The following is a 115,343-nucleotide window of genomic DNA, read 5'->3' as shown; positions in this document are numbered from 1 at the left end:
CCTCGTCGCTGAGCCTCAGGGTGTGGATGGCGGGTTTGCGGGTGCCGCCCTTGCCGTCGGCGGGGTCGGCGGACTGGTCGGCGACCGCGTAGGTCACCGCTCCCGCGCCGCCCAGCACGACCGCGCCGATCGTCAGCCAGGCCCGCCGCTTCAGACTCAGCGGCTGGTACGCGTGGCTTCTGCGAGGACTCAACTACCCCACCCCTAGGTTCGGTCGGATTCGGATTCGGTTCCGCGATGCGGTGCATCTCCGATGTGGTCCATCTCCAATGCGGTGCATCTCCGATGCCGGGCATTGTCTCAAGGACCCCAGCGGCCCCGCAGGGCACACTCACACAGCGTCGGCCGGGGTGGAAAACGTCACAGGAGCAAAAGAGGGGGGGTGGAGGAAACCGGCGTGCCCGGGTTCGTCAGCCGCAGGGCGAACCAGTGGTCGTCGAGCAGCACATGGACGAGGTCGCCGGAGGCGGTGGTCAGGTCGGTGACCGCCCCCGGCAGGGGGACCGTGATCGGGTCCCGGTCGGGGCGGGCCGGGTTCCAGACGCGCAGCGTGTCGTCCGAGCAGGCGCCGACGATCAGGTCCTGGCCGGTGCGGGAGAGCCGGGCCAGATGGGTCAGGGCGGTTCCGTCGTGCCGGAGTTCGCGGCCGGAGTCCGCGTCGTCGGCGCCGCGCAGATCGTGGAGTTCCAGTCCCGAGCGGCCCGCGCCCCGCACCGGCACCGCGAGCCACCAGCGTCCGGTGGGGGTGCGCACGGACACCGGCGGCACCCCGGCCGCCGGGGCACTCGACGTCCGGGCCACGCCCTCCTCCCAGCCGTCCTTCGGGCCGTACCGCAGGATCGTCCGGTCCTCGGCGACCGCGCCCACCAGCGCCTCCGCCCTCGGGCCGAGGCAGGGCACCGCCGTCGCCTCCGGACCCTCCCACGGACCACTGAGGACCTGGGTCCGGTCCCCGGGCAGCCACAGCAGGGTGCCGGGGGCGCCCTCGTCGTAGTTCACCACCAGGGCCGTCATCCAGCCGGGTGCCGCGTCGGTCCTGAGCGAGGCCACCGGCCCGTCGAGCCGGCGCAGGGCGGCCACGCTCTCACCGGTCGTGATCTCCTCCCGGGTCTCGATGTCGACCAGGTGCAGCCGATGCCGCTCGTGCTCCACCAGCACGACAACCGGCCGTCCGTCCGGCAGCATCAGCGCGGCGAGGTGGCCGACCCGGATCCGGTCGGGCCACAGCCGGGCCCGGGTCCGCCCCCGCGCGTCGGTCAGCCACGCGCCGCCCGCGGCCCCCGCCACGGCCAGTGCCCAGGGCCGCGGGCCGCCCAGCGGCTGCGGGAGGGCCGTGATCCGGCGGGCCCGGCGGTCGTCGTAGTCCGGTCGTGCGGTGGGGCCGTCGCCGCCGGGGGACCACAGGCGCACCGCGCCGTCCCATCCGGCGGAGGCGAACAGCTCCCCGCCCCGGCCGGAGCGCAGCGGGGCCAGTGCGTACGACCCGCCCGGGATCCTGCGCGGCCCTCGCGTGCGCGAGGACGGTCCGTGCCAGTCCACCGGCACCACCGGCACCACCTGCGCCCCGGTGGCCGCCCGGGAGCCGAACTCCTCCGGGAGCGCCGACATACGGTTCGTCAGCGTCCGCCGCAGGGAGCCGGTGAGCGGATCGACGACGGTGATCCGTGAGCCGTGGCCCGCGACCGCGAGCAGGGTGCGCCCGTCCCGCCCGGAGAACGGGGACAGCGCCCGCACCCCCCGCACCTTCCCGGGGATCACCCGCCGCAGGGCGAGCCGCTCCACGTCCCACACCCGCACCGTGCCGTCGTCCCCGCCGGACGCCGCGAACGTGCCCTCCTCCGGCGCCCCGAAGGAGGCGAGCGCGTAGACCGTCCCGGTGTGCCCCCGCAGCACCCCGGCGGCCTCCGCCCCGCTCGGCCCCTCCAGGTCCCAGCGCCGTACCGCGCAGTCGGCACCGGTCGACAGCAGCAGCCGGCGCCCGTCGGGCAGGACCACCGGGGCCAGCGCGGTGACCCGGCCGATATGGCCCGTGAGGACGGTCGCGCTCCAGTCGTCGGTGCGCCACAGCCGTATCGAGCGGTCCTCGCCCGCGGAGACCAGCAGAGGGCCGCCACCCGTACCGCCGACGGCGGCGAGGCAGAGCACCGTGTCCGTGTGGCCGTGCAGCACGGTGACCACGGCGCCGCTGTCGAGGTCCCACACATGCAGCTCACGCCCGGCCGCCCCCACCAGCAGCCGCCGTCCCCCGGTGTCGGTGAGCCGGGTCAGCGCGGTCACCGCCGCTCCCGGACCGGTCAGCACCATCCGGGTCTCCCCGGTGTCCGGCTCCCACAGCCGGACGGTTCCGTCGCCGCCCGCCGAGGCGACCAGCTCCCGCCCACCGCCCGCGTCGAGGACCGTCAGGGCGAGCACCGGACCCGAGTGCCCGTGCAGGACGACGCTGAAGTCGTCCGGGGCCGTCGAGGCGGCCTCCAGGGCCACATGGACGGTGGCGTGGCCCCGGAACCAGGGGGTCAGCGTGGGCTCGTCGAACGTCGCCGACATCAGCAGGGCACGCAGCCGCTCCCGCGGCGACAGCGCGGGCAGCCGGTGCGCCGCCCGCAGATACAGCCGGGCCACCGGCAGCGTGAACCGCACATCCAGGGCCCGTACGGCCGCGGCGGTACGGGTCGGGTCGGCGCTGATGAGGAAGCCGAGGTCGCGCATCACCTCGGGCAGCAGGCCCGCGGCGAGCGCGTGCGCGGGGAGGTGCCTGCACAGATAGGGCGGCGCGGACCGCCAGGCGGCGGGTCCCCGGCCGGGCAGCACCGACAGCAGCGCCCGGGTGATCCGGGCGTGCGCGTCCCACGGCGAGGTGCCCCGGAAGTGGTCGATGAGCGTCTGGTGGTAGAGCCGGTACACGGTCTGGCCCGACTCGCCGGACTCCACGATGTGGAACCCGGCGTGCTCCAGCACCCAGGCGATGTCCTCGTCCCCGTAGTGGACCGCCCGGCCGGACAGTGCCCCGGCCAGTACCGGCCAGAGGTCCCGGCGCGGCAGACCGGCGCCCTCCGCCCAGGCCAGCGGGCGCAGCAGATCGCGCAGCCGCTCCGGCTCGGGAGAGCGCCCGAACTCCTCGTCCAGGACGGCCGTCATGCTGCCGAGCAGCAGCCGGTCCAGGTCGGGCCGCCCGTCCGGGGCACCGGACCGCGCCAGCGCACCCAGCACGGCCCGGGTGGCGACGCGGGCGTAGAGGAAGATCCCGTCACTGGCGTCGGCGATGCGCCGCGCCCAGTCCCGGGCCAGTGCCTCCCGGCCGCGCAGCGGGGAGTGCTCGGCGCCGAGCAGCCGCCGCCGCGCGTAGGCGGTGAGGTCGTCGCGGGTACCCGGCTCGTCGTCGAGCACCGCCGTCTCGTCGGGCGCGAGCGCCTGGAGCAGCGGGCCGGTGTGCGTGGTGGCCGCGGTGCCGCCGGTGGCCCGGTGCGGGCGGGTCCCGACCAGGACGCGGATACCGGGGAGCCGGGCGAGCGGGCGCAGCAGGTCGGCCGCGATCGGCACCGCCTCGGCCGCCTTCGCCTCGTCCAGCCCGTCGACGACGATCGCGACCCGCCGGCCGCGTTCGCCGACCTGCCGCACCACCTGCGAGGCCGTCAGCCAGCCACCGTCGCCCGAGGGCAGGTCCAGGGCGACAGCGACGGCCCGCAGACAGTCGTCCAGCGTCTTGTTCCGGCACGACAGGGCAAGATCCACCGAACCGAGCGGGGGCAGGGCCGAGTTGGGGGTGTCGTTGAGCGCGCCCTCCTCCTCGGCGACCGCCCGCAGCGCGGGGACCGACAGGGTGGCGATCCGGCCCAGCAGCGCGGACTTGCCCGTGCCGGGTGATCCGGTCACCGCGAACAGCCCGCGATCGGCGTGCTCCAGCCAGCCGATGATCCGCCGCAGCAGACGCTCCCGTCCGCAGAAGTACCAGCCGGTCTCGCCCACCTCGATCCCCCGGGCCGAGAGCACCAGATGCTGGTCCACGTCCGCCGCCCGCTGCCGCCGCAGTTGCTTGGTCTCCACGTCCTCGTCCGGGACCGTGGCCGAGGGGTGCAGCGGATTGCGCAGCGCCGGGACGGGGGCGCCGAGGGCGCGGAAGGCGGTCGCCCCGTCGCGGTCGGACAGGACCCGTGCGAGGGCGCCGGCCAGTTCGTCGGAGCGGATGGTCTCGTCGTGCTCCGTCCAGCGCCGGTCCGCGGGGCCGTGCCGTACGACCTGCTCCAGGGTCTGGGCGAACAGCCCGTCCTCGGCGCTGTCGTAGCCGCGGGCCGAGGCGATCACCGCGAACCGCCGCTCGGGCCCGGGGGCGCTGGTGTGGTCCAGCACCCGGCAGATCTCCGCGGCGACCCGGGAGGCGGCGACCCCGCTCGCGCAGCAGTCGAGCAGGATCAGGACCTCCTGGACGTCCCGGTGGGCGAGGAACCGGGCCAGCGCCGTCGCGCTGACCGCGCTGAGGTCGTCGAGCCGGGCGCCGGGGGAGTCGGCGGCGATCAGGAAGTGCTCACCCGCGTCGACACAGCCGTGCCCCGTCCAGTACAGCACCAGCCGGGAGCCGCCGCCGGGCCATGCCCGCAGCCGCCGGGTGAGGGTGGCGTGGTCGCCGCCGACGGCCAGTTCCGGCAGCTCGTGCCGGTATCCCAGGCTCCGGAAGAGCCGGTACAGCCGCTCCACGCTGGCCGGTACGTGCCGCAGTTGCCGCCAGCTCGTGTCCTGGTAGTCGGCCATGCCGACCAGGACGAAACTTCCGTTGTCGGTCATGCGTGCCACCGCACTCTGGTCCCCCCCGTCGCCGTACCCCGCGACCGACCGACCCACCGACCGACCCACCGACCGGCCGGGCCCGGTCACGCTCCGGACGGGACGGGACGGGACGGGACGGGGCCGAGGACGCGGTCGTAGCATGTGGCGTGCCGTCAACCATCGGCATCGTACGGTGAATTGAACAACGGGGGATCGTATCCGTGCCGACGCTTCCTGTGACAGCACCCGTGACGGATCTCGTGGTGGTCCTGCCCGGCATCATGGGCAGCGTACTGGCCAGGGACGGGCGCGAGGTCTGGAACCATACGCTCGCGGTCGCCGGGCGGAACGCGCTGGGCGGGCTGAACGAGGTGCGCTCCCTGGCGCTGCCCCCCGACCTCGGGGACGGCGACCCCGGGGACGGCGTCGAGGCCGTCGGCCTGATCAGGGGACTCCACATCCTGCCGGGTGTCTCCGCGATCGACGGCTACGGAACGCTCCTCGCCTTCCTGGAGCGCCGGTTGGGTGTCTGCGCGCAGAACGGCAACCTGCTGGCCTTTCCGTACGACTGGCGGCTCTCGGTCCGGCTGAACGCGCACCGGCTCGCCGCCCGGGTGACGGCCGCGCTGGACGCCTGGCGGGCCCGCACCGGGGACCCCGCGGCGAAGGCGGTGTTCGTGGCCCACTCGATGGGCGGTCTGATCGCCCGCTACTACCTGGACGTCCTGGGCGGTGCCCGCCGGGCCCGCGGCCTCGTCACCATCGGCACGCCCTACCGGGGTTCGGTGAACGCGCTCACCTCACTGCACGGGGGAGTGGCACCGGGGCTGGGCCGTCTGTCCGAGCCGTTCACCCGGCTCGCGCGCTCCCTGCCCGCCCTGCACCAGCTCCTGCCGACCTGGGACTGCCTGGTCGCCGCGGACGGCACCGGGCGCACCTCCCTGGCCGGCCGCCGGATACCGGGGGTGAACCCCCACCTGGCGGCCGACGCCCTGCGGCTGCACGAGGAACTGGACCGGGCCGACGACCACGGCTATCCGCTGCACGTCTTCGGCGGTTACCGCCAGCCCACCCGTCAGTCGGCCCGTCTCACCGGCTCCGGCCTCGACGGCCTGCGCGAACTGGACGGCGCCGACCATCTCGGCGACGGCACGGTTCCCAGGTTCTCCTGCTTCCCGGCCCGGCTGACCGACGACTCCACCGTGCGCTACTTCGCCCAGAAGCACGGCGCCCTCCAGAACGAGCGGGCCCTGCTCAACCAGGTGGAGGCCCTGCTCACCGCCCGCGACCCACGCGAGTTCCTGGACGGCCGCCGGGAGCTGACCGTCGATCTGCCCGAGATCGTCGCCGAGGGGGCGGACTGCCCCATCGCCGTGACCGCCGACGACGACCGGCTCCCCCTGACCGCCGTCGCCGAGGACGCGGAGACCGGCCGGCCCGGGGGTCGCAGGACCCTGCGCAGTGACGGCGACGGTTCCTACAGCACCCGCCTCACCCTCCCGGGCCCGGGGACCTGGCGGGTGACCGTCGGGGATCCGGTGAACCCCGGCCGGGTGCACGAGGTGAGCGGCATCGTCCTGATGGGGCAGCCGTAGCGCGCTTGCCCTTTCCGCCCCCACCTGCGCCGCGCGCGCCGAGGAGGCGGTCGCGCATCTGCCCGCGCATCGCGCCGGATCTCCCGGGCTCGACTCGCGAAGAGTGGAGTCGTATTCCAATACGACGCTTTCCGTCGAAGTAGACTTAGACATATTCCGTAGCGGTCGTCGATGGAGATCTAGGAGAGCGAGTGGAGAAGAGTCTGTCGGCCAAGCCGGACTACGTGGTCGACCGGGACCGGGAGTGGGATCTGCTCGCGGACTTTCTCGCTGACCCGGACCCGGCGATGCGGCTCGGCATCGTGTCGGGGCGGCGGCGGCATGGGAAGTCGTTCCTTCTCCAGGCCCTGTCCGAGCAGGTGGGCGGCCTGTACGTCACAGCGGTACGGGAGGAGGGGCGGCTGCCCGCGATCCAGCGATTCAGTGACGCGGTCGCCACCCACGCCGGCCTGCGGCCGGGGAGTCTGCGTCTCACCGACTGGCGTGACGTCCTGTCCAACGCCCTTGAGGTGAGCGCCCGTTCGTCGCGCCCGCTCCTGGTGATCGACGAACTGCCGTACCTGCTCCAGCACTCGCCTGAAATTCCGGGGCTGTTGCAACAGCTCTACGACGAACGCCAGCGGGGTGCCGGGCCCGGCGCCGGGCCGGGCCCGCGGCTGATCCTGTGCGGCTCGGCGATGAGCGTGATGCACGAACTGCTCTCCGGGACCAAGCCGCTGCGCGGACGCGCCGTGGTCGATCTCCGGCTGGGTCCCTTCGACTACCGGGACAGCCGGGCCTTCTGGCACATCGACGACCCGCTGACCGCGCTGAAGGTGCACGCGGTCCTCGGCGGAGCCCCCGGCTACCGGCCGGTGGCCGCCCGGCCGCATCCGGACGACGGCTTCGACACCTGGCTCACCCGGACGCTGCTGGACCCGGGGCGGGCCGTGTACTCGCGCACGGAGACCGAGTACCTGCTGCGCGAGGACCCGCGGATCACCCAGCACACGCTGTACTACGACATCCTCACCGCCATCGCGCAGGGCGCCACCACCCCCAGCAAGATCGGCGCGGCCCTGGAACGCCCGCGCAACGCCGTCGCTCACCCCCTCGGCGTGCTGGAATCCACCGGCTACATCCAGCGGGAACAGGACATCCTCCGCTCCAGGCACCCCGTCATCACGCTCGCCGACCCAGTGATCCGCTTCAACCAGCTCATCACTCTCCCGCAGGCTGCCGCCGTCGAGCAGGGCTTCGCCGAACAGGTGTGGCAGCAGGCCGCCCCGACCTTCAACTCCAAGATCCTCGGACCGCACTTCGAGGCCCTCGCCCGCGACTTCACCCGCCGCTACGCCCACACCCTGCTGCCCGGCGGGCTACCCGGCCCGGTCGGCACCACCGAGGTCGCCGACCAGGCGGCCCGCACGCGCCATGAGGTCGATGTCATCGCCCTGGCCGCCGGCGAGCGCCCGCAGGCTCCTCGCGCGAGGATCGCGCTGCTGGGCGAGGCCAAGGCGACCGTCGCCCGGCGCGGCACCGCTGACCTGGAACGCCTGGAACGCATCCGTGCCCTGCTCGCAGTTCAGGGGTACGACACCGTTGGCACCACGCTGGCCCTGTACTCCCTGCACGGCTTCTATCCCGATCTGGTGGCCCTGGCCGAGCGCCGGGACGATCTCCTCCTGGTCGATCTGCCCACCCTCTACGGCGGCTGACACGTTGACACCAAGAGCGGCCGGTCCTTTGCATCAGCGTCTGCCATGAGGCATTTTTTGCGCGCTGGTCACAGGGAGGGTTTTCGGATCACATCGCCGCAGGTCAGAGACGTGAAAACCACGGAGACGACCGGGGCCGCCACTTCTGGCCGGACAGAGCGATGAAGGGCGTCTGACCAGGTATTTTGTGATCTGATTGCTGGATCTCGCTTCCTGGATGGCTCCGCCTGCATCCAGGTGTTTCTCACTGCTTCTGCCCGCTGCTGGTCACGCGCTGGTCACGTGGCCCGTGGTTCGGCAGTTCAGCGGTTGCTGTGCCAGGAGCGGCAATCCCGTCGAATCCGTCCGCGGGTTGGGGGTCCTTCCCCGGGTGCCCCCGGCAGGGCTGAAGGCGTCAGGGTGATGATCTCTGACAGGGGGCGGCGAGGCAGAGGCGGATGTGCAGGGGCTGGTCGGGGCCCATATGGAGATCATGCTCGGGGTGCGGTTCCTGGCGGGCGAGTATAGCACCGGTCCGGTGCACGGCGGGCGGGCCGACTCGCTGGGGCGGACCTGAATGGGGCCCTTGGCGCCGCTGCTGAGGGAGACGGCCGACGGCGGTCAGTAGCCGACCGCCCCGCGCGCGGCCGGGCCCGGTCCCGGCGGGCTGCGCCCGGCGGGGACGGACGACCGCTCCAAGGGGTGCGCGAGCCGTGTTCCGCGGGACCGCCCCCGCCCCGCGCCGCCCGGCGGGCGGCCCCGAGGGTCACCCCCCGGAACTCCGCGCCCGGTCCGGAGACGGCGCTGCCTGCCCGGCGGCGGGGTGCGGTGTCGGTGGCGAACCGTAGGGTGTGCCTCATGGGACGGGCGAGAAGCGGAGAACCGAGCGGGAAGGGGCGGAACCCGCAGGAGAGCGGGCCCCGTGAGCCGGGCGGTCCCGGCACACGGGCCGTTCGCAGTGCGCGGTCCGAGATGCTGGCGTTCGCCGGGCACCGGCCGGGACGCCGTCTGCTGAACGCGGGCGGCGCGCGCAGTATGCTGCTGACCCTGCTGGGCGAGTATCTGCTGCCCTGGGGGCGGCCGGTGTGGGCCCGCACCATGATCGGCGCGATGGAGCGGCTCGGCTTCGACGAGACCGCGGCCCGCCAGGCCATCACCCGGGCCCGCAACGACGGCTGGATCGTCACCACCCCGGTGGGCCGCAGGGGCCTGGTCGCACTCACTCCCGACGGTGAGGAACTGCTACGCGAGGGTAGGGACCGGCTCACCCTGTTCGCCGGGCAGTCAGACATCTGGGACGGCAGCGTCACCCTGCTGACCCTCGATACGGCCGGGCTGGCCCCCGCCCGCCGGGACGAACTCCGCAACCGGCTGCGCTGGTCGGGATTCGGCCAGCTCACCCCGTCGCTCCATCTCAGCTTCGCCCCCGGCGCCGAGGGCCAGGCCGTGATCGCGCTGAGCGAACTCGAACTGCGCGACCGTGCCGCCTCCTTCCGAGCCCGGCCCGGACAACTCGGCGACCCCCGGACCCTGGTGGAACAGGCGTGGGACCTGGACGAGATCGCCGAGGCCCGCCATTCGTTCATCACCGAGGCCGAACAAGCCGCCCAGGGCGACGACCCGTTCGCCGCCAGTGCCAGGATCCTGCACGCCTGGCGCCACCTCCCGCTGCGCGACCCCGGCCTGCCCCGCGACTGCGAACCCGCCCAGTGGACCGGTGAGCACCCCGCCGCCGCCTACCGGCGTCTGTCCGCGCGCTTCGAACGGGCCGCGAACCGCTCCTGGGCCCGGCTGGCCGAGGACGACGAACCCGAGAACTGAACCGCGGGCCGCCCCGCCCGGCACCGACCAGAACACGCCACACCCCTTGACGCCCCCACAACCCCCGGTCTAGACAGATACAAGACACATAAGTCGCCTCTATCGAAGTTTGTGTCTCACGAATCGTTCGTCATGACATCGCACGCATCCCACCGTCAGTGCCGACGGAAGCGAGGAACACGATGCAGGAAAACGGGACAGACCATGACGTCGTCATAGTCGGCGCCGGGCCCACGGGCACACTGCTCGCCATCGAACTGGGCCGTCGGGGCATCGACGTCCGGGTCGTGGAGCGCCGCCGGGAACGGCTGCGCCACCCCCGCGCCAGCGGAATCCACGCCCGCACCATGGAACTCTTCCGGCAACTCGATCTCGGCGACGAGATCCGCCGCGCCAGCGGCCTCCCCTCCGACGACTGGAGCCGCTACGTCTACCTGACCCGGCTGAACCGGCCCCCGCTCGGAGTCTTCGACCAGATGCTCAACGCGGACCGCGTGGCACAGGCCCGCGGCCAGTCGCCCGAGATGCACGCCTGGTGTGCGCAGGACAGGCTGGAGGACGTACTGCGCAAACGGCTGCGGACCTTCGCGACCGTCACGCTGGACGAGGGTGTCCGGGCCACCGGCATCACCGAGAACACCGACTCGGTGGAACTCACGCTCGTCGACGAGGCGACCGGCGCCGAGGAGACGGTGAGCGCCCGCTATCTCGTCGGAGCGGACGGCGGGCGCAGCGCCGTACGCCGCGCGGCAGGCATCGCCAGCCAGGAGTCACCGCCCCTCAGCCACCAGGTGAACGTCTGCTTCGAAGCCGATCTCACCCCCTATATCGGCGACGAAGTCGGCGTGCTGCACTGGATCGTCAACCCGGACACCCAGGGCTGTGTCATCACCTACGACGGCGCGCGCCAGTGGGTCTACTCCTGGGAGTACGACCCCGAGACCCTGGCCAGGGACCACTTCACCCCCCAGCGCTGCACGGACGTGATCCGCGCGGCGGTCGGCGTCCCCGACCTGGACATCCGGATCAGGGGCACGTTCTTCTGGCAGATCGACTCGGCCCTCGCCGACAGCTTCGGACGGGGCAGGGTCTATCTGGTCGGCGACGCGGCCCACCGCTTCCCGCCCGCCGGGGGCTTCGGCATGAACAGCGGGCTCCAGGACGTGCAGAACCTCGCGTGGAAGCTCCACGAAGTGCTGCGCGGCACGGCCTCACCCGACCTCCTGGCGACCTACGGCACCGAACGCCGGGCCACCGCGATCAGCAATACCGACCTGACCCTCTTCAACGCCCGCAAGACCGCCGAGGTGGGCTGGATCCTCACCGACCCCGACAGCATCGCCGACATCGAACTGCCCCAGGGAGAGGCCACCCGCCGCCGCATCGCCGAGGCGATCCCGGGCCAGGAGGCCCAGTACTGGTCCTACGGCCAGCAGTTCGGCCGGATCTACGAGTCCGCCGCCGTCGTCCCCGACGGCACACCCCTGCCGGAGCACAGCGTCACCGACTACCGGCCCAGCGCCCAGCCCGGGGCACACGCCCCGCACGTACGGCTGACCGGGCCCGAGGGCAGGGAACTGTCGACCATCGACCTGCTCCACTCCCGCTTCGTGCTCCTGACACCCCCCGCCGGGCACGAGTGGGCCGAGGCGGCCCGGGAGACCGCCCGTCGGCGCGGCATCGCGATCGACACCTACGTCATCGGCGACCGGGGTGACTACACCGACCCGGACGGCGACTGGGCGGACTGCTACGGGCTGGGCGACACCGGCGCGGTCCTCGTACGCCCCGACGGCCATGTCGCCTTCCGGGCCCCGGCCCTCAGCCCCGACCAGGACGCCGCCGTCCTCCTCGGCGATGTGTTCGCCAGACTCTTCGGCACCCACCCGGCCAGGGCACTCGTCAAGGGCTGACCGCACGGGCCCGCGTTCCGCGGTGGAGCGGACCCACCCGCCGCCACAACCGCACGACCAGCACAGTCGTACAGCACACAGAGAAGACACACGAGACAGCGAAGGGAGAACTCTCATGGACATCGACCTGCGGACACCCCACAACACCGCGATCGTTCTCGTCGACTACGTCACCGGCTACGCCAACCTGTTCCGCACCCAGTCCATCAGCGACAACATCACCGGAGCGGTCGCGCTGGCCCGGCTGGCCATCGGGTACCGGATGCCGCTGGTGGTCACCCTCGGCCCCGAGCGCGACGCACGGGGCACGCTCTACCCGGAGTTGGGGGCCGAGATCGGCGACCATGCCCGGGTCCACCGCAAGGGCACCTTCGACGCCTTCGGTGACCCCACGTTCGAGCAGGCCATCGCGGACACCGGCGTACGCCATCTGGTCCTCGCCGGACTCACCACCGAGGGATGCATCCTGCGCACCACCATGGGCGCGCTCCAGCGGGACCTCGGTGTCACCGTCGTCGTCGACGCGACCGCCGGTGCCACCCAGGTCGGCCACGACACCGCCCTCGCCCGCCTGGCCCAGCACGGAGTGGCCCTGACCACCTGGCTCTCCCTCGCGGCGGAGATCCAGGTCACCTACGACGACGAGAGGACCGTCGACATCTACCGGTCCGTCCAGGGCCTCGACCCGTCGTTCGCCAAGAACACCCAGCAGCTCGCCAACGCCATCAGCCTCGGCGCGCGCGGCTGAACCACCGCTCGTTCCCGGGACGAGCCTTTACGGCGTTGCCCCAGACTCGGGGCGAAGGCATGCCCGACGTGCGTACCCTGCTCCTGCTGGAGGCCGCACTCCAGCGGACCCTGTGGCCCACCGAACTCCACAGGCAGATCCGCGGCACGGACGGCCGGGACATCCAGCCCGCGGCCCACTCCCGGGACACCCGCCCGCCCCGCTGGCCCGGCCGGTCACGACCGCGAGGACCCGGGCCGTCATGGGACTCCGGGCCATCGGGCAGTCCCACGCCGAGATCGCCCAAGCACTCGGAATCGCGACACGCACCGTGGGCAAGCGCCTCGCCGCCGTCTACGAAGCGCTCGGGATTCCCCCGGGCGAGTCCTTCGCGCTCGGCGTGTGGTGGGCAAGCAGCGACGAACGTCACCGGGAATGAACCCCTGACCGCTGGCCGGCCATCGAAGGTCTGCCAGCGGCGGGCCCGGCCACGGGTCGATCCCGCCGGCCCCCGACCCCCGGCAGACCGGGTGACCGTGGCCGTCCCGGGGCATGACCCGGGACCCGGGGCTCTCCACAGGCGCGCGGGGAACTGCGCCTGCGCGACCGGGCCGACTGCTTGCGCGGCGAGACCTGGGCGCAGTTCCTCACGATCGCGGTGGAGGTCGGCACCGAACCCGCCAGGCCCGGCCGGCACCGGCCGCTGCCGCCCCGCCACCCGCTCACACCGGAGCCGGCCCTCCTGCCGAGGCCCTGGGCCGGTCTGGTGTGGGGTCGGGCCCTGCTGGGGAACGCTCACGCACATCCTCGTGTCAGGCGTCCTGCGTCAGTGTTCGGAAGGCGTCCGCTGCCAGGTCCCGACCGCCGGAGGCGCTGCTGTCGGGAGTGCCGCTGCCGAGAGAGCCGGGCTGTTCCCAGAGGATGTCGAGTGCCTGGCGGATCGCTGTCCGGAGCGTGCCCATGGCATGGCTGACGTCGGTGTGCGCGTAGGCCCGGCCGAGGAAGTCCGCGTCCTCGTCGTCGAGCCGGACGTGTTCGGTCTCGGCCGCGTACTCGATGATCACGGCCAGTGCCGCCGTGTAGTTCACCGTGGCCTCGGCAGACGGATCGCCCTTCGTCTCCCATCGGTGAATGCTGCCGTCCGAGATCTTCAGGATTCGCTCCAGGGCGCTCCTGGCCAGACCCTGGCGCAGATGGATGCGTTGTGCGTAGGTGACCGGGAGAGGCAGTCGTTGCAGAAGGCTGACTATTTCCGTGCGGATCGTCTCCATGTGGGTGCTCACCTCGGGGTGGGCGAGGGCCAGCCGGAGGAACTCCGCGTCGTCCTCGTGCTGATCGGCCGGGAGCTGGTACTCGGCCAGCACGGCCAGGGCCGCCGCGTAGGCCACGGCGTTCTTGCCCCTCGGGCTGGTGTCGGTCTCCCAACTGGGGATGGTTTTGTTCGAGACTCCCAAGACCCGTTGCAGTGCCGTCGCGCTGATGCGGCCTCGCAGGCGGATGCGCTGGGCGTAGCTGGGGGGAACGGGAGGCGAAGTGGAGGCGGGCTGACGCCGCGTGGTCCGGGCCCGACGCTTCTTGGCCGGAGGGGGCGGCGGGCTGTCGGGGGGTGGGGAGGACAGCGGAGAGGAACGCGGGGTGAAGAGCGGAGAGGACGTCCGGGAGGAGGGCGGGGTGGGGGTGACGTGGGCGGTGCTCTGCGCGGCGGTGCGGACGCGCTTCGATCGGCGGAGGACCGATGCGCTCTCGCCCCGTGGGCGCTTGCGGGCGGGAGGGGGCTCCGCCACGGCAGGGCCGGGGGAGGGTGCCGGAGTTTCGGTGGAGCTGTCGTGCTCCTGCGGATGTGGAGCCTCTGCCTGCTCTCCCTGCTCTTCGAGTTCTTCCAGCCGCTTCCGGATGCTGTCCCTGACCTCTCCCATCCTTGTGCTCACCTGGCCATGGGCGATGGCCTGGAGGAGGAACTCCATGTCCTGGTCCCTCAGATGTTGCTCCGTCGCGTCCACGCCACTCTGATCGGTGCCGAGCCTGTGCTGGACTGCCACGGCCAGGGCCGCGGAGTAGCGCACCATCCGCACGCCCTTGGGATTGCCTTGTGTCTCCCACAGGGCGAGGCTCGTCAGCGGGAATCCGCCGAGGTCTGCGAAATCCTGTCGGCTCAGGACGCCGCGCATGCGGACGCGCTGCTCGTGGGTGGCGGGCAGGGGAGGAGGCAGCAGCACTGCCAGCACTTCCGTGCGGATCTTCTTCATACGGCGTCTGACGTCCCTGTGGGCGAGCGCCTGCTGGAGGAAGGCGGCGTCATCCGGCGGGATGGTCAGCGCGTGGTGCTCGGCGACGACGGCGAGCGCCGCCGCGTAGTTCACCGCCTTCTTCTCGCTGACGGGGCGGCCCGCTTCCCATGTCTTGATGCTGTTGTGGTTGGTGTCGGCCAGGCCGGCGAAGAGGTTTCGCACGATGGGGCCACGCAGCCGGGTGCGCTGCTCCTTCGTGGCGGGGACGGGAACGGCCGGCGATACGCCTCGGAGGGCGGTGTCCCGGGCGGTGCTGGGGGCGGCGTTCGCCGGGATCCTGGGGAGGGCCAGCCAGTGGCCCGGGACGTGGGCCAGCCAGATCTCCCGCGCACCGGCGGTTCCATAGCTGGTGCTGACGACGGGCTGGGCTTGGGCGAGGCTGCCGGGGCTGAGGCTCAGGACGTGAATCCGCAGGTTGAACGCGCGGGCGGCGATCCGCGGGGCGAAGTCGCCCGCCTGGGAGTTCCACAGACCGGACGTCCGGATGACGTGGACGAATCTGGCGTAGGGGTCGAGGTGGGGCATGGACTGGCCGTGGACATCGGTGGGGTCGTCGACGATCAGATGACGGAACGTGGCCCAGGCGCTGTCGTTCCCGTGGTTGTTCATGTCCTCGTCGAGGTCATCGGCGAAGTAGTTCCGGATGTCATTGATCCGCATGCCGGGCGGGATGTTCTCCGGCACGTCGCGTCCCGCCTCGATCAGCGCGTCGAAGAAGCAGTTGCCGCCCGGGGCGACATCCACGAGACGCCGCTCCAGATTCTGCGCTTCCTGCGTCAGAAGCTGCCGCATCATCGCCGCCGAGTCGGTGTCGCTCAGCGGACTGCGAGCACCTGCCGTCTCCGGCGTCCGGTCAAGCCCGTCGTCCTCGGCGGGGTGGAGCGAGGGCGGTGTGTCGGGGAGGAAGAGCGGCTCGGTCTCGGCGAACTCGAACCAGCCGCTGTCGTCCCATTCGGTGAAGGCGTCGGGCAGGGGGGTGGGGTCGGGCGCGGGGCTGGTGCTGGAGTGGGGCGCAATGCCGGGTTCGGGGAGTGGGGTGATGTCGGCGGGGAGGGTGGGGAGGGAGGAAGTGGCGTCGGCGAGAGGGCTGGGCTCGGAGAAGGTGAGGCCGACGTCGAGGGAGAAGGCTGAGTCGAGGTGGGCGGTGGGGTCGGGTGCGGGGGTGAAACCGGCGAGGCCGGTGGTGCCGGGCGCGAGGGTAAAGCCCTCAAAGGCCGTGATGTCGGGCGCAGGGGCGAGACCACTCAGTTCCGTGATGTCGTCGATACCGGAAAGGACGGGGGGAATGGCCGGCTCCGTCATCATGGCCGTCGCCGAGGCGATGTCATGGAGGTGCACCGGTCCCATGTCGTGGCCACCGCCGTCGGGCGCTGCGCTGTCGTAGTGCCGTCCGCGGGTGAAGCCCAGTTCGGTGAGCCGGGCGAACACATCGTCGCGGCGGTCGGCCCTGAACCGGCGTACGGCCAGGTTGAGCGTCACCAGGTCGTACCAGGCGCGGTCGGCGCCGTGGGGGTACCGATGCAGGCCGAGGAAGTCCATGACCAGGGTCATCATCGCCGCGTAGGGTGCCTGGTGGGCCTCCTGCGGATTCCAGAGTCCCCTGTGCCAGTAGGAGACCGTGTCGTAGTCGAATCCCATGAGGCGGTCCAGGGCCCTGCCGGGCACGTCCTGGGTCAGTCCCTGACGCCGGTGCTGCGGAGGGAGGATGAGCACGTACTGCCGGGCGCGGGTGCGGAACACATCCATGAGGGCGCGGATCGCCGGGCGTGAGGTGATGTCGTCATACCAGGTGCGCCCGGTGCTGTCAGCTTCGTAGTCGTAGGTGTCCGCGCCGTGGGCCTCCATGGCCAGGGCCAACGCCGTTGCGTACAGTGTGCGTCCCTTTGCCGGTCCGCCGGGCTTCCGCCATGACTTGAGGGTGCTCTTGGTGACGTCGAAGAGGGCCGCCAGTTGGTCGTGGGTGACGTTGCGGAGCATGGCGCGCTCGTCGCTCGTCTCAGGAAGGGACAGGGCGCTCTGCGCGGTCGGCCCCGCGTAGACCGCGTCCAGGTTCTGGTACGACCACACGGCCTCGTCCGAGTCATGTGCGGCCCTGACCACGGTGGCCCGGGGGGCTCGGTCGGCCGGGGCCGGCGGGAGGCTCCCCGTGGGAGAGGCCGGAGGGACCGAGCCGGGTGGGCCGGGTGGCTCGGGGGCGGCTTCGGCCGGTGCCCAGGGATGGTGGAGAGTGACCGGCTCAGCGTCCTGCCCGCTCCCGGTGGGTTCCGCTCCGGGTGGCGGGTCACCGTCGCCGTGGTTCCCTGGGACGAATCCGAGCTCGGTGAGACGCGTGACCACATGATCGCGGCGCTCGACCCTGCCCGCCTGTACGTCGGGGTTCCGAAGGGTGGTGTTGTACCAGGTCAGCTCGGGTCCGTCGGTGTCGTAGGTGTCGAGACCGAAGAAGTCCATGACGAGGGTGAGCACGGCCACGTAGGTCGCCTGATTGCTGATACCCGGGTCCTGACGACCGCTCTCCCAGCGGGAGACGGTGTTCCTGGCCACCTGCACCAGGCTGTCCAGCGTCACGGCCGACACACCCGAGGCCAGCGTTCGGCGCATGGACTGCGGAGGGAGGACCACGATGTGCTCGTTCGCCCGAGGGAGGAGTTCTTCGATGTACTCCCGTACCGCTCGGTGGCTGATCGCCTGGTCGTACCAGGTGCGCTCGGGGCCGTCGGCGTCGAAGGTGTCCAGCCCGTGCAGGCGCATGATCAGCGCGAACACCGCCACCCAAGGGACGCGTTTCGCCGTGATCTTGGGTCCCGTCGGACTCGACCAGGCGACCACACTGCTCCTGCTGACACCGAGGACGTTCTTGAGCTGGTCCTGGCTGATGTAGCGGAGGATCTTGTCACGGATGGCCCTGGAGGGCATCAGGGAGTCGGGGAGCCGAGGTGGTGACGACGCCGTGGCGCCGCGGCCGGCGGCTCCGTAGGTACGGTTTCTCGGTGGGTCGAGGAGGGCTTCGATGTCGCTGGGCCGGCGGCCGGTGAGGTCGCCCGTGCCGTCGCGGAAGGCGTCGGGGATCGTTCGCCCGTCGGGGCCGAGGATGACGGCACGGGTCAGGACGGGCCAGTGGGGTGGCTGGTCGTCGCTGATCAGGGGGCCCTCGGGGGATTCGGTCTGCATCTCGACCCAGTGCACGCCGGTCTCGGTGCGGTGCGCGGCGAAGGCGTGGCCGGGCCTGTTGTCGTGCTGGATGAGGATCAGGGCGGTGGATCCGGGCTTGGTCGCCGGGTTCAGCAGTACGTCGCGGACCGCGGCGGGTGAGGAGACGGTGGCCCAGCCGGGGCCCGGTGCCAGGCGCCGCTCGGCGTTAGTGGTGCCGGTGAGCAGTCTGGGGCCGGGGCCGTCGTCGAGACTGAGTTCGCGGGCGTCCGCGGCGCTGTCCCGGCCGGTGTCCGTGTCGTCCAGGGCGCGTAGGGGTTGGGCGGCCCGCACCCCGCCACCGGGTGTGCGGGCGGTCTCCGCGGTCGAGGCAGGGCCGGTCGGGGGGTGGAGGTGATGGACCAGATGTCCCAGGAGAACCACGCAGTTGATGGCGCGGAGCGGGGTCGGAGTGCGCGGGTCTGTTGTGCCGGTACCGGTAAGGGCGGTTCGGGCTGAAGGGCCGGGGCTGTTGGATCCCCTCTGCCCGGTGTCGTGTTGCCTGCGGGCGGAGTCGGCGGCGGCGTCGACCGCGGCGCGCAAACGGATCTCGCCTGGAGAGGAAGCCGTCGCAATCGCCTCGGGAGGCGTGTCGCCCATGTCGGTCAGGACGGTGCTCTCCGTGACGGCCGAGTCCTCGGAGTGGTCCGGGTCGATGTCAGTCGGGAGCAGAGGGGTGACGGGCGCACCGGCGTCACGGGCGAGTTGCCCGGGCGAGCCCGTCGTGCCGGTGGCGCGGCCGAAGTCACTGCGTTCGCCCGGCGTGGGCCGGTCGGGATCCCTGCCCCGTCCGCCCGCATCGGGTGTGGTACCCGCACCGGGCGCGAGGACGGCGAAGAGACGGTCGACGGTGCTGTCCGTGGTCGTCGAGGGCACCGGACGGGCCGCCACGACCGTGGGGCCGTTCTGACCGGCCCCCGGAACCAATGCCGTGCCCGGAGACAGGGATTCGCCGGGCCCGAGGTCGGGGGTCCTGGGGTCTCCCGCCCCGTGCCTGTCCGTGGTGAACGGCGGTGTACCGGTGACCTCCGCTCGGGGCAGGGCCGTGGCATCGCTGCCCGGCGGGAGCATGGTGACCGGCGATGGGGCCCGCCCATACTGCCCGGTGACCTCCCCCTCGGCGCCGACGATGGGCTGGGAGCGGTCGGTGATCCCGTTGCCGGAGGCCGGTGCGGGGACGGGGCCCGGTGGCGGAGCACCGATCAGCGGGGCATGCGGCGATGAGGTGTTCGTCATCGGCGTGGGGTTGATGACGGGTAGGCCCGGCACGTCGAAGGTGCTGACACCGCTCAGCGGGCCGGCCACCGAACCCAGTCCCTTGATCGGAGTGCCGTAGCGGTTGCCGGTGACGGTGCTGGTTCCCGGCGGGCTGGTTGTGATGACGCCGGAGTCGGCGCCGCCCGGGACGGCTCGGACCGGGGCCGGGCCATCCGCCGTGTCCGGGGCGACACGGGGTGTGTCGTTGTCGGTACTGGTCGTGGACGGGCGCGCTGGACCCTCCGTCCTGGGGCCCGTGTCCAGGTTCAGCGCGGTGTTCAGGTTCAGGTCCGACAGCCGGTACTTGGCGGCGAGGAAGTCCGCCCCGAGGTTGAGGGCGTCGGCGAAGCGTTCACTGGACATCGAGGTCATGAACACACCACCGCTGACGGTCACCTTCTGCTGGGTGATCCCGTTGTAGACCACCTCCGAACCGACGCCGGTCACGCCGTCCCCGATTCCCTGGAGGGCGAATCCCAGGACATCGCCGCCCCGCCCCCGTGGACCGAACCAGTGCGCCACCCGCTCCGACATGACCCGCACCACATCGTCCCCCACAACCGCGACCGGCAGCCGCCCGTCCCGCAGCACCGACCGCAGCGCGTCCCCCATCCCGTCCCGGTCCAGGTGCAGAAGGAACGCGCCCGCCCAGTCCTCACCCAGCTCCCGCGCGGGACCGTCACCGCCCATGTCGCCACCGAACCGGCGCGCGAACACCTCCCCCGTGCCCTCGATGAACGACCGGCCCGCGGGCCCCGGATCACCGCCCCGCGACAGCCCGTCCACCACCCAGGACACCTGACCGGACAAACCCCGCGCGAACGCCCTGTCATCGCCCCCGATGCCGGTGAGGGTGTTCCCGGTGAACCCGCCCGGGTCCTGACCCGGTCGGGGCCGCGGGACCGGCTTCACAGCCGGACCGCCCTCGGACCCGTCCCCGGCGCCCCTGCCCCCAGGACCCCCCGGCCGCCCGGACAACGCGTTGTCCAGCTCCCCGGACAGACGGTCCCCGGCATTGCGTGCCGTCCGCTTCATCAGGTTCTGCGCCAGCCAGGACGCGCCGAACTGCACCGGCACCGCCACGAAGGCGGCCACCGCCCCGAACGCGGCAGCCTGCACAAGGTAGTTGCTCCCCTGCACGGTGTGTCTGCCCTGCCGGGCCAGTGTCCACTGCGCCAGCCGGTCCATCGCCACCGCCAGCCCGACCTGAAGCACCTGCTGCTCCGCGATGGCCAGGAGCACCCTGAACACCAGGCTGGTGAGGATCTTGCCGTAGACGTTGCGCAGGAACGCCTGACGCAGCAGTGCCCCCACCGGGTTGAAGAGCGCCATGACGAACGTCGCCGCGAACTCGACCAGGAACATGCCGAGCTGGAACACGATCATCAGGTTCATGTACTCGACCTGGTAGGCCGACTCCTCCATGGCGTCACCCAACTGCCCGGCCGCGTCCCTCAGCCCCGCCAGCACCGCCTGGCCGTCCGGGTGGGCCAGGGTCAGCATCGCCTCGTGGTACGCCTCGCTGAACGTCCCGTTCGACTCACCCGCCACCGACTGGGCCACCCGCACCAGCAGCGCCTGCACCTCCGCGATCCGGGCCTCCAGCTCACGCTGCGGCCCCACCAGATGGGCGCGCATCAGCTCCGGGTCGGCATCGGGCATCTGCTGTCCGGTCAGCACGAGAAACAGACCGTTCAACTCGTCAGAAGCCATTCAGATGCCCGATTCTTCTGTGCGCCCTGTGCCAGAACGGCTCCAAGGCGACGAGTCGTCGCCACTGTTCACACCGGAGACGCAGGGCTCCCGTCTGATGAGGGCAGGGAACCTGCGTGAGCGGGCACGGGCGGCGGCGACGGGGCGGAACGTCAGCCGTATTGCCTCGCGCCCACGGTGCCGTGAACATGAACATCCTACGAGGACTGTTCCCTGCCCCCGATCACCGGGCCAGCTCCTGGCTGGCGCAACCGGCTTCGTCCTGCCCGGCGTTCCGGGCGGCACCCGGGCGGCACCGAGAGAACCATGAGCGCAGAGCGTACGGATGCCGACTCGCCAGGTCGTTCGCACAACTCCCCGAGGATCGACGAGGCAATGGCGGAGCGATCGGGCAGCCCCGCTTGTGCCTGACACGCACAGCGCTGCGGGTTGCGAAGCGGCAGCCGGCCGCATGCGCAGGACGTACGGCCCTCATGGTTCACGGCTGTGCCTGCGGCTCCGTACCACCCGGGCCACGCCCGCATCCGGCTATGCATGGCCACGGTCACGGCTGTGACACCTGGCCGGCTCGGGCTCATCTGCGCGGTGAACGGAAGCATCCCGATGGGTGGACAGCGCCAGGATTCGCCCGGCGGGGGCATGCTTCAGGCCCCTCGCGGCAGTTGAGCAAGAAGCCGCGACGAGTGGATTTTCACCGCAGCGGTATGTCAACGTACAACACTCCTGACGTGAATCCCCGCTGATCTCCCGATGCCTCAACGGCACGTGCTCTCCCGCCGATTACGGCCACTGGCGGTTGCGGCCGTGCACTCCTGGAAGCTGAGGCAGAACCGTGCGGCGCACTTACCGCCTGCGGGCCTTTGCATTTCTGTACGCGCGATGCGCCGCTGTGGACGACATACACGGCGACGGGCATACGGCGCAGCGAGGCCCTGGGAATGAAGTGGAACCTCATCCACTGGGACGACTGCGCCGTCGAACTGGAGTGGGTCGTCGTCGAGGTCGGCAACAAGAGCGTTCTGCGGCGCCTGACCAAGGACGGGGACGACAACGCGCTGATCTATGTCGACCAGGCGCTGATGAGTGTTCTCAAGGTCACTCCCGGCGGACCGCAGGACGCGGGCCAGGTCAGCGCCCGGTGGCGGAGAACGTGCGGCACCACTCGCCGGGCTACACGATGGCCCAGTACGGGAAGCGCCGCGCCGCAGGGGCCCGCAGGCTGGCCGCCGGGACCGCCGAGCGCATCGGTCTGGGGGGCATCGCATGACGCCGTTCCGCGTGCTGGTCACGCGCTGGTCACGCGGAGGGTTTCCGCATGACATCGCCGCAGGTCAGAGGCGTAAAGACCACGGAGACGACCGGGGCCGCCACCCCCCACAGGAGAGGCCCCGGCCGTCGCGCGGTACGGGCCGCGCGGCGACCCGTACTCCCTTCAGCGCCATCGCCGCGATTTGTGTCACACCCCCTCTCGTCACGAGTTAGTTGCATCTTCGACGGTCATGGACGGAGAACGGTTTCAAGACGTAACGTGCCATTCGCGCCGATCGCCGAGGACCGCAGACCGAGGACCCTCGCAACCGGCCGGGGTCCCGTACCGAGGCCACCCACCGACCACCACGACGGCAAGCACCCGCACCGCCGCACCCACCGCGCTCACCACGCGGGCGGCGGAACGGGGCCAGGCGCAGAGAGGGCGCGCGTGTGCTGGGGGACGACGCCGAGCTGACGGCCGCCGTGCTTGCGGCACAGAACGGGGACGAGACCGCGTTCCGGACTGTGTACCGCGCGGTGCACCCACGGCTGCTCGGATATGTACGCACCCTCGTCGGCGAGCCCGACGCGGAGGACGTGGCCTCCGAGGCATGGCTCCAGATAGCCCGCGATCTGGAACGGTTCAGCGGCGACGCGGACCGCTTCCGCGGCTGGGCGGCCCGGATCGCCCGCAACCGTGCCCTGGACCACATACGCATGCGGGGCCGCCGCCCCGCGACCGGCGGCGACGAGGCCGAACTCACCGGCCGACCCGCCGACTCCGACACCGCCGGCGAGGCCATCGAGGCCCTCGCCACCCACCGCACCCTCTCCCTCATCGCCCGGCTGCCGCAGGACCAGGCCGAGGCCGTCGTCCTGCGGGTCGTCGTGGGACTCGACGCCAAGACCGCCGCCGAGACCCTCGGCAAGCGCGCGGGCGCCGTCCGCACCGCCGCACATCGCGGACTGAAACGGCTCGCGGAACTGATCGGCGACGATCCGGAATCCGCCGAAGCCCTTGACGCCCTGCCCGCCCAGCGGGAACCGCACGATCATGCGGTGACGTCCGCGAGTGTGACGCATTCGCGATCGCGGACGCAGAAGGACATGTGATGGCCGACGAGCACCACCGATGGCTGGACCGTGAGACGGCGGAGCGTCTGCTGCGCGGGGAGCCACCGGAAGCTCTCGACGACGACGCCCGCGACCGGGCCGACCGGCTCGCCCAGGCACTGGGCGCCCTCTCCGCACCGCCGCCGCCCCCCGCCGGTGAGGAACTCCCCGGTGAGGCCGCCGCGCTGGCCGCGTTCCGCAAGATCCGCGCCGAGCGCGCCGATCTCGGTGAGGCGGGCTGTCCGTTCACCGGCGACCTCTCCGCCCCCCGGACCTCCGACGCCGGGCTGATCCGCATCGGCGGTCGCGCACCCCGCCGGACCGGCGGGGCCCGTCCGTTCCGGGGTCGTCAGCTCCGTGGCCGTCAGCTCCGGGTCGGCCTCGCCGCCGCGCTGGCCGTCGTGATGATCGGCGGGATCGCCGCCGCCACCGGAACCGGAGTGCTGCCGACCCCCTTCGACGACGAGTCCCCCCAGGGCCCCGCCGCGTCCGCGCCGGTCCGGCCGCCCACCGGCACCTCCGCGCCCTCCCCCACCCCCGGCGAGGGGGACACCGAGGGCGGCGCGGCCCCGGGCGGCGCCCTCGTCGGCGGCTCCGCCGCGCCCCCCTCCGCCGACACCCCCGCCGCCGGTCCGTCCGACCCCGTCGAGCCCTCCGCCCCGTCCACGGCCGTCTGGAAGGACGCGGCCAAGGCGTGCCGTGACCTGAACAAGGGCAAATCCCTGGACGACGACCGCCGCCGCGCCCTGGAGGGCCTGGCGGGCGGCGCCGCACGGGTGGCCGACTTCTGCCGGGTGATGACCTCGCCGGGCAGCAGCGGCAAGGACAACGGCAACAGCAAGGGCAAGGGCAGCGGCAGCGCCACCGGGTCGGGCGTCGAGGGGCAGGTCGAGGGCAGTGCGACGCCCAAGAGCGGCAAACCCGCGAAGCCGCCCAAGTCGGTGAAGCCGGTGAAGCCGGTGAAGCCCACGAAATCAGCGAAGCCCGCGAAGTCTCCTAAGCCCGCCAAGTCCCCCAAGTCCCCCAAACCCTCCAAGTCCGCCAAGCCGCCCAAGTCCCCGAAGGCGACGGACGCGGACGACGAGGACGGGCAACCGGGGCTGGGACTGGGCCAGGGTCAGGGGCACGGCTGGGGGCAAGGGCACGGCCGGGGTCAGGATCAGGGCCAGGGCCAGAATCAGGGCTGGGGCAACGGAAACGGCCGTGGCGACGGGACCGGCCGTGGTGACGGAAGCGGGAACGGAAACCCCCATGGCCATGGTGACGGCAACGGCCGGCATCAGTTCCAGGAACGTTCCCCCGCCCCCGCTGTGACCCCCGCTGTGACACTTTCGGCCGGTGTGGCGCAGTAGTAGGTGAGCCGACTGGTCATCGGCCCTCTGCACAGTGCCGGGGTTCCCCCCGTACCTGCGGCACGTGCACTCGGCGCGGGCGGGACACGTTCCCCCGGTCCCGTCCGCGCCCCATCCTCATCGCCCCCGGCGGACGCCGCCCGCCGCCCTCACCAGTGGACGACGACCTTGTCCCCGTTCCGCACCTGGGTGAACAACTGGGCGAGCAGGTTCTCGTCCCGGACGTTGACGCAGCCGTGCGAGGCGCCGGCGTATCCCTTGGCGGCGAAGTCGGCGGAGTAGTGCACGGCCTGGCCGCCGCTGAAGAACATCGCGTAGGGCATGGGGGAGTCGTAGAGGGTCGAGACATGGTCGCGGGACTTCCAGTAGACCTGGAAGACGCCCTCGCGGGTCGGGGTGTACTCGGAGCCGAACCGCACCTCGGTGGTGGCGAGGGTGCGGCCGTCCACCATCCAGCGCAGGGTCCGGCTGGACTTGCTGATGCACAGCACCCGGCCCGTCGTGCAGCGCGGGTCGGGGGCGTCGGCCTCCTGGCCGCCCATCAGATACAGGTCCCACCGGCCGGGGTCCTTCGTCATCGCGCGCAGCCGCTGCCAGGTGACGGTGTCGGTCTCGCCGGTCCGGGGCAGCCCCCGCTTGCCCTGGAACCCGGCGACGGCCCGCTCGGTCAGCTCGTCGTACGTCCCGGTCGGCCCGTCGAACAGCCAGGCGACCTGGCGCAGCCGGGCCTGGAGTTCGCGGACGTCCCGGCCGGTGTCGCCCCGGGTCCACAGCACCGGGGCGCGGGAGGGGGTGGAGGCAGCCGAGGGGCTGGGGCTGGGGCTCGGGCGGGCGTCGTCGGGGGCGTCGATCCGTACCGGCGGGGAGACCGGTTTGCCGTCGGCGTCCGTCGTCCGGACGGTGCAGGCGGACCCGACCGCCATCAGCACCGCCGCCGGGGCGAGCAGCGCCCACCCCCTGCCGTACCTCCGCATGCGCGGTCCCTCCGCTCGCTCCACTGCCTCGGCCGTCCACCCGGGTGTTTCCGGGTCACCTGTGATGTTCCCCGCGCACGACAGGTCACGAACGGCACGGCATGGTGGGGAGCGGGAGGAACCACGCTTCTGGCGGGGTGGGCGGGGCCGGTGGTCGGCGACGGCGGAAGGCGAGGGACGGGATGACGGGACGTGAATCGGAGGCCGGGCTGCCGATCGAGCCGGTGTACGGGCCGCGGGCGCTGACCGGCTGGGACCCGGCGGAACGGCTGGGCGAGCCGGGCGCGTACCCCTACACCCGGGGCATCCACCCCACGATGTACACCGGCCGCCCCTGGACCATGCGCCAGTACGCGGGCTTCGGCACGGCGGCGGAGTCCAACGCCCGCTACCGGCGGCTCATCGAGCACGGCACCAGCGGGCTCTCGGTGGCGTTCGACCTGCCCACCCAGATGGGCCATGACAGCGACGCCCCGCTCGCGCACGGCGAGGTCGGCAAGGTGGGGGTGGCCGTCGACTCGATCGAGGACATGCGGGTGCTCTTCGACGGCATCCCGCTGGGCGAGGTCTCCACCTCCATGACGATCAACGCCCCGGCGGCCGTGCTGCTGCTCCTGTACCAGTTGGTGGCGGAGGAGCAGGGCGTGCCGGGCGACCGGCTCACCGGCACCGTCCAGAACGACGTACTCAAGGAGTACATCGCGCGGGGGACGTACATCTTCCCGCCGCAGCCCTCGCTGCGGCTGACCGCCGACATCTTCGGCTACTGCCGGACCGAGCTGCCGCGCTGGAACACCATCTCCATCTCCGGCTACCACATGGCCGAGGCGGGCGCGTCGCCCGCGCAGGAGATCGCGTTCACCCTGGCCGACGGCATCGAGTACGTCCGTACGGCGCTCGCCGCCGGGATGGCGGTGGACGACTTCGCGCCCCGGCTGTCCTTCTTCTTCGTGGCGCGGACGACGCTGCTGGAGGAGGTCGCGAAGTTCCGGGCGGCGCGGCGGATCTGGGCGCGGGTGATGCGGGAGGAGTTCGGGGCGCGGGACCCGAGGTCGCTGATGCTCCGCTTCCACACCCAGACGGCGGGGGTGGAGCTGACGGCCCAGCAGCCCGAGGTGAATCTGGTGCGGGTGGCGGTGCAGGCGCTCGGCGCGGTGCTGGGCGGCACCCAGTCCCTGCACACCAACTCCTTCGACGAGGCCATCGCGCTCCCGACCGACAAGGCCGCCCGGCTCGCCCTGCGCACCCAGCAGGTGCTGGCGTACGAGACGGATGTGACGGCGACCGTCGACCCCTTCGCGGGCAGCTACGCCATGGAGAGCCTGACGGACGCGATGGAGACGGCGGTGCGGGAGCTGATGGGGCGGGTGGCGGACCTGGGCGGGGCGGTGGCGGCGATCGAGCGGGGTTTCCAGAAGAGCGAGATCGAACGCAACGCCTACCGCATCGCCCGCGAGACGGACACCGGGGAACGGGTGGTGGTCGGCGTGAACCGCTTCACCCTGGACGAGGAGGAGCCCTACACCCCGCTCCGCGTCGACCCGGCGATCGAGACCCGCCAGCGCGCCCGCCTGACCCGCCTCCGGTCGACCCGGGACGCCGCCGCGGTGCGCTCCACCCTCACCGCCCTCACCTCGACGGCCGAGGGCACCGACCACAACGTCCTCTACCCCATGAAGGAGGCCCTGCGGGCGGGGGCGACGGTGGGGGAGGTGTGCGGGGTGCTGCGGGGGGTGTGGGGGGAGTATGCGCCGGGCGAGCGGTTCTGAGGGGCTGGCCCGGTCAGTCCACCGCCCTCCGCGCGCGGCGGATCGCGCGGCTGAGCAGGGGTGGCAGCAGGTCGTGGGCCAGGCGGCGGGCCCGGCCGCGGGGGCGGCGGGGTGGGGTGGCCGTGGCGGGGCGGCGCTGCTGGGGGAGGGGGTCGGGGGCCGGGGCGGGTACCGCCGGGGCGTGGCGGGACGGGGGGAAGCCGGGGGCGGGCATGCCGCGCCGGGACTTGAGGCGGACGAGGCGGTGCCCGGCGGCGTGCTGGACGCTCAGGTCGCAGTCGTCGCGGTCCCGGACCATCGCGATCAGCTCCTCCTGGACGGGCCCGGGGTCGCCCCAGGTGCCGTACAGCTTCTGGGTGGTGAGGCAGATCGGGCGCAGTCCGCGGCTGAGGACCGCCTCCCAGGCGGCGACGGAGACGCCGGGGGTGTGCTCGGAGCGGAAGTCGTCCAGGACGACGATCCCGTCGGGGAGCAGGACGTCCCGGGCGGCGCCGATGTCGCCGTGGACGTGCTCGTAGAGGTGGGAGCCGTCGATGTGGACGAAGCGGCAGCTCGCCGGGGCCACCTCGCCGGGAACGAGGGAGCTGGGGCCCGCGAGGACCCGGGGGAGTTCGTCGTGGAAGGCGAGGTAGTTGGACTCGAAGGCGCCCCGGGTGAGCGCGCCGTAGGACTTCGCGGACTCGGCGCGGTTGGCGCCGTCGGGGGCGTCGCCCTCGAAGAGGTCGCAGACGGTGTACGCCTCGCCGGGCTGCCGGTGGTGGCCCAGGAAGATCGCGCTCTTGCCCAGGAACACCCCGACCTCCAGCAGATCGCCGCGCGGCCCCGCGTTCCGCTGCCGGTCGAGGAACCAGGCGAACAGCGTCTGGTCGAGGACCGGGAACCAGCCCTTGATGTCGTCGAGGCGGTGGGGTGGTGTCTGCGGGGGGACGGTGTGGGGGGCTGTGGTGGTGGTCATGGAGATCGGTACTTCCTCGTGCGTGGGTGCGTGGGTGCGTGTGAACGCCGGTGGATGCCGGTGAACGCCGGTGAATGCCAGTGGATGCCGGTGAATGCCGGTGAATGCCGGTGGATTCTCAGCCACTGCCCCGTCAGTTCACCGCAAACCGACCCGTGGATGAACGGCGGCGGAACTCAGCGCGTCCGTCCCAGCGCGTCCCGGAGCCACGGTGTCGCCCGGCGCTCCACATACCGGTGCAGCAGCCACGCCAGTCCCAGCATCGCGCCCAGCGTGAGCACGAGAGTCGCCCAGGACGGCACCCCGAGACTCCGGTGGAGGACCCCGATGACCACCCAGCCCAGGTGTTCGTGGACCAGGTAGAAGGGGTAGGTCAGGGCGCCCGCCACGGTCAGCCAGGGCCAGTTCGCCCAGCTCAGCCGGCCCAGCGCGATGGCCAGCACCGCGGCGAAGCCGAGGGTGACGATCAGGATGACCACCGACGCGGAGCGGTAGGAGAACTGGCCGGGATCGCTCGGGTGCCACAGCGCTTCCACCGCCTGGTACTGACCGGTCAGCCAGCTCACCGCGACGATCCCCCAGGCGAGGGTGTCGCGACGGTCGCGGTAGAGGAGGTAGATGCCCATGCCGCCGATGAAGTAGGGGGCGTGCTCGGGGATGAGGAGGAGGGTGAGGGCCGGTTCGTCGGCCGCCCGGGCGATCGCCGCGGCCAGCGTCCACACCGCGCAGAACAGCACCACCCGGCGCCGGTTCACCCCCGGCAGGACCAGGCACAGGGCGAACAGCGCGTAGAACCGGATCTCCACCCACAGCGTCCAGTCCACGCCGAGCACCCGATGCGCGCCCAGCGGTTCCTGGAGCAGGGTCAGATTCAGCAGCGCCTCGCTCGGGGTCACCGCCGCGTACACCACACCGGGCAGCGCGAACACCGCCGTCACCAGCACGACGGCCACCCAGTAGGCGGGCATCAGCCGGGACGCCCGGGAGGCGAAGAAGGACCGCAGCGGGCGGCCCCAGCCGCTCATACAGATCACGAACCCGCTGATCACGAAGAAGATCTGCACCCCGAGCGGGCCATAGGCGAACCACGCGTGCAGGGTGGGGAACTGGTCCTGCGGCGACGATCCCCAGGCACGGGTCACCTCACCGCCCCGGCCGCCGAAGTGGTACAGCGCCACCATCAGCGCGGCCAGCAGCCGCAGCCCGTCCAGGGCCCGGAGCCGTCCGCCCCTGCCCGCCGGGCGTGGCGGGGCACCGGTGACGCGCGGCGGCGCGGGCGCGGGCGTGGCGGGTGGGGTCTTGGCTGTGCTGACGACCGTCTCGGTCACGCTCGCATACCTCGGCTGCCTCGGATCCGTCCATATCATGTGACGCCGCGAGTCACCTTAGGGCGCGTGTTGACGCGAATTCGTTCGATGGTGACGGGGTTTGCCCGTTTGTTTTCCGTAGTTCACCTCGATGCCGGATCGGGTGACCGGGGAGTGGGTGGCACGCCGCATGGCGTCCCGCCCACCCCACGCCCTGGAGACCCCCGCAGTGGGTGGCCGCTCAGCTCCAGTTCAGCCATCCGATGGCGGCCGAGCCGACGTCCTCCAGGACACCGGACACCTGCTCGCCGATCTCGTCCACGAATCCCGAGGCGCCGCTGAGCCAGTCGGGTGCCCAGATGGGGCCACGTCCTGTGCCGAAGAAGTTGACGGTCTGGGTGAACGTGTCCACGCTCTTGTTGAAGCTGTCGCTCCACCAGTCGGTGGAGTAGCCCGTCGCGATGAAGTTCACCGCGCGTGCCGCCCACGAGATGCCCCGGGCGACGGAAGCCACGACACCGAGGACGGCGGCCACCGGCTGACCGCCCGGGATGAGGGCGGCGATCACGGCGCCCGCGCCGGCGGCGAGGGAGACGACCTGGCTGACATCGGCGACGCGGTCGGACCAATAGGCCCATTCCTCCGCCGTCAGACCGAGGAACTTGCCGTCCTCCTCGCCCTGATTGGTGTCGTTGGCGGGGTCATCGGCGGGATTCTTGCCGTTCTGCTCGTTCTCCCTCGCCCTGCGTTCGGCCTCGGCCGCCGCCTCGGCGATCTCCTGCCGCCGTTTCTCCAGGGCGATGTCGTGTGCCTGCGTCGCCGCAGCCGCCGCTGCCGCCGCGTCCTGGCCCGCCTGCACCGCGGACGCGCGGGCGCTCGCCGCGGACGCCGCCGCCGAGGCGGCCGAGGTCTGGGCCCGTCCCGCGGAGGCGTACGCCTGGTTCATCGAGTAGTTCGCGCTGCGGGCGGCGGTACGTGCCACGGCAGCCGCGTCCTCCGCCTGGCGTGCCGAGGCGGCGGCCTGCGCCGCCGATGCGTCGGCGGCCTCGGCCTCGGCGCGGGCGTCGGCCGCCGCGTTCGCCGCGTCGGCGGCGTAGTCCTGGGCCTTGTTCGCCCAGTCCGCCGCTTCCGAAGCCGCCTGCCGCGCCCGCGCCGCCGCCTCCGAGGCGCGGGCGGCGTCCTCCAGCGCCTTGTGCGCGATATGGGCGGCGTGGGCGATGGACGCCCGGATCGCCGCGACGTGGGCCGCGGCGTCATGATCCAACCGGGCGACGTGGTATTGGTCCTGCGCGACGAACGACCGCCGCATGAAGGCCGACCCCTCCAGCACCACCGTCGCGGCGGACCGGACGTATGCCCCGCCCTCGTTCAGGATCCTGAAGACCTCGACGGAGTCGTCTTCCTTGATCGCCTCGGCGTACTCCGTGGTCAGGAACCGGTACAGGGCCTCGGGGCTGTCGTCGGCGAGCGCCGCCTCGGCACCCGCCGTGACCGCCTGGCCAGGGGCCTGAGCCAGGATCGTGAAGATCCTCACCCGGTTCTCGGTGGCGGCTGCCTCGACCAGACCCTGCTGGATGAACTGGCTCGCCGCGTCCTCGTCCGGGCTCTCCAGGGCGCCACGGGCCGCCGCCGTGATGTCCGAGGGGGCCGTCTCGGCCAGGGCGAGCAAGGTCTCGCGGTCGTCCTGCCGCTGGGCCGCCCGCCGGTCGACGTCGACCCAGTTGAGGATGTCGGGGTCCGCGGCGGCGAGCGCGAACTCGGCCGCCTGGCGGGTCCAGGTACCGGATTTGTCCAGCAGCCTGATCGCCGCCCGGCGGCCGAGGACCACGGCCTGGGCCTGGTCACCGGCCGCGAAGGCGCCTTCGGCCTGGGCGATGAGGTCCCGGATCTCCTGCGCGGTCCGTTCCTCCTCGGTCTGCAGTTCGGCGATCTGCTCCAGGGCCTGCTGCTCCTGTGCCGCCTTGAGCCGGGCCGCCACGATGCCGACCTCGGTGTCCTGCGCGATGCGGTCGGCCTCCGCCTGGCGGGCGGCGGCCTCGATGTCCTGCGCTTCCTGGACCGCGTCGGCCGCGGTGGTGGCCGCCGCGACCGCGGCGTTGGCGTAGGTGGTGGAGCGAGTGGCGTGCTCGATCGCCTCACCGGCGTGGTCGGCCGCCTCCTCGGCCGCGTCGGCGGCGTTCTCGGCGTGTGTGGCCGCGGAGTTGGCCGCCGCGTGCGCGGCGGAGGCGGCGGCAGCCGCCTGGCCGGCCAGTTGCCGGGACAGGTTCGCGGCCTGGGTGGCGCGGGCCGCTTGCGCGTTGGCTTCGGCGGCGGCCTCCCGGGCGATCCGCGCCTGCTCGGTGGCGGCACCGGCGGCGGTGGCCGCGGCGGCGGACGCATTTGCCGCCGCGGCGGCGTTGTTGGCCGCGGAGGCCGCGGCGGAACCGGCCGAACTGGCCGCCTGCGAGGCGACCACCGCCTGCTGCGCGGCCTGTGCCGCCGTACGCGCCTTGGCCGCGGCGTTGCGCGCGCCTTCGGCCGCCGAGCGGGCCGCGGCGGCCTTGGAAGCGTCGGCGGATGCGGCGATGGCCGCGTTGTAGGCGGCTGCCGCCGCCCGGCCGGCCGCCGCCGCTGCCGCCGCCGCTGCCTGGGCGGCCTGCGCCGCGTGCTGCGAGGCGGACTGCGCGGCCCGGGAGGCGCTGATCGCGGTCTGCGCAGCGCGGGCGGCGCCCCGTGCGGCATCGGCGGCCTTGTCCGCGGCCTGCGCCGCCCTGGCGACGTCGTTCTGTGCGGCCTGGGCCTCGGCGGCTGCCTCCAGGGCCGCCTCCTTGGCCTTGAGCGCGGCCTCCTCGGCCTGCTCGGACGAGGCGACGGCCTTGTCCGTGTTGAGCTTGGCCTCCTTGCCCTCGCGTTCGACGATCGCCACCAGTTGGTCGATGGTGGCGGTTTCCTCGTCGCGGGCACGGGCGATGTGCTGGCCGGTGGTGAGGAACCAGTTGAGGGCCTTCGCGGAGCCGTCGGCGAGCGCCCGTTTGGCGTAGGTCTTCACCTCGGGCGAGGCGGTCGCGAGGACCTTGAACACCTCGGCGTGCTCGTCCTCGTCCAGCGCCGCGTAGCGCGTCTCGGCGAGGAAGGTCTCCAGCGCCTCCCGGGTGTCGGTGGCCAGCGCCGCGGCGGCCTCCCGCCGGATGCTCTTGCCACCGCTGTCCCGGATGCGGAAGACCTCGGCCCGCAGGTCGGTCAGGAGCGGCTGCTGGAAGCCGTCCTTGAGGTATGCGGCTACAGCCGTGTCTCCGGCGGTCAGGGCCTGCGAGGCGGCCGTCTGGACGGACCGGCCTCCCCGGGCGATACCGCGGAACAGCGCCACGCGGTTGTCTTCGGCGGTGGCCGTGGCCAGCTCCGTGGTCAGGAATGCGGTGACCTGTGCGTCGCTGCCGGCCAGGGCCGCGGCGGCGGCTTCGCGGACCGCGCGCCCGCCGAGCTTGTGGGCCCAGACGACGCGTGCGCGCTGGGTGTCGGGCAGATGGGGTGGCAGGTCGTCCACGGGAAGGGTGTTGGCGTGGGCGGCTGTCGAGGTCAGGACGAGGCTGGAAGTGGCCGCGACCGCCGTGGTGGCAGCCAGGGCTCCGATAAAGCGTCGTCTGCTCCAAAAGGTGGTCTCGCTGGTGTCCAAAGAGGCCCCTCGGGATCGGCGTCCGGCGGTCGCCGAATATATGGCTGAATACCGCCGGGCTGAACGTTGTGTCGGCCACGTACGCGCCCCGAAGGCTGTATGCGATATCTCCGGGGCCGGACGCGACAACGTGCACGGTGACCTTAAGCGGGAAAGTGTGCAATAGCCACAGGTGCATGAGGCCAGGAAAAGGAAATAGGCTCACCAGGTAGTTGAAACCGGATCATGTTTGTATGTGTAATTCACCATTCCGATGCCTGGTGTTCATCTTTCGCCGTCGGATTCTGCGGCAACTGCCCGCAAAGTCCCGTTAGTTGAACATGGTGCCGCTAGGGTTCCGTGATTCCCCGAGGGGCGGGTGGACAGAGCCCATGGGGTTGGATCACGCTCTTGACAGTGAATTGCGGGGGCGGTGATCCTTGGCGGAGGGGTGCCCGGGAGAAGCTTGTGCGGGGGCTGTGCGCTTCGAATTCGCCCCCTGCTTCGGGCCGGGGCAGAGTTTCTTTCTTCGGTACTCGGTATTTCCGCTCCGCGGGCTGTCGCGAGTGGACCACGGCCTTCACCCCTGAATTTGCCACGTTCCGGATATTCGATCGGAACCGACGACTAGGACAGTGATGAAGGAACACAGCGGCAGTACATCGAAGCCGAAGCCGAAGCCGAAGATCAAGCTGAAGGGGAAGGCGCATCGGAAGCGCCTGGTGCGGGGTGCACTGACCACCGCCGTCGCGGGCGCCCTGGCCTGGCTCGCGGTGTCCGGCGGCCCCACTGCGGCGGCGGACGGCGCCAACGCCCCCACCCGGACCGTCGCCGACGCGGCCCCGGGCTACGCGGTCGAGGACTTCGCCTATCCGCAGGCGGACGAGATCCTCGCGGAGCGCGGCATCACCCTCAAGCGAGGCGACGGACACATCGTGCTCGCCGAGTGCGACAGCCAGACCGGCCTGCTCTCGCTCTGGGCCCGCGGCGCCGGCGAGATCTGCTTCCGCGTCACGGGCAACAGCGGATACCTCAGCCTGGAGATCCCCGCGGTCTACGGCGTGCTGGGCAACGACTACGCCACCGAGCTGAGCATGACCGTCGAGGACGAGCAGAAGACCTACGACATCCCCAAGAACGAGTTCACGGCGGTCGGCGAGACCACCGACCCCGAACAGCGTGACCACACGCTCGTGGAGATCAGAGCCACCCAGTAGGGCCTCGTACGGACCTTCTCACCTCACCGAAGCGCCCCCGAGCCCGCCCGCTCCCACTCGTGCAAGGAAACGGTCATGCCACGTCGACGTCACGCCCGTACCACCTGGCTCGCCGCACTCACCGCGCCCCTGGCCGCGGTGTCCCTGCTGCTTCCCGCCCCTTCGGCCCACGCCGTCACCGGCACCCCCGCCGCCGCGGGTGCCTACGCCTTCACCGCGAAGCTGGATATCGGCACGGGTGACAACACCCGCGCCTGCTCCGGAACCCTGATCGAGGCACGCTGGCTGCTCACCGCCGCCAGTTGCTTCGCCGCGGACCCCGCCGTCAGCATCGACGTCCCGGCCGGGGCCCCCGCGCTCCCCACCACCGCGACCGTCGGCCGTACCGACCTCGCCACCAGCGGCGGTCAGGTCCGCGACGTGGTGGAACTGGTGCCGCACCCGGACCGCGATCTGGTCCTCGCCCGGCTGGAGTCGGCGGCGACGGGCATCACCCCGGTCACCCTCAGCGCCACCGCGCCCGTCGCCGGAGAGCAACTGAAGGTCGCCGGATACGGCCGCACCACCGGCGAGTGGTCGCCGCTGAAGCTGCACACCGGCGCCTTCGGCGTCGACGCGGTCGGCGCCACCGAGATCGACATCACCGGCCAGGGCGGCGCCGCCGTCTGCGCCGGTGACGCCGGAGGCCCCGCGCTGCGCGAGAGCGGCGGGAGCATCGAACTCGTCGCCATCAGCAGCCGTTCCTGGCAAGGCGGTTGCTTCGGCATCGACGAGTCCGTCACCAGCACCGGGGCCGTGGACACCCGGGTCGACGACCTCGCGGGCTGGATCGGCCCCCAGGTCGCCCGCTGGGCCCTGAAGGCGCATGTCAACGCCAAGTACGTGACCGCGGAACTGAACGCCACCGGCAACCACACGGGCAAGCTGCGGGCCCGCAGCGACACCGCCACCGGCGGCTGGGAGCAGTTCACGCTGCACACCCGGGACGGCGGGACGACGATCGCCCTGCGCTCCCTGGCCAACGGCCTCTACGTGACCACGGAGAACAGCCAGACCGGCGACCACAACGGGATGCTGCGCGCCCGCACCGCGATCCCCCACGGCTGGGAGTCGTACACCCTCGTCCCGCAGGGCGGCGCGAACTACGCCCTGAGGGCGCAGGTGAACGACAAGTACGTCGCCGTCGAGGCCAACTACACCGGCGACGACGCGCATCTGCTGCGCGCCCGTTCGACGGCCGTCACCGGCGGCTGGGAGCGGTTCACCTTCGAGCACGCGGACAACTTCCGGGTCGCGGGCGCGGCCCCGGCGGCCCCGGCACCGCTGCCGCTCGGCTGACGCCGCAGGCCGGAGATCCAGGGTTCCGCCGTACGGGAGGCCCACGGTCCCCGTGTCTCCCGTGTCTCCCGTGTCCCCCGTACGGCGGATGCCCTCACCTGCCCCCGGTCACACCCCGATCAGGCGGCCCGCAAGAACGCCGACCGCGCCGCCTTCCCCAGGTGGGTGAACCGGCTCTCGCCGGTCAGATGCTTGTCCAGGGCCTCCTTGATGCCGGGCCACCGGGGGTCGCCGTAGTCGTCAAGGACGACGATCCCGCCGGGGGCCGCTATCTCCTCGGCCCACTGGAGGTCGGCCAGCACACCCGCGGCCGAGTGGTCGCCGTCCACGATGATCACGCCGTACCGGCGGTCGGACACCGCCTCGCGGGTCCCCGGGTCCTGCGAGAAGCCGCGCTGGATCCGGGCGTTCACCCCCGCCGGGCCCGCCAGGGCGAGATTGGCGCGCACCGCGTGCTCGTCGACCGGCGTGCCCGTGGGGTCGTCGCTCTGGGTGGTGCCCGGCTGGAGCTGCACCCCGGCGAACGGGTCCACGATCGTCACGCTCGGGCTGCGGCCGTCGCGCTCCAGCATCCTGATCAGCCCGGCCGAGAACATCCCGTACAGCGTGCCGATCTCCAGGACCTCGTCGTTCGGCGGGTCGAGCAGCGGGATCGTGCCGAGCTTGCCGCAGATGTTCATGGTGCCGCCCGCGACCCGGCCCACGCCCAGTGACTCCAGGGCGATCAGCAGCCGGTAGGCGGCGGCGACATTGCGCTCGGCCGTCTCCCGGCCGCCGCACACCTCGGCGACCTCGGAGTACAGCCGGTTGAGATGGGTGTGCACGACGATGCGGCTGATGCCCCGCGCCCGCTTGCCCAGCAGCAGGTCGAGGGTGAGCTGGAACTGCTTCAACTGGTCCAGCTCGCGCCGGAGCTGGGCCACATCCGTGCGGCTGTTCTCGGCGGCGACCGCGGCGACGGCCGAGCGGACCCGCCGCTCGATGCGCTGGTCGATCAGCTCGGCGACGGGGCGCAGCACCCGCCGGGAGGCCGAACTGCGGAGCAGGGAACGGCTTTTCATGGAACCGGGACCTCGATCGCATCGCGGTGGGAGATGACGAGAGCTGATGAGAGCGGGAACGGGAGTGAGGGAGGAAGGGAGGAAGGGAGGAAGGGAGGGAGGGAGCGGATGCCCGTGCCGGGCGCAGGGCGCGGCGCCGTGACCGCACGACAGGCTAGGCCCGCGTCACTCGAACGTAAGCCCTGTAAAAGTGACCGTCCAGAGAACTTCTGCCGAACGCGCACCGGCGGAGAGGGAAGCGCCAGGGGTGCGGAGCGCGATGTTCGCTGGTCATGGCGTCGTCACCGCTGTGGAGGGGATGTAACCCCTTCTGGCAGGCCGATCATACGATTTGCTCACCGGCTTCGCGTAGTTCACCAGGGCGTCGCCTTGGTTTCTTACCGTGCCCCGACCTTCCTCTTCGCGCCGGCACCGGTCCGACATCCCCGGACCGCTGCCGCCGTTCGCCATATCCAGAGCAGGAGCACCATGACGAGGGTTCGCAGCAGATGGGCACGCCCCAGGACCGGGGGCCCGGCGTCCGCGCCCGCCGACGCCGACCCACCGAGCGCCCGGATCACCCCGGCCGAGCTGGACGACTGCCTGCGCGCCTGCGCGGTGCACAGCGGCAAGCTCGTCGGCAGCCTCGACTCCCGTCGTATCGCTCTGGCCGAGAAGCTGCGTGAACTGCTGGCCGCCTGGGCCTCGCAGAGCCAGGCCGCACCCTCCGCGCCCACCGGCGGACTGCTCCGGCGCGGGGTGAAGGCCGCCTCCGGCTCCGGCACCGGCTCGATCTCCAACGACCTGCTCGACGCCATGCTCGGCGTCGGCAACAAGGCCGTGGACGCGGGCTACGACGACGAGCTGAACCTGGCCCTGCTCCTCAGCGACACCATCCTCACCCAGCGCAAGAACTCCCGGGCCGGCTGGCGGCTGCGCGGCCGGCTGCTGGAGGCCATGGGCCGCCCCGCCGCAGCGGCCGACGCCTTCGACCGCTACCTCGGACTGACCCAGGACGACGGCTACGGGGTGAGCGCCCGCGTCACCGGTATCCGCACCGCTCTGGACCGCCGCGCCAAGCTGCTCGCCCTGCTCCAGCGCACCGCGCCGCAGGCCGCCCGCTTCACCGACGGCGCCGCCACCGATGCCTGGGCCGAAGGGCTCGCGGCGCACGCCGCCGGGGACTGGGAAGCCGCACAGCCCCGGCTCGTCGGCGCCTTGCTCGCCATGGACCGCGCCGAGGCCGCCGAGCCGGACTTCCAGGAGGCGCTCGGCCACTACCTGGACCTGTGCACCCGCGGCCCCGCGCGGCCGACCCCCGAACTCACCGAGGCCATCGGCCTGTACGCCGAGGCCCGCCGGGTCCGGATGCGCGGCCCGGTCGTCGACCCGCTCTTCGAGGGCGTGCAGTGGATCAGCCTCGGCGAGTTCCGCAATCTGGTCGCCGGAAAGTCCATCTGCCTGATCGCCAACTCCGCCCGGGTCGGCGAGAGCGCCATGGGCGGCGAGATCGACTCCTACGACCTGGTGATGCGCTTCAACTCGTACCGGATCGACCCGGTGCACACCGGCAAGAGGACCAGCCTCCATGTCTCCATCCACAAGCACGCCTTCAACTGGGACAAGCCGGTCGACATCCGCCTGATCACCGGCGGCTCGTCGTCCGACTGGAAGTACTCGATGCGCAACAAGCTGGTCCCCGGCGCGCAGAAGTACATCGGTGACGAATCACTGCGCTGGCCGGTCCGCAACATCGGCGGCTGGACCTCCGAGCAGCTCTCCGGGATCCCGACCTCCGGCTTCAACCTGCTCTGGCTGCTCGACTTCCTCGACGTCAGCCCCACCCTCGACCTGATCGGCTTCGACTTCTACGAGAGCGGCGCCTACCGCGTCCCGGAGGCGATGAAGCTGCCGATCACCCACGTCCACGAATACAGCAGCGAGAAGGCATGGGTCATGGAACGGGCCCAGAGCGTCTCCGGCATGAGGACCTCCCTGCGATGACCACCGCCCCGATAGCCGCCGCATCCACCCAGCCGACGGCCCGCACCGCCGTGGCCCCGCCCGCCGCGCAGTCCGCCGCCGCCCTCACCGGCAAACGGCGGATCGCCTTCGCGAGCTTCGTGGACGAGAACTACCTGCCCGGCTTCCTCGTCCTGCTGCGCTCGCTCGCCCTGTCCAACCCGGATGTGTGCGAGGACTTCATCGTCCTGCACGACGACCTCAAGCCGTCCTCCGTGGCCGCCATCCGCGCCCTGCACCCCCGGGTGGTCTTCCGCCGCGTCGACGCCGACCACTACGACTCGTACCAGAAGGGCGACCAGGACAACTACCTGGTCCGCAAGGCGTACTTCATCCTCGATGTCTTCCGGATCCGCGACTACGACACCGTGATCACCCTGGACACCGACATGGTGGTCCTGGGCCCGCTCAAGGAACTCCTCGCACTGCGCCGGGGCCTCGCGGCCGTCGCCCAGTTCTTCTACGGCGACAGGTCCCGCATGCTCAACAGCGGACTGCTCGTCATCCAGAAGGAATACCTCACCGACGAGTTCTGCGCCCGCCTCGACGAGACCGGCCGCAGCGGCACCTACGAACTCGACAAGCACGACCAGGGCATCCTCAACGCCGTCCTCGACGGCGACTTCGTCGACCTCGACCCCAAGTACAACTTCGTCAAACGGCGCCTGTCCGGGGATCTGCCGGTCCCCGAGGACACCGCGATCCTGCACTTCACCGGCCGCCACAAGCCCTGGCAGGGCGGCGAGGCCGGCTACGGACAGGCCCAGGAGCGCTGGCGCGAGTTCGACATCAGCGACGCCGCACTGCACGCCGCCTACGTCTCCCGCCCCGGCAGCCACCACCACGACCTGCTGGTGCACTTCGCCACCCCGCACGTCCGGCGCACCGGCGATGTCGACATCGCCCGCCGCCTCGCCCTCGCCCACATCGGCGCCGGCGACTACCAGTCGGCCGTGGACGTCATGGAGCAGGTGCACATCCCCATCGACGAGGCATGGCCGCACGAGGTCTACGGCCACGCCCTGATGAGCGTCTCCCGCTACGACGAGGCCGACGCCCAACTGCTGCTGGCCACCGCCGCGCCCAACCGCGCCGCCACCGCCTTCGCCCGGCTCGCCCAGATCTCCTGGGTGCACGGCGAGGATGCCACCGCCCGCGCCTACGCGCTGGCCGGCCTCACCGTCGACCCCACGCACCGCGCCAGCCGCCTCTGGCACCAGCGCACCACCCAGGTGCCCGTCCAGCAGCAGGGCAGCCCCGACCAGCAGCTCGCGCACGTCGCCTTCTACATGGACCGGCAGGGCAACGCGGGCGACAAACTGCTCCCGGAGAGCGTCCGGCTCGCCTTCGACCCCGACACCACCACCCGCCGCTGGCACTCCGTACACGCCCACCGGCTGTTCGACGAGGCCGCCCTGGAACGGGTCAACGCCCGGCGCGGACTGGTCATCGGCGGCGGCGGCCTGTTCATCCCGGACACCATGCCCAACGGCAACAGCGCCTGGCAGTGGAACGTCCCGGACGACCTCCTGGAGCGCATCGAGGTCCCCATCGCGGTGTACGCGGTCGGCTTCAACGCCTTCGACGGACAGTCCTACCGTGCCCAGCGGTTCCGTGAGTCGCTGCGCAAGCTGGTCGAGCGCTCCGCCTTCTTCGGGCTGCGCAACCACGGCTCCATGGAGAAGGTGCGCGGCATGCTCCCCGCGCACCTGCACGACAAGATCCGCTTCCAGCCCTGCCCCACCACCGTCACCCGGCAGCTCGTCGACGACTGGCAGGACCCCATCGTCCGCGACGACACCATTCTGCTCAACGCCGCCTACGACCGCGCGGGCCTGCGCTTCGGCCACGACTACGGCCACTTCCTCGCCCAGATGGCCCAGGCCGTCAGGGAACTCGGTGAACTCGCCGAGGTGCAGTGCGTCGCGCACTCCCTGGACGACGAGAAGCTCGCCTTCGATCTGCGCCGCGAGCACGGCATCTCCCTGCCCGTCATCCCGATGTACGACTTCGACAACGACGAGATCCGCGATCTCTACGCCCGCACCCGGCTGGTCATCGGCATGCGCGGCCACGCAGGCATGATCCCGTTCGGCTGCGGCACCCCCATCATCAGCCTGATCTCGCACCCGAAGATGGCGTACTTCCTGCGCGACATCGACCGGCCCGAGTGGGGCGTCTCCGTGCACGACCGCGACCTCGCCGCGCTGCTCGTGGAGCGCTCCCGCGAACTGCTCGCCGACCACGCCAAGACCGTCGCCGATGTGCACGGACGGCAGCAGGAACTGTGGAAGGTCACCCAGGCCAACGCCGCCGACCTGCGCGCCCTCCTCGGAAGCTGAACCGGTGACCGTACTCTCCCCGGCCGCCCCCGCCGACACCGTCGAGCGGGGGCGTCCGGGAGGTGCGGCCCGCTCCTGGCTGTGGTGGCCGGTGGTGGCGCTGCCCGCGGCGCTGGCCGCCCTGCGCTCCGGCGAGGCGGCCGGCCACTCCCCGTCGGACCTCTTCGCCCGAAGTTCCGGGCGAAGTCGACCACCCGTACGTGCGCGTCGCTGTCCGCGAGGTCTGTGAGGAGGGCGAGTGAGCCGTCCGAGGAGCCGTCGTTGACTAGAGCAGCTCGTAGTCGAGGTCCGGACGTTCGGCGAGCGCGGCGGTCAGCTCGGTGTGGAAGGCGGTGATGCCCTCCCGCTCGTTGTAGACCGGGAGCACGTACGAGATCAGCGGGCGGCGCCCGGGATCAGCGGATGTGCGGGGGCCGGGGGCGGTGGGCCGGGCCACCGCGCGTATGTCCTGCTGGGTCATCTCGGCCCGCCCGGTGAACAGCTCGCCGGAGGGGCGCAAGGCAAGGGTGACATTGGGGGAAACTAGGGAAATCGTATGAACGGCAGGCGACGGTCTGTCGGCCGGGGGTCGTCCATGCGGTATCGCTTCCCTTTTTCCCGCCGGGGTGGCGGAAATGCGCCCCGGCCCGGCGCGAATACACCTGCTCTTCGGAATCGGAGTCACCCAGACCCAGAAACAGGTCCAGAAACAGGCCCGGAAACTGGCATATACGCAGACACGGACCGGAGCCGCGGACAGAGAGAGCCGGTGTTCAGCCACGCATCCTTTTCTTGAGCTGCCGTGCCTTGCGCACCACCCGGCGTGCGGTCGAGGACTGGGGCAGGAACGACAGCCGTTCCGGAATGCCGCCGGGCAGGCCCAGCGAGGTCAGCCGGCGCCGTCTGAAGTAGACCTGGGTGCGCGGCCCGTAATGCTGCTGGAGGAATCGTTCGGTCGTTGCCCGCAGTTCCGGATAGATCTGCGGCTGCATCGTGAAGCTTATGGCCGTGATCAGCCCTTGCAGCAGCTCGGGCGGCAGGGTGCCGGGGTTCTCCGGGTCCTCCAGCGACGGCACCACCGCATGCGCCAGCGCCACCGGCACCCGGTTGCTGTTCTGGAACGGGGCCAGCCGCTCCAGCAGCAGTTCGGTGCCGATCCGGGCCACCGGCAGGTCGTAGAACGCCGACGCCGTGAACAGCGCCGTCGAGAAGCAGCCGACGACCAGCGCCGGCCGGGCCTTCTCGTACAGCACCTCGGCGAGCACCGGGGTGTCGACCACGGAGAGCTGGACGCCGAGTCTCGCCGCCTCCGTCTCCAGTGCGTGGCCGTAGCTCGCGGGCGCGGTCGGATGGGGCTTGAAGACGATCGAGCGGTGGCCGCGCTCCACCGCCCCGCGCATCATCCGCAGATGGAGCTGCTCCTCCTCGGCGGGGGAGAGGATGTTCAGCGCGGACAGATACTGGCCGAGCAGCAGCGCCGAGTTGTCGGGGATGTCGGGCAGCTCACCGGCGGTCAGCTCGCCGAGCACCTTGAGGAACGCCGCGGTCGGCACGGTCTCGGCGGGGACACCGAACTCGGTGAGCAGCGTCGGCTTCAGGCCCGGCACCAGATCCAGATGCAGCAGCCGCCGCACCCGCGTGCCGACCAGCGGGTCGATCTTGTTGCGGGTGGGGCCGTAGCTCATCAGCCCGTCGGCGTAGGCGTGCACCGGGCAGCCGGTGAAGATCTGGGCCAGCGACAGCGCGGGGTTGACCTGGAGGGACTCCATGACCAGCGAGACGCGGTCGTTCTCCATGCCCCACAGCAGCCGGAAGTACCGCTCCAGCAGCGGCATGTCGTCCGGCCGGGGCGTCCACGCGCCGGGGTGGAAGGGCCGGATCGCCTCGTTGAAGGACAGCACCTCGTCGAAGTGCGGGCGCAGCGACTCGAAGCCCGGCATCTCGTCCACGCTCGGCGTGGTCTCCGGGGTCGCCGAGTTGTTGAAGACCAGCAGCACCCGGCGGTCCGGCTCGGTGAAGCAGTCCGACTCGACGGCGGCGGCGAGGGTGGCGGCTCCGTACAGCGTGGAGACACAGAAGATCTGCGTGGTTCGGGACATCAGGCTGCCGCCTTCGCTGAGGTGGCCCGGCGCCGCAGTCGGCGCAGTTTGGTCGAGCGGTTCAGGTCCATGGTGTCGAGGACGTCCCCGAGCATCTCCTGCGGCATCCGCTTTATGGCCGCCGCGCTCATCACCCGCAGTTGCTTGGCCACCGGCGGTTCGAACTTCTCGATCTCGGAGAGATGGTGGGCGATGATCGCCAGATAGGTGCGCACCGCCTTGGGCAGCAGCTTGTCCGCGTCGCGGTCGGCGGCGGTCTCCTCGATCACCTCGTCGAAGGCCCGGATGAAGTCGAGCTGGCGGACATCACCGATCTGGGTGAGCGAGCTGGCCACCCCGCGGCGGTAGAAGACGCCCAGCAGATTGACCACGGCGAAGGACTCCGCCTCCCGGTGCAACTGCCAGATCCACGGCCGGTCCTCGGCGGTGCGCAGCCCGTGCGTGAAGTGCAGCAGGCCCTTGTCCAGCAGCCGACGACGGTAGGCACCGGCCCAGGCGTAGGCGTAGTCGACGGAGGTGGTGCGGTCGGCCGGGAGGATCGCCTCGCGCGGGCTGAGCACCTCGCCCCGCAGGCCCACCGGCACCCGGTGCACCGACCGCGCACGTGCCTTGGCCTGCACGTGATCGGTCCGGATGAAGTCGCAGCCCAGCTCCTCCAGGGCGCCGACCAGCTCGCCCAGATAGCCGGGGGCCAGCCAGTCGTCACCGTCCAGGAAGGTCAGATACTCGCCGGTCGCGGCGTCGAGGCCGGTGTTGCGGGCGGTGGCGAGCCCTCCGTTCTCCTGGTGGCGGAGGAATCTCACCTGGGCGACGGCCGAGAGGTCTTCGGCCGCGCGTTCGAGAATCGCCGCAGTCTCGTCCGTCGAACAGTCGTCGACAAGGATGAATTCGAAGTCGCTCCTGGCGTTCATATGAAGACTTCGGAGGGTGTCCGGGGCGTATTGCTGCACGTTGTAGAACGGCACGATCACGGAAAGCTTTGGCACCCGCGAAATCCTAGAAGGCGGCACCGCTGGTGAACTTTCCGGTTGGGGTACAGAAGGTGAACTCAATGTGTCGGAACGGTGCATCCCGTGTACTTTCTCGGCTGCGACGAGCCAGTTCGGCTTCCGGTGGGCTGCTGTTAACTTTTTGTTGAGTCGCGGTTCGGCTACAACTAGGAATTCCTTCCTAGCGTCTTGGCTGTGCCACCACGTACGCCACTCAGTACAACGAAGCCCCCACGGATCGCAGTACTCGCCGATTCGGACACCCGCTGGAAATGGGGTGCCCTGACCGCGCGCCGTATCGCGCCGGGCGCCTCCATGGAAACCGCGGGGGATGACGGGCCGCAAGTCCCGCCGACCCTGGACGGCTATCTGCTGCGGGGCCGCGCGACCCCCACCGCGCGCCAGCTCGCCGAGGTCGGAGTGCCCGCGGACTCCCTCCGCGAGGTCACGGCTGTGGAGTTCCTGAGAATCATGGCGCGGGAGTCGTACGACATCCTGGTGCTCTCCCTGGTCGGCGGGGGTGTCCAGGCGATGCTGCACGGCCTGGGCCGGGTCTGGGCGGACCGCCGCGACCGGCCCGTCGTCGTCACCGGCTATGTCGGCGTCGTCTACGAGAAGCTCGCCGACGGACTGCTGCTGCGGCACGGCGCGGACCTGGTCCTCGCCAACTCCCGCCAGGACGCCGACCGCTTCCGCGCGGTGTACGAGGGGGTCGGCGCCGACCCCTCCGCGGTGACCGAGGTGGCCCTCCCCTTCCTCGGCGGCGCCCCCCACCCCGGCGACCACGACCCCTACACCGTGGTCTTCGCCGCCCAGCCCTCCGTCCCGGACTCCCGCCGCGACCGCACCTATCTGCTGGAGCGGCTGATCCGGCACGCGCGGACGCACCCGGACCGCCGGGTGCTGCTGAAGCTCCGCTCCAGGCCCGGCGAGCACACCACCCACATCGAGGAACTGCCCTACCAGAAGCTGGCCCAGCGCTTCGGCGAACTGCCCGCCAACTTCGAACTCGTCTACGGCAACATGGGCGAGGTCCTCGACCGCACCGATCTGCTGGTCACCATCAGCTCGACGGCCGCCCTGGAGTCGCTGCACCGCCGGATCCCCACCGTCGTCCTCACCGACCTCGGCGTCCGCGAGACCCTCGGCAACCACCACTTCGTCGGCTCCGGCTGCCTCGCCTCCTGGGACCAGCTCGACGCACGGCACCGGCCCACCGCCAACGAGGACTGGGTCTCCCGGCAGGGCGTCTGCGCCGACGGCAGCTACCCCCGCGCCTTCGACGCGGCCCGCGAGCGGATCACCAAACTCCTCGGCCACCCCGGCGGACTCGCCCCCCTCGCCCCGTACTACACCCCCGCGACCGCCCCCGGCTATCTGCCCGGGATCCTCGCCCGCCACCACCTCGGGCCCGACGGCACCCCGCTGCCCGGCGCCCCGGCGCACGACAAGGACCCGGGCCCCGTCCGGCAGATCGTGCGCCGCGCCGCACGCGGCGCCTACCGGCACGGCGTCCAGCGGGTCGCTCCGGTCATCCGGCGGATGGGGGAGCTGTGAGCCGCACCGATCAAGGAGTAACACCCATGTCCCAGGCACAGACGGGCAACGGCGCGACGACGCGCCGGGTGCTCGCGGTGATCCCCGCCCGCGGTGGTTCCAAGGGGGTGCCCGCCAAGAACCTCGCCTCCGTCGGCGGGGTCCCGCTGGTGGCCCGCGCGGTCCGCGAGTGCGCGGGCGCCCGGCTGGTGACCGATGTCGTGGTCTCCACCGACGACCAGGCCATCGCCGCCGCCGCCCGCCAGGCAGGCGCCGAGGTGGTGCTCCGCCCGGCCGCCATCGCCGGGGACACCGCCACCTCCGAGGCCGCCGTCCTGCACGCCCTGAACGCCCACGAGGCCCTGCACGGCACCCCGGTGGACGTCGTCCTCCTCGTCCAGTGCACCAGCCCCTTCCTCCTGCGCGAGGACATCGACGGCGTCGTCGGCGCGATCCTGCACCACGGCGCCGACACCGCCGTCACCGTCGCCCCCTTCCACGGCTTCCTCTGGCGCAACGCCGACGACGAGGCGGCCGACCTGGGCGCCGAACCCACCGGCGGCTACGGCGTCAACCACGACAAGGCGTTCCGCCCGCGCCGCCAGGACCGTCCCCAGGACTTCCTGGAGACCGGCGCCGCCTACGCCATGGCCGCCCCCGGCTTCCGCGAGCACCAGCACCGCTTCTTCGGCCGCACCGAACTGGTCCGCACCGACCCCGCCCGGGTGCTGGAGATCGACGACCCGCACGAGCTGGCCCGCGCCCGCGCCCTCGCCACGCTCTTCGACGCCGACCGCCCCGGCGCCCTGCCCACCGCCGACGACATCGACGCCGTCGTCCTCGACTTCGACGGCACCCAGACCGACGACCGGGTGCTGATCGACTCCGACGGCCGGGAGTTCGTCGCCGTGCACCGCGGTGACGGCCTCGGCATCGCCGCCCTGCGCAAGAGCGGCCTCAAGCTCCTCATCCTCTCCACCGAACAGAACCCCGTCGTGGCCGCCCGCGCCCGAAAACTGAAGATCCCCGTGCTGCACGGCATCGACCGCAAGGACCTCGCCCTCAAGCAGTGGTGCGAGGAACAGGGCATCACGCCCGAACGCGTCCTCTACGTCGGCAACGACGTCAACGACCTCCCCTGCTTCGCCCTCGTCGGCTGGCCGGTGGCGGTCGCGAGCGCCCACGACGTCGTACGCGGCGCCGCCCGCGCGGTCACCTCCCTGCCCGGCGGTGACGGCGCCATCCGGGAGATCGCCGGCTGGATCCTCGGTCCCTCTCTCGACACCCTCGACACCTAAGGAAACCCCCACTCTCATGAGCAGCATCCCCGCCCCCTCCTCCCACTCCCGCGTCCGCTCCTTCGGCGCCCGCCAGGTCGGCCCCGGCCGCCCCGTCTACGTCTGCGGCGAGATCGGCATCAACCACAACGGCGAGCTGGACAACGCCTTCAAGCTGATCGACGCCGCCGCCGAGGCCGGCTGTGACGCCGTCAAGTTCCAGAAGCGCACCCCCGAGATCTGCACCCCCCGCGACCAGTGGGACATCGAGCGGGACACGCCCTGGGGCCGGATGACCTACATCGACTACCGCCACCGCGTGGAGTTCGGCGAGGCCGAGTACCGGCAGATCGACGCGTACTGCAAGGAGAAGGGGATCGACTGGTTCGCCTCCCCGTGGGACACCGAGGCCGTCGCCTTCCTGGAGAAGTTCGACGTCCCCGCCCACAAGGTGGCCTCCGCCTCCCTCACCGACGACGAGCTGCTGCGCGCCCTGCGCGCCACCGGCCGCGCCGTCATCCTCTCCACCGGTATGTCCACCCCCCGTCAGATCCGCCACGCGGTGGAGGTCCTCGGCAGCGACAACATCCTCCTCTGCCACGCCACCTCCACCTACCCCGCGAAGGCGGAGGAGCTGAACCTCCGGGTCATCAACACCCTGGAGAAGGAGTACCCGAACGTCCCGATCGGCTACTCCGGCCACGAGACCGGCCTCCAGACCACCCTTGCCGCCGTCGCCCTCGGCGCCACCTTCGTCGAGCGCCACATCACCCTCGACCGCGCGATGTGGGGCTCCGACCAGGCCGCCTCCGTCGAACCCCAGGGCCTCCAGCGCCTGGTCCGCGACATCCGCACCATCGAGGCGTCCCTGGGCAACGGCATCAAGCAGGTCTACGACTCCGAGCTGGGCCCGATGAAGAAGCTGCGCCGCGTGCAGGGCGTCGTGGCCGAGGCGGAGATCGCGGCGGCGGCGGGCGAGCCCGTCCAGGTCTGACCCCTCCCCTCCCCTCCCCTGCGCCCCATCCCTCCCCATCCCTCCTCCCTTGGACGGTCGTACGAGGATGAGCCCCCGTGCCACAGTGCCCGGCCCCCGCTCCGCCGAGCAGCACCGCACACTCGCGTTCGTCGAGAGCCCGGTACAGCTCCTCAACGTGCTGGAGTGGGCGCACCGGCACACCCCCGGCGCGGGCCTCACCCTCGTCGTCCTGTCCCCGGTCGATCCCATGACCCGGGGTCAGCTCCGCCGGATGGCCGAGCTGGCCCGGGACGAGGGCTACGAGGTCCGCTGGGAGGAGGCGAGGGGCGGCAGCACGGCCCCCTTCCAGACGGTCGGGGGCCTCATGGGCCCCCTCCGCCGGGCCGACCGCATCGTCATGGGCGACCCCTTCTCCCGCTACGTCCAGCTCCTGCTGACCATCACGCGGGCCCGCGACCTCGTCGTGGTCGACGACGGCACGGCCACGATGGAGTTCGTCACCCAGCTCGCCCGCGGTGAACGCCTGGTGCGCTGGCACCGCAAGGGCAGCCGCCAGGGCCCGAGGGATCTGATGTTCGCCCCGGTGTCGTCGGCGGCCCGCCGCCGGCTCACCCCCGAACCCGACCGCCGCGTCGAGATCTTCTCCTCCATGCCGATCGAGGAGATCCCGGACGGAGTGACGGTCACCGCCAACGACTTCGCCTGGACCCGGGCCCGCTTCGGCCCGCCCCGCATCATCAAGGGCGCCGACATGGTCGGCACCTCCCTGGTGGAGACCGGGGTGGTGGACGGCGAGCGCTATGTGGACGCCGTCCGCACCCTCGCCAAGACCCACCAGGCCGCCCGCTACTTCGCCCACCGCCGCGAGAGCGCCGAGAAACTCCACCGCCTCCACGGCGAGACCGGCCTGGAGATCGTCCGCCCGGAACTCCCCCTGGAACTCATCGCCCGCCGGGGCCCGGTGGGCCGGACGATCCTCAGCTTCCCGTCCACGGTCGTCCACACCCTCCCCCTCGCCCTCGCCGGTACGGAGGTCAAGGTCGCCGTCTGCGACATCGACCCGGCCTGGCTGACCGAGAACGCCTCACCGCGCGCCCAGGGTTTCCTCTCCGGGGTGACGGGGACGGCCAGGGACGTCCACCGCCTGTCGACAGAGGCGAGCCCGGCGTGAGGGGCCCCTTTCGGCGGTGCTGAGCCGGGTGCAAGGGGCGGCGGCCTCGGAGTGACCGTCGTCAGCCGGGCGGCCACCCCTCCTGCTCCTCCCGCTCCTCATGCGCCCGGATCTCCGCCTCCGCCGCCTCGAACGTCCCGGCGTACCAGGCTCCCCGGTGCGCCGCCGACCAGGAATGGGACGCCAGCCGGGCCGCGCACCGCCCGGTGAAGACCGGCATCACCTCGTCCATGAACAGCACCAGTGACCGCCGCCCCGCCGCGTCGTCGGCGAACCGGGTGATCTGGTGCAGGATCGCGCCGAAGCCGCCCGAGGCGTCCCAGTACCGCTCCAGCGCGTCGAGCGCGTCCGCCGGGGTGCCCACGGTCACCCCTGGACTGGCCAGGAACGCGTCGAAGTCCCCGTAGCCGACCGTCGCCGCGCCCCCCTCGATCACCTCGTCCGCGTACGCCGCCCACCGCCGGAAACCGGCCTCGACCTCCCCGATGGCCTGGTCCCGGGTGGCCGCGAGATGAAAGGGGGCGACCAGGCGCAGCGCGGAGCGGTCCATGACCTGCCCGTGCTCCGCGGCGGCGGTGAGGGCGTTGGCCCAGTTCACGGACAGCACGTCGTACCCGGGCCCGGTCGCCGCGGCGAGACAGAGCATGCCGATGCCGTACCGCCCGGCGAGCCGTCCGCCGGACGGGGTGATGGCGCTGGCCACGGCCAGTTCGGGCCGGGGCCGGGTGTAGGGCCCGAGCTGGAGCCGGGCGTCCCGCAGCACGTACGGCCCCACCTGCCCGCTCACCACATCCCCCTCCAGCAGCCGTACGACGACGTCCAGCGCCTCGGCGAGCCGGGCGCGCTGCTCCCCGGCGGGGACGCCGAACATATGGGCGTCGCCGGGCAGCAGTCCGGGCCCGAACCCGAACATCGCGCGCCCCCGGGTCTGATGGTCGAGCTGGACGATCCGGTCGGCGACGGCGAGGGGATGGTGGAACGGCAGCGAGATGACCCCGGTACCGAGCCGGATCCGCCGGCTGCGTTCGGCGGCGGCGGCGACAATCAATTCCGGTGATCCGATAATCTCCATTCCACCGGAATGGTGTTCGCCGATCCATGCCTCGTCATATCCGAGGCGGTCCAGGAAGGTGAGGAGATCGATCTCCCGCCGGATCGCGAGAGCCGGATCCCCGGTCAGCGGCAGCGACCAGGGGGGCGTGAAAACCCCGCACCGCACATCCAATTTTCGTAAATTACGCACGACGGTCGAGCGTATCGACCCCGATCCGGCGGAACAAGAGGGCCTGATCTCCGGTGAAGGTTCCCGAGGGAAAAGGTGAAGCATTCCGGTGCCGAGGGATGATCACCACCCTTTTGGCGGCAGACAAGACCAGGGAGATCGCCGCCGGGCGAATAACCCACTGAAATCCCTTCATCAATTCATATGACATTCCCTCCGACTCGGGCTCTCACCCCCCCTTGACCTGCGGCCTTTCCCCCTCTCTCCCTCCCCCAAGGAGCACTCTGCCATGACGCCCCCCTTTACCGGAGGTCGTGCGCCCGGCGCACTTCCGATCGCCGGGCACGCCCTGCCCCTGGTGCGGAACGCCGTTGAATTCCTGGCCTCGCTGTCGGAGTACGGGGATCTCGTGGAGGTACGGCTCGGTCCGACCCGGGCGCATGTGCCCTGCCACCCGGAGTTGGTGCGGCGCATTCTGGCCGACGACCGGACCTTCGACAAGGGCGGCCCCTTCTACAAGAAGGCGAGGGAATTATTCGGCGACAGCATCGGCACCTGCCCGCAGTCCGAGCACCGCGCCCAGCGCCGTATGCTCCAACCCGCCTTCCACCGCGGCCGGATCGCCCAGTACGCCGCCGTCATGCAGGAGGAGATCGAGGACCTCACCCGCTCCTGGTCCGGCGGCCAGCGCATCGACTGCTACGCCACCATGAACCGCCTCACCCTGCGCACGATCATCCGGACGCAGTTCTCGGCGCACGCCGACGACGAGACGGTGGAGGCGCTGCGGGACGCGTTCGAGACGCTGAGCGCGGGCTTCTTCCAGTGGATGTTCTTCCCGGAGACCCTGTACCGGCTGCCGCTCCCCGCCCATCAGCGCCACCGCCGCGCCCTGGCCGCCCTGCGCGGCACGGTCCGCCGGATCGTCGCCGACTACCGGCGCGACGACGAGGACCACGGCGATCTGCTCTCCCTCCTGATCGCCGCCGGGCTCGGCGACACCCAGATCGAGGAGCAGATCATGACGATGCTGGCGGGCGGTTCCGAGACCGTGGCCACCACTCTCACCTGGGCGCTGTATCTGCTGGACCGCCACCCCGAGGTGGCCGACGCGCTGCGCGCCGAGACGGACGGGGCGCTGAACGGCCGGGCGGCGGGCTGGGACGACCTCCCCTCCCTCCCGCTCACCGAGCGGGTCGTCCGGGAGACCCTGCGGGTGCAGACCCCGGCGTGGCTGTTCACCCGGGCGACGACGGTGCCGGTGGACTTCGGCGGGGTGGGGCTCCCGGCGGGCGCCCCGATCCTGATCAGCCCTCCCGCCATCCACCTCAACCCCCAGATCTTCCCGGACCCGTACCGCTTCGACCCGGACCGCTGGCTGCCGGAGGCGCGCGCGGCGATGCCGAGAGGGGCTTTCCAGGCGTTCAGTTCGGGCGCCCGCAAGTGCATCGGCGATGTCTACGGCCTGACGGAGGCGATCATCGCCCTGGCGACCATCGTGACCCGCTGGGACACGGCGCCCGTGGCCGGGGCGGATCTCCGCCCGACCCCCCTCATGGCCCTGAACGTCCCCCGCCGCCTCCACTTCGACCTGACACCCCGCGTCCCCCTGCCCACCACCCAACCGGCCGCCTGAAGGGAGGCCAGCGGTGGTCGCCGTCGACGATGACCGGGGTGTCCACTCCACCCTCCACACCCTGCGGGACGCCGTGGCGGACGAGATCGGCTGGCGCTGGCCCGCCGAACCGGACGGCATGGCGACCCTCCACCACTACGCCATGATCCCCCCGGGCAAGCTCCTGCGCCCCGTTCTCCTCCTCTGCTCCGCCCTGGCCAGCGGCGGCACCCTGCACCCGGTCGTCCCGGCGGCGGTCGGCTTCGAGGCGGCCCATGTCGGCAGCCTGCTCCACGACGACATCATCGACCAGGACGGGGAACGCCGGAACCGCCCCGCCGCGCACACGGTCTTCGGCCCGGCGCGGACGATCATCGCGGGCAACGCCCTGTACTTCGAGTGGTTCGCGGCGCTCACCGAGTGCGCCCGGCGGGGCATCCCGGCGGACCGGATCGCCCACGCGATGCGCGTCCAGTCGGCGGCGGGCACCCGCGTCTGCCGGGGCGCCTACGACGAGATCACCCTGGCCGGAGCGATCGACAGCCCGCTGGAGGACTATCTCCGGATGGCCGAGGGCAAGACGGCGGTCCTCTTCGAGGCGGCGTGCCGCGTCGGGGCGGTCCTCGCGGGCGCGGACCGCCGGACGGTCGAGGCACTGGGCCGCTTCGGCCACCACCTAGGCATGGCCTTCCAGATGCGCGACGACCTCCTCCCCTACGACGCCCACCCCTCCACCCCCTCCGGCAAGCCCCAGATCAGCGACCTGCGCAACCGCCGCCCCACCCTCCCGATCCTCCTGGCCCACCGCACCGCGGGCCCCACCGACCGCGAGACCCTCCGCCGCACCCTCCTCGACACCGACGACCCGTCGGCCGCCCTCACCACGATGCGGGCCCTGGTGACCCGCCTGGGCGCACTGGACATGGCGAGGGACATGGTCAGCCGGGAGGCGTCCCGGGCATGCGGGGCACTGACGCGCGCGGCACCGGGGCAGCCTGCGTACACGGAGGTGCTGCTGCACACGGCACGCGGGCTGACGGATGCCACCCACCGGGCGGATGCCACCCATCAGGCGGAGGAGGGCCGGCGCGCATGACTCCCGCCCCGAACCCCCCACCCTCCCCGAACCCCCCGCACCCGGTCCTCTCCCACATCACCTGCCCCATCCCCCCCACCCCTCCCCTCCGCGCCCCGGAGATCGAGGAACACACCCTGGCCTGGTTCGCCCGCTTCGGCTTCGGCGGCACCGAAGCGGAACGCCGGATGCTGAGGGCCTGCGCCCCCGCGCACTGCGCCTGCATGCTGACCCCGGACGCCCCCGAATCCCTCCTCCGCTTCTCCTCCGCCTACATCGTCTGGGGCCTCCTCTTCGACACCTTCCTCGACCACGGCGACCTCGCCGACCGCAAGCGCAACTACGCCCTCCTGGCCCCCCAACTCGTCCGCACCCTCAACGACCCCTGGCGCACGCCCGAGGGCCTCCACCCGGTGATCCTCCTGATCCGCGACATGCGCCTCTACCTGGAAGACCGCGTCGCCCCCGCCCAGCTCCGCCGCTGGGTCGACTCCCACTCCCGCTACATGACCGGCGTGGCCCGCGAACTCCTCGACGCGGAACACGGAACCCTCCCCACCCTGGACGACTTCCTCTACCTCCGCATGTACACGGCCGCCGGCGCGGCGGGCGCGGCCCTGGTCGACCTGTGCGGCGGCCCGGACCCCGACCCCGCGGAACTGGAGACCCCGGCCGTCCACGCCCTCACCGACGCGGCCTCCATCGTGATGTCCCTCTTCGGCGACCTGGGCTCCGCCCCGAAGGAGGGCCCGCTGGAGTACAACGTGGTGAACGTCATCGCCCGTGAGCTGGACTGCTCCCGCGCCGAGGCGATGACGGAGGCGGTCCACCTCTGCAACGCCATCGTGGCGTACTTCTGCACGGCGAGAGAGTCCCTGTGGCCGACCCTGACCCCGGCGACCCGGACGTACCTGACGGGCCTGGGGGGCCTGATCCGGGGCGTCCTGGACTGGTCCGACCTGGTACCCCGCTACCGCGAGCACCCGGCGTCGGACCACCCGGACATGGGGCGCCCGGCCCGGGTGGATCCCTGGGGGCTGGCGTCGATCGGGTGGTGGCCGATGCCGGTTCGATGACGTTGGTGCTTCGCACCATGAGGCAGGGGGAGCAGCATGCCACCGCTGGGCAGTCGCCGCGGGCCTGGCTAAGCGTTGTCCCGTAGTTGATCTTTGGCGGGCGGGATGACCTGACTGTTTCCCTCGCCCCGCGTGGGTGAGGTTGTGCAGGCGGGCGATGCCGAGCATGGCGTGGTGGACGCCGTCGCCCTTGAGGCGGCAGTCGCGGAGGATCTTCCAGCTCTTCATCCGGGCGAAGGCGTGCTCGAGGCGGGCGCGGGCCTTGCGGTGGGAGGCGCTGTGTCCCTCTCTCCAGACCGGGAGTTCGGCCCAGCCTTTCTTGCAGCGGTGCGGGATGACCAGCCCGGTGCCCCGGTAGCCGCCGTCGGCGATGACGGTGGTGTTGCCAACCGCGGCTTTCGCACCGGACAGCTCCCATGCCTTGCAGTCGTTTCGGTTGCCGGGCAGCGGTCGGCCGATGGCGACGACCAGGCGGGTGTCGGCATCGATGACGACCTGGTGGTTGGTGGAGTACCGATAACTCTTCGACTGCTCGGCGACGGTGTGGTCGCGGGCGGGCACCAGGGTGCGGTCAACGATCAGCACGGTGTTCTTCCGGAACCGCCTGCGCTGCTGGAGGGCAAGGGCGGGGCCGAGGTGGTCGACAACGCGGTCGGCGGCCGACTTCGGCACCCCGAACAGCGGCGCAAGCTGTCGCAGCGTGAGGTTGGTCCGCCAGTACGCGGCAACGAGCAGGACCCGGTCCTCCAGCGGCAGGCTCCAGGGCCGGCCTTTGCGGATCGGGTCCGCGCTCTCACGCCGCAACGCGGTGATCAGCTTGCAGAACTGACGTCGGCTCAGCCCAGTAAACGGGGCTATCCAGGACGGCTCCAACACCGTGATCACACCGGACACAGCAAGATCATCTCAACTGTGACCAGCAGTTACGGGACCGCCCTTAGCGGCGGCCCTTCGCCTGGATCGCCAGCCGTGTAGACCACTCGCGAAAACACCAACCATGATCGACGACGCGGTGTCCAACAACAGGAATTAGAAAATGCTATCGATTGGATCTTTCGGGACTCTCGCTCCAAGCCCCGAGAGTGTCCTGTTTGCAAGGTAGCGAGACGCTCCTGCGCCATGCTTAAATACCCAGCGCAGCAGCCTTATGGAGATTTCGATGATTGCAGCAATGGTAACGGCCTGCGCTAGCTTGCTGATTGCCGTCGTGGCTTACTGGCTGAACCATCGTGGAGAGATTCGCAGATCCCTGAGACAAGCGCGAATCGACCGAGTGAGTAGTCAATTAAGGGAACTCTACGGCCCGCTTCTCGTTCTCACGGAAACCAATGAGAAGGCATGGATCGAGTACCGTAGTCGCTACATCCAAAATATTGGGGCAGACTCAGCAGAAAATCCGTTGCCGGAGCAGGAGGAAGCACGGTGGCGTATCTGGGTAGAAGCCGTTTTCGCCCCCACAGCCCAGAGCATAAGAGAGCTTATTACTGCACGAGGTGATTTGATCATCGGCGAAGAAATGCCTCCTGTTGTCCTGGAATTTTGCGCGCATGCAGCGACCTATGACGCTCTTTTAGCGAACTGGAGTGAAGCTGGTCCGAGTAAGTCGCCCCTGATCCGTCATCCAGGAAGTAGGTTTCTGGCCTACGTGCGAGCGTCATACGGATCACTCAAGGAAGAACAGACACTCCTCCTCAAGGCTGCACGTGGGGCCAGTTGGGTCGATTAATCAGCTAGGATGAATTCAGATAGAAGGAGACCGACATCAGAGTATTTTTGAGCTGGTCCGGAGAGCGTTCAAAGAAGACCGCCGAGGCATTGTGGTCCTGGCTGCCTGACGTTCTCCAATACATCGATCCCTGGCTCTCCAGTCTGGATATCTCCGCAGGGCGGAGGGGTGTTCGCGAGATTACTGACGAGCTCTCTGAAACGAATTTCGGAATTATCTGCGTATCCCCGGAGAATCAGCATTCCAACTGGATCAACTATGAAGCCGGGGCTCTCTCCAAGCAGGTCGAAGAAGGCTTCGTGGTCCCGTTCATGATTGGCATGAAGACCACCGACCTAGTCAGTCCACTGAGTCAGTTCCAGGCTGTCGTCGGTGACGATAAAGCTGACGTGCAGAAGCTTCTTTTCGATATCAATGACGCCTCGGGTAGCCTGGCGATTACGCGCGAGAGATTAGAGCGCGCATTTCAGAGAAGTTGGCCGGAATTCGAAAATATTATGCGGAGCGTGAGTGCAACGCCGTCGAGTAACCTCTCAGACGCAGTGCATCGATCTGGAGCCGATATGACGGAGGAGATCCTCCTCATTAGTCGGCAGCTCGAACACCGCATGGTGGAGGTCGAGCGGTACATGCTTCGGGCGGACGGGGCACTACGGCGACCGGCTCGGGAAATTCCGCGGATCAGCGAAGAGAAATTCATCGCGTCCTCATTCACCAAGATCGGCTGGGAGGTCAACCGTTCTTCTTGGGAGGGTGAGAGCGTCGTTGTCGTTGCTCAGAGTTCGACGGGGTCGGCGCAGTCGATTTCGTATGATTTCGTGGCGCGGCTGGCCAAGTCTCTAGGTAGGGAGGTCATTATCCTTGGAGAGACAGGGAAGATGATTGTTCAAAGTAAGCTACGATGACTCCCCTGTGAATTTCTTGTGCGGGAATCTCGCCTTGATTGGAACTGGCATCTTTTCCCCTTTCCTCAAACGCCGAAGACGCAACTTGCCGACTGTCTCTGGCTCGCCCCAGGCATTCCAAGCGTTGATGTAGATTGCGACCTGGTCTCGCATTCCCATCCTTCGCTTGGAACCTCGCTTCTGCGTGTCCATCGGAATTTCTCGCAGAGCGAGTCTCGCATCACTGGGGTCCAGATTCGCACCCGACTTAAGGCCCGACACCCATTCATCGACATTCAGGGCAGGCGCAACTTCAGTTGTCAGAAAGTATCCGGCTGCTACTGCCGTCGGACTCGCGAAGAGATGTTTGGAGAGTTCACGGCCGATGGTTACCGCTTCCTCGTACCTGCTCTTATCATCGTTGTATGCCGCCAGGATAAGGTCATTTGATACGTGAGCTCTAGAGCCGCTCCAGCGTTCGTTCGGCATATCCTTGAAGAGAATCACGTGCCGAATAGTAGAGGAAAGTAGATGCCGGTACTTTGCCTCAGTCGATAGCAGCGCATCTGCTGCACTTCGGCGCTTTCCGGTGTCGAGAACCGGGAAAACGCTTCTTGGTAGTCCGTTGACAACGAACATTTTTACCGGAGTGTCAGCCTCGATGATGGCTCGAAGGCGATGCTGGCCGTCGAGAAGTAAACCGTCCTCATCGAAGGCGATTCCCTGGTGAGTCAAGCGCCACTCTTTACGGCGAATGGCGCTTGCTAGCGATCTCACTTGGCCCATGTCCAAATTTCTATTGACGGAGCCTTGAGATAGGAGATTATCGGCAATTTTAGGGGTTACCGTTATGATTTTCCAGGAGAGGTTTTCTTCTGGGTCGCCTGGCCCAGGAGTGGTGATAGTCATTCACGTATCTTATGGTGAACGACATCGAAACTCCCCATCTCTGATCATTAGTGATCAATTTTGATCAAGAGGGGATTGTTTGGGTACCTCAAATGCCATATCTCGGCGAGGCGGCGCATTGCCGGGGACTTGTAGTGGTGCCAGGGCGCGCTCGGATGACCAGGGTGCACGAGCCGACCTGGGCGAAGTCGGCCATGGCCGCGCCAAGCGACTGCGACACGAGCTGGGTATTTCCACGAGGGTGAGGTCCACGTCCGGCGGGTCTTGGGTGGCGTGAAGGCCGGCGGCCAGGTAGGCGGCGGTGGTACCTCCACCGGGACCGATCTCGACCAAGCGAGGCCGTGCGGTCCCGCCAGGGTCAGGGGCCCGGTACATCATGAGCCCCTACTCGTCGCCGTGGGCATTCACGGCGATGTCGAGATAGGCGGGCTTCTGCGCGACGGCGAACACGGGCGGCGCTCCTTGCTCGTGTGTGGTCGGCGGGGGCGCTGATGATGACGATTGGGAGGGGTGCGGGCGGCGCAGCTCAAGCGGATTGCGGGCGGTTGGGTGAGACACCCAGCCGCGTGGCTAACTCAGCCCTCGTGCAGCAGAGTTGATCAATTCACGGGCACGTTCACCGTAGACGGCCATCCGGGCGAGCTGCGAGAACGCCCTGCGGTAGTCGGCGACCTCAGAGGGCTGCACCACATTGATCTCCGCAGTCAGTGTCTCCACGACGGCGTGCCGTCCGTCGCACAGGGTGAACGCCTCCAGGGGCCACACCGCGCGCGGGGCGTCGCCGGGGATGATGCCCAGCGAAACCGTGGCCAGCGGCATCACGGTGAGCAGCCGGTGCAGTTGTGCGGCCATCGTCGCGGCGTCACCGAGGCGGTAGCGCAGTACGCACTCCTCAATGAGGACATGGAACCGGTGCCCGCCCTCGTAGAGGAAGCGGCTGCGGGCGATTCGGGTGGCGACGGCTTCCGGGACGTCGTCCGGGGTTCCCTGGAAGGTGGTGATGGTGTTCAGCAGGGCCGTCGCGTAGGCGGGGGTCTGGAGGAAGCCGGGGATCACGTTGGAGACGTAGGCACGGCACACCCGGGTGCGCCGGTGCAGGGCGTTGAAGTCTTCCTGGGCCTTGCGCAGGCCGTTCCTGTGTCTGCGCCGCCATTCGACGTACAGGGAGTCCACGGCACGGGCCACGGCGATCAGATCCGCCGCCTGGTCCTCGGCGCCGCACGCTCCGCACCAGGCCCGGATGTCGTCGTCGGACGGCACAGAGGCACCATGCTGGATCCGGGAGGTCTTCGCTGGGTGCCAGCCACAGCGCGCGGACAGCTCCCGGCCGTTGAGACCGGCGTCCCTCCGCAACTGGGCCAGTCGCACGCCCAGGGCTTCGCGGGCGGCCTGGGCGCTGGAGGAGGGCGAGGTGGGGGACATGGCGGCGGGGGAGCGGCTCAGACGCTGTATTTCTCGTGTGGGACGGCCCGCTCCCACGTCTGAGTGAAGGCGAAGAAGCACGTGGCCACGGCCTGCCGTTCCTCGCTCACTTCCGGCTCGACGGCCGTGCCATCGCCGGAGAAGTGATTGAACCGCACCACCCGGTCGTCAATGAGCCAGAAATCGGTGTGCGGCAGCCAGATGCCGTCGGCCCGGCGCCGGGGCAGCCACCGCACCTCCTCCCCGGCCTCCAGATTCAGCGGGGTGAGGGCGTGCTCGTAGCGGATGTAGTCGGTGACCGGCTCCGACACGATCCGGGCCCGCCGGACGCTGACGCCCCGCGCGACCGTCGCCGCGACGAGACTCATCCACTCGGCGAGGGCCCTGCGCCCGTCGTCCAACGACCACCGCCCGGACCGCCACAGCCGCAGTTCCTCCTCTTCCTCGGCGACCGCGTAGGTGTCCCGCATCTCCAAATGGACGGCGGAGCTGGTGGCGGACGACAGCAACGCCTCGAAGCTAGGCACCTGCGGCGGCTTCATCGAGCGCCTTCCTGAGCGTGTCGGCCATGCGGTACGGCAGCCGGACGACCGCTTCCCGGTCCGGCAGCGGGCTGTCCCGCCGGGTCCGGGTGAGCGTCTCGTCGTCGGCCTTCCAGCCTTGCAGCACGAACTCCGCGCGGTCGCGGTCGACCCAGACGGCCGGGCAGTTGCCGCTCCCGGTCTCCGGGTCGATGCCGATGAACTCTAAATCCACGGTGGCCTCCTCGGCGCGCGGTCGCTTGTGGCGCCCTGCGAACGACGTTCCGCGGTGTGCCGGGGCACGGTCAAGGAAGTTGCGCCGGATTGCGTCGCTTTCAGCTACAGAAGAGGGGGGATGAAGGCGGTGCCGGCTCACAGGTCCTCAGTCGGCGTCGACTCCGCCGCTGTCCGTGTCGCCGTCCCAGTCCAGTACGTCGCTGTCCCTGTCGGCTTGTCTCCCCGTGCTTGTTGCTGACGCCGATCTCGGTGGTGTCGGCGGTCCGAATCGATGGAGCCTCAGGGCCGCGAGATCCCGGGCGGTGGCCCGAGCCGATTCGGCGTCGGAGATTGCTTGACAGTGCCGGTTGAAGTCGGGCCAGCGCGGGGTGAACGACTCCGGCCAGGTGAGCACCGACCACAGCGCCAGCGCGGGCCAGCCGATGACCGGCACCGTGGCCCAGAACTCCGCCTCCTCGACCCCGCCCGGCGCCGGGGCACCGGACAGCCCACCATGGAGCCCTGCTCCGAGGGATACGAGGAAGCCGAGCCAGATCAGTCCGGTGCGCTGGGACCCGTGGTACTGCGTCAGGGGCAGGGCGCCCGCCGTCACGCGTGCCCGGAACGCCTCGAACTCCGGCTCACCCGCCACCTCGTACAGCCGCGCGCCCGACTCCCCCCGGGCCCGGAGCCCTGCGACGAGGGCGAGGAGAGCCGGGTCAGTCGGCGGAGGCGCCGACGCCCGTGCGGTGACCGTCCCGTCGTCCGACACCTCTACGACCCCGTCCGCGAGGAGCCCGGCGAGGGCCACCTGAGCGGCGTCCGGCATCCAGCGCGCCCGCTGGTAGGCCGCCTGTACGGGGGAGACGCCCTCGGTCATGACCCGGCGGATGACCTCGCGATCGTGCCGGGCGCTCCGCGATCGGAGGACGCGCAGGGTGAGGTCGGTGAGGAGGAAGGAGAGGAGCCAGGCGGTGAGGATCAGTTCGGACTCAAGGGACCAGAACATGGGAGGAGTCGGCCGCCTTGAGGGCCTGGAGGAAGGGGACGAAGGAGGCGCGGGGGAAACTCAGGGCCCCCCGGGTGGGGGCCTTGGAGTCGCGGATGGCTATGTGGGAGGCGCGGTCCGCGATCTCGACGCAGTTGTTGCCGTCGCCCCCGCCAGAGTAGGAAGACCTTCGCCAATTGTGGAGGGTGGCCATGGTGACCTCACAGTTCCTTGGACAGGGCGTGGATGATGTCGCGGGAGCCTGATGCGTCGACCGACGCAACCTCCACTCTACGAAAGAGTGTTCGTAGAACATCGAGTTGAGCCTCTGAGTCGATGAGGCCCGTGCCGTCAGGGGCGTCGCGCGTGCCGGTGTCCAGTTTGGGGATGGCCCCACCGGCCAGCATCATCGGACTCCAGGTTCCGCCGAAGCCGTCCAGGTCGAAGGGGATGACCTGGACCGTGATGTGATCCGCCTCCGACAGCTCCAGCACCTGCCTGAGCTGGGTTCGTGCGGTCGCACGATCGCCCACCCGAATGCGCAGGGCCGCTTCGTGGATGAGTGCCCGGTACGGGGTGGGAGTGCTGCGATTCAGGATGGTCTTGCGCTGCATCCGATGCCTGACGCGCAGTTCCAGCTCCGCCTCTGGGATGCTCGGCACCCTGGACGCGAACGCGGCGCGGGCGTACTCCTCGGTTTGGAGCAATCCGGGGATGAACATGAACTCGAAGTCACTGCGGTACGTCGCGTGATGCTCCAGTTCGGCGAGGTCGAGGAAGGACGTGGGCAACTGCCCTCGGTACTCCTCCCACCACCCCCGAGTGCGGTCCGTCGCCATGGCCACCAGAGCATCGATCAGCTCTGTGTCCACACAGGCGTAGTTCGCTGCCATGCGCCGCAATCGCTGTTCGCTCACGCCCGCTATGCCTGACTCGGTCTGGCTCATCTGGACCGAGGTCGTTCCGAGCAGGGCCGCCGCCTCCGTGGCCTTGAGACCGGCGGCTTCCCTCAGGCGTCGCAGCTCCGTGCCCAGACGGGCCTGGCGAGCTGTCGCTTGCTGTCTGCGTGGCATTGCTTCCTTCAGCAGCTCAATTGGGCTGGGGCAGAGCCCCGTTCGGGCGTCAGAGTACGCCAACAGCTTGCGTGGGGCGAAATTTAGGCCCTACTGTCTGTGCTGTAGCGCTCGCGCAGCGAAGTCACGGCGTGGGCGTCCAATTCCCCCACGCCTCAACGGAGTTGATCCCCCATGCCCGAAACCGAACCCACTGTCGCCCCCGACACCTGGGAATACCTCCTCCACATCCCCAGCGACCTCCGTGCCGTCACCCTCTGCCGTCGTACCGTCCGTCTGATCCTCACCCTGCACGGGCTGATCCGGCTGGTCGACACCGCGGAGCTGCTGGCCGCCGAGCTGGTCGCCAATGCCGTGCTGCACACCAAGGGCCCCGCCGCGCTCGGGGTGCGCCGCACTCCTCGGGGGACCGTCTGGATCGGGGCGTGGGACACCGACCCCCTCCCGCCCAGTACCCCCCGCGCGCTGGGCCCGGTCGAGGAGATGGAGGCCGGCCGGGGCCTGGGCCTCGTCCGCGCCTACGCCGACCGCTGGGGCTGGCACCCGACCGGCCGATTCGGGGCCGACGGAAAGTACGTCTGGTGCGAGCTGGCGGCGGCCTGACGCGTCCGCCGCATCTCATCGAACATCTGTGCCAAAGAAACACCCGGCATGTGGATGATCGAGAACGCCCGAAGACCCCGCCCGGCGTCCCGTCCGCCGGTCCCGCCAGATGAACGGTTCGGCAAGACCCGAGGCGGACGTGGTATGCGTGGAGAATGGGACTGTTTCCGGTGCCTACGGCAGTACAAAGCGCTAGAGCGTACCCACCCAAGTCCATAGCTATGCCCCGGACGGCCAGATTTTCTTGCCCTAACCGGCTGAAGTTTTGTTGATCGTGGGTCAGTTGGCCATCCGGGCGGCCTACCCTTCAGAGGGTGAAGCAATTGATGTCCCGAGAGTCCGAAGAGTTCGAGGTCGACCTCCCCGGGGAAGCCCTGCCCGGCACCCTGCCGGAGGCACTCCGCGAGGAGCTGATCGGCTTCCGTCGCGACCTCCACGCGCACCCCGAGCTGGGCAACCAGGAGTTCCGCACCACCGCCGCCATCAAGGCGCGGCTGGAGAAGGCGGGCCTCGCCCCCCGCGTCCTCGCCATGGGCACCGGACTCGTCTGTGACATCGGCGTACCGGACGACGGCCCCGCCCCCTCCGGGATGCTCGCGCTGCGCGCCGACATCGACGCACTCCCCATTCCCGACGCCAAGACCGAGTGCGCCTACCGCTCCACCGTGCCCGACCGCGCCCACGCCTGCGGCCACGACGTGCATACGACGGTCGTGCTCGGCGCCGGGCTGGTCCTCGCCGAGCTGCACCGGCAGGGGCGGCTGCCGCGCCCCGTCCGGCTGCTGTTCCAGCCCGCCGAGGAGGTGCTCCCGGGCGGCGCCGCCGACGCCATCGACTGCGGGGTGCTGGACGGCGTCGGCCGGATCATCGCCGTGCACTGCGACCCCCGCGTCGACGCCGGCCGGATCGGACTCCGTACCGGTGCCATCACCTCCGCCTGCGACCGGCTGGAGATCTCGCTCGACGGCCCCGGCGGCCACACCGCCCGCCCCCACCTCACCACCGACCTGGTCACCGCCGTCGCCCGGGTCGTCACCGATGTCCCCGCGCTGGTCGCCCGCCGGGTCGACACCCGCGCCGGGCTCGCGGTCACCTGGGGACGGATCGAATCCGGCCACGCCCCCAACGTCATCCCGCAGCACGCCGAGCTGTCCGGAACCGTGCGCTGCCTCGACATCCACGCCTGGCGCCAGGCCCCCGACATCGTCCACGCCGCCATCGACGAGGTGGCGAACATGCACCGGGCCAAGTCCGAGATCACCTACGTCCGGGGCGTCCCCCCGGTCGTCAACGACCCCGCCGTGACCGAGCTGCTGCGCGACGCGATGACCGTCCGCCGCGGTGCCGACTCCGTCGAGAGCACCGAGCAGAGCCTCGGCGGCGAGGACTTCTCCTGGTACCTGGAGCACGTCCCCGGCGCCATGGCCCGCCTGGGCGTCCGCACCCCGGGCGAGCGCACCGTCCGCGACCTCCACCAGGGCGACTTCGACGTCGACGAGCACGCCATCACCGTAGGCGTGGAGCTGTTCACCGCCGCCGCACTGATCAGCAACTGAGTCACCACCCCCTCAGGGGCGCGGGGAACTGCGCGACCAGCCACCCCCACACCCGCACCCGCCCGCGCCCCCAAAAACCACCCCCCACCCCCCGCGCGAATTAACCCCCCGTGCCCTATTCGCGCCGGTGAGTCACAGGCCCGTAACCAGTCACCGGCACGAATGGATAACGGCCAAGCGATACCCCGTTCCCAGGATGGTCTACGCGCGTTAATGTGCGCCGAACTCAGCACCCACTGCGGGGCTTTGGAGAATGGGGAACTTCAGATGCGTCGGATTTCCAAACTGACCCGCGTCGCGGTGGGGGTCGCGTCGCTCGCCCTCGCCGCCACCGCCTGCGGTGGCACCAGCAGCGAGAACAACGCCTCGGACGGCGAGTCGGCCGCGGAGGACCTCGGTCTGGCCATCGCCTACGACATCGGCGGCAAGGGCGACCAGTCCTTCAACGATGCCGCGTTCGCCGGACTGGACCAGGCGCAGAAGGAGTACGGCTACAAGACGGCCGATGTCGAGCCCACCGAGGGCGAGACCGACGCCGACAAGGAGCAGCGCCTCGCCTCCCTGGCCCGGCAGGGCTACAACCCGGTGATCGGCGTCGGCTTCGCCTACGGTCCCGCCATGGAGGCCGTCGCCAAGGACTACCCCGACACCACCTTCGGCATCGTGGACTCCGTGGTCGAGGGCGGGAACGTCGCTTCGCTGGTCTTCGCGGAGGAGCAGGCGTCCTACCTCGCCGGGGTCGCCGCGGCCAAGGCCACCAAGACCGACACCGTCGGGTTCGTCGGCGGCGTCGACATTCCCCTGATCCACAAGTTCGAGGCCGGTTACAAGCAGGGCGTCGAGGACACCAAGCCCGAGGTCACCGTCGTCTCGCAGTATCTGACGCAGACCGCCGAGGAGGGCGGCTTCTCCAGCCCGGACAAGGGCAAGGCCGCCGCCGAGGGGCAGATCGAGAAGGACGCCGATGTGGTCTACCAGGCCGCCGGTCTCTCCGGGCAGGGGGTGATCGAGGCCGCCGCCACCGCCAAGGTGTGGGCGATCGGCGTCGACTCCGACCAGTACGCGCAGGAGGCGCTGGCCTCGTACAAGGACTACATCCTGACCTCCGCGCTCAAGGATGTCGGCGGGGCGGTGTACGCGCTGGCCAAGTCCGTCGAGGATGGCAAGCCGCTGACCGGTACCCAGACCTTCGACCTCAAGGTGGACGGTGTCGGCCTGGCCGACACCAACCCGAAGATGGCCGAGGTCGCGGGCCTGACGGACGCGGTCGCCGCCGCCAAGGCCGGGATCATCGACGGCTCGATCAAGGTCGCCACCGAGTAGCTCCGCAGGGCGTCGGTTCCTCTGTTCTAGGTAAAAATCTGGCAAAAGGGGAGACGGGGTAGGAAGTCGTATCAAGCGGATGGCGGGCCCCGGGCCTGCCATCCGCTTGCCGTATTCCCGATGGCAACGCCCCTCATGAGTGCCGAGGCGTGCCCGGACGGGCTTGGGCACGGCCGGATAACAAGGTGGACAGAAGGGGTTTTCAGGCTGGTCTACGCGCGTTAATCTGCGGCGAAACCAGCGCCGAAGCTGACCCTGGCTGAACCGTCCGGCGCTTGTACGACAGGAGCACCACTCATGCGCCGCTTTTCCCGGATCACGGTCGCAGGCGCGGCGACCGCTTCGCTGGCCCTCGCCCTCGCCGCCTGCGGCGGCACCTCGACCTCGTCCTCCAGCTCCTCCTCGGAGTCGGGCGGCGAGGACAAGGGCCTCGCCATCGCCTACGACGTCGGCGGCAAGGGCGACCAGTCCTTCAACGACGCCGCGTACGCCGGGCTGGAGCAGGCGCAGCAGGAATTCGGCTACCAGACCGAGGACGTCGAGCCCACCGAGGGCGAGACCGACGCGGACAAGCAGCAGCGTCTTGAGTCCCTGGCCAAGCAGGGCTACAACCCGGTCGTCGGTGTCGGCTACGCCTACGCGGCGGCCATCAAGGGCGCGTCGGAGAAGTTCCCGGACACCACCTTCGGCATCGTCGACGACTCCACCGTCGAGGCGGACAACGTCGCCGACCTGGTCTTCTCCGAGGAGCAGGCGTCCTACCTGGCCGGGGTCGCGGCGGCCAAGACCACCAAGAGCAATGTCGTCGGGTTCGTCGGCGGTGTCGACATCCCGCTGATCCACAAGTTCCAGGCCGGCTTCGAGCAGGGCGTCAAGGACACCAACCCGGACGCCACCGTCCTGTCGCAGTACCTGACGCAGACGGCCGAGGAGGGCGGCTTCTCCAGCCCCGACAAGGGCAAGACCGCCGCCGAGGGCCAGATCGAGAAGAAGGCCGACGTGGTGTACGCCGCGGCCGGTCTGTCCGGTCAGGGTGTCATCGAGGCCGCCGCCGCCAACGAGGTGTGGGCGATCGGTGTCGACTCCGACCAGTACAAGCAGGAAGCGCTCGCTAAGTACAAGGACTCCATCCTCACCTCCGCCATGAAGGACGTCGCGAAGGCGGTCTTCAACCTCGCGAAGTCCGTCGAGGACGGCAAGCCGGAGACCGGTATCGTCAAGGGCGATCTGAAGACCGGCGAGGTCGGACTCTCCGAGTCCAACCCGGTGTTCGCCGACAACGCCGAGCTCCAGACCGCCATCGACACGGCCAAGGAGAAGATCATCAGCGGCGAGATCCAGGTCAAGAGCAGCTAGGCAGGCACAGTCGGCGGCACCGGACTGTGGCCAGTTGTCCGAGCTGTCCGGACTGTCTGGACTGTCTGAGCTGTCCGAGCAACGTGTAACCAAAGGGTTACGTCCGCTCAACGGGGTACGGGGAGGCTTTCTCCCTGTACCCCGTTGTCTCGGTGCGTCGCCCTCCGTACCTTCGTATGCCGTAGGGGCGCTACGCGTGTAGATGACCCCCGACCCTCCGTCCACATGGGAGAGTGCGCCATCAACGCGTCCAGCAGCCCTCCGGCCGACGGCCCCGCCACAGCCGCGGCGGGCGGTCCGGCGACCGCCGTCGAACTCACCGGGATCACCAAGCGGTTCCCCGGCGTCGTCGCCAACCACGACATCCATCTCACCGTCCGCAAGGGCACCGTCCACGCCCTCGTCGGTGAGAACGGCGCCGGCAAGTCGACGCTGATGAAGATCCTCTACGGCATGCAGAAGCCGGACGAGGGCGTCATCGCCGTGGACGGCGAGAAGGTCACCTTCTCCTCGCCCGCCGACGCCATCGCCCGCGGCATCGGCATGGTCCACCAGCACTTCATGCTGGCCGACAACCTCACCGTCCTGGAGAACGTGGTCCTCGGCAGCGAGAAGCCGTACGGCATCGGCGCCCGCGCCCGCCGCCGGATCACCGAGCTGTCCGAGCGCTACGGCCTCGGCGTCACCCCCGATGTGCTGGTCGAGGAGCTGGGGGTCGCCGCCCGGCAGCGCGTCGAGATCCTCAAGGTCCTCTACCGCGGCGCCACCACGCTGATCCTGGACGAGCCGACCGCCGTGCTGGTCCCGCAGGAGGTCGACGCGCTCTTCGACAATCTGCGCGAGCTGAAGTCCGAGGGCCTCTCGGTCATCTTCATCTCCCACAAGCTGGGCGAGGTCCTCTCCGTCGCCGACGAGATCACCGTCATACGGCGCGGTACGACCGTCGGCACCGCCGTCCCCGCCGAGACCACCACCAAGCAGCTCGCCGAGATGATGGTGGGCAGCGAGCTGCCCACCCCGGAGACCGCCGAGTCCACGGTCACCGACCGCCCGGTCATCACCGTCGACAAGCTGCGCCTGGCGGCCCCCGGCGGCAAGGCCCTGCTGGACGACATCACCTTCACCATCCACGCGGGCGAGATCCTCGGCATCGCCGGTGTCGAGGGCAACGGCCAGACCGAGCTGGTGGACGCGCTCATCGGCCTCAAGCCCGCAGACTCCGGCACGATCACCCTGGCCACCCGGGAGACCACCGGCGACACGGCCGACGAGATCACCGGCTGGCCCACCCGCAAGCGCCGTGAGCAGGGCATCGGCTACATCCCCGAGGACCGCCACCGCCACGGCCTGCTCCTCGAAGCGCCGCTGTGGGAGAACCGTATCCTCGGCCATGTCACCGAGCGGCCCAACGCCAAGGGCGTCTGGCTGGACCCCAAGGGCGCCCAGGCCGACACCCGCCGGATCGTCGAGGAGTACGACGTCCGCACCCCCGGCATCGACGTCACCGCCGCCTCGCTGTCCGGCGGCAACCAGCAGAAGCTGATCGTCGGCCGCGAGATGAGCCACCAGCCGCGCTTCCTGATCGCCGCCCACCCCACCCGGGGTGTGGACGTCGGCGCCCAGGCCGCGATCTGGGACCACATCCGCGAGGCCCGCCGCGAGGGCCTGGCCGTGCTGCTGATCTCCGCCGACCTGGACGAGCTGATCGGCCTCTCCGACACCCTGCGGGTGATCTACAACGGCCGCTTCGTCGCCGACGCCGACCCCGGCACCATCACCCCCGAACAGCTCGGCTCCGCCATGACCGGCGCGTCCACCGGCCACCTGGACGAGGACAGCCCGGAGACGGTGGGCGACCCCGAGAACCTGGGAACCCTGGGCGTCCCGCACACCCCGGGAACCCCGGAAGCCCCGGAAGCCCCGGGGGCCACCCCCGGGCCCGGCAAGACCGGACCGTCGCCCGAGTCCGAGTCCCCCGAGTCTCCGGAAGACGAGGCCCGCTGACATGAAGAAGTTCGACAAGGAGCGGGTGCTCCTCACGCTGGCCGGGCCGGTCATCGCGCTCGCCGTGGCCTTCGTGCTCATCGCGATCGTGCTGCTCGCCTCCGGCAAGAACCCGGTCGAGCCGTTCGTGCTGATGATCGAGCAGGCCGGTTTCTCCGACATCCAGGTGCTGATCATCAACCAGGCGTCGATGTACTACATCGCCGCCCTCGCGGTCGCCATCGGCTTCCGGATGAACCTCTTCAACATCGGCGTCGACGGCCAGTACCAGCTCGCCGCCATGACCGCCGCCGTCGTTGGCGCCCACGCCGATCTCCCGGCCGTCATCCAGATCCCGCTGCTGCTGCTCACCGCCATGTGCACCGGCGCCTTCTGGGCCGGGATCGCCGGTGTCCTCAAGGTCACCCGGGGCGTCAGCGAGGTCGTCGCGACGATCATGCTGAACGCCATCGCCACCGCCGTCATCGCCTACATGTGGCTGCCGGACATCTTCGGCGTCAAGGTCGGCAACAACAACACCACCGGCGAGATGTACGAGTCCGGCTGGATCCCCGGCATCGACATGGGCGCCGCGGGTGAGATCTACGGCCTGGTCGTCCTCGCCGTCCTCCTCGGCATCGGCTACTGGATCACCCTCAACCGCACCCGCTTCGGCTTCGATCTGCGGGCCTCCGGCGCCTCCGAGACCGCCGCCGCGGCCAGCGGCGTCAACCCCAAGCGGATGACGCTCACCGCGATGCTGCTCTCCGGCGCCATCGCCGGACTCGCCGGGCTGCCGATCCTGCTCGGCGACACCCACACCTACAGCCTGAACTTCCCGACCGGCATCGGCTTCCTCGGGATCGGCATCGCCCTCCTCGGCCGCAACAACCCGGTCGGCATCGCCTTCGCCGCCCTGCTGTGGGCCTGGCTCGACAAGGCATCGCCCGAGCTGGACTTCCACGGCTACGACAAGGAGATCGCGGTCATCATGCAGGGCCTGATCGTCCTCTCCGTGGTCGTCTCCTACGAGGCCGTCCGGGAGTGGGGCCTGCGCCGCCAGCAGCGCCGGGTCGGCGCCGAACTCGCCGCCGGTCATGTGCTCGGCGCCACCGACAACTCCCCGAAGGAGGTGGCTGGCCGATGACCACCGTGACCGACCTCAACCAGCCCACGCTGCGCCCCGCGGCGCCCACCGGCCGCCGTCTCTCCCTGCCCGTGCTGATGCTGGTCATCGCCGGAGCCCTGGCCCTGACCTCCCTGGTCCGGATCATCACCGGCGCCGACGGCATCACCAACGTCAGCCAGATGTCCACCGCCCTCCAGCTCGCCGTGCCCATCGGGCTGGCCGGACTCGGCGGCCTGTGGGCCGAGCGCGCGGGCGTGGTCAACATCGGCCTCGAAGGCATGCTGATCCTCGGCACCTGGTTCGGCGCCTGGGCCGGATTCCAGTGGGGCCCCTGGACCGGTGTCCTGGTCGGCATCATCGGCGGCTGCCTCGGCGGACTGCTGCACGCCATCGTGACCGTCACCTTCAACGTCAACCACATCGTCTCCGGTGTGGCCATCAACATCCTCGCCCTCGGCGCCACCCGCTATCTCGCGCCGCTCGCCTTCGAGGGCCACCAGGGCGGCTCCGCCAAGCAGTCCCCGGCGGTGGAATCACTCGGCCAGTTCACCGTGCCGGGGCTGTCCGACTGGCTCAGAGACCTCAATGACCAGGGCTGGTTCCTGATCTCCGACCTCGCCGGACTCCTCGGCGGCCTGGTCACCAATGTCTCCTGGCTCACCCTGATCGCCATCGCCCTGATCCCCGCCACCTGGTGGATCCTGTGGCGCACCGCCTTCGGACTGCGGCTGCGCTCCTGCGGCGAGAACCCGGTGGCCGCCGAGTCCCTCGGCGTCAATGTCTACAAGTACAAGTACCTGGCCGTGATCATCTCCGGCGGCCTCGCCGGGCTCGGCGGGGTCTTCCTCTCCATCGTCGCCAACCCCTTCTATCTGGAGGGCCAGGTCAGCGGGCGCGGCTATATCGGCCTCGCCGCGATGATCTTCGGCAACTGGATGCCGGGCGGCCTCGCCATCGGCGCCGGTCTCTTCGGCTACACCGACAGCCTCAATCTGCGCGGCGGCTCCGAGAACGTCCACGCCCTCCTCCTGCTCGCCGCGCTCCTTCTGATCATCGGCGCGATCTGGCTGGCCGTCCGCAAGAAGTACGTCAAGGCGGGCATCACCCTGGTGATCGGCGCCCTGGTCTTCGCCTGGTACGCGGGCACCAACGAGGTCCCCAACCAGGTCGTCTCCGCCACGCCGTACGTCATCACGCTGGTCGTCCTCGCGCTCTCCGCGCAACGCCTGCGGATGCCGAAGGCGGACGGCATGCCGTACCGGAAGGGGCAGGGCAAGTGACCGCCGCCGCTGCCGCCGACTGGGAGGGGCTGCGGGCCCGCGCCCGCGAGGCCATGACCCGCGCCTACGCCCCCTACTCGGGCTACCCGGTCGGGGTCGCGGCCCTGGTCGACGACGGCCGCACGGTCTCCGGCTGCAATGTGGAGAACGCCAGCTACGGTCTGAGCCTGTGCGCCGAGTGCGGTCTCGTCTCCGAGCTCCAGCGCACCGGAGGTGGCCGGCTCACCCACTTCACCTGCGTCGACGGCAACGGTGACCTCCTCGTCCCCTGCGGTCGCTGCCGTCAGCTCCTCTACGAGTTCGGCGGCCCCGGCCTCCTGCTGGACACCCCGGAGGGCGTCCTGCCACTCTCCGCGATGCTCCCGCAGGCGTTCGGCCCCGGTCACCTGACCCACTGACCACCACCCCCCTGGCCCCTCCGCCCCACCCCCGCAGAGGGGCCACCGCGGAGGGGCCGGCCCCGCGGAGGGGCCGCCCCTCTCCCGCCCCACCGGCCTCTCCTCCACCGGAAGGAACCCCACCGATGCCACCCACGTCGTCCATGGACGTCATCACCGTCATCCGCACCAAGCGGGACCGCGGCGAGCTGACCGACGCGCAGATCGACTGGGTCATCGACGCGTACACCCGCGGCGAGGTCGCCGACGAGCAGATGTCCGCGCTCGCCATGGCCATCCTCCTCAACGGCATGAACCGCCGCGAGATCGCCCGCTGGACGGCCGCCATGATCGCCTCCGGCGAGCGCATGGACTTCTCCGCGCTGTCCCGCCCCACCGCCGACAAGCACTCCACCGGCGGCGTCGGCGACAAGATCACCCTCCCCCTCGCCCCCCTGGTCGCCGCGTGCGGCGCGGCCGTCCCCCAGCTCTCCGGCCGCGGCCTCGGCCACACCGGCGGCACCCTGGACAAGCTGGAGTCCATCCCCGGCTGGCGGGCCCTGCTCTCCAACGAGGAGATGCTCTCCGTCCTGGACACCACCGGCGCCGTGATCTGCGCCGCGGGCGACGGTCTCGCCCCCGCCGACAAGAAGCTCTACGCCCTGCGCGATGTCACCGGCACGGTCGAGGCCATTCCCCTGATCGCCTCCTCGATCATGTCCAAGAAGATCGCCGAGGGCACGGGCTCCCTGGTCCTGGACGTGAAGGTCGGCTCCGGCGCCTTCATGAAGACCCTGGACGACGCCCGCGAACTCGCCTCCACCATGGTGGGCCTCGGCACCGACCACGGCGTCCGCACGGTCGCCCTCCTCACCGACATGGCCACCCCCCTCGGCCTCACCGCCGGAAACGCCCTGGAGGTCCGCGAGTCCATCGAGGTCCTCGCAGGCGGCGGCCCCTCCGACGTCATCGAACTCACCCTCGCCCTGGCCCGCGAGATGCTCACCGCGGCGGGCCTCCCCGACGCCGACCCGGCGAAGGCCCTGGCCGACGGCTCCGCCATGGACGTCTGGCGCCGCATGATCACCGCCCAGGGCGGCGACCCCGACGCCCCCCTCCCCACGGCCCGCGAAACCCACACCCTCACGGCCCCCTCCTCCGGTGTCCTCACCCGCCTCGACGCCTACGCCATCGGCGTCGCCGCCTGGCGCCTCGGCGCGGGCCGCGCCCGCAAGGAGGACCCGGTCCAGGCGGGCGCCGGCATCGAACTCCACGCCAAGCCCGGCGACCACATCACCGAGGGCACCCCCCTCCTGACCCTCCACACCGACACCCCCGACCGCTTCCCCTACGCCCTGGAGCCCCTCTCCACCGCCTACGACATAGCGACCCCGGGCACACCGTTCGAGCCAACCCCGGTCATCCTGGAACGCATCGCCTGACCTGCGCTTTCCCCATACGGGTGAACGGGACCGGTGGACCTCCGCCGGTCCCGTTCGGCATGCTGGGATCGGTGACGTACTGATTGGAGACCGCCATGAGCGCACTCACCGTCGACCACTCGACGGCCAACGGCCACGAGTGGGACGGCCTCGTCCGGATCTGGAAGGAGACGGACGCGCCCGAGGGCTGCAAGGTGGAGATCATCGAGGGGATCGTCACCGTGGCACCGCCGCCGTCCAACACACACAACGACATTGCCGACCTGGTTCAGCGGAGTCTCTACGCCGTCATCCCCAGGAGTCTGGGCATCTATCAGACGCTCGGCACGGCGGTCCCTTCACGGGACGGTCTCTATATCCCGGACATCGCCGTGGCACCCAGGTCCGTTGTGCGCTCCAATCCGGGCAACTACATTCCGGCAGCGGCTGCCGAACTGGTTGTTGAGATCACTTCCAAGTCCAACGCAATCAACGATCGGCTGAAGAAAGCGGCCGGATACGCGCAGGCAGCGGTTCCGCTGTACTTGTTGATCGACGGCTGGGCGCCCGCAGGCCCCACCATCACGCTCTACGGCGAGCCTCACGGCGATGTCTACCGAGTCCTGCGTGCCGGAAAATTTGGCGAGCCGATGCATCTACCGGAACCCTTTGACCTCGAACTTGAAACCGACGAGTTCCTCACAGACTGAGCGGCCTCACCCCAACAACGCCGCCACCACCACCAACACCGGCACCGACAACCCCGTAGAGAGCAATATCGACTCCCGTGCCAGTACCTCCCCCACCCGGTACCGGCTCGCGTAGGTGAAGAGGTTCTGGGCCGCCGGGAGGGCGGCGACCACCACTACGTCCAGGAGGGCCGCGCCCCGCAGGCCGAAGACGCCCGCCGCCAGTGCCCAGGCCAGGGTGGGCTGGGCGAAGGACTTCAGGGCGACGGCGAGCAGCACCGGGGTGCGTTCCGCGCCCCGCAGGGGCAGGGTGCTGCCGCGCAGGGAGATCCCGAAGGCCAGCAGCACCGCCGGGACGGACATGTTGCCGATCAGGATCAGCGGGTCCAGGATCGGCCCCGGCACCCGCACCCCCGTCGCCGAGACCGCCACCCCGGCCAGCGAACCGACCGCTATCGGATTGCGCAGCGGCGTCAGCACCAGTTGCCACCAGGGCCGTTCGGCGCCCCCGCCACTCGTCAGATCCAGGATCGTCAGCGCGATCGGCGTGACCCCGATGAGCTGGAACAGCAGCACCGGCGCCACCAGCGAGGCATCCCCCAGCACATACACCGCGATCGGGATGCCCAGATTCCCGGCGTTCACATAACTCGCGCACAGCGCCCCGACCGTGGCCCGCCCCACCCCCCAGCGCCCCACCACGGCCACCGCCACGAACACCCCCGCCACCGCCACCGTGGACAGCGCCGTCACCAGCAGCCGGCTGGAGAACACCACCGACAGGTCCGCCGCCGCGAGCGTGGTGAACAGCAGCGCCGGAGACGCCACATGGAACGCCAGCCTGGTGAGCACCTCGCGGCCCTGCTCGCCCAGATGCCCCCGGGCATCGATCAGATACCCCACGACGATCACCACCGCGATCACCGCGAACCCGCTCAACACCCCCTGCACGGCACCCCCTGGGCGAGGGCGGCAAGGGCAGCGGATATCGCGGGCGGGGATGATCCATGGGGCATACAGCCACCCTCCGGGCCAGCGGCACCCCAGGTCAAGGTGGCAGGGAGAGGTCCTTGACCGACCCCTTGACCGGCCCTGTCCGACCGAACTCGCCGCCCGCTTCCGCGCAGGCCGGGGACACGCTCCGTACCACCCCGCACGACACACCGCGAGCAGACGCGATGAGTTACGCCCGCCGCGCCGGTCTACCGCACGTGGAAGCCAAGCCCCTTGCCGAGATCGTGCTCGCCGGCCCTGTCACCCGGGACGAGGTGACCGGGCTGTGCGCCGAAGTGCGCACGATGCTGGAAGCCACGGGCGCCCCGGTGGTGGTGTGCGATGTCGCCGGGCTCGGGCCGCCGGGCCTGACGGCCGTCGATCTGCTGGCCCGGATGGAACTCACCGCCCGCCGGTCCGGCGGACGCATCCGGCTGCGCGACCCCGCCCCCGCGCTATGCGCCCTCCTCGACCTGGTCGGCCTCCGCTTCGAGATGGAGGGGCAGCCCGAACAGCGGGAACCAGCGCGCCACGTCGAGGAAGCAGTGGAAGCCGGTGATCCGCCCGTCTGAGATCTCCAGTACCTGCACCGCCCACGGCGAGAAGCCGCCCTTCTCCGGGTCCGGCTTGTAGTGCGCGAACCCGGGCAGCCCATTGACCTGCACCGGACGCAGCCGCGACCCCGCGCAGGCCGCGCCCAGCGTGGTCATGAAACCGGTGATGTCGGCCGTGCCGCGCAGCCACAGGTCGAACGGCGGCATCGTCATGATCGCGTCTTCGTGCAGCAGCGCGGTCAGCGCCGTCATGTCGTAGCCCTCGAAGGCGGCGACATAGCGCTCCAGCAGCTTCTGCTGCTCCTCGTCCAGCGGATCCGACACGGACGCGTCGGCGCCCGACTGCTCCCGCTCGGCGAGCGTGGCACGGGCCCGCTGGAGAGCGCTGTTCACGCTCGCCACCGACGTGCCCAGCAGCTCGGCGACCTCGCTGGCCCGCCACGCCAGCACCTCGCGCAGGATCAGCACCGCCCGCTGCTTGGGCGGCAACTGCTGGAGCGCCGCCATGAACGCCAGCCGCACCGACTCCTTGGCGACCGCCGCCTCCGCCGGATCGGCCGTCGAGGGCAGCACCCGGGAGTCCGGCATCGGCTCCAGCCAGGTGTGGTCCGGGCGCGGGGACAGCGCCGCCTGGGCGAGCGGGGTGGCCTCGGTCAGATCCATCGGGCGCGCCCGCTTGTTCCCCGCGTTCAGCATGTCCAGACACACATTCGTCGCGATGCGGTAGAGCCAGGAGCGGACACTGGAACGGCCCTCGAACTTGTCGAAGCTGCGCCAGGCGCGGACCAGGGTGTCCTGCACCGCGTCCTCCGCCTCGAAGGACGAACCGAGCATGCGGTAGCAGTACCCGGTCAGCTCGACCCGGTGTTTCTCCAGCGTCGTGTCGAGGTCTGTCGTCGTCGCCGTGCCGTTGGTCATCGTCCACCCACCCCTGTGGCCGTTCGTCCGCCGTACGCCGCATTGCGCCCAGCACCTCGCAAGCTACCGCAGCCCACTGACAATGGCCGCTGGAGCGAACAAAACCGCAGGTCAAAAACGGTCCGCGGTGAGGACGCCGGATCACGTACCCCCGTTCTCAGGGGCGCCGGGGGCACCCCGTCCGGGGGAGAACTGCGCGATCAGCCCCCACCAACCCCCACCCGACCGACGACGGACCGCCCCCGACCCCCCTCCACGCCCCCCGCGGAGCGCGCCGCGGCCCGCGACCCCACCACAGTGATCCCCACAACCCCCACCACAGCCAGCAACCCCACCCCCACGGTCCCGCCCCACCCCCCGGCATGGAACGCCACCGCCCCCACCGTGCTCCCCACACTCGACCCCACGTAGTACGCGGACTGGTACAGCGCCGACGCCTGCGCCCGCCCCGTCACCGCCGTCTTGCTGACCGCCGACGACGCCACCGCGTGCCCCGCGAAGAACCCGGCGGTGATCAGCACCAGCCCCAGCAGCACCAGCCCCAGCGACCCCGCCAGGGAGAGCAGCAGCCCGGCCGCCGTCGTCCCCCCGGCCAGATACAGCGCCCCGCGCCGCCCGAGCCGTCCCACCAGCCGCCCGGCGGTGGACGCGGACACCGTCCCCACCAGATACACCAGGAAGATCGACCCCACCACACCCTGCGGCAGCGAGAACGGCGCCTCGGTCAGCCGGTACCCGATCACCGTGTAGACCCCGCCGAAAACGGTCATGAACAGCGCGCCGATCGCGTACAGCCGCCGCAGCAGCGGGTCGGCCAGATGCCCGCGCACGGTCGCCACCAGCACCCCCGGCCGCAGCGAGCCCGGCGTGAAGTGCCGCGGCGCGGGCAGCAGCAGCCGGAACGCCACCGCACACCCCACCGCCATCAGCCCCAGCGCACCCAGCGCGATCCGCCAGCCCCACTCCTGCGCCACCCAGCCGGTCAGCACCCGGCCGCTCATGCCGCCCACACTGTTGCCCGCGACGAACAGCCCGATCGCCGTGACCAGCGCCCGCGGCCGGACCTCCTCCGCCAGATACGCGGTCGCCGACGCCGGTACGCCCGCCAGCGCGGCGCCCTGCACGGCCCGCAGCACCACCAGCGCCTCCAGCGAGGGCGCGAACGGCACCGCCACCGCCACGGCCACGGCCACCGCCAGCGAGCCGGTCATGACCGTCCGCCTGCCGAACCGTTCCGACAGCGCGCTCATCGGGAGCACGAACAGCGCCAGCGCGCCGGTCGACGCGGCCACCGTCCAGCTCGCCGCGCTCGCCGACACCCCGAAGTCCCCGGAGATCAGCGGCAGCAGCGCCTGGGTCGAGTACAGCAGCGCGAAGGTGGCGACTCCGGCCAGGAAGAGCGCGAAGCTCATCCGGCGGTAACCGGGCCCGCCGGGGTTCAGACGGGAGTCGGGGCGGACGACGGAAGGGGTGATGGAGGAAGAGGCGGCGGCATCCAGGGTGCCGACCGCCCCGGTACTGGCGGGAGTCATGCCATGAACCCTGCTCCTCTCCCGCTCATCCGTCCAATGCATGAAACGGCCATAATCGTTCCCATGACGCATCAGCACAGCTCACAGCGGAGACTGTCACCGAGCAGTGACACAGAAGACATCGTCGCGCTACTCGCCCCGCGCCTCGTCCACTTCGCCGCGGTCGCCCGCACCGAGCACGTCACCCGGGCCGCCCTGGAGCTGGACGTCCCCCAGTCCACCCTGTCCCGCTCCCTGGTCCGCCTCGAACAGGACCTCGGCGTAGAACTCTTCGCCCGCCGCGGCCGTACGGTGGCCCTGACCACCGCCGGGCACACCTTCCTGACCTCCGTCGAACGCGCCCTCGCGGAGATCGGGCGCGCCGCCGACGAGGTCCGCGCCGACGCCGACCCGGCCACCGGCAAGGTCGCCTTCGGCTTTCTGCACACCATGGGCGCCGAGACCGTCCCTGGCCTGCTGCACGCCTTCCGCGCCGACCACCCCCGGGTCCGCTTCGCCCTGGTCCAGAACTACGGCGAGGCCATGCTCGAACGCCTGCGCGCCGGAGAACTCGACCTCTGCCTGACCTCACCCATCCCCGACGCCCCCGACCTCGTCGCCCGCCGCCTGGACGAGCAGAAGCTGCGCCTGGTCGTCCCCGCCGACCACCGCCTCGCCACCCGCAAGCGCATCCGCCTCGCCGAGGCCGCCGAGGAAACCTTCGTCACCCTGGAACCCGGCTACGGCATGCGCCGCATCACCGACGACCTCTGCCGCGAGGCCGGTTTCCGCCCGCGCATCGCCTTCGAGGGCGAGGAGACCGAAACCCTGCGCGGCCTGGTCGCCGCGGGCCTGGGCGTGGCCCTCCTCCCCCCACCGACGGTCCCCCGCCCCGGCGTGGTGGAACTGACGGTCACCGCCCCCAGAGCGATCCGCGAAATCGGCGTCGCCTGGCTGGAGGGCCACCCCGACACCCCACCGGTAGCAGCCTTCAAACGCTTCCTCCTGTCGAGAAGGGGCAACTTGCTCCCGACCTGAGCAGGGACGCCGTGCAGGGGCGCGGGGAACTGCGCGATCAACCACAACGAACCCGCACCCCGACAACAACCCACACCCGAACGGCGCTACCGATAGGCCTTCCCAAAGCCGGAGGCAAGCGGCATCCGCAACCCCAACGGCGGCGGCGCGGCCAGCGCATCCCGCACGGGCCGAGCGAACGCCTTCCCGAACAGCGTCCCCATCACGAAGTCCGCCGACAGCGCCAGCACTTCGTCCCGGTACTGATGCAACCCGTGCCGGTCCCCGTGCACTTCGAACCGGCACACCTCCCGGTTGGACTTCTTCGCCCGCGCCGCCAGCCGGAACGACAGCTCCGGATCGGCCCGCTCGTCGTTCGTGCCGTGCGCGATCAGCACCCGCCGCCCCACGAGCTGCTTCACCGGTTCGGGTGACTCGGCGTCCGCCTCGTCCGGCAACCAGGGGGCCAGGGCGAGCACGGAGTTGACGGCCTCGTGCCCGGCCGCGCGCAGCGCCGCGCGTCCGCCCATGTCGAACCCGGCGAGGCAGACCGGGACATCGCCGTAGCGCCGTACCACCTCCTCGGCGGCCCAGTGGGCGTCGTGGGCGAGGTCGGCGTCGGAGCCGTTCCAGCCGCGGTAGCGGTAGTGGACGACATGCGCGGCCAGCCCCTCGTCCCGTCCGGCGCGCAGCAGTCGGCGTCCCAGGGCGCGGACGGACGCCGTCGCCAACATGGGGGAGGGCTTGCGGTGTGAGGTCTCGTCACCGCCGGGGAGGAGCAGGACCACCGCGCTGACCGCTGTCGGCTCCGGGCCGGGCGCCCGCCCCAGACGCGCGCTGCGGACCGGCGTCGCTTGCTGTGCCATGACAGAACAGTGTCAGAAGACCCGGTGGACCTGACCCGTCCGCGGGGTCACTGTTACGTATCGACGGACCAGGGGAACGGGCGATCTACGCGCGTAGGAGTTAGAGTGCGAAAATGACGAGCCAGACTGACCGGAATCAGACCGACCGGAAGAGGACCGTCCCGAGCCCGGACCAGATCCGCCGGGCGCCCAAGGTGCTGCTGCACGACCATCTCGACGGCGGTCTCCGCCCCGGCACGGTCGTCGAACTCGCCCGCGCCACCGGATACCCCGCCCTCCCCGAGACCGACGCCGACAAGCTCGGCATCTGGTTCCGCGAGGCCGCCGACTCCGGCTCGCTGGAGCGGTATCTGGAGACCTTCTCGCACACCGTCGGGGTGATGCAGACCCGGGAGGCGCTGGTCCGGGTCGCCGCCGAGTGCGCCGAGGACCTCGCCGGGGACGGAGTCGTCTACGCCGAGGTGCGCTACGCCCCCGAACAGCATCTGGAGGGCGGGCTCACTCTCGAAGAGGTCGTGGAGGCGGTCAACGAGGGCTTTCGCGAGGGCGAGCGCCGGGCCCGCGCCGACGGATACCGGATCCGGGTCGGCGCCCTGCTCACCGCGATGCGGCACGCGGCCCGCGCGCTGGAGATCGCCGAACTCGCCAACCGTTACCGCGACCAGGGCGTCGTCGGCTTCGACATCGCCGGAGCCGAGGCCGGTTACCCGCCCACCCGCCATCTCGACGCCTTCGAGTACCTCAAGCGCGAGAACAACCACTTCACCATCCACGCCGGAGAGGCGTTCGGGCTGCCCTCCATCTGGCAGGCCCTCCAGTGGTGCGGCGCCGACCGGCTCGGCCACGGCGTCCGGATCATCGACGACATCGAGGTCGCCGACGACGGAAGCGTCACCCTCGGGCGGCTCGCCGCCTATGTCCGGGACAAGCGGATCCCGCTGGAGCTGTGCCCCAGCTCCAACCTCCAGACCGGCGCCGCCGCGTCCTACGCCGAGCACCCCATCGGTCTGCTGCGCAGGCTCCACTTCCGGGCCACCGTGAACACTGACAATCGCCTCATGTCGGGCACCAGTATGAGCCGGGAATTCGAGCAGCTCGTCGAGGCGTTCGGATACACGCTCGATGACATGCAATGGTTCTCCGTCAATGCTATGAAGTCAGCATTCATTCCTTTCGATGAACGACTTGCCATGATCAATGACGTGATCAAGCCCGGCTATGCCGAGCTGAAATCCGAATGGCTGTTCCGGCAGACCGCCTCCACCAGCGGTTCTACCGGGGGATAGGGCTGAACGGGGGACAGTTCGGACCCGGGGATGCGGGCGGGTGTTCACCACTCGTCCGCATTTCGATGTTTGCGGCGGACGGCCCCGCGTGTTTACGTTCGTGGACCGCTCTCCATCCCCCGCCTCCCCGCCCGACCCCCTTTTCCTTTTTCCTCTCTTCCATTCATTTCGTTCATCCCAAGGACGCATTCACCATGAAGCAGTCTGCTGCCAAGACCCTCGGTGTCGCCGCCCTCGGTGCCGCCTTCGCCGCCACCGGCGCGGGTGCCGCCAACGCCGCCCCGGCGGCCGTGCCGGACGCCGGTCAGGCGCTGAACGCCGTCGGCGCCGTCGCCCGCACCCTCCCCGCCGAGAACCTCGCCCAGGCGCTGCCGGGTGCCGTCGAGGCCGTCACCCAGGGGCAGAACGCGCTGGGCACCGGTCTGGCCGCCGCGCAGCCGGCCGCCGAGCGGGCGCTCGCCCAGGGCCCGACCCAGCCCGCCGCCGGTCTGCTCGGCGGGCTCCCCGTCAAGGGCCTGCCCACCCACGGTCTGCCGATCAACGGCATCCCGCTGGGCTGATCCGGAACCGGCCCGCGAAGAACGCGCCGGGGCGCACCCCACACCACGGGGGTGCGCCCCGGCGTCGTCGTATCCCCGTGTCCGTCGGCACACCCCCGCGCCCGCCCGGTGTCGTTCGTCACCAGGCCGTGCGGGCGCCCTTGCCCTCCGCCGGGACGAATATCCACAGGCCGATGTAGAGCAGGAACTGCGGGCCCGGCAGCAGACAGGACGCCAGGAAGATCACCCGCATCGTGGTCGCGGAGGTACCGAAGCGCCGGGCCAGCGCGGCGCACACACCGCCGATGACGCGGCCGTTGGTGGGGCGGGCGAGGCGGGACATGGCTGCTCCTTCGTGAGCGTCGGTGCGGGCCTCCCATCCGGTGGCCCGATCTGTCACCACCGTACGAAGACGAACCCTCCCCAAGCGTCGCTCTACGGGGCGATCCCGACCCTGGGAATCGTCGGGGTACGACCCTGAGCCGCCTCGTCCTGGGGGAGGGGCGCCTCCTCCACCCGGGGTCGCGCCGCCCGGTGCGCGACCCGGCGGCGCAGCCGGGCACGGGCCGCCGGGACGACCGTCACATGCGCCACCAGCACCCCCGTGGTGTTCAGCAGCAGCGAATCGACATCCGTCACCTGGCCGGGCACCCCGGTCTGGAGCAGTTCGATCGTGAGCGAGATCAGCGTCCCGGCGGCGACGGTCCGCAGCGCGGACGCCAGCGGCGAGACATCCAGCCGGCCGCCCACCGCGGGCAGCAGCACCCCGAGCGGCGCGAGCAGGGCGACGCTCTCCCCGAGCCGGATCGCCGCGTCCGGCCAGCCCAGTGCGAGATCGGCGCGGATACCGGCCAGCGGGCGGAGATTGGCGGGGGCGACCCAGGGGACATCGAGCGAGCGCAGCGTCAGCCAGCCGACGAACGCCAGATGCACGACGAGGAGGACGGCTCCCGTCGCCCGGATGCGGAGGGCGGGGCCGCTGCCGCCGCCCATCGAGCCTTGACGCTGCACGACCCCCTAGACGCGGGGGGCGGCGGGATCGGTTCCGGGTACGGGACCCCGGTGGGGTGAGGCGTGGGCCACATGGCGGGGCCCCAGCCGGGGAGGGGAGGCGCCCGCCGGGGCGAGGGGCGGCGGGGCACTGTCAGGCCCCCGCCCCGATCAACCCGCCCCCACCTCCTCCGACGGCGGCCACTCCGCCCCCGGGGCGGCGCGGACCTCGTCGGTGCAGTCGTAGCGGCGCAGCGGGGTGTCCCGGGGGCCGCCCAGGATGACCGAGCCGTCGCCCTCGGCCGCCTCCGAGTCGGCGAAGGTGCAGACGATCTGGGCGAGGGCGGAACGGCTGAGGTCGGCGGGGGAGACCCCGAGGCGGAGGGTGTCGTCGGGCTCGTCCCCGTAGGGGCCGGTGACGGCGAGGCCGCGGTGGACGTCCGTGGTGTAGCCGGCCGACCGCTCGGCTGCGGTCGGCTCCTCGGCGAGCTGGTCCAGCAGCCCCTGGGCGACCTGCACGCGGCGCGGCGCCTCCACCGACTCCGGCGGGATCTCCACCAGCCGGTCCAGCGCGACCAGCGACGACCCGCACAGCAGGAAGAGCTGCGCCGGGAAGCCGAGGGCGGTCCGGGAGGCGGCCTCGTCGCCGGTGGCCGAGCAGTGCGCCCGGGAGGGGGCCGCGCCGAAGTCGGTGGGCACCTCGGTCGCCCGGATCCCGCAACCGGACAGCAGCAGCCCGCCGAGCAGGGGGAGGAGGCAGAGCCGGGCCCGTCGTACGTTCATCCCGCTGTCCCTGTCCCCTTGTCGGTCCCGTCCCCGGTGTCCCCGTCCCCGTCCCCGTCGTCCGGGCCGGAGACGGTCGAGCCGTCGCGCGGCAGCCGCAGGGTGAACACCGCGCCGCCCTCGGGCGAGTTCGCGGCGGTGATCTCACCGCCGTGGATGTGCGCGTTCTCCAGCGCGATGGACAGGCCCAGGCCGCTGCCCTCGGAGCGCGGGCGCGACGCGCTCGCCTTGTAGAAGCGGTCGAAGACGTGGGGGAGGACGTCCTCGGGGATGCCGGGACCGTGATCGCGGACCCGGATCACCACCGCGTCCACCGCGTCGCCGCCCTCTCCGGTGTGCTCCTCGCGGACCGAGACCCGTACCGGGGAGCCGCCGTGCTTGAGGGCGTTGCCGATGAGATTGGCGAGGATCACGTCCAGGCGGCGCGGGTCGAGCTGGGCGTGGATGCCGCGCTCGGCGTCCAGCTCCACCGCGTCCAGCCAGGCGCGGGCGTCGATGCAGGCGGTGATCTGGTCGGCGACGTCGACATCGTCCAGGACCAGCCGGGCGGTGCCCGCGTCGAAGCGGGTGACCTCCATCAGATTCTCGACCAGGCTGTTGAGCCGCCGGGTCTCGCTCACCACCAGCCGCACCGCGGGCTCGATCATCGGATCGATGGTGCCGCCGTCCGCGTCCAGCTCCTCCTCCAGGACCTCGGTGACGGCGGTGATCGCGGTCAGCGGGGTACGCAGCTCATGGCTCATGTCGGCGACGAACCGGCGGGACGCCTCGTCCCGGGCGGCCATGTCGTCCACGCGCTTCTCCAGCGCCGCCGCCGCCTTGTTGAAGGTGCGTGACAGATCGGCCAGTTCATCGGTGCCGGACACCCTGAGCCGGGTGTCGAGCCGTCCCTCGCCGAGCCGCCGCGCGGCGACCCCCAGCCGCTGCACCGGCTTGAGCACGGTCGTGGCGGCGGCCTGCGCGAGCAGCGCCGAGCCGATCAGCGCGAGCCCGGTGGCGATCCCCAGCGACCAGGCCAGCGAGTTGAGGTCCTTGGCCTCCGGCTCCAGCGACTTCAGCATGTACCCGGTCGCCCCACCGCCGACCACCCGCGTCCCCGCCACCAGATACGGCGTCCCGTCGTCCACGATTCGCTGCCAGTAGAGGTGGTACGGGGAGCTGTTGCCGTCGGTGGTGGGCTGGCGCTTGTCGACGGCGGTGCGCAGCGAGCGGGGAACGTCCTGGAGGCTGAAGCCGCTCAGTCCGCCCGAGCTGCCGGAGACCGTCTTGCCCTCGGCGTTCTCGGCGATCAGCAGCACGGTGAAGCGCTGACTGCTGTTGGTGGCCATCTGACCGGCGGTGATCTGCAACTCGTTCTGATCCGGCCGCTCGGGCAGTGAACCCGCCCGGTTCTGCATCTCCTGCTGGAAGTCGCGCAGCACCGCGTCCTGGGTGCGGGTGAGGACCGCCTCCCGGTTCAGCCAGTACGCGATGGCCGACGCCGACACCGCCGCGGTCAGCGCGACCAGGCCGAACACCACCACCAGGCGCAGCCGCAGACTGGTGAAGCGCAGTCCGGACAGCACCGCCCTGCGGGCCGCGGCCCAGCCGCGGTCCCCCCGTGCCCGCTCTGTCACTGAGGCGGATCCAGCCGGTAGCCGACACCCCGCACGGTACGGATCAGCGACGGCGACGACGGCACGTCCTCGACCTTGGCGCGCAGCCGCTGCACACAGGCGTCCACCAGCCGGGAGTCACCCAGGTAGTCGTGCTCCCACACCAGCCGCAGCAACTGCTGGCGGGACAGCGCCTGACCGGGCCGCCGGCTCAGCTCAAGCAGCAGCCGCAGCTCGGTCGGGGTGAGCTGGAGGTCCTCGCCGTTCTTGGTGACCGTCATCGCCGCGCGGTCGATGACCAGGCTGCCGAAGGTCGCCGCGTCGTTCGCCTCCCGCTCGCCGCGGCGCAGCACCGCGCGGATCCGGGCGTCCAGCACCCGGCCCTGCACGGGCTTGACGACATAGTCGTCGGCACCGGACTCCAGACCGACCACCACGTCGATGTCGTCGCTGCGCGCGGTCAGCAGGATGATCGGCAACTGGTCGGTGCGCCGGATACGGCGGCACACCTCGAAGCCGTCGATGCCGGGCAGCATCACATCCAGCACGATCAGGTCCGGCCGCTGCTCACGGAGCAGTTTCAGACCGTCCTCACCGCTGGCAGCGGTCGCCACCCGGTGTCCCTGGCGCGTCAGCGAGAGCTCCAGGGCCGTCCGGATGGCGTCGTCGTCCTCGATCAGCAACAGGGAAGGCACGGGCTCATTCTGGCCCATGAGGGGTTCGGTGTTCGACCTGTGGGTGCGGATCAGGTGCGGATCGGGTGCGGATCGTCGGCAGTGCCCGGCCCGGACGCATATCTGAACCCTGTGCGCGATCTTGGAACAGCAGGGTCACAGACCCCTGTGACAGGTCTGTGACAGACGGCGGACACGCCGATGAAGGTGGCCCGGCAATCTCTTTGGCACGAGCACGGGACGACGGCCGAATCCAGGCCGGAAGCCACAGCCACACAGACCGAACACCGACCGGAAGTCCACGACGGGGGGCGCGAGATGAACACGCTGCACGGCACCAGCTCCAGCGCAGTGATCACGCGGCTGCACGACGTGAACGGGGGCGGCCGGGGTTCCGAGAAGTCCGGTGTCGATGGGGGTCCCTCCCGCGCGAGCGGATTCGAGCGTGGGGGAGGGCGGGGGTGCGCTCGCGGCACCGGACGTCAGCACACCGCGTACATGACGGTGGTTGACGGTCACACGGGGGAGACGCACGGGGGGGCCGCGTACAGGGAGGAACCGGGGGAGCGGCGCTCGCTGTCGGAGGTGGAGTTCACCGCCTACGTCCAGGAGCGCCGTGCCTCCCTGTACGCCACCGCGTATCACCTGACCGGTGACCGGTTCGAGGCCGAGGATCTGCTCCAGAGCGCGCTGTTCTCGACGTACCGGGCCTGGGACCGGATCAGTGACAAGGCGGCGGTCGGCGGGTATCTGCGCCGCACCATGACCAATCTGCACATCAGCGCCTGGCGGCGCCGCAAGCTCAACGAGTACCCGACCGAGGAACTGCCGGAGACGCCCGGCGACACGGACGCCATGCGCGGCACCGAACTGCGCGCGGTCCTGTGGCAGGCGCTCGCCCGGCTCCCCGAACTCCAGCGCACCATGCTGGTCCTGCGCTACTACGAGGGCCGCACGGACCCGGAGATCGCGGAGATCCTCGACATCAGTGTGGGCACGGTCAAGTCCAGCATCTGGCGCTCCCTGCGCCGGCTGCGCGACGACGAGGTCCTGAGCTTCGGCCGTGACCAGGAGGACGCCTTCGGCGAACTGGTCGCCTGAAGGCAGGGGGGAAGAAAAAAAGACCCTCGGGGGGTGTATCAGGGGGACGGTACGGGGGTCTTGTCTACAGGGTCCGGGGAAGCAGCACCTGGCACACGAAGGGCCCTGGGGGGAAGCACGGGGGTACGGGGGAGCACGGGGGGATACGGGGGAAGCACCAGGGGAAGCGGGACTGGAGGGCCGGGGGGTCCGTCCAGTCCCGCTTCTCTGTGTTTCGGAGGAGTCCGGAGGTCTTACGAGGCTGTCCTGGCCTGCGTGCACCGGCCCGCCGCCGCTGCCGCCAGGCGGCCCATCGCCTCGTCCCGGTCGCAGGGGTGCGCGCCCAGACCGGCCTGGCGCGCGATGATCGCCCGCTCGGCGCGCATCAGCCGCCAGCCCCGGCGCACCAGGAACGCCACCGACTTGCGGCCCTCCCGCAGATCACGCAGGAAGCGGCGCCGGAACGTCCGGACCGGACCCCGGCTCAGACAGAGCGCGTCGGCGAGGACCCCGAGGTCACGGCACCTGCCCACTATCTCGGCGGCGAAGATGCCCTCCGCCACGAACAGCGGGGTCCGGCCGATGTCCACACTGTCCTCGCCCGTGCGGGCGCTCAGCGAGATGTCGTAGACCGGGACGGTGGTCCGGCCCGAGCGGCAGAGGTCGGTGATCGCGGCGACGGCCGCGTCCGCGTCCCAGGAGGCGGGGTCGTCCCAGTCGATGTCGGAGCTTCCCAGCACCTGCGGCAGCGTCGGGTCGTGGCCCTCCTTGTAGAAGTCGTCCAGCCGCAGCACCGGCAGTCCGGAGTGCTGGGCGAGCAGGGACTTTCCGGAGCCGGAGGGGCCGCACAGCAGCACGACCCGCGTGGGTATGGGCGGATGGGAACAACTCACGGGTCACCAGTCTGCGGCATGCGGGGGCCCCGAACGAGACCGCGGGTCGGCTTTGAAGCGCGCGTCACATCTCAACTACCCTTTGTGTGGAATTGTTTACTCTGGGTGAGCGAAAGAATGAGGGTGGTTGTGGTGTCTCTTCGTCAGAGGTCGCTGGCCGTGCTGGCGCTGGCGGGTGCGGCGGTCGGTACGGGGTCCGCGAGTGCCGTGGCCGACAGCGAGCCGGTGATCGACGTGATGCGGACGCGTCCGACCTCGCTGGGGAACCTGGACCCCCAGGCGGGGCTCGCGGCGGTCACCGGGTCGGTCCAGTACGTGACGGGGCCGGTGGCGGGCCTGAAGCCGAATCCCCTGGCGGGGACGGGGGTCGATCCTCTCGACAACGGGGTGGGGACGCAGTTGGCCGACTTCCAGCCGGTGACGTCGAAGATGCTGACGGGGCCGATCGCGCAGGCGCCGAGCGTGGGGAGCCTGCCGGTGGTGGGGCAGGTGGCGGGGCTGCTGGGCGGCTGACCGCCGTCCGGCGAGGGGAGCCGGGCTCCTTCTTGAGAGGGGCGCGGCTCTCCTCCTGCTACAGGGTGCCGTTCTTGACGCCGTTGATGAAGGGCTGCCAGGCGGTTTTGTTGAGGATCAGGATGGGGCTGGTTGTGATTTTGCTGTCTCGGACGGGGATCGAGCCGGGGAAGTCGTCGCAGACCTCGACGCAGGCGTCCCCTTGCTGGTTTCCGCTGTACGAGGACTTGCGCCAGCGGGCGGTGCTCACGTCCTGGGTGACTCGCATGACTCGTACGTCTCCATCGTCGCCTCGATCAGCGCTGCGGATTCTCCTGGTGGGAGGGCGCTGGCCTTCATCAGATCGTACTCTCGCACGCGTCGGGTGACGGTCTTCCGGTCGTCGAAGGTTTCGCCGTTCCTGGGGCCTTCCTGGTACACCGTCGTCGAGTTGTCCTGGAGCGTCAGCAGGATGAGAGTTCCGCTCATGAGGGTGCACGCGCCCGCCTCGAATGGCACGACCTGGACCGTCGTGTGGTCCGTGTCCACCCAGGGCAGCAGTGCCGCGAGTTGTTCACGCATCACCGCAGAGCCGCCGACGGCTTGCCGTAGGGCTGCTTCGCCGAGAATCCACCACACGTCGGGCGGACTGTCGGCGCGCAGGACCTCCTGACGGCCCAAACGAGTCGCGACCAAGCCTTCGATCTTTTCGGGGCACAGCCCTGGATGGCCTTTGAGGAACAGGGCCCGCATGTACGCCGGAGTTTGCAGCAGCCCCGGGATGACGCTTGTGCTGAACTCCTGAATCCGGGCTGCCCTGGCCTCCAACTCCAGGCAAAGGTCGAACCGCCGGGGCGTGTACTCCCGTTTCACCACCCCCCACAACCCCTGGAACAACTCCCCCGTCCCAAAAGCCGCGTCCAGCTTCTCTGAGAGGGGTGGTAGCGGCAGCCGCTCCCCTGACTCCACTCCGTGCAGATGCGTCTTGCTGTAGTTGACGATGTCCGACAGCCGGTCCAGCGACAGCCCGGCTGCCCGGCGCTGGCGGCGTAGTTCCACGCCGTACAGGTCGTGCGCGGAAGCGGAAGGGTTCAGGTCCTGGGAGGGCGGGGTCATCGTCTCGGCTCCCTTGCCGTGTGCTGTGGGGGTGTTCCGTGCCGGTGAGGGAACGGCTCGCGTCCACCGTAGTGGCGGTGGGTGACAGTTTGGGCGCGAATGGTGAGGAAGGGCAGGTGGGGGCCGTTCCATGAACCGGTTCGGAACACCGTCACCCTGGTTCGTCCGCCCCGCCGGAGTGACGCTGAGTGCATGGAGAATGGCAAGCAGCGACAGAGTGTGAGCGTGGGTTCGGGCCGGGCCAAGCCGGAGGGCACCCGGCTTCCCGTGGGGCAACTCGTCCACGACACCCGGCAGGACAAGCGCGCGATCGTCATGGACCACGAGGGCGGCCTCGTATGGCTGCGTCCCGAGCGCGGTGGGACGGAGTGGACCGCGCGGGCGGGCGATCTACGGCCGGTCGAGGGGGGCGCGGGGGCGCGGGCGCTGCTGTCGGCGCGGGTGGCCGACGCGAACGCCCGGAGCAGAGGGGAGGCGCTGTAGCTGGTGAGGAGGGGCGAGGGCTCTGGTGGGTGGGGGGAGCCCTCGCCCCGGGGCCGATCAGTAGGCGGAGCCGGACGCTCCCAGTGCTCCCGTCGGGTGCCACACCGTCTTGGTTTCCAGGAACGGGGTCATGCGGTCGATTCCCGGGGTTTCCGTCCAGTCCGTGGTGTGGGGGCGGACGACCCGCTTGAGGTTGTCGGCCGCGGCGATCTCCAGGGTCTTGGCGAGGGACTCGTCCGCGCCGGCCAGGTCGATGGCGTTGACGTCCTGGTGGGAGGCGAGCGGTGGCGCGATCTCCGCGGTGCGGCCGGAGAGGATGTTGACGACTCCGCCGGGGACGTCGGAGGTGGCCAGGACCTCGGCGAGGGACAGGGCCGGGAGGGGGCGGTTCTCGGACGCGATCACGATCGCCGTGTTGCCGGTCGCGATGACCGGGGTCAGGACCGAGATCAGGCCCAGGAGGGAGGAGTTCTGGGGGGCCACAACCGCTACCACGCCCGTTGGTTCGGGGGAGGAGAGGTTGAAGTAGGGGCCCGCGACCGGGTTGGCGCCGCCGACCACCTGGGCGATCTTGTCGGTCCAGCCCGCGTACCAGACCCAGCGGTCCACCGCCGCGTCCACGACCGCCGTCGCCTTGGACCTGGACAGGCCCTCGGCGTCCGCGACCTCGCGGACGAACTGGTCGCGGCGGCCCTCCAGCATCTCGGCGACGCGGTAGAGGACCTGGCCCCGGTTGTAGGCGGTCGCGCCGGACCAGCCGCCGAACGCCTTGCGCGCGGCCACCACCGCGTCCCGGGCGTCCTTGCGGGAGGAGAGGGGCGCGTTCGCCAGCCACTTGCCCTTGGAGTCCGACACCTCGTACACCCGGCCGCTCTCGGAACGCGGGAACTTCCCGCCGACGTACAGCTTGTAGGTCTTGAAGACGGACAGACGATCAGACATCGAGGTAGGCCTCCAGACCGTGACGGCCGCCCTCGCGGCCGAAGCCCGACTCCTTGTAGCCGCCGAAGGGCGAGGTCGGGTCGAACTTGTTGAAGGTGTTGGACCAGATCACGCCCGCGCGGAGCTTGTTCGCGACCGCGAGGATGCGGGAGCCCTTCTCGGTCCAGATACCGGCGGAGAGGCCGTACTGGGTGTTGTTCGCCTTGGCGACCGCCTCGTCCGGCGTGCGGAAGGACAGGACCGACAGGACCGGGCCGAAGATCTCGTCGCGGGCGACGGTGTGGGCCTGGGTGACGTTGGTGAAGAGCGTCGGGGCGAACCAGTAGCCGGAGGCGGGGAGGTCGCAGGGGGCCGTCCAGCGCTCGGCGCCCTCCGACTCGCCGGTGTCGGCGAGGGCCGTGATGCGGGCGAGCTGCTCGGCGGAGTTGATCGCGCCGATGTCGGTGTTCTTGTCCAGGGGGTCGCCGAGGCGGAGGGTGGCGAGGCGGCGCTTGAGGGAGTCCAGCAGCTCGTCCTGGATGGACTCCTGGACCAGGAGGCGGCTGCCCGCGCAGCAGACCTGGCCCTGGTTGAAGAAGATGCCGGTCACGATGCCCTCGACGGCCTGGTCGATGGGGGCGTCGTCGAAGACGATGTTCGCGCCCTTGCCGCCGAGTTCCAGGGTGAGCTTCTTGGCCGTGCCCGCGACCGTGCGGGCGATCTCCTTGCCGACGGCCGTCGAGCCGGTGAACGCCACCTTGTTCACATCCGGGTGGGCCACCAGGGCGGCGCCCGCGTCGCCGTAGCCGGGGAGGATGTTGACGACGCCCTTGGGCAGGCCCGCCTGACGGCAGATGTCGGCGAAGAAGAGCGCGGAGAGGGGGGTCGTCTCGGCGGGCTTGAGGACCACCGTGTTGCCGGTGGCGAGCGCCGGGGCGATCTTCCAGGCCAGCATCAGGAGGGGGAAGTTCCAGGGGATGACCTGGGCGGCCACGCCGAGGGGGCGGGGGGCCGGGCCGAAGCCCGCGTGACCGAGCTTGTCCGCCCAGCCCGCGTAGTAGAAGAAGTGCGCGGCGACCAGGGGGAGGTCCGCGTCCCGGGTCTCCCTGATGGGCTTGCCGTTGTCCAGGGTCTCCAGAACCGCCAGTTCACGGCTGCGCTCCTGGATGATCCGGGCGATCCGGAAAAGGTACTTGGCGCGCTCGGCACCCGGCAGCGCCGACCACTTCTCGAACGCCTTGCGGGCCGCCCGCACCGCCCGGTCCACGTCCTCGGCACCGGCCTGCGCGATCTCCGACAGCACCTCCTCGGTCGAGGGGGAGATGGTCTTGAAGACCCTGCCGTCCGCCGCCTCGGTGAACTCGCCGTCGATGAAGAGGCCGTAGGAGGGGGCGATGTCGACGATCGAGCGGGACTCGGGGGCCGGGGCGTACTCGAATACGGAAGCCATGATGATCAGTCCACCGTCACGTAGTCGGGGCCGGAGTAGCGGCCGGTGGCCAGCTTCTGGCGCTGCATCAGCAGATCGTTGAGGAGGGACGAGGCGCCGAAGCGGAACCAGTGGTTGTCCAGCCAGTCCGGGCCCGCCGTCTCGTTGACCAGGACGAGGAACTTGATCGCGTCCTTGGTCGTCCGGATGCCTCCGGCGGGCTTCACCCCGACCTGGACGCCGGTCTGCGCGCGGAAGTCGCGGACCGCCTCCAGCATGAGGAGGGTGTTGGCGGGGGTGGCGTTGACGGCGACCTTGCCCGTGGAGGTCTTGATGAAGTCGGCCCCGGCCAGCATCCCGAGCCAGCTCGCGCGGCGGATGTTGTCGTACGTCGACAGCTCGCCGGTCTCGAAGATGACCTTCAGACGGGCCGAGCCGCACGCCTCCTTCACGGCCGTGATCTCCTCGTACACCTTCAGGAAGTGCCCGGCGAGGAAGGCGCCGCGGTCGATGACCATGTCGATCTCGTCGGCGCCCGCGGCCACCGCCTCGCGCACGTCCGCGAGCTTCACGGAGAGCGGGGCGCGGCCCGCCGGGAACGCGGTCGCGACCGAGGCGACCAGGACGCCGGAACCGGCCACCGCCTCCTTCGCGACGGTCACCATGTCGGGATAGACGCAGACCGCGGCCGTCGTCGGGGCCGTGCGGTCGGTCGGGTCCGGGTGGGCCGCCTTGGCGCCCAGCGCCCGGACCTTGCCGGGGGTGTCGGCGCCTTCCAGGGTCGTCAGGTCGACCATCGAGATGGCGAGGTCGATGGCGTACGCCTTGGCGGTGGTCTTGATGGAACGGGTGCCGAGCGAGGCGGCGCGCGCCTCCAGACCGACGGCGTCGACGCCGGGCAGCCCGTGCAGGAACCGCCGCAGCGAGCCGTCGGAGGCCGCCACGTCCGTGAGGGTGTGTGCAGTGGTGGGCATGGTCACCAGACGAGCATATCTACGCGCGTAGCGGCTGTACAGGGCGGGGAGGGAGGCTTCTGCTGATGGACGCGGGGGGCTGTAGCGCCCCTTCAGGGGCGCGGGGAACTGCGCGACCAGCCCCCACTCACCCGCACCCGCCCACGCAACCACCCCCACCCCACCGCCCAGGCGCCCCCACCCCACCGTGAGGCACAATCGCCCCCATGACCTCCACCAACGACCGCATCTACCGTTCCCCGATGGCGCTGGTCGGCGGCGTGCTGCTGCTCGCCCTCGCCCTCTGGCTCGGCATCGACGCGATCGTGAACGGCGAGGGCCGCACCCCCTGGCTGACGCTCGCCGTGCTGCTGATCTTCGTCCCGGTCGTCACCGCCTTCACCCTGCGTCCGGCGGTCTACGCCGACGACGACCGGCTGCGGGTGCGCAACCCGCTGCGGGTGATCGTGCTGCCCTGGGGCGAGGTCGCCTCGCTGCGGTCCGGCTACACCAACGAGGTCATCGCGAACTCCGGCAGCAAGTTCCAGCTCTGGGCCATCCCGGTGTCGCTGCGCGGGCGCAAGCGGGCCGCGCGGCGCGAGGACCGGCGGCAGGCCGAGCGGGCGGCGGCGGCCAGCGGCAAGAAGGTGCGCGGCGGTCTCTTCGGCAGCGGCAGTGGGCTCGGCGGGCACGGCGGGGTCGACCCGGCGGCGCTGGACGACGGGTCCGGGCTCGCCGAGGGCGACCGGATCATGGCCGAGCTGCGGCAGATGAGGGAGGCCCGGGACAAGGCGGCCTCCTCGCAGGGGGAGGTCTCGGTGCGGTGGGCGTACGAGATCGTCGGGCCGGTGGCGGTGGGTGCGGTGCTGCTCGTGGTGCTGCTGGCGATCGGCTGACGCCGGGCGGGGGCGCGTACGGCGCCGGGTCCCCGGATCTGAGCGGGGGCCGGCGCCGTAGTCATCGCGCGCGACGGGGGTCAGCGCACGTCGATGTGGTCGCCCTCGGAGACCGCGGCGGCCGTGGTGTCCGTACCGGCGTACGACCAGCGGTAGGTACCGTCCAGGACGGCGCGGACGGTGGTGTCCAGGGTGCCGTCGGCGGCGGTGTGGACGGTCTTCACCGTCGTGAACTCCTTGCAGCCCGCCGGGCGGAACTGGAGCTTCACCGGCTGCCCGGCCGCGGCGCCGGTCTGGGTGCCGGTGGCCCAGTCGGCGTGCTGCACGGCGCCGGTGACGGTGAGGAGGCGGCCCCGGCGGACCGGCTCGGGGCCCGCGTCCACGGTGACCTCGGTCGCCCGCCGGACGGCGAAGGCGGCGGCGCTGTCCTTGAAGACCGCGTCGCTGTCGGGGGCGATGGCGAAGGCGCTGACCTGCCAGGTGCCCGCCTGCGCGGTGTCGGCGGGGGCGGTGCCCGGGGTGAGGGTGAAGGTCAGGGTGCAGGTGGTGGTCGTGGCGGTGGTCGGACCGCAGGGGGCGGCGGACGCCACCGTGACCTCGGGGGCGTCGATCGGGCCGCGGTAGAGGGTGGCGTTGATCTGCTCCAGGCCGGAGGGGTCGGTGGCGGTGATGTCGACGGTCACCGTTCTCGCGGCCGTGCCGACGACGACGGGCTGTCCGCCGTTGACGGTGACGCCGGTGATCTCGGTGTCGCCGAACTGCTCGTCCGCGTGTGCGGCCGGAACGGTGAGGGCGGACAGGGCGACGACGCCACACGCGGCGGCGACGGCGTAGCTCATGCGCATGCGAATTCCCCAATGTGAATGTTGAACGCTTGGAACGCTTTGAACGCGCTGAACGCTGAATGCGCCACGGCCCGGTGTTTATCCCCCGGCGGGCCGAATCGACGTGGGCAGCGTACTCATTCCGTGGAGATTTCGGAATCTTTTCGTGAGGTATTCGGGGGCGGCGGTCGGAGCTGGTCGGGGCGGGTTTGAATTTCTTGGCTGAGGAATGCGCGCGGGATATCCGGTGGGCTGATTCGGTGGAAAACCTAAGGGGAAATTCGGTCCGAATTTCAGCGGACCTGGCGCCCACCTGGGCGTACCGGACCGGTTCGGCCAGCGGCAACGCGTCGCGCCGGGGCGGGACATGAACAAGGGGCAACATTCGCATGAAGCATGACGATTGCGGTTACCGAGGGCGATCGAATACCACTCCCGTCTCACTAACCTGCCTGTGCCGCACGGAACAGTCGGAAATCAGGGGAAAACAGGGGTGGGGATGGATGGCGGGAAGAAAGGGCGGCGCTGCCGTGCCCGGCACGCGCTGTCATATAGACATCGGGGCAGACGGGACGTACTCCTGGCGCCTCACGGCCACGAACGGACGGGTGATCGCCGTCGCGGCCCGGACCTACCGGGACTATGCCGAGTGCCGGACCGCGTTCGAGCGGCTCTGCGCGGATGTCGCCGACTTACCCGGGGCGGTGCACCACACCACGGAGGGCAGCGGCTGGGTCTGGCGGCTGCGGGATCCGGTAGGCGGAGCACTCGCCGTCTCCTCGCGGGCGTACGAACGCCACTCGACCTGCCAGGCCGCCTACGAGCGGTTCCGGGCGCTGCTGGGTGAGCTGGGGGCCGGCGGGGTGATCTGCTGGGACGACGTCGGGTAGGGGGGGATGAGCGGGGGGTGGTCCCCGGGACCTGGGGACCACCCTCCGCTCCGGGTTCCGGGGTCCGGGGTCCGGCGGGATGTGCACGGCGTGTGTGGGCGTCGCGTTCACGTCAACAGCGGAAGTTGCCCCTCGGGGTGCCCGCGTTCACCTTTAGGGGCGCAGGTGTCCATCGGGCCTCAGGAGCGTCGGCACATGTGACGACGCGAATGGATGAGCGAGCGGTGGTGCCGGGGGACGAGGGGCCGAGACGGCTGCACGTCGACCCCGGTCTGCCCGACCGGGTGTTCCGGGGTGTGCTGCGCGGCGGGGGCACCCTGGTGCTCGCGATCATGCTGCTGGTCGGCGGGTTTCTCACCTACCGGGCCTGGCAGGCGCTGGAGGTGGCCCGGTGGGGCTTCGTCACCACCGAGGCGTGGGAGCCCGAGGGCCGCAGCTTCGGTATCGCCGCCGTGCTGGTCGGCACCATCCTGATCGCGCTCGTCGCCATCGCCTTCGCCGTACCGCTCGCGCTCGGCACCGCGCTCTACATCTCCGAGTACGCGCCGCCGCGGATCAGGCAGACCCTGATCAGCGTGGTGGACCTGATGGCCGCCGTGCCGTCGGTGGTCTACGGGCTGTGGGGGCTGTTCTTCTTCCAGGGGCAGGTGGTCACCGTCTCGCGCTGGATCTCCACCTACCTCGGCTGGATCCCCCTCTTCACGGTCGACGGCACCGATCCCAACGACCCGCTGGCCACCGCGACCGTCTTCACCTCGTCCACCTTCATCGCGGGGATGGTCGTCTCGCTGATGGTCGCGCCGATCATCTGCTCGGTGATGCGGGAGGTGTTCTCGCAGGCCCCGGTCGGTGAGCGGGAGGGTGCCTACGCGCTCGGCGCCACCCGCTGGGGCATGATCCGCAGCGTCGTGCTGCCGTTCGGCAAGGGCGGCATGATCGGCGGCACCATGCTGGGCCTGGGCCGGGCGCTCGGCGAGACCATCGCCGTCTACCTGATCATCTCGCCGGTCTTCGAGATCCAGCCGCACATCCTCCAGAACGGCACCAACTCGGTCTCCGCGCTGATCGCCCTGCGCTACGGCGAGGCCACCGCCTTCGGTATGTCCGCGCTGATGGCCGCCGGCCTCGCGCTCTTCCTGATGACCCTCGTCGTCAACTTCGCCGCGTCGTCGATCGTCGCCCGCAGCCGCTCCGGCGCGGCGAGCGACTCCTGAGGAGACCGAGCCAGATGACCACCGTCACCACCTCCCAGAGCCCACCCGGCGGCGCGGGCGCCCGGCCCCCCGAACCCCCCGCCCCCACCGTGCTGCCCGTCCGCGTCCCCCGCTCCGAGGCCCGCCGCAATCTGTCGACCCTGCGCGCCACCGATGTCTACGCGCTGCTCGGCGCCGGGGCCGCCGCGCTCTGCCTGACCTGGCTGCTCTTCGACCGGCTGCTGCCCTTCAACGGCGCCCTCGGCTTCGTCGTCACCGCGTTCACGCTGTTCATCGCTCTCTACGCGCTGCTGGTGTCGTTCGACGAGGACGGTCCGGCGGTGCGCGACCGGGTGGCCGCCGCCGTCGTCCAGAGCCTCGGGGTGCTGATGCTGGCCGCGCTCGCCTTCGTGGTCGTCTACACCCTCTACGAGGGCCGCGAGGCGCTGCCGCATCCGAACTTCTACACCGAGTCCATGGCCGCCGCCGGTCCGCTGGAGCCGCTGGACGTGGGCGGGATCCTGCACGCGATCGTCGGGACGCTGTGGCAGATCGGCATCGCGCTGGTGATCTGCATCCCGGCGGGGCTGGTGTGCGCGGTGTTCCTGAACGAGATCCCGGGGCGGTTCAGCCGGTTCGTGCGGACCATCGTCGAGGCGATGACCGCGCTGCCGTCCATCGTGGCCGGGCTGTTCATCTACGCCACCTTCATTCTGGCGCTGGGCTTCGACCGCTCCGGGCTCGCCGCCGCGCTCGCCATCTCGGTGATGATGCTGCCGATCATCATCCGGGCGGCGGACGTGGTGATCCGGCTGGTGCCGGGCACCCTGCGGGAGGCGTCGTACGCGCTGGGCACCTCGCGGTGGCGGACGGTCTGGCATGTGGTGCTGCCCACCTCGCGCTCCGGTCTCACCACCGCCGTCATCCTCGGCACCGCGCGTGGGGTCGGGGAGACCTCGCCGGTGCTGCTCACCGCCGGATACACCGCCGAGCTGAACACCAACCCGCTGAAGGACCCCATGGTCTCGCTGCCGCTGGCCGCGTTCGAGCTGGTCAAGTCGCCGGAGGCCACCTACATCGCCCGGGGGTTCGGTACCGCGGCGGTGCTGTTGGTGCTGGTGCTGGTGCTGTTCGTCCTCGCCCGGTTCTTCGGGGGCCGGGGGCCGGGGCAACTGACCCGCCGTCAGGAGCACCGCCGGGTACGGGCCTCGCGCCGGGACGCCCAGAGGTTCGGCGCCCGCGCCGATGCCGGTGCCCAAGCCGGTGCCGGTGCTCATGCCGGTGCCGGTGCCTCCGGCCGGGCCGCCGCCCATGCCGACGACCGCGCTGACACCCGTACCGGCGCCCGCGGCCCCGCCCGTGCCGCTGCCCCCTCCGTACCTCCGCCGCCGCCCCCGTTCGGCGGCACCGCACCGACGAGGAGCACCCCGTGATGTCCCCGACCGTCCGCCATCCACGCGCGTTGCGCGGGTCCCAGGCGCTGGCGCTGTTCACCGCCCTGGTGTGCGCGCTGCTGGCGCTGAACCCGCCGCACGCCGAGGCCGCCACCTACACCAAGATCAGCGGATCGGGCTCGACCTGGAGCGCCAACGCCATCGAGCAGTGGCGGCGCAATGTCCGCCAGCAGGGCATGACGGTGAACTACTCCTCGGTCGGCTCCACCATCGGCCGCAACCAGTTCCGCGACGGCACCTCCGACTTCGGTGTCTCCGAGATCCCCTACGGCCTCAACGACCTCGGCAACACCGACTCGCCGCCGTCCCGCAAGTACGCCTACATGCCGCTCGTGGCCGGTGGCACGGCGTTCATGTACAACCTCAAGATCGGCGGGAAGATGGTCACCAATCTCCGGCTGTCCGGCGAGGTGCTCGCCAAGATCTTCACCGGCAAGGTCACCATGTGGAACGCCCCGGAGATCAAGGCCGACAACCCCGGGCTGGCACTCCCCGCCCGCAGGGTCGTCCCGGTCGTCCGCTCCGACGGGTCGGGCACGACGGCCCAGTTCACCCTGTGGATGTCGAAGCAGCACGGGTCGCTGTGGAACGACTACTGCCGCCGGGCCGGCAAGCCCACCCCGTGCGGACTGACCTCCTACTTCCCCAACATCCCCGGCTCCGGCTTCGTCTCCCAGTCCACCTCGCTGGGCGTCGCCGGTTACACCCGCCAGCCGCAGGCCGAGGGCGCCATCACCTACGTCGAGTACTCCTACGCGGTGAACGCCGACTTCCCGGTGGCCAAGGTCCTCAACGAGTCCGGGTACTACGTCGAGCCCACCGCCTCCAGTGTGGCCGTGGCGCTCACCGAGGCGAAGATCAACAACGATCCGCGCTCGGCGGGCTATCTCACCCAGAACCTGGACAGCGTCTACTCCTTCGGCGACCGCCGCACCTACCCGCTCTCCTCCTACAGCTACATGATCATCCCGACCAAGGAGGAGATGGGCTTCACCAAGGCCAAGGGCCGCACCCTCAGCGCCTTCAACAACTATTTCCTGTGCGAGGGCCAGCAGCAGGCGGACCGGCTCGGCTACTCGCCGCTGCCGAAGAACCTGGTCGAGGCCGGGATGGAGCAGACCCGGAAGATCCCGGGCGCCGAGACCGCCGCCATCGACATCAACAAGTGCAACAACCCCACCTTCTCCGGCGGCCGGAACACCCTGATCGAGAACGCCCCCTATCCGCCCGCCTGCGACAAGCGGGGCGCGGAGCAGTGCGCGGCCGGAACGGGCGGTGCCAAGCAGCCGACGAACACCTCGTCGGGCGGCTCCACCGGCTCCGGTTCGGGCTCGGGCTCCGGCTCGGGCGGCTCCGCCGCGACCGGGGGGTCCGCTTCGACGGGCGGTTCGTCCACGGCTGGTGGGTCCGGCTCCGGGTCGGGGTCTGGGGGGACGACGGGGGGTTCCTCCTCCGGTGCGGGGGACGGGTCGGGGTCCGGGTCGGGTTCTGGTTCCGGCTCGACCGGCGGTTCGGACGGTGGCGCGGTCGTCGACCCCGACACCGGTGAGGTGCTCAGCGGTGACCAGGGCGCCGGGGACAGCTCGGTGGTGGCGGCGCCGGTGTCCCTGGGCACGGGCGACTCCCCGGGGCTGCGGACGGCGCTGATGGCGCTGTCGGCGGCGCTGCTGGTGGGCGTGGTCGTGGGGCCGCCCGCGGTGGCCCGGGTGCTGTCGGGGCGGGCCCGGCGCAGGGGGCGGCTGTGAGGGCGGGGGGAGTGCGAGGGGTGATGGGCATGGCGGGGAGAGCCCGGCCCGGCGGGGCGGGGGCGGCGGCCCGGCGCGCGGAGTTGCCCGCGCGGCGTCGGGCGCGGCCCGTCGTGGCGGTGGGGCTGCTGGTGTCGGCGGTGGTGGTGGCGCTGCTGCCGCTGCCTCCCGAGGGGTCACCCGCGCAGGCGGCGGAGGCGCCGTCGGAGGCGTCCTCCGCGGTGACCAAGAGCGGCACGAAGGGGAAGTACGACGACTTCTCGGCGCTGAAGGTGACCGTCCATCAGACCCGGGGCCTGCGGTCCCAGGGCGTCCGGGTGAGCTGGGAGGGGGGACGGCAGACCCTGCCCGGCAACGGGGTCTTCAACACCGACTACCTCCAGATCATGCAGTGCTGGGGCGACGACCCGGCGGGACCCTCGCCGGAGCAGTGCGTCTACGGCGGATCCAGCGCGGTGGTGGCCGACGGGATGGGCCGGGTGCTCAGCCCCGGCGCGGACCCGGCGGAGGAGCGCGCGTCCTTCGTGCCTTTCCGGCCCGCCAACGGCGAGCCCGCCACCACCTCCGCCTACGACTACACCTACTTCGGCCCCCTGGACACCAACGAGCAGCCCGCCAGCCTCACCTTCGCGGGCGGCACCGGGGAGGCGGTCTTCGAGGTCCAGGACGGCATCCAGGCGGACTATCTCGGCTGCGGGGTGAACACCGCCCCCGAGGGCAGTACTCCGGTGCCGCGTCCCTGCTGGCTCGTGGTGGTGCCCCGGGGCACGCACCAGGCGGACGGGTCCGAGTCGCCGGGCAGCAGACTGGTCACCTCACCGCTGTCCGCGACCAACTGGGCGCAGCGGATCGTCTTCCCCCTCGACTTCCTCCAGGCCGACCGGTTCTGCCCGGCCGGACAGGAGGAGCGGCCGACGGTCGGGTCCGAGCTGATGACGGACGCCGTGACCTCCTGGCAGCCGAAGCTGTGCACGTCGACCCGGAGCACCTTCGGCTTCACCTCGGCCGCCGAGGAGCAGGCCCGGGACCAGGTGCTGACCACCACCGAGGAACTGCCCACCCTGGGCTTCACCGTCGAGCCGGTGGAGCCGGTGGAGGCAGTCGAGGCGGCCGAGGGCGGTCCTGCGGTGGTGCACGCCCCGGTGGCGGTGTCCGGCCTGGCGTTCGCCTTCTTCGTGGAGGGGGCGGACGGGGTGGTGCGGGACATGAACCTCTCACCCCGGCTGGTGGCGAAGATGCTCACCCATTCCTATGTCTCCGACGTGCCCTGGACGGCCCCGGCGCCGGAGCAGGTCCGGGGCAATCCGATGACCTATCTGAACGACCCGGAATTCCGGCGGCTCAATCCGGACTTCCCCGAGGTGCGGGGCGCGGCATCGAGCCTGATGGTGCCGATCGGCAACTCGGACACGGCCCGACTGGTGTGGAACTGGCTCCAGTCCGACCCGGAGGCCCGCGCATTCCTGGCCGGTGAACCGGACCCCGACGGAATGCGGGTGAATTCCTCTTTCCAGGAACTGGAACTCGACCGGAACGCCGGGCTGAACCAATATCCCAAGGTGGACCCGACCGTCGCCCCTGCCGTCGGGAACTCGGCCGCCGCCCCCCTGAACTACACCCTGCTCGACCTCGCCCCCTACACCAACGACCTGCACGACGGCGCCGTCCGCGCCCGGCGCGGCAACAACAACCGCACCATCAGTTGGGCGCAGGGCGACGCCGGGGTCCCCGCCAAGCTGGTCAACGACGCCCCCTGGCCGGGCCGCCGGACCGTGATGGCGGTCGTCGACGTGGCGTCCGCCGAGCGCTACGGGCTGCCGACGGCGGCGCTGCGCAATGCCGACGGCACCTTCGTGGAGCCGTCCACGGACAGTCTGCTCGCCGGGGTCGACGCCATGGAGCCGTCGGCCGCTGACCCGACGGTGCTGGACGCCGACCCGGCGCGGGCCAAGGGCGGGGCCTACCCGCTCACCGCGGTGACCTACGCCGCCGCCTCCGTCGACCAGGACGAGGCCGCCCGCACGGCCTACGCCGAGTTCATCCGGTACGCGGCCGGACCGGGCCAGACCCCGGGCCTGTCCGCGGGCGAACTGCCCCACGGGTACGCCCCGCTGCCGGAGTCCCTGCGCACCCGGGCGCGGGCCGCGGCGGACGACCTGGAGCGGGGAGCCGTCTCCGGGGACGGTGATCCCTCGGGCACCCCGGACCCGGGCGATCCGGGCGATCCGGGCGACACCGGGTCAGGGCTCGCTGGCGGGGCCTCCGGCTCCTCCTCCGGCGCCACGGGCGGCAGCGGCGCGGGCGGCGCGGCGGGCGGGGCGACCGACGACCCGTCGGCGTCCCCGACGGCGGCGAACGGGTCCGCGTCCCCCTCCTCCGGACCGCAGCAGAATGTCGCCGACGCCCGGGGCGGATTCACCCCGGGAGAGATTCTCGGAATTATCCGCTGGGTTCTTCTCGCCGTTCTCATTCTCGGTGGAGCGGCTGCCCTTTCCGGCCCGGTAATGCTTCGCCTCGCCCATCGTCGGACCCCATAAGCACCGGACCTCATGAGCACCGGACCTCATGAGCACCGGACCCCGTAAATGCCGGACCCCATAGGTACCGGACCCTATAGGAGATACCTAGGAAGCCTGCCCGTAACCTTTCCCTCGCTGGGAATTGGTGGCCTCCGCAAGGGAATCTTGGAAAGGTATGCGGTGGCCGGTCGACGGGTCGGCAGCACAACAATCCGGATTCGCTTGAACGTCCAGTCTTCGAAATCCGAAACAGGGAGATCAGAAGTGAACGTCAAGTCTCGCGCCAAGGTCGGTGCCGCGGTTCTCGGCGCCGCCGCCATCGGTGTTGGCGCCCTGTCCACCCCGGCGTCCGCGGACTACACCACCCCGCCGTTCCGCCCGCTGGCCGGCGTCGGCTCCGACACCACGCAGTACGTGGTGAACGGCCTGGGCGAGGTCGTGGTGGACGCCAGTGGCAACAAGCTCGTCGGTTCGTGGAACGCCACCGGCTCCGCCACCATCACCCCGAAGGACCCGGTCACCGCCCCGCACTGTGCCAACATCCCCCGGCCGAACGGCTCCTCCGCCGGAATCGACAGACTGTACTCCGAGTACACCAACCCGGCGTCCGACTGCGTCGACTTCGCCCGCTCCTCGCGCGGCCCGGCGACCGCCGGTCCCGAGCTGACCTGGATCCCCTTCGGCAAGGACGCGGTCACCTACGCGACCGACCTGGGCAGCACCCTGCCGACCAACCTGAGCATCGCCCAGCTCGCCTCCATCTACAAGACCTGCACCTTCGTGGACGCGGGCGTCACCAAGACGGTCTCCAAGGCGCTGCTGCCGCAGACCGGTTCCGGTACCCGCACCTACTGGCTGTCGTCCATCGGCGTCACCGAGCCCGAGATCGCCACCGCCAAGGCCGCGGGCTGCGTGGACGACACGGTGCAGGAGCACGACGGCATCGCCATCGCCAACGGCACGCAGATCATGCCGTACTCGGTCGCCCAGTGGATCGCCCAGGGCAAGGGCTTCGCCGATGTCCCCAACCGGCGGGGCGAGTCCCGGCTGCGGAACATCGCGGGGGTGGCCCCGACCACCGGTTCCGGCGCCACGCTGGCCCTGAACCCCAACTTCACCTTCGCCCGTGACGTCTACAACGTCGTCCGCAGCGACAGGCTCGCCGACCCGGCGATCGTGCGGGCCTTCGTGGGCGCCACCTCCCAGGTCTGCCTGAACCTGGCCACCATCAAGAACTACGGCTTCGGCGACCTGGCCGCCGACTCCGCCGCGTCCGACTGCGGTGACACCGACATCACCGGCCGCCGGTAGGCACCGATCGCCATCCGACCCCTCGCGTGACGGCCGGGCACCCACCAGGTGCCCGGCCCCACGCGCTGTTCCCGTTTCCCCGCTCGACAACCCGTCCCATGACCATCCGAACCCAACGCTCCCCGGGGGGCTCCGCACATGACCGTGCTCCGACCATTTCGAAGAGCAGCCGCGCTCCTGGCCGCCTGTGCCGTGCTCGCGGCGGGACTGGTGACGCTGGTCGCCGCCCAGTCCCAGCCCGCCCGAGCCGCGTCCATCGGGGAATTCACCCTGGCGTCCGGCGGCGGGCTCGGCGACACCGATCCGCTCGGGGCGACCCTGGGGATCCCGGCCGCCTGCCCCGACATCACCCTCGAAGACCTCAACTGGAACAGCTACCTCAACGTCTACGTCGTCACCGCGGACGGCACCGAGGAAGCCGTCCTCAAGGGCGTCGGCAACGCCGGGCCCTACACCGGGGCCACCCCGGCGATCTCCCTCACCGCCGCGGACAACCCCGGCCTGGTGGCCCGGAGCCTCGCCGGGATCATCTCCAGCGACGGCACCTACGAACTGCGGGTCTACTGCGTCGACAACTGGGACTGGGCTAAGCCCAGCGAGGAGATCGTCCCCGGCAGCCCCTACTGGACCCAGAAGATCACCGTCACCGGCGACACCTGGACGCAGGGCGAGGGCGCCACGGCGACCGCCACTGAGCTGACCGTCGACACCGGCACCGTCGAACCCGGCCAGACCGTACGGCTGACCGCGGCCCTGACCCCCGCCGAGGCCGTCGGCAGCGTGACCTTCCTGGACGGCGGGACCACCCTCGGCCAGGCCCCCGTGACGAACGGCAGGGCCGAACTCACCACGCCCGCCCTGACGGAGGGCACCCACGACTTCACCGCCCGGTTCGTCCCGGCCGACACCGCCGACTGGGGCGCCTCCGAATCCGCACCCCTGCGGCTGATCGTCGAGCCGCCGGGCGCGGAGCTGTACGACGACGAAGGCACGCGGCTGCCGCGCAACCCGGAGCTGGAGCGCGGCCAGCAGGTGAAACTCGTCGTCCGGCGCTGCGAGCCGGGCGCCGATCTCGCCCTGACCCTGGAGCGCGACGACACCGAGTTCCCCGGCGCCACCGCCGACGCGGACGGCATCGCGACCTGGTCGGCCCTGACCGTCCCCGGGGACGCCGTCGCCGGGGACAACGTCTGGTCCTGGAGCCCGGCCTGCGGCTCCGGCAACAGCCAGATCTCCTTCACCCTCGCCGAACCCTCCGGTTCCCCCAGCCCCAGCGACGACCCCTCCGGCGACCCGTCCGGAGACCCCAGCGACGACCCCTCGGGCGACCCGAGCGATGACCCGAGCGATGACCCGAGTGACGACCCCTCGGGCGACCCGTCCGGCACCACATCCGGTTCCACCGGCGGCGGTGACAGCTCCACCGGAGGCACCGCCACCTCCGGCGGCCTCGCCTCCACCGGTTCGCAGCTCGCCCTGTTCTCCGGCGTCGGAGCGATCGTGCTGCTCGCGGCCGGTGTCCTCGCGGTGCGCTTCGGCCGCCGCAACGGGCTGCTGCGCTTCGGCGAGCCCCGCGCCTGACGGCGGCACCCGGTGCACGGGCGGCGGGCCCCCACCCCGCCGCCCGTGCCCCACCCCACCTTCACTCCACCCACCCCACTTCACAGGAGCGCTCCCCGTGACCGTGCTGTCCCCGCCCCCGCCGGCCGTGGCGCCGCCGGCCCCGGCGCCCCCGCCCGAGCCCGCCCCCGACGCCGGGCCGCCCGCCGAACGCGCCGGATACGCGTTCGCCGGGGCCGCCCTGTGCGTGCTCGCCGCGCTGCTCCTCGGCTTCGCCGCGAACCCCACGATCGTCGGGCACCTCCAGCACACCCGCGACCAGCAGACGGCGTACGACGAGCTGCGCCGCCAGCTCGCCCTGGGCATCGCCCCGGTCGGACAGCGGACCTACGAGGGCGAACTCCTCACCCCCGGCGCCCCGGTGGCCCTGCTGCGCATCCCCGCCCTCGGCCTGGAGGAGGTGGTCGCCGAGGGCACCACCTCCGGCATCCTCATGTCCGGCCCCGGACACCGCCGGGACACCCCGCTGCCGGGCCAGGCCGGGACCAGTGTGCTGATGGGCCGTCAGTGGGGGTACGGCAGCCCGTTCAACGATCTGCATCTGCTGCCGCCCGGTACCGAGATCCGGGTGACGACGGGTCAGGGCACCGCCACCTACGAGGTCACCGCGCTGCGCCGGGAGGGCGACCCGCTGCCGCCCGCCCTGAAGGAGGGCGAGGGACGGCTCACCCTGATCACCGCCGAGGGCGGCCCGTACACCCCCTCCGGGACCGTCCGGGTCGACGCCGCACTCACCAGCGAGGTCGCACCCGCGCCGCCGCGCCCCCTCGCGCCCGGCTGGATCGACGGGTCCGAGCAGGCCATGGGTGGGGAGAGCGGCGCCTGGCTGCCCGTCTTCCTCTGGTCGCAGGGACTGCTGATCGCCGCCCTGCTCACCATGGCCGCCCATCGCGTCTGGGGCCGCTGGCAGACCTGGATCGCCTCGGTGCCCGTCCTCGCCGCGTTCGGCCTCGCCGTCTCCGGCGCCGCCACCCGACTGCTGCCCAACCTGCTCTGAGCCACGAGGAGTCCCACCATGTCCGACACCGGCACCACCGATACCTCCCCCGACAGCGTCGCCGACACCGCCCTCGTGGACGAGATCCTCGCCCCGACGCGCCATCTGCCCGCGGTGGGGACCCGCACCCCCGGCCCCGGGGACGGGAGCGACCCCGCGACCCTGGAGGCCGACGCCATCTCGGCGTGGTTCGGCCACCACAAGGTCCTGGAACAGGTGTCCCTGACCATGCCGGCCCGCCAGGTCACCGCCCTCATCGGCCCCTCCGGCTGCGGCAAGTCCACCTTTCTGCGGATCCTCAACCGGATGCACGAACTGGTCGGCTCGGCCGCCCTGTCCGGCCGCGTCCTGCTCGACGGCGACGACATCTACGACCGGGGCCGCCGCATCACCCACGCCCGCCGCAGCATCGGCATGGTCTTCCAGAAGCCCAACCCCTTCCCCGCGATGTCGATCTACGACAACGTCCTGGCCGGGCTCAAGCTCAGCGGCGTCACGGCGGGCCGCGAGGACAAGGACCGGCTGGTCGAGGAGTGTCTGACCAAGGCGGGCCTGTGGAAGGAGGTCCGCGACCGGCTCCGCCAGCCCGGCGGCGCCCTCTCCGGCGGCCAGCAGCAGCGCCTGTGCATCGCCCGCTCCCTCGCCGTCCGGCCCCGGGTGCTGCTGATGGACGAGCCCTGCTCCGCCCTCGACCCCACCTCGACCCGGCGCATCGAGGAGACCATCCACGAACTGAAGTCCGACGTCACCATCGTCATCGTCACCCACAACATGCAGCAGGCCGCCCGCGTCTCCGACCAGTGCGCCTTCTTCCTCGCGGAACAGGGCACCCCCGGCGCGATCGTCGAACACGGCGCCACGGACGCGATGTTCCACACCCCGCAGGACCCCCGGACGACGGACTACGTGAACGGGCGCTTCGGATGAGGGAGCAGCCCTGGTGACCCCCTTCGTGACCTCGGCCCGGTCCCACCGCACCCCGGCCGTGCTCGCCGCCCTCGCCGCAGCGGCCCTCACCGCCTGTGCCGCCCCCGCCCCCACCACGCCGGACGCCCCGCTCGCCCGGCCGCCCGCCACCCCCGCCCCCTCGACCCCGGCGCGGGCGGCGCAGGGCGGGGCGGGGGAGGGGGTTGCGCCGGGCGTTCCGGTCGCGCCCGAGACGCCGGTCGTGCCGGTCGGGCCCGCGACGCCGGTCGAGCCGCCCGAGCCCCCGGCCACGGAGGTCCCGGAGGTCCTGGAAGCCCCGGTGACCCCGTCCCCCTCGCCCACCCCGTCCTCCCCCACCGCCGAAACCCCCTCGCCCACCCCGTCCACCTCCCAGTCCGCCGCCCCCGACGGGCTCACCACCCTGCGTATCGGCTCCTGGTCCGCCCGGGTCGTGCGGGGCGGGCAGGACGCCGTCGACGCCTGCGCGGACGCCGTGCAGTGGACCGGGCCCGACCTGGGCACCGAGGACGGGTACGAGCTGAGCACCGCCGTGATCGTCGGGCACGACTACTGCGGCGGCTTCGACCGGTTCGCCACCCTGCCCCTCGGCACGGTCGTCACCGTGACCACCCCGCGCGGCACCTTCCGCTACCGCGTCTACGCCCACCACCGCACCCCCGGCCGGGGCACCCCCGCCGCCGGTCTCTACTGGGGCGACCTCACCCTCCAGTCCTGCGTGGGCCCGGACACCGGATTCAGCTACCTCACCCGCATCTGAGCCGACCCCACCATCGCAAGGAGTTGCCGCCGCCATGTCCCGTCGTCCGCCGACCCGACCCCTCCGCCGCGGCCTGCGCGGAGCCTGTGCCGCGACGGTCGCCACCGTCGCCGCGGCCCTGCTCACCGCCGGTTCCCAGGCACCGGCAACCGGCGGCGCCGACCCGGCCGCCGCCCGGAACGACCCGGCGAGCGCGCCCGGCACGCCCCAGGACCCCGCCGCCCCGCTGCCCGAGGTGCCCTCCCAGGGCGACGGTTCGTACCACATCGAACTCCCGCCCCTGAAGGACGTGGCGGCGGTCGGGCGGACGGCGGGAGAGCCGGGCGCCGCCGCGCCCGCCGGGGAGCGGGCCGTCGCCGAGGCCGGGCTGCCCGCCACCGTGTTCGCCGCCTACCGGAGCGCCGAGGAATCCACCGGCCGCACCGACCCGCGCTGCGGGCTGCGCTGGGAACTGCTCGCGGCCATCGGCAAGGTCGAGTCCGGGCACGCGGGCGGCGGCGCGGTCGACGCCGACGGCGACACCCTCACCCCGATCACCGGCCCCGCCCTGGACGGCGACGGCTTCGCCCTGATCCCGGACAGCGAGGGCGGCGCCTGGGACGGCGACAGCGTCTACGACCGGGCGGTCGGGCCGATGCAGTTCCTGCCGACCACCTGGAAGACCTGGGGCGCCGACGGCAACGGCGACGGGATCACCGACCCGAACAACATCTTCGACGCCGCCCTCGCCGCCGGGCACTACCTCTGCGCGGGCGGCCGGGACCTGGGCACGGCGGCCGGGCTGGAGCGCGCGATCCTCAGCTACAACCACTCGCGCGAGTACCTCGCTCTGGTGCTGGGCTGGAGGGAGTTCTATCTGCGGGGCGTCCACACCGTCCCCGACGGCACCGCGACGATCCCGGCCAGCCCCGGCGCGGGCGCCGACACCCCGGCGTTGGGGGACGGGGGAGAGGGAGGGGGCGCGAACGCCGAGGGCTCCAGGGGCTCCGAGGGCTCCGGGGGCGACGACCGGCCCACGCCGACGCCCTCCCCGACTCCTCCTCCGACCCCCACCCTCCCGAGTCCGGGAACACCCATCCCCGTAGACCCAGCTCAGCCCACCCCGACCCCGACACCCACGCCTACCCCGACGCCCCCCGACCCCGACCCGGAACCCTCGACGGGGGAACCCACAGCCCCGACCGAGCCCCCCACCGAAACGCCGACCCCGGAAGCCCCCGAAACCCCAGCCCCCGCACCCACCGACACCCCGGCACCTCTCACCGCCTGACGCGCCAGGCACCCGCCCGGCTCAGATCCCGGCCGCCGCCGCCAGATCCCGCTTCAGCGCCGCCAGCCGCCCGGCCGCCCTCGCCCGCGCGTCCACCAGCTCCGCGTGCGAGGCGACCGGCTCCACGACCTCCAGATAGCACTTCAGCTTGGGCTCGGTACCGCTCGGGCGGACGATCACCCGGGCGCCGTCCAACTGGTACCGCAGTCCGTCCGTCGGGGGCAGCGACGCCGTGCCCTTCGCCAGATCCTCCGCCGCGGTGATCGCCAGCCCGGCCAGCTCCGTCGGCGGGTGCTCACGCAGTCGGCGCATCGCGTCCGCGATCACCGACAGGTCCCGCACCCGCACCGAGAGCTGGTCGGTCGCGTGCAGCCCGTGCTCGACCGCGAGGTCGTCCAGCAGATCGAGGAGCGTCCGGCCGTTCTCCTTCAGCTCCGACGCCAGCTCGGTGATCAGCAGCGCGGCCGTGATGCCGTCCTTGTCGCGCACGCCCTCGGGGTCCACGCAGTAGCCGAGGGCCTCCTCGTAGCCGTAGCGCAGGTCCTGGACGCGGGCGATCCACTTGAAGCCGGTGAGGGTCTCCTCGTGGGGGAGCCCGGCCCGCTCGGCGATCCGGCCGAGGAGGGAGGAGGAGACGATCGACTCGGCGAACGTGCCGCGCGCCCCGCGCCGGACCAGATGGGCGGCGAGCAGCGCGCCCACCTCGTCGCCGCGCAGCATCCGCCAGTCGTCCGGTCCGTCCGGTACGGCCACCGCGCAGCGGTCGGCGTCCGGGTCGTTGGCGATGACGAGATCGGGGCGGGTGGCGCGGGCCCGCGCGAAGGCCAGGTCCATCGCGCCCGGCTCCTCCGGGTTGGGGAACGCGACGGTCGGGAACGCCGGGTCGGGGTCGGCCTGCTCGGCGACCAGGTCCGGCGCCGGGAACCCGGCTCGGGCGAACGCGGCCAGCAGCGTGTCCCGGCCCACCCCGTGCATCGCGGTGTAGACGGTCCGGGCGGTCCGCGCCGACCCGGGCGCCAGCACCGCGTCCGTCCGCGCGAGATACGCCTCCAGTACGGAGTCGTCCAGCGTCTCCCACCCGCCCTCGGGGCGCGGGACGTCGGCCAGGGCGGCGACCGCCTCGATCTCGGCGGCGATGTCCGCGTCGGCCGGGGGCACGATCTGCGAGCCGTCGCCCAGGTACACCTTGTAGCCGTTGTCCTGGGGCGGGTTGTGGCTGGCGGTGACCTCCACGCCCGCGACCGCGCCCAGATGCCGGACGGCGAAGGCGAGGACCGGGGTGGGCAGCGGGCGGGGCAGGACGGCGGCCCTGAGGCCCGCGCCGGTCATGACGGCGGCCGTGTCCCGGGCGAAGTCGGCCGACTTGTAGCGGGCGTCGTAGCCGATGACGACGAGGCCGTCCCCGTGCCCCCGGTCGCGCAGATACCCGGCGAGACCGGCGGCGGCGCGGATCACCACCGCCCGGTTCATCCGCATCGGCCCCGCGCCCAGCTCACCGCGGAGCCCGGCGGTGCCGAACTGGAGGGTGCCGGAGAACCGCTCGGCCAGCGCCCCGGTGTCCCCGGCGGCCAGCAGCGCGGCGAGTTCCGCGCGGGTGTCGGGGTCGGGGTCCTCGGCGAGCCACGCCCCGGCCCGTGCCAGCAGATCGTCGTGCACGTTCGCTCAGCCTTTCGTCATCCGGATCACGCTCCGGATCGTGCTCCGGTCGGGTCGAGACCTTGATCGGACCCTTGATCGGACCCTTGATGGGGCCCTGAGGGGATCCCTGATCGGACCCTTGAGGGGATCCCTGATCGGACTCCTGATCGGATCTCTGATGGGATCCCCGGTCAGATCCTGCCCAGGACCCGCGTCAGCAGCGCCCCCATGCGCGCGGCCGAGTCGCGGCCCGCCTGGAGGACCTCCTCGTGGTTCAGCGGCTCGCCGGTCATGCCCGCGGCGAGATTGGTCACCAGGGAGATGCCCAGCACCTCGGCGCCCGCCTCCCGCGCCGCGATGGCCTCCAGGACCGTCGACATGCCGACCAGGTCCGCGCCGATCACCCGGGCCATCCGGATCTCGGCCGGGGTCTCGTAGTGCGGGCCGGGGAACTGCGCGTAGACGCCCTCTTCGAGGGACGGGTCGATCTCCTTGCACAGGGCGCGCAGCCGCGGCGAGTAGAGGTCGGTGAGGTCGACGAAGTTGGCGCCGACGATGGGGGAGGTGGCGGTGAGGTTGATGTGGTCGCTGATCAGCACCGGCTGACCGGGACGCATGCCCTCGCGCAGCCCGCCGCAGCCGTTGGTGAGGACGACGGTCTTGCACCCGGCGGCCACCGCGGTGCGCACCCCGTGCGCGACGGCGGCCACCCCGCGGCCCTCGTAGTAGTGGGTGCGGCCCAGGAAGACCAGGGCGCGCTTGTCCCCGACGGCGTAGGAGCGGACCGTGCCGCCGTGACCGGCGACCGCCGGTGGCGGGAACCCGGGCAGCTCGGTGACCGGGAACTCGGCGTCGGCCGCGCCCAGCGCGTCCACGGCCGGGGCCCAGCCGGAGCCCATCACGAGGGCGACGTCGTGGGACTCGGCGCCGGTCAGTGCGCGCACGCGCGCGGCGGCGGCGTCGGCGGCGCCGTAGGGGTCGCCCTGGAGGCCGTCCGGAAGAAGAGATGCGTTCACGCGCATGAGGGTAGCCGGTCACGGCCTACGCGCGTAGATGATGGACCGCACGGTTCTGGGATCGTTGCCTTGTCGTTTCCCATGAACGGGTGGTGAGGGACGGCCGGGGGCCTCACAGGCTCCGGGGCCGCCGGGATCAGCAGGGGCGCTTGCGCAGCTCCATCACATAGTCGTGCGGGGCGCCCGCCGACTCCGCCGCGTCGGCGATCTCGCCCAGATAGCGGGCCGAGGGCAGACCCCCCTCGTAGGCGTTGAGCACATAGGTCCACGCCTGCTCCTCGCCCTCCAGGGTGTGGACGCGGACCCGGATCCGGCGGTAGAGGTCCAGCCCCAGCCCCTCCCAGCGGTCCAGGGACTCCTCGTCCATCGGCGCCATGTCGTACAGCGCCACGAAGACCTGGGCGAGGGGATCCTCCACGAGGGTCGCGATGGCGCCCTCCCAGCCGAGGTGCTCGCCCCCGAAGGTCAGCCGCCAGCCGTTCAGCCACCCGGTGGCGCGCAGCGGCGAATGGGGGGCGCGGCGGGACATCAGCCGCGCTTCGAGGTTGCTCGCGTAGGCGGCGTAGAGCGACATGCGACGAGGGTACGGCAGCCGCAACGGCGGCCCCTCCCGTCCCACGGGTGCCCCGGGGCGCGGGCACTCTGAGGTGTGCGGGACAATGGGCTACGTGACTCGGATCGTGATCATCGGTGGCGGACCCGGCGGGTATGAAGCGGCGCTGGTGGCCGCGCAGCTCGGCGCGGAGGTGACCGTCGTCGACTGCGACGGTCTGGGCGGGGCGTCGGTGCTCACCGACTGCGTACCGTCGAAGACGCTCATCGCGACGGCCGAGGTGATGACCACCTTCGACTCGTCGTACGAGGAACTGGGGATCATCGTCGCCGACGACACCCCGCATATCGACCAGGCCGCCCGGGTCGTCGGGGTGGACCTCGGCAAGGTGAACCGGCGGGTGAAGCGTCTCGCGCTCGCCCAGTCCCACGACATCACCGCCTCCGTGACCCGCGCGGGCGCCCGGGTGCTGCGCGGGCGCGGCCGGCTGGAGGGCATGCAGGCCCTCGACGGCTCCCGCAAGGTCGTCGTCCGGGCCGCCGACGGCACGGAGGAGACGCTCACCGCGGACGCCGTCCTGATCGCCACCGGCGGTCACCCGCGCGAGCTGCCCGACGCCCAGCCGGACGGCGAGCGGATCCTGAACTGGACCCAGGTCTACGACCTGACCGAACTGCCGAGCGAACTGATCGTCGTCGGCTCCGGTGTCACCGGCGCCGAGTTCGCCGGTGCCTACCAGGCGCTCGGCTCCGAGGTCACCCTGGTCTCCTCCCGCGACCGGGTGCTCCCCGGCGAGGACCCGGACGCCGCCGCCGTCCTGGAGGACGTGTTCCGGCGCCGGGGGATGAACGTGATGGCCCGCTCCCGCGCCGCCTCCGCCAAGCGGGTCGGCGACCGGGTGGAGGTCGCCCTGGCCGACGGCCGGGTCATCGAGGGCTCGCACTGTCTGATGGCGGTCGGCGCGATCCCCAACTCCGCGGGCATGGGCCTGGAGGAGGCCGGGGTCAAGCTCACCGAGTCCGGGCACATCTGGACCGACAAGGTCTCCCGCACCACCGCGCCGGGCGTCTACGCCGCCGGTGATGTCACCGGGATCTTCGCCCTCGCCTCGGTCGCCGCCATGCAGGGCCGCATCGCCATGTACCACTTCCTCGGCGACGCGGTGACGCCGCTCAACCTCAAGGCCGTCTCCTCCAATGTCTTCACCGACCCGGAGATCGCCACCGTCGGCTACACCCAGGCCGATGTGGACGGCGGAAAGATCGAGGCCGTCGCCGTCAAGCTGCCGCTGCTGCGCAACCCGCGCGCCAAGATGCAGGGCATCCGGGACGGCTTCGTCAAGCTGTTCTGCCGCCCCGGTACCGGCATCGTGGTCGGCGGGGTGGTCGTCTCGCCGCGCGCCTCGGAACTGATCCACCCCATCTCGATCGCCGTCGACAACAATCTGACGGTCGAACAGATCGCGAACGCGTTCACCGTCTACCCCTCCCTGTCGGGGTCGATCGCCGAGGTGGCCCGGCAACTGCACACCCGCAAGACGAGCGGCGAGGGCTGATCGCGGGCCCGACTCCCCCTCGGGCACCGGGAGTTGGCCCGCTTTCCGGGCCCCGCGCCCGGTGCCATCACCGGACATCGACCCCTATACCACTTCCAGTGGTCGCGTGCGAACATCTTCTGCTATTCGGCGCAAACTGCTGAAAGCAGATGGACGTTGGGGTTACTGTCAGTTTCGTGTTCGCTGCAGAACGTCGCCAATTGATTCTCGAAATGGTGCGAGCGAATGGAGCGGTTTCGCTCCGTGAGCTGGCCCGCGTCGTCCAGACCTCCGAAGTGACCGTACGGCGGGACGTGCGCGCACTGGAGGCAGAAGGACTCCTCGACCGCCGGCACGGCGGTGCGGTACTCCCGGGCGGATTCACCCGGGAATCCGGCTTTCCGCAGAAATCCCATCTCGCGACCGCGGAGAAGACCGCCATCGCCGATCTCGCCGCGGGCCTCGTCGAGGAGGGCGAGGCGATCGTGGTCGGGGCCGGTACCACCACCCAGGAGCTGGCCCGCCGGCTCGCCCGGGTCCCCGGCCTCACCGTCGTCACCAACTCCCTGCTGGTCGCCCAGGCGCTCGCCCACGCCAACCGGGTCGAGGTCGTCATGACCGGCGGCACCCTCAGGGGCTCCAACTACGCCCTCGTCGGCTCCGGCGCCGAACAGTCGCTCCAGGGCCTGCGGGTATCCCGCGCCTTCCTCTCCGGCAGCGGGCTCACCGCCGAACGCGGGCTGTCCACCTCCAACATGCTCTCCGCCTCCGTCGACCGGGCGCTGGTGCAGGCCGCCGCCGAGGTCGTGGTCCTCGCCGACCACACCAAGCTCGGTACCGACACCATGTTCCAGACCGTCCCCACGGACGTCATCACCCGGCTGGTCACCGACGAGCCCCCGGCCCACGACGACCGGGCGGCCACCGAATTGCAGGCCCTCGCCGACCAGGGCGTCCAGATCGCCGTCACGGGCGCCACGGGCGGCCCCTCGGGAAACGCCGGGGGTGACGCCCCGGCACCGGCCCGCCCGGCCCGCCGGGACATGCGGGACGTCCCCCTCCCGGGCCCCCGCCGGGGCGTCCCCGGCGGCACCTCCCTGCGCGGCCCCGCCGCGGTGCTGGGCGAGCAGCCGCCGGGGTCGGAACGGGCCCGGGTGGCGGATCTGCGCCGCAGGTAGCCGGGGACATCGGAAGCCGCGGGTAGCCCGGGAAGACGGGAGCCCCAGGTAGCCGGGGTATGCGGAAGGGGGGGGGGGGGGGGGGGGCCCCCCCCCCCGGCGCCGCCCCCGGGGGGGGGGGGGGGGGCCGGGCCGGGGGCGGGGGGCCGTTTTGAATCAAAAATCAAAATCACAAAAGCACAAACGAC

At 71.1% G+C, this 115,343-nt stretch carries 93 protein-coding genes and 1 pseudogene (1 of these 94 running past the window's edge); 55 read left to right on the top strand and 39 right to left on the bottom strand.

The genetic code is table 11. From position 1 onward, the window contains the following. Together AB0O01_RS12090 and AB0O01_RS12085 are read right to left on the bottom strand one after the other, a co-directional pair. Nucleotides 1-193, bottom strand: partial view of an N-acetylmuramoyl-L-alanine amidase gene (locus AB0O01_RS12090; protein WP_365312628.1) — the 5' portion only. It extends 2,513 nt beyond the left edge of the window; 193 of the gene's 2,706 nt are visible here — the first part of the coding sequence; its start codon is at nt 191-193; the stop codon falls past the left edge of the window. A gap of 167 nt (nt 194-360) precedes the next feature. After that, entirely contained in the window at nt 361-4,776 is a 4,416-nt protein-coding gene (locus AB0O01_RS12085) for a WD40 repeat domain-containing protein (protein WP_365312626.1), read from the bottom strand. A gap of 203 nt (nt 4,777-4,979) precedes the next feature. On the opposite strand from AB0O01_RS12085, the gene AB0O01_RS12080 reads away from it, so the two are divergent. The 6 genes from AB0O01_RS12080 to AB0O01_RS12055 all read left to right on the top strand — a co-directional run bounded on the left by AB0O01_RS12080 (nt 4,980) and on the right by AB0O01_RS12055 (nt 12,929). Next, the gene (locus AB0O01_RS12080) at nt 4,980-6,353 is read left to right on the top strand and encodes a hypothetical protein (RefSeq protein WP_365312624.1); all 1,374 of its coding nucleotides are present in this window, start codon (nt 4,980-4,982) and stop codon (nt 6,351-6,353) included. A gap of 191 nt (nt 6,354-6,544) precedes the next feature. Further along, nucleotides 6,545-8,050 carry an ATP-binding protein gene (locus tag AB0O01_RS12075; protein ID WP_365312622.1) on the top strand — a complete coding sequence of 502 codons (1,506 nt, stop codon included), beginning with the start codon at nt 6,545-6,547 and terminating at the stop codon, nt 8,048-8,050. Nucleotides 8,051-8,887: 837 nt separating this feature from the next. Beyond that, nucleotides 8,888-9,850 (top strand): PaaX family transcriptional regulator C-terminal domain-containing protein, encoded by a 963-nt coding sequence (locus AB0O01_RS12070; protein WP_365312620.1) that lies wholly within the window; start codon nt 8,888-8,890, stop codon nt 9,848-9,850. A gap of 182 nt (nt 9,851-10,032) precedes the next feature. Then, entirely contained in the window at nt 10,033-11,763 is a 1,731-nt protein-coding gene (locus AB0O01_RS12065) for an FAD-dependent monooxygenase (RefSeq protein ID WP_365312619.1), read from the top strand. 115 nt (nt 11,764-11,878) lie between these two features. Beyond that, nucleotides 11,879-12,511, top strand: a complete 633-nt coding sequence (locus AB0O01_RS12060) for an isochorismatase family protein (protein ID WP_365312617.1) — start codon at nt 11,879-11,881, stop codon at nt 12,509-12,511. Between the two features lie 112 nt (nt 12,512-12,623). Continuing rightward, the gene (locus AB0O01_RS12055) at nt 12,624-12,929 is read left to right on the top strand and encodes a LuxR C-terminal-related transcriptional regulator (RefSeq protein WP_365312615.1); all 306 of its coding nucleotides are present in this window, start codon (nt 12,624-12,626) and stop codon (nt 12,927-12,929) included. Between the two features lie 373 nt (nt 12,930-13,302). Here AB0O01_RS12055 and AB0O01_RS12050 read toward each other — a convergent pair whose 3' ends face one another. Further along, on the bottom strand, nt 13,303-20,937 hold the full coding sequence (locus tag AB0O01_RS12050) for a hypothetical protein (protein WP_365312614.1): 7,635 nt from the start codon (nt 20,935-20,937) through the stop codon (nt 13,303-13,305). Between the two features lie 938 nt (nt 20,938-21,875). On the opposite strand from AB0O01_RS12050, the gene AB0O01_RS12045 reads away from it, so the two are divergent. The 3 genes from AB0O01_RS12045 (at nt 21,876) to AB0O01_RS12035 (ending at nt 24,653) form a co-directional block, all read left to right on the top strand. Beyond that, nucleotides 21,876-22,256: a hypothetical protein gene (locus AB0O01_RS12045; RefSeq protein ID WP_365312612.1), complete on the top strand. Its 381-nt coding sequence runs from the start codon at nt 21,876-21,878 to the stop codon at nt 22,254-22,256. 382 nt (nt 22,257-22,638) lie between these two features. After that, on the top strand, nt 22,639-23,301 hold the full coding sequence (locus AB0O01_RS12040; RefSeq protein WP_365312611.1) for an RNA polymerase sigma factor: 663 nt from the start codon (nt 22,639-22,641) through the stop codon (nt 23,299-23,301). Then, on the top strand, nt 23,301-24,653 hold the full coding sequence (locus AB0O01_RS12035; protein ID WP_365312610.1) for a hypothetical protein: 1,353 nt from the start codon (nt 23,301-23,303) through the stop codon (nt 24,651-24,653). Before AB0O01_RS12040 ends, AB0O01_RS12035 begins: the two co-directional genes overlap by 1 nt. Nucleotides 24,654-24,802: 149 nt before the next feature. On the opposite strand, the gene AB0O01_RS12030 is transcribed toward AB0O01_RS12035, so the two are convergent. Continuing rightward, entirely contained in the window at nt 24,803-25,627 is an 825-nt protein-coding gene (locus AB0O01_RS12030; protein ID WP_365312609.1) for a L,D-transpeptidase family protein, read from the bottom strand. Between the two features lie 182 nt (nt 25,628-25,809). Here AB0O01_RS12030 and AB0O01_RS12025 point away from each other — a divergent pair, with 182 nt between their 5' ends. After that, the gene (locus AB0O01_RS12025; protein ID WP_365312607.1) at nt 25,810-27,396 is read left to right on the top strand and encodes a methylmalonyl-CoA mutase family protein; all 1,587 of its coding nucleotides are present in this window, start codon (nt 25,810-25,812) and stop codon (nt 27,394-27,396) included. Between the two features lie 13 nt (nt 27,397-27,409). Here the strand turns inward: AB0O01_RS12025 and AB0O01_RS12020 are convergent, their stop codons facing one another. The 3 genes from AB0O01_RS12020 to AB0O01_RS12010 form a co-directional block, all read right to left on the bottom strand. Further along, nucleotides 27,410-28,351 (bottom strand): class I SAM-dependent methyltransferase, encoded by a 942-nt coding sequence (locus AB0O01_RS12020; protein ID WP_365312605.1) that lies wholly within the window; start codon nt 28,349-28,351, stop codon nt 27,410-27,412. Nucleotides 28,352-28,527: 176 nt separating this feature from the next. Further along, a complete protein-coding gene (locus tag AB0O01_RS12015) occupies nt 28,528-29,679 on the bottom strand; it encodes an acyltransferase (RefSeq protein WP_365312602.1) in 1,152 nt (383 codons plus the stop codon). A 220-nt stretch (nt 29,680-29,899) separates the two neighbouring features. Continuing rightward, nucleotides 29,900-33,181: an ALF repeat-containing protein gene (locus AB0O01_RS12010; RefSeq protein WP_365312600.1), complete on the bottom strand. Its 3,282-nt coding sequence runs from the start codon at nt 33,179-33,181 to the stop codon at nt 29,900-29,902. Nucleotides 33,182-33,927: 746 nt separating this feature from the next. Here AB0O01_RS12010 and AB0O01_RS12005 point away from each other — a divergent pair. Both AB0O01_RS12005 and AB0O01_RS12000 read left to right on the top strand, forming a co-directional pair. Continuing rightward, nucleotides 33,928-34,506: a hypothetical protein gene (locus AB0O01_RS12005; protein WP_365312598.1), complete on the top strand. Its 579-nt coding sequence runs from the start codon at nt 33,928-33,930 to the stop codon at nt 34,504-34,506. A gap of 75 nt (nt 34,507-34,581) precedes the next feature. Continuing rightward, complete coding sequence (locus AB0O01_RS12000) at nt 34,582-35,844, top strand: trypsin-like serine protease (RefSeq protein ID WP_365312596.1); 1,263 nt, start codon at nt 34,582-34,584, stop codon at nt 35,842-35,844. A 119-nt stretch (nt 35,845-35,963) separates the two neighbouring features. Here AB0O01_RS12000 and AB0O01_RS11995 read toward each other — a convergent pair whose 3' ends face one another. Continuing rightward, entirely contained in the window at nt 35,964-36,905 is a 942-nt protein-coding gene (locus tag AB0O01_RS11995) for a class I SAM-dependent methyltransferase (protein ID WP_365312595.1), read from the bottom strand. A 468-nt stretch (nt 36,906-37,373) separates the two neighbouring features. On the opposite strand from AB0O01_RS11995, the gene AB0O01_RS11990 reads away from it, so the two are divergent. The 3 genes from AB0O01_RS11990 to AB0O01_RS11980 are packed head-to-tail and all read left to right on the top strand — an operon-like array spanning nt 37,374 to nt 41,477. After that, nucleotides 37,374-38,888 (top strand): hypothetical protein, encoded by a 1,515-nt coding sequence (locus AB0O01_RS11990; RefSeq protein ID WP_365312593.1) that lies wholly within the window; start codon nt 37,374-37,376, stop codon nt 38,886-38,888. Then, on the top strand, nt 38,885-41,248 hold the full coding sequence (locus AB0O01_RS11985) for a glycosyltransferase (RefSeq protein ID WP_365312591.1): 2,364 nt from the start codon (nt 38,885-38,887) through the stop codon (nt 41,246-41,248). The genes AB0O01_RS11990 and AB0O01_RS11985 overlap by 4 nt, the downstream gene beginning before the upstream one ends. Before the next feature lie 4 nt (nt 41,249-41,252). Then, complete coding sequence (locus AB0O01_RS11980; RefSeq protein WP_365312589.1) at nt 41,253-41,477, top strand: hypothetical protein; 225 nt, start codon at nt 41,253-41,255, stop codon at nt 41,475-41,477. A 36-nt stretch (nt 41,478-41,513) separates the two neighbouring features. Here AB0O01_RS11980 and AB0O01_RS11975 read toward each other — a convergent pair whose 3' ends face one another. The 3 genes from AB0O01_RS11975 to AB0O01_RS11965 all read right to left on the bottom strand — a co-directional run bounded on the left by AB0O01_RS11975 (nt 41,514) and on the right by AB0O01_RS11965 (nt 44,312). Next, the gene (locus AB0O01_RS11975) at nt 41,514-41,747 is read right to left on the bottom strand and encodes a hypothetical protein (RefSeq protein ID WP_365312587.1); all 234 of its coding nucleotides are present in this window, start codon (nt 41,745-41,747) and stop codon (nt 41,514-41,516) included. Nucleotides 41,748-42,000: 253 nt separating this feature from the next. Continuing rightward, the gene (locus AB0O01_RS11970; RefSeq protein ID WP_365312585.1) at nt 42,001-43,326 is read right to left on the bottom strand and encodes an alpha-2,8-polysialyltransferase family protein; all 1,326 of its coding nucleotides are present in this window, start codon (nt 43,324-43,326) and stop codon (nt 42,001-42,003) included. Continuing rightward, on the bottom strand, nt 43,326-44,312 hold the full coding sequence (locus AB0O01_RS11965; RefSeq protein WP_365312583.1) for a glycosyltransferase family 2 protein: 987 nt from the start codon (nt 44,310-44,312) through the stop codon (nt 43,326-43,328). Before AB0O01_RS11965 ends, AB0O01_RS11970 begins: the two co-directional genes overlap by 1 nt. Nucleotides 44,313-44,552: 240 nt before the next feature. Here AB0O01_RS11965 and AB0O01_RS11960 point away from each other — a divergent pair, with 240 nt between their 5' ends. The 4 genes from AB0O01_RS11960 to AB0O01_RS11945 all read left to right on the top strand — a co-directional run bounded on the left by AB0O01_RS11960 (nt 44,553) and on the right by AB0O01_RS11945 (nt 49,275). Beyond that, nucleotides 44,553-45,872: a DUF6716 putative glycosyltransferase gene (locus AB0O01_RS11960; RefSeq protein ID WP_365313115.1), complete on the top strand. Its 1,320-nt coding sequence runs from the start codon at nt 44,553-44,555 to the stop codon at nt 45,870-45,872. A 26-nt stretch (nt 45,873-45,898) separates the two neighbouring features. Then, complete coding sequence (locus AB0O01_RS11955; RefSeq protein WP_365312582.1) at nt 45,899-47,149, top strand: N-acylneuraminate cytidylyltransferase; 1,251 nt, start codon at nt 45,899-45,901, stop codon at nt 47,147-47,149. Between the two features lie 16 nt (nt 47,150-47,165). Beyond that, nucleotides 47,166-48,122 (top strand): N-acetylneuraminate synthase family protein, encoded by a 957-nt coding sequence (locus AB0O01_RS11950; protein WP_365312580.1) that lies wholly within the window; start codon nt 47,166-47,168, stop codon nt 48,120-48,122. Nucleotides 48,123-48,189: 67 nt separating this feature from the next. Further along, entirely contained in the window at nt 48,190-49,275 is a 1,086-nt protein-coding gene (locus AB0O01_RS11945; RefSeq protein ID WP_365312579.1) for a hypothetical protein, read from the top strand. A 61-nt stretch (nt 49,276-49,336) separates the two neighbouring features. On the opposite strand, the gene AB0O01_RS11940 is transcribed toward AB0O01_RS11945, so the two are convergent. Further along, a complete protein-coding gene (locus AB0O01_RS11940) occupies nt 49,337-50,518 on the bottom strand; it encodes an LLM class flavin-dependent oxidoreductase (RefSeq protein ID WP_365312577.1) in 1,182 nt (393 codons plus the stop codon). Nucleotides 50,519-50,786: 268 nt separating this feature from the next. Here AB0O01_RS11940 and AB0O01_RS11935 point away from each other — a divergent pair, with 268 nt between their 5' ends. Genes AB0O01_RS11935 through AB0O01_RS11925 form a run of 3 tightly spaced genes read left to right on the top strand, consistent with a single transcriptional unit; the run spans nt 50,787 to nt 54,263 of the window. Continuing rightward, a complete protein-coding gene (locus AB0O01_RS11935) occupies nt 50,787-52,133 on the top strand; it encodes a cytochrome P450 (protein WP_365312575.1) in 1,347 nt (448 codons plus the stop codon). A gap of 13 nt (nt 52,134-52,146) precedes the next feature. Beyond that, on the top strand, nt 52,147-53,208 hold the full coding sequence (locus tag AB0O01_RS11930; RefSeq protein WP_365312573.1) for a polyprenyl synthetase family protein: 1,062 nt from the start codon (nt 52,147-52,149) through the stop codon (nt 53,206-53,208). Beyond that, the gene (locus tag AB0O01_RS11925; RefSeq protein WP_365312570.1) at nt 53,205-54,263 is read left to right on the top strand and encodes a hypothetical protein; all 1,059 of its coding nucleotides are present in this window, start codon (nt 53,205-53,207) and stop codon (nt 54,261-54,263) included. The genes AB0O01_RS11930 and AB0O01_RS11925 overlap by 4 nt, the downstream gene beginning before the upstream one ends. Before the next feature lie 126 nt (nt 54,264-54,389). On the opposite strand, the pseudogene AB0O01_RS11920 reads toward AB0O01_RS11925, so the two are convergent. Then, nucleotides 54,390-55,157 (bottom strand): annotated as a pseudogene (locus AB0O01_RS11920) (transposase); the annotation flags it as partial. Nucleotides 55,158-55,422: 265 nt separating this feature from the next. On the opposite strand from AB0O01_RS11920, the gene AB0O01_RS11915 reads away from it, so the two are divergent. Continuing rightward, entirely contained in the window at nt 55,423-55,989 is a 567-nt protein-coding gene (locus AB0O01_RS11915; RefSeq protein WP_365312568.1) for a hypothetical protein, read from the top strand. A 47-nt stretch (nt 55,990-56,036) separates the two neighbouring features. Beyond that, the gene (locus tag AB0O01_RS11910; RefSeq protein ID WP_365312566.1) at nt 56,037-56,894 is read left to right on the top strand and encodes a TIR domain-containing protein; all 858 of its coding nucleotides are present in this window, start codon (nt 56,037-56,039) and stop codon (nt 56,892-56,894) included. Here the strand turns inward: AB0O01_RS11910 and AB0O01_RS11905 are convergent. The 7 genes from AB0O01_RS11905 to AB0O01_RS11875 all read right to left on the bottom strand — a co-directional run bounded on the left by AB0O01_RS11905 (nt 56,886) and on the right by AB0O01_RS11875 (nt 62,002). After that, nucleotides 56,886-57,782, bottom strand: coding sequence for a hypothetical protein (locus AB0O01_RS11905; protein ID WP_365312564.1), 897 nt, complete (start codon nt 57,780-57,782; stop codon nt 56,886-56,888). The two genes, AB0O01_RS11910 and AB0O01_RS11905, sit on opposite strands and share 9 nt — an antisense overlap. 570 nt (nt 57,783-58,352) lie before the next feature. Next, a complete protein-coding gene (locus AB0O01_RS11900) occupies nt 58,353-59,204 on the bottom strand; it encodes a helix-turn-helix transcriptional regulator (protein WP_365312562.1) in 852 nt (283 codons plus the stop codon). A gap of 17 nt (nt 59,205-59,221) precedes the next feature. Beyond that, nucleotides 59,222-59,746, bottom strand: a complete 525-nt coding sequence (locus AB0O01_RS11895) for a DUF6879 family protein (protein ID WP_365312560.1) — start codon at nt 59,744-59,746, stop codon at nt 59,222-59,224. Next, entirely contained in the window at nt 59,724-59,960 is a 237-nt protein-coding gene (locus AB0O01_RS11890; protein WP_365312559.1) for a hypothetical protein, read from the bottom strand. The genes AB0O01_RS11895 and AB0O01_RS11890 overlap by 23 nt, the downstream gene beginning before the upstream one ends. A gap of 147 nt (nt 59,961-60,107) precedes the next feature. Next, nucleotides 60,108-60,950, bottom strand: a complete 843-nt coding sequence (locus AB0O01_RS11885) for a hypothetical protein (protein WP_365312557.1) — start codon at nt 60,948-60,950, stop codon at nt 60,108-60,110. Beyond that, complete coding sequence (locus AB0O01_RS11880) at nt 60,934-61,143, bottom strand: DUF397 domain-containing protein (RefSeq protein ID WP_365312556.1); 210 nt, start codon at nt 61,141-61,143, stop codon at nt 60,934-60,936. The genes AB0O01_RS11885 and AB0O01_RS11880 overlap by 17 nt, the downstream gene beginning before the upstream one ends. Nucleotides 61,144-61,150: 7 nt before the next feature. Then, nucleotides 61,151-62,002 (bottom strand): helix-turn-helix transcriptional regulator, encoded by an 852-nt coding sequence (locus AB0O01_RS11875; RefSeq protein WP_365312555.1) that lies wholly within the window; start codon nt 62,000-62,002, stop codon nt 61,151-61,153. A gap of 174 nt (nt 62,003-62,176) precedes the next feature. Between AB0O01_RS11875 and AB0O01_RS11870 the strand changes: the two genes are divergently transcribed. From AB0O01_RS11870 to AB0O01_RS11825, 10 genes are all read left to right on the top strand, one after another. After that, nucleotides 62,177-62,605: an ATP-binding protein gene (locus tag AB0O01_RS11870; RefSeq protein WP_365312553.1), complete on the top strand. Its 429-nt coding sequence runs from the start codon at nt 62,177-62,179 to the stop codon at nt 62,603-62,605. A 326-nt stretch (nt 62,606-62,931) separates the two neighbouring features. Further along, a complete protein-coding gene (locus AB0O01_RS11865; RefSeq protein WP_365312551.1) occupies nt 62,932-64,161 on the top strand; it encodes a M20 family metallopeptidase in 1,230 nt (409 codons plus the stop codon). Between the two features lie 267 nt (nt 64,162-64,428). Further along, on the top strand, nt 64,429-65,484 hold the full coding sequence (locus tag AB0O01_RS11860; protein ID WP_365312549.1) for a BMP family ABC transporter substrate-binding protein: 1,056 nt from the start codon (nt 64,429-64,431) through the stop codon (nt 65,482-65,484). A gap of 297 nt (nt 65,485-65,781) precedes the next feature. Continuing rightward, the gene (locus AB0O01_RS11855; protein ID WP_365312547.1) at nt 65,782-66,840 is read left to right on the top strand and encodes a BMP family ABC transporter substrate-binding protein; all 1,059 of its coding nucleotides are present in this window, start codon (nt 65,782-65,784) and stop codon (nt 66,838-66,840) included. Nucleotides 66,841-67,065: 225 nt separating this feature from the next. Beyond that, on the top strand, nt 67,066-68,844 hold the full coding sequence (locus AB0O01_RS11850) for an ABC transporter ATP-binding protein (protein ID WP_365312546.1): 1,779 nt from the start codon (nt 67,066-67,068) through the stop codon (nt 68,842-68,844). Between the two features lies 1 nt (nt 68,845). Next, on the top strand, nt 68,846-69,970 hold the full coding sequence (locus AB0O01_RS11845) for an ABC transporter permease (RefSeq protein ID WP_365312544.1): 1,125 nt from the start codon (nt 68,846-68,848) through the stop codon (nt 69,968-69,970). Beyond that, a complete protein-coding gene (locus AB0O01_RS11840) occupies nt 69,967-71,232 on the top strand; it encodes an ABC transporter permease (RefSeq protein WP_365312542.1) in 1,266 nt (421 codons plus the stop codon). Before AB0O01_RS11845 ends, AB0O01_RS11840 begins: the two co-directional genes overlap by 4 nt. Then, the gene (locus tag AB0O01_RS11835; protein ID WP_365312541.1) at nt 71,229-71,630 is read left to right on the top strand and encodes a cytidine deaminase; all 402 of its coding nucleotides are present in this window, start codon (nt 71,229-71,231) and stop codon (nt 71,628-71,630) included. The genes AB0O01_RS11840 and AB0O01_RS11835 overlap by 4 nt, the downstream gene beginning before the upstream one ends. A gap of 143 nt (nt 71,631-71,773) precedes the next feature. After that, a complete protein-coding gene (locus AB0O01_RS11830; RefSeq protein WP_365313114.1) occupies nt 71,774-73,051 on the top strand; it encodes a thymidine phosphorylase in 1,278 nt (425 codons plus the stop codon). A gap of 95 nt (nt 73,052-73,146) precedes the next feature. Beyond that, entirely contained in the window at nt 73,147-73,740 is a 594-nt protein-coding gene (locus AB0O01_RS11825; RefSeq protein ID WP_365312539.1) for a Uma2 family endonuclease, read from the top strand. A gap of 6 nt (nt 73,741-73,746) precedes the next feature. On the opposite strand, the gene AB0O01_RS11820 is transcribed toward AB0O01_RS11825, so the two are convergent. Further along, on the bottom strand, nt 73,747-74,670 hold the full coding sequence (locus AB0O01_RS11820) for an AEC family transporter (protein ID WP_365312538.1): 924 nt from the start codon (nt 74,668-74,670) through the stop codon (nt 73,747-73,749). Between the two features lie 227 nt (nt 74,671-74,897). On the opposite strand from AB0O01_RS11820, the gene AB0O01_RS11815 reads away from it, so the two are divergent. Next, nucleotides 74,898-75,284: an STAS domain-containing protein gene (locus AB0O01_RS11815; RefSeq protein WP_365313112.1), complete on the top strand. Its 387-nt coding sequence runs from the start codon at nt 74,898-74,900 to the stop codon at nt 75,282-75,284. Here AB0O01_RS11815 and AB0O01_RS11810 read toward each other — a convergent pair. Then, nucleotides 75,168-76,184: a sigma-70 family RNA polymerase sigma factor gene (locus tag AB0O01_RS11810; RefSeq protein WP_365312537.1), complete on the bottom strand. Its 1,017-nt coding sequence runs from the start codon at nt 76,182-76,184 to the stop codon at nt 75,168-75,170. The two genes, AB0O01_RS11815 and AB0O01_RS11810, sit on opposite strands and share 117 nt — an antisense overlap. A gap of 200 nt (nt 76,185-76,384) precedes the next feature. Further along, nucleotides 76,385-77,716, bottom strand: coding sequence for an MFS transporter (locus AB0O01_RS11805; protein ID WP_365312536.1), 1,332 nt, complete (start codon nt 77,714-77,716; stop codon nt 76,385-76,387). Nucleotides 77,717-77,779: 63 nt separating this feature from the next. Between AB0O01_RS11805 and AB0O01_RS11800 the strand changes: the two genes are divergently transcribed. Beyond that, nucleotides 77,780-78,733 (top strand): LysR substrate-binding domain-containing protein, encoded by a 954-nt coding sequence (locus AB0O01_RS11800; protein ID WP_365312534.1) that lies wholly within the window; start codon nt 77,780-77,782, stop codon nt 78,731-78,733. Between the two features lie 86 nt (nt 78,734-78,819). On the opposite strand, the gene AB0O01_RS11795 is transcribed toward AB0O01_RS11800, so the two are convergent. Beyond that, nucleotides 78,820-79,578: an alpha/beta hydrolase gene (locus AB0O01_RS11795; protein ID WP_365312532.1), complete on the bottom strand. Its 759-nt coding sequence runs from the start codon at nt 79,576-79,578 to the stop codon at nt 78,820-78,822. A gap of 113 nt (nt 79,579-79,691) precedes the next feature. Here AB0O01_RS11795 and AB0O01_RS11790 point away from each other — a divergent pair, with 113 nt between their 5' ends. Both AB0O01_RS11790 and AB0O01_RS11785 read left to right on the top strand, forming a co-directional pair. Next, nucleotides 79,692-80,864, top strand: coding sequence for an adenosine deaminase (locus AB0O01_RS11790; protein WP_365312531.1), 1,173 nt, complete (start codon nt 79,692-79,694; stop codon nt 80,862-80,864). Nucleotides 80,865-81,058: 194 nt separating this feature from the next. Next, nucleotides 81,059-81,424: an ATP-binding protein gene (locus AB0O01_RS11785; protein WP_365312530.1), complete on the top strand. Its 366-nt coding sequence runs from the start codon at nt 81,059-81,061 to the stop codon at nt 81,422-81,424. A 118-nt stretch (nt 81,425-81,542) separates the two neighbouring features. Here AB0O01_RS11785 and AB0O01_RS11780 read toward each other — a convergent pair whose 3' ends face one another. The 5 genes from AB0O01_RS11780 to afsQ1 form a co-directional block, all read right to left on the bottom strand. Then, entirely contained in the window at nt 81,543-81,746 is a 204-nt protein-coding gene (locus AB0O01_RS11780) for a PspC domain-containing protein (RefSeq protein WP_365312529.1), read from the bottom strand. 92 nt (nt 81,747-81,838) lie between these two features. After that, nucleotides 81,839-82,414 (bottom strand): VanZ family protein, encoded by a 576-nt coding sequence (locus tag AB0O01_RS11775; protein WP_365312528.1) that lies wholly within the window; start codon nt 82,412-82,414, stop codon nt 81,839-81,841. A 150-nt stretch (nt 82,415-82,564) separates the two neighbouring features. Further along, on the bottom strand, nt 82,565-83,176 hold the full coding sequence (locus AB0O01_RS11770; RefSeq protein WP_365312527.1) for a hypothetical protein: 612 nt from the start codon (nt 83,174-83,176) through the stop codon (nt 82,565-82,567). Continuing rightward, the gene (locus AB0O01_RS11765; RefSeq protein ID WP_365312525.1) at nt 83,173-84,792 is read right to left on the bottom strand and encodes a HAMP domain-containing sensor histidine kinase; all 1,620 of its coding nucleotides are present in this window, start codon (nt 84,790-84,792) and stop codon (nt 83,173-83,175) included. The genes AB0O01_RS11770 and AB0O01_RS11765 overlap by 4 nt, the downstream gene beginning before the upstream one ends. Beyond that, nucleotides 84,789-85,466, bottom strand: coding sequence for a two-component system response regulator AfsQ1 (gene afsQ1, locus AB0O01_RS11760; protein ID WP_355737772.1), 678 nt, complete (start codon nt 85,464-85,466; stop codon nt 84,789-84,791). Before afsQ1 ends, AB0O01_RS11765 begins: the two co-directional genes overlap by 4 nt. A gap of 297 nt (nt 85,467-85,763) precedes the next feature. Here afsQ1 and AB0O01_RS11755 point away from each other — a divergent pair, with 297 nt between their 5' ends. Continuing rightward, nucleotides 85,764-86,546: a SigE family RNA polymerase sigma factor gene (locus tag AB0O01_RS11755; protein WP_365312524.1), complete on the top strand. Its 783-nt coding sequence runs from the start codon at nt 85,764-85,766 to the stop codon at nt 86,544-86,546. 233 nt (nt 86,547-86,779) lie between these two features. On the opposite strand, the gene AB0O01_RS11750 is transcribed toward AB0O01_RS11755, so the two are convergent. Beyond that, a complete protein-coding gene (locus AB0O01_RS11750; RefSeq protein ID WP_365313110.1) occupies nt 86,780-87,382 on the bottom strand; it encodes a uridine kinase in 603 nt (200 codons plus the stop codon). A gap of 168 nt (nt 87,383-87,550) precedes the next feature. Here AB0O01_RS11750 and AB0O01_RS11745 point away from each other — a divergent pair, with 168 nt between their 5' ends. Next, on the top strand, nt 87,551-87,931 hold the full coding sequence (locus AB0O01_RS11745) for a hypothetical protein (protein WP_365312523.1): 381 nt from the start codon (nt 87,551-87,553) through the stop codon (nt 87,929-87,931). 58 nt (nt 87,932-87,989) lie between these two features. On the opposite strand, the gene AB0O01_RS11740 is transcribed toward AB0O01_RS11745, so the two are convergent. Together AB0O01_RS11740 and AB0O01_RS11735 are read right to left on the bottom strand one after the other, a co-directional pair. Further along, nucleotides 87,990-88,199: a DUF397 domain-containing protein gene (locus AB0O01_RS11740; RefSeq protein WP_365312521.1), complete on the bottom strand. Its 210-nt coding sequence runs from the start codon at nt 88,197-88,199 to the stop codon at nt 87,990-87,992. Next, nucleotides 88,178-89,026, bottom strand: a complete 849-nt coding sequence (locus AB0O01_RS11735; protein WP_365312520.1) for a helix-turn-helix transcriptional regulator — start codon at nt 89,024-89,026, stop codon at nt 88,178-88,180. Before AB0O01_RS11735 ends, AB0O01_RS11740 begins: the two co-directional genes overlap by 22 nt. A 192-nt stretch (nt 89,027-89,218) precedes the next feature. Between AB0O01_RS11735 and AB0O01_RS11730 the strand changes: the two genes are divergently transcribed. Continuing rightward, complete coding sequence (locus AB0O01_RS11730; RefSeq protein ID WP_365312518.1) at nt 89,219-89,509, top strand: hypothetical protein; 291 nt, start codon at nt 89,219-89,221, stop codon at nt 89,507-89,509. A 57-nt stretch (nt 89,510-89,566) separates the two neighbouring features. Here the strand turns inward: AB0O01_RS11730 and AB0O01_RS11725 are convergent, their stop codons facing one another. From AB0O01_RS11725 to deoC, 3 genes are read right to left on the bottom strand one after another with little or no spacing between them, the layout of a single operon-like run. Beyond that, nucleotides 89,567-90,451 carry an aldehyde dehydrogenase family protein gene (locus tag AB0O01_RS11725; RefSeq protein ID WP_365312517.1) on the bottom strand — a complete coding sequence of 295 codons (885 nt, stop codon included), beginning with the start codon at nt 90,449-90,451 and terminating at the stop codon, nt 89,567-89,569. Then, nucleotides 90,444-91,880, bottom strand: coding sequence for an aldehyde dehydrogenase family protein (locus AB0O01_RS11720; RefSeq protein ID WP_365312515.1), 1,437 nt, complete (start codon nt 91,878-91,880; stop codon nt 90,444-90,446). Before AB0O01_RS11720 ends, AB0O01_RS11725 begins: the two co-directional genes overlap by 8 nt. Before the next feature lie 5 nt (nt 91,881-91,885). After that, on the bottom strand, nt 91,886-92,833 hold the full coding sequence (gene deoC / locus AB0O01_RS11715; RefSeq protein ID WP_365312513.1) for a deoxyribose-phosphate aldolase: 948 nt from the start codon (nt 92,831-92,833) through the stop codon (nt 91,886-91,888). 206 nt (nt 92,834-93,039) lie between these two features. Between deoC and AB0O01_RS11710 the strand changes: the two genes are divergently transcribed. Beyond that, nucleotides 93,040-93,708, top strand: a complete 669-nt coding sequence (locus AB0O01_RS11710; RefSeq protein ID WP_365312512.1) for a PH domain-containing protein — start codon at nt 93,040-93,042, stop codon at nt 93,706-93,708. An 80-nt stretch (nt 93,709-93,788) separates the two neighbouring features. On the opposite strand, the gene AB0O01_RS11705 is transcribed toward AB0O01_RS11710, so the two are convergent. Next, nucleotides 93,789-94,553, bottom strand: coding sequence for a DUF5707 domain-containing protein (locus AB0O01_RS11705; RefSeq protein ID WP_365312511.1), 765 nt, complete (start codon nt 94,551-94,553; stop codon nt 93,789-93,791). Nucleotides 94,554-95,035: 482 nt separating this feature from the next. Between AB0O01_RS11705 and AB0O01_RS11700 the strand changes: the two genes are divergently transcribed. The 11 genes from AB0O01_RS11700 (at nt 95,036) to AB0O01_RS11650 (ending at nt 109,236) form a co-directional block, all read left to right on the top strand. After that, the gene (locus AB0O01_RS11700; RefSeq protein ID WP_365312509.1) at nt 95,036-95,422 is read left to right on the top strand and encodes a DUF1508 domain-containing protein; all 387 of its coding nucleotides are present in this window, start codon (nt 95,036-95,038) and stop codon (nt 95,420-95,422) included. 197 nt (nt 95,423-95,619) lie between these two features. Beyond that, the gene (gene pstC, locus AB0O01_RS11695; RefSeq protein WP_365312507.1) at nt 95,620-96,636 is read left to right on the top strand and encodes a phosphate ABC transporter permease subunit PstC; all 1,017 of its coding nucleotides are present in this window, start codon (nt 95,620-95,622) and stop codon (nt 96,634-96,636) included. A 14-nt stretch (nt 96,637-96,650) separates the two neighbouring features. Further along, nucleotides 96,651-98,048, top strand: coding sequence for a phosphate ABC transporter permease PstA (gene pstA / locus AB0O01_RS11690; protein ID WP_365312505.1), 1,398 nt, complete (start codon nt 96,651-96,653; stop codon nt 98,046-98,048). Continuing rightward, nucleotides 98,048-99,814: a phosphate ABC transporter substrate-binding protein PstS gene (pstS, locus tag AB0O01_RS11685; protein ID WP_365312503.1), complete on the top strand. Its 1,767-nt coding sequence runs from the start codon at nt 98,048-98,050 to the stop codon at nt 99,812-99,814. The genes pstA and pstS overlap by 1 nt, the downstream gene beginning before the upstream one ends. 29 nt (nt 99,815-99,843) lie before the next feature. Next, a complete protein-coding gene (locus AB0O01_RS11680) occupies nt 99,844-102,351 on the top strand; it encodes a hypothetical protein (protein ID WP_365312501.1) in 2,508 nt (835 codons plus the stop codon). Nucleotides 102,352-102,597: 246 nt separating this feature from the next. Beyond that, nucleotides 102,598-103,644, top strand: a complete 1,047-nt coding sequence (locus AB0O01_RS11675) for a hypothetical protein (RefSeq protein ID WP_365312499.1) — start codon at nt 102,598-102,600, stop codon at nt 103,642-103,644. A gap of 138 nt (nt 103,645-103,782) precedes the next feature. Next, nucleotides 103,783-105,225 (top strand): Ig-like domain-containing protein, encoded by a 1,443-nt coding sequence (locus tag AB0O01_RS11670; RefSeq protein WP_365312497.1) that lies wholly within the window; start codon nt 103,783-103,785, stop codon nt 105,223-105,225. Nucleotides 105,226-105,322: 97 nt separating this feature from the next. Beyond that, nucleotides 105,323-106,261, top strand: coding sequence for a class E sortase (locus tag AB0O01_RS11665; protein WP_365312495.1), 939 nt, complete (start codon nt 105,323-105,325; stop codon nt 106,259-106,261). Nucleotides 106,262-106,279: 18 nt separating this feature from the next. Then, nucleotides 106,280-107,188 (top strand): phosphate ABC transporter ATP-binding protein, encoded by a 909-nt coding sequence (locus AB0O01_RS11660; protein ID WP_365312493.1) that lies wholly within the window; start codon nt 106,280-106,282, stop codon nt 107,186-107,188. A 13-nt stretch (nt 107,189-107,201) separates the two neighbouring features. Next, nucleotides 107,202-107,966, top strand: coding sequence for a hypothetical protein (locus AB0O01_RS11655; protein WP_365312491.1), 765 nt, complete (start codon nt 107,202-107,204; stop codon nt 107,964-107,966). Between the two features lie 34 nt (nt 107,967-108,000). Continuing rightward, nucleotides 108,001-109,236, top strand: a complete 1,236-nt coding sequence (locus tag AB0O01_RS11650) for a lytic murein transglycosylase (RefSeq protein WP_365312489.1) — start codon at nt 108,001-108,003, stop codon at nt 109,234-109,236. A 21-nt stretch (nt 109,237-109,257) separates the two neighbouring features. Here AB0O01_RS11650 and AB0O01_RS11645 read toward each other — a convergent pair whose 3' ends face one another. From AB0O01_RS11645 to AB0O01_RS11635, 3 genes are all read right to left on the bottom strand, one after another. Next, on the bottom strand, nt 109,258-110,892 hold the full coding sequence (locus AB0O01_RS11645) for a phospho-sugar mutase (RefSeq protein ID WP_365312485.1): 1,635 nt from the start codon (nt 110,890-110,892) through the stop codon (nt 109,258-109,260). A gap of 173 nt (nt 110,893-111,065) precedes the next feature. After that, entirely contained in the window at nt 111,066-111,890 is an 825-nt protein-coding gene (locus tag AB0O01_RS11640) for a purine-nucleoside phosphorylase (RefSeq protein ID WP_365312483.1), read from the bottom strand. A gap of 136 nt (nt 111,891-112,026) precedes the next feature. Then, the gene (locus AB0O01_RS11635) at nt 112,027-112,464 is read right to left on the bottom strand and encodes a gamma-glutamylcyclotransferase (protein ID WP_355737701.1); all 438 of its coding nucleotides are present in this window, start codon (nt 112,462-112,464) and stop codon (nt 112,027-112,029) included. A gap of 85 nt (nt 112,465-112,549) precedes the next feature. Between AB0O01_RS11635 and AB0O01_RS11630 the strand changes: the two genes are divergently transcribed. Both AB0O01_RS11630 and AB0O01_RS11625 read left to right on the top strand, forming a co-directional pair. Further along, complete coding sequence (locus AB0O01_RS11630; protein ID WP_365312481.1) at nt 112,550-113,998, top strand: NAD(P)H-quinone dehydrogenase; 1,449 nt, start codon at nt 112,550-112,552, stop codon at nt 113,996-113,998. A 149-nt stretch (nt 113,999-114,147) separates the two neighbouring features. Further along, nucleotides 114,148-115,155 carry a DeoR/GlpR family DNA-binding transcription regulator gene (locus AB0O01_RS11625; protein WP_365312479.1) on the top strand — a complete coding sequence of 336 codons (1,008 nt, stop codon included), beginning with the start codon at nt 114,148-114,150 and terminating at the stop codon, nt 115,153-115,155. The last annotated feature ends 188 nt before the right edge of the window (nt 115,156-115,343 follow it).

The sequence above is a fragment of the Streptomyces sp. NPDC093252 genome, assembly GCF_040683675.1.
Taxonomy (GTDB): domain Bacteria; phylum Actinomycetota; class Actinomycetes; order Streptomycetales; family Streptomycetaceae; genus Streptomyces.
This window is presented reverse-complemented; position numbering and strand designations above follow the sequence as displayed.

What these genes read in the sequence shown, in the direction of transcription:
- AB0O01_RS12085 (WP_365312626.1), bottom strand. Translation starts at nt 4,776, where the DNA reads ATGACCGACAACGGAAGTTTCGTCCTGGTCGGCATGGCCGACTACCAG.
- AB0O01_RS12070 (WP_365312620.1), top strand. Translation starts at nt 8,888, where the DNA reads ATGGGACGGGCGAGAAGCGGAGAACCGAGCGGGAAGGGGCGGAACCCG.
- AB0O01_RS12065 (WP_365312619.1), top strand. Translation starts at nt 10,033, where the DNA reads ATGCAGGAAAACGGGACAGACCATGACGTCGTCATAGTCGGCGCCGGG.
- AB0O01_RS12060 (WP_365312617.1), top strand. Translation starts at nt 11,879, where the DNA reads ATGGACATCGACCTGCGGACACCCCACAACACCGCGATCGTTCTCGTC.
- AB0O01_RS12050 (WP_365312614.1), bottom strand. Translation starts at nt 20,937, where the DNA reads ATGGCTTCTGACGAGTTGAACGGTCTGTTTCTCGTGCTGACCGGACAG.
- AB0O01_RS12045 (WP_365312612.1), top strand. Translation starts at nt 21,876, where the DNA reads ATGAAGTGGAACCTCATCCACTGGGACGACTGCGCCGTCGAACTGGAG.
- AB0O01_RS12035 (WP_365312610.1), top strand. Translation starts at nt 23,301, where the DNA reads ATGGCCGACGAGCACCACCGATGGCTGGACCGTGAGACGGCGGAGCGT.
- AB0O01_RS12030 (WP_365312609.1), bottom strand. Translation starts at nt 25,627, where the DNA reads ATGCGGAGGTACGGCAGGGGGTGGGCGCTGCTCGCCCCGGCGGCGGTG.
- AB0O01_RS12025 (WP_365312607.1), top strand. Translation starts at nt 25,810, where the DNA reads ATGACGGGACGTGAATCGGAGGCCGGGCTGCCGATCGAGCCGGTGTAC.
- AB0O01_RS12020 (WP_365312605.1), bottom strand. Translation starts at nt 28,351, where the DNA reads ATGACCACCACCACAGCCCCCCACACCGTCCCCCCGCAGACACCACCC.
- AB0O01_RS12005 (WP_365312598.1), top strand. Translation starts at nt 33,928, where the DNA reads ATGAAGGAACACAGCGGCAGTACATCGAAGCCGAAGCCGAAGCCGAAG.
- AB0O01_RS12000 (WP_365312596.1), top strand. Translation starts at nt 34,582, where the DNA reads ATGCCACGTCGACGTCACGCCCGTACCACCTGGCTCGCCGCACTCACC.
- AB0O01_RS11995 (WP_365312595.1), bottom strand. Translation starts at nt 36,905, where the DNA reads ATGAAAAGCCGTTCCCTGCTCCGCAGTTCGGCCTCCCGGCGGGTGCTG.
- AB0O01_RS11990 (WP_365312593.1), top strand. Translation starts at nt 37,374, where the DNA reads ATGACGAGGGTTCGCAGCAGATGGGCACGCCCCAGGACCGGGGGCCCG.
- AB0O01_RS11985 (WP_365312591.1), top strand. Translation starts at nt 38,885, where the DNA reads ATGACCACCGCCCCGATAGCCGCCGCATCCACCCAGCCGACGGCCCGC.
- AB0O01_RS11970 (WP_365312585.1), bottom strand. Translation starts at nt 43,326, where the DNA reads ATGTCCCGAACCACGCAGATCTTCTGTGTCTCCACGCTGTACGGAGCC.
- AB0O01_RS11955 (WP_365312582.1), top strand. Translation starts at nt 45,899, where the DNA reads ATGTCCCAGGCACAGACGGGCAACGGCGCGACGACGCGCCGGGTGCTC.
- AB0O01_RS11950 (WP_365312580.1), top strand. Translation starts at nt 47,166, where the DNA reads ATGAGCAGCATCCCCGCCCCCTCCTCCCACTCCCGCGTCCGCTCCTTC.
- AB0O01_RS11945 (WP_365312579.1), top strand. Translation starts at nt 48,190, where the DNA reads ATGAGCCCCCGTGCCACAGTGCCCGGCCCCCGCTCCGCCGAGCAGCAC.
- AB0O01_RS11935 (WP_365312575.1), top strand. Translation starts at nt 50,787, where the DNA reads ATGACGCCCCCCTTTACCGGAGGTCGTGCGCCCGGCGCACTTCCGATC.
- AB0O01_RS11925 (WP_365312570.1), top strand. Translation starts at nt 53,205, where the DNA reads ATGACTCCCGCCCCGAACCCCCCACCCTCCCCGAACCCCCCGCACCCG.
- AB0O01_RS11915 (WP_365312568.1), top strand. Translation starts at nt 55,423, where the DNA reads ATGATTGCAGCAATGGTAACGGCCTGCGCTAGCTTGCTGATTGCCGTC.
- AB0O01_RS11905 (WP_365312564.1), bottom strand. Translation starts at nt 57,782, where the DNA reads ATGACTATCACCACTCCTGGGCCAGGCGACCCAGAAGAAAACCTCTCC.
- AB0O01_RS11900 (WP_365312562.1), bottom strand. Translation starts at nt 59,204, where the DNA reads ATGTCCCCCACCTCGCCCTCCTCCAGCGCCCAGGCCGCCCGCGAAGCC.
- AB0O01_RS11895 (WP_365312560.1), bottom strand. Translation starts at nt 59,746, where the DNA reads ATGAAGCCGCCGCAGGTGCCTAGCTTCGAGGCGTTGCTGTCGTCCGCC.
- AB0O01_RS11885 (WP_365312557.1), bottom strand. Translation starts at nt 60,950, where the DNA reads ATGTTCTGGTCCCTTGAGTCCGAACTGATCCTCACCGCCTGGCTCCTC.
- AB0O01_RS11880 (WP_365312556.1), bottom strand. Translation starts at nt 61,143, where the DNA reads ATGGCCACCCTCCACAATTGGCGAAGGTCTTCCTACTCTGGCGGGGGC.
- AB0O01_RS11875 (WP_365312555.1), bottom strand. Translation starts at nt 62,002, where the DNA reads ATGCCACGCAGACAGCAAGCGACAGCTCGCCAGGCCCGTCTGGGCACG.
- AB0O01_RS11870 (WP_365312553.1), top strand. Translation starts at nt 62,177, where the DNA reads ATGCCCGAAACCGAACCCACTGTCGCCCCCGACACCTGGGAATACCTC.
- AB0O01_RS11865 (WP_365312551.1), top strand. Translation starts at nt 62,932, where the DNA reads ATGTCCCGAGAGTCCGAAGAGTTCGAGGTCGACCTCCCCGGGGAAGCC.
- AB0O01_RS11860 (WP_365312549.1), top strand. Translation starts at nt 64,429, where the DNA reads ATGCGTCGGATTTCCAAACTGACCCGCGTCGCGGTGGGGGTCGCGTCG.
- AB0O01_RS11855 (WP_365312547.1), top strand. Translation starts at nt 65,782, where the DNA reads ATGCGCCGCTTTTCCCGGATCACGGTCGCAGGCGCGGCGACCGCTTCG.
- AB0O01_RS11850 (WP_365312546.1), top strand. Translation starts at nt 67,066, where the DNA reads ATGGGAGAGTGCGCCATCAACGCGTCCAGCAGCCCTCCGGCCGACGGC.
- AB0O01_RS11845 (WP_365312544.1), top strand. Translation starts at nt 68,846, where the DNA reads ATGAAGAAGTTCGACAAGGAGCGGGTGCTCCTCACGCTGGCCGGGCCG.
- AB0O01_RS11840 (WP_365312542.1), top strand. Translation starts at nt 69,967, where the DNA reads ATGACCACCGTGACCGACCTCAACCAGCCCACGCTGCGCCCCGCGGCG.
- AB0O01_RS11830 (WP_365313114.1), top strand. Translation starts at nt 71,774, where the DNA reads ATGGACGTCATCACCGTCATCCGCACCAAGCGGGACCGCGGCGAGCTG.
- AB0O01_RS11825 (WP_365312539.1), top strand. Translation starts at nt 73,147, where the DNA reads ATGAGCGCACTCACCGTCGACCACTCGACGGCCAACGGCCACGAGTGG.
- AB0O01_RS11815 (WP_365313112.1), top strand. Translation starts at nt 74,898, where the DNA reads ATGAGTTACGCCCGCCGCGCCGGTCTACCGCACGTGGAAGCCAAGCCC.
- AB0O01_RS11810 (WP_365312537.1), bottom strand. Translation starts at nt 76,184, where the DNA reads ATGACCAACGGCACGGCGACGACGACAGACCTCGACACGACGCTGGAG.
- AB0O01_RS11805 (WP_365312536.1), bottom strand. Translation starts at nt 77,716, where the DNA reads ATGACTCCCGCCAGTACCGGGGCGGTCGGCACCCTGGATGCCGCCGCC.
- AB0O01_RS11800 (WP_365312534.1), top strand. Translation starts at nt 77,780, where the DNA reads ATGACGCATCAGCACAGCTCACAGCGGAGACTGTCACCGAGCAGTGAC.
- AB0O01_RS11795 (WP_365312532.1), bottom strand. Translation starts at nt 79,578, where the DNA reads ATGGCACAGCAAGCGACGCCGGTCCGCAGCGCGCGTCTGGGGCGGGCG.
- AB0O01_RS11790 (WP_365312531.1), top strand. Translation starts at nt 79,692, where the DNA reads ATGACGAGCCAGACTGACCGGAATCAGACCGACCGGAAGAGGACCGTC.
- AB0O01_RS11785 (WP_365312530.1), top strand. Translation starts at nt 81,059, where the DNA reads ATGAAGCAGTCTGCTGCCAAGACCCTCGGTGTCGCCGCCCTCGGTGCC.
- AB0O01_RS11780 (WP_365312529.1), bottom strand. Translation starts at nt 81,746, where the DNA reads ATGTCCCGCCTCGCCCGCCCCACCAACGGCCGCGTCATCGGCGGTGTG.
- AB0O01_RS11770 (WP_365312527.1), bottom strand. Translation starts at nt 83,176, where the DNA reads ATGAACGTACGACGGGCCCGGCTCTGCCTCCTCCCCCTGCTCGGCGGG.
- AB0O01_RS11755 (WP_365312524.1), top strand. Translation starts at nt 85,764, where the DNA reads ATGAACACGCTGCACGGCACCAGCTCCAGCGCAGTGATCACGCGGCTG.
- AB0O01_RS11740 (WP_365312521.1), bottom strand. Translation starts at nt 88,199, where the DNA reads ATGCGAGTCACCCAGGACGTGAGCACCGCCCGCTGGCGCAAGTCCTCG.
- AB0O01_RS11735 (WP_365312520.1), bottom strand. Translation starts at nt 89,026, where the DNA reads ATGACCCCGCCCTCCCAGGACCTGAACCCTTCCGCTTCCGCGCACGAC.
- AB0O01_RS11730 (WP_365312518.1), top strand. Translation starts at nt 89,219, where the DNA reads ATGGAGAATGGCAAGCAGCGACAGAGTGTGAGCGTGGGTTCGGGCCGG.
- AB0O01_RS11725 (WP_365312517.1), bottom strand. Translation starts at nt 90,451, where the DNA reads ATGTCTGATCGTCTGTCCGTCTTCAAGACCTACAAGCTGTACGTCGGC.
- AB0O01_RS11720 (WP_365312515.1), bottom strand. Translation starts at nt 91,880, where the DNA reads ATGGCTTCCGTATTCGAGTACGCCCCGGCCCCCGAGTCCCGCTCGATC.
- deoC (WP_365312513.1), bottom strand. Translation starts at nt 92,833, where the DNA reads ATGCCCACCACTGCACACACCCTCACGGACGTGGCGGCCTCCGACGGC.
- AB0O01_RS11710 (WP_365312512.1), top strand. Translation starts at nt 93,040, where the DNA reads ATGACCTCCACCAACGACCGCATCTACCGTTCCCCGATGGCGCTGGTC.
- AB0O01_RS11705 (WP_365312511.1), bottom strand. Translation starts at nt 94,553, where the DNA reads ATGCGCATGAGCTACGCCGTCGCCGCCGCGTGTGGCGTCGTCGCCCTG.
- AB0O01_RS11700 (WP_365312509.1), top strand. Translation starts at nt 95,036, where the DNA reads ATGGCGGGAAGAAAGGGCGGCGCTGCCGTGCCCGGCACGCGCTGTCAT.
- pstA (WP_365312505.1), top strand. Translation starts at nt 96,651, where the DNA reads ATGACCACCGTCACCACCTCCCAGAGCCCACCCGGCGGCGCGGGCGCC.
- pstS (WP_365312503.1), top strand. Translation starts at nt 98,048, where the DNA reads ATGTCCCCGACCGTCCGCCATCCACGCGCGTTGCGCGGGTCCCAGGCG.
- AB0O01_RS11680 (WP_365312501.1), top strand. Translation starts at nt 99,844, where the DNA reads ATGGCGGGGAGAGCCCGGCCCGGCGGGGCGGGGGCGGCGGCCCGGCGC.
- AB0O01_RS11670 (WP_365312497.1), top strand. Translation starts at nt 103,783, where the DNA reads ATGACCGTGCTCCGACCATTTCGAAGAGCAGCCGCGCTCCTGGCCGCC.
- AB0O01_RS11660 (WP_365312493.1), top strand. Translation starts at nt 106,280, where the DNA reads ATGTCCGACACCGGCACCACCGATACCTCCCCCGACAGCGTCGCCGAC.
- AB0O01_RS11650 (WP_365312489.1), top strand. Translation starts at nt 108,001, where the DNA reads ATGTCCCGTCGTCCGCCGACCCGACCCCTCCGCCGCGGCCTGCGCGGA.
- AB0O01_RS11635 (WP_355737701.1), bottom strand. Translation starts at nt 112,464, where the DNA reads ATGTCGCTCTACGCCGCCTACGCGAGCAACCTCGAAGCGCGGCTGATG.
- AB0O01_RS11630 (WP_365312481.1), top strand. Translation starts at nt 112,550, where the DNA reads ATGGGCTACGTGACTCGGATCGTGATCATCGGTGGCGGACCCGGCGGG.
- AB0O01_RS11625 (WP_365312479.1), top strand. Translation starts at nt 114,148, where the DNA reads ATGGACGTTGGGGTTACTGTCAGTTTCGTGTTCGCTGCAGAACGTCGC.